At 63.8% G+C, this 115,343-nt stretch carries 92 protein-coding genes and 2 riboswitches (1 of these 94 running past the window's edge); of the genes, 54 read left to right on the top strand and 38 right to left on the bottom strand.

Annotated elements, in window-relative coordinates:
• The 7 genes from RYH74_RS00460 to gshB all read right to left on the bottom strand — a co-directional run.
• A protein-coding gene (locus RYH74_RS00460; RefSeq protein ID WP_075046592.1) for a dihydroorotase crosses the window boundary here: on the bottom strand, positions 1 to 1,221 show its 5' portion. 51 nt of this gene lie to the left of the window's left edge; only the first 1,221 of its 1,272 coding nucleotides appear in the window; the start codon lies at positions 1,219 to 1,221; its stop codon lies off the left edge, out of view.
• Positions 1,218 to 2,222: an aspartate carbamoyltransferase catalytic subunit gene (locus RYH74_RS00455; RefSeq protein ID WP_003257774.1), complete on the bottom strand. Its 1,005-nt coding sequence runs from the start codon at positions 2,220 to 2,222 to the stop codon at positions 1,218 to 1,220. Before RYH74_RS00455 ends, RYH74_RS00460 begins: the two co-directional genes overlap by 4 nt.
• Positions 2,223 to 2,234: 12 nt before the next feature.
• Positions 2,235 to 2,753, bottom strand: coding sequence for a bifunctional pyr operon transcriptional regulator/uracil phosphoribosyltransferase PyrR (gene pyrR, locus RYH74_RS00450; RefSeq protein WP_063912001.1), 519 nt, complete (start codon positions 2,751 to 2,753; stop codon positions 2,235 to 2,237).
• A 49-nt stretch (positions 2,754 to 2,802) separates the two neighbouring features.
• Positions 2,803 to 3,240: a Holliday junction resolvase RuvX gene (gene ruvX, locus RYH74_RS00445; RefSeq protein ID WP_013974530.1), complete on the bottom strand. Its 438-nt coding sequence runs from the start codon at positions 3,238 to 3,240 to the stop codon at positions 2,803 to 2,805.
• Positions 3,240 to 3,809, bottom strand: a complete 570-nt coding sequence (locus RYH74_RS00440; protein ID WP_015272081.1) for a YqgE/AlgH family protein — start codon at positions 3,807 to 3,809, stop codon at positions 3,240 to 3,242. Before RYH74_RS00440 ends, ruvX begins: the two co-directional genes overlap by 1 nt.
• 171 nt (positions 3,810 to 3,980) lie before the next feature.
• Entirely contained in the window at positions 3,981 to 4,886 is a 906-nt protein-coding gene (locus RYH74_RS00435; protein ID WP_317408809.1) for an energy transducer TonB, read from the bottom strand.
• A 91-nt stretch (positions 4,887 to 4,977) separates the two neighbouring features.
• Positions 4,978 to 5,931, bottom strand: a complete 954-nt coding sequence (gshB, locus tag RYH74_RS00430; protein ID WP_025340907.1) for a glutathione synthase — start codon at positions 5,929 to 5,931, stop codon at positions 4,978 to 4,980.
• A gap of 239 nt (positions 5,932 to 6,170) precedes the next feature.
• On the opposite strand from gshB, the gene RYH74_RS00425 reads away from it, so the two are divergent.
• From RYH74_RS00425 to trhA, 7 genes are all read left to right on the top strand, one after another.
• Positions 6,171 to 6,572 (top strand): PleD family two-component system response regulator, encoded by a 402-nt coding sequence (locus RYH74_RS00425; RefSeq protein ID WP_003257770.1) that lies wholly within the window; start codon positions 6,171 to 6,173, stop codon positions 6,570 to 6,572.
• Positions 6,573 to 6,619: 47 nt separating this feature from the next.
• Positions 6,620 to 6,985: a twitching motility response regulator PilH gene (gene pilH, locus RYH74_RS00420; protein ID WP_025340906.1), complete on the top strand. Its 366-nt coding sequence runs from the start codon at positions 6,620 to 6,622 to the stop codon at positions 6,983 to 6,985.
• Entirely contained in the window at positions 6,982 to 7,536 is a 555-nt protein-coding gene (locus RYH74_RS00415; RefSeq protein ID WP_025340905.1) for a chemotaxis protein CheW, read from the top strand. Before pilH ends, RYH74_RS00415 begins: the two co-directional genes overlap by 4 nt.
• An 11-nt stretch (positions 7,537 to 7,547) precedes the next feature.
• The gene (locus RYH74_RS00410; protein WP_025340904.1) at positions 7,548 to 9,602 is read left to right on the top strand and encodes a methyl-accepting chemotaxis protein; all 2,055 of its coding nucleotides are present in this window, start codon (positions 7,548 to 7,550) and stop codon (positions 9,600 to 9,602) included.
• A gap of 48 nt (positions 9,603 to 9,650) precedes the next feature.
• Entirely contained in the window at positions 9,651 to 14,603 is a 4,953-nt protein-coding gene (locus RYH74_RS00405) for an Hpt domain-containing protein (RefSeq protein WP_286100679.1), read from the top strand.
• Positions 14,596 to 15,069, top strand: coding sequence for a chemotaxis protein CheW (locus RYH74_RS00400; protein WP_025340902.1), 474 nt, complete (start codon positions 14,596 to 14,598; stop codon positions 15,067 to 15,069). Before RYH74_RS00405 ends, RYH74_RS00400 begins: the two co-directional genes overlap by 8 nt.
• A 158-nt stretch (positions 15,070 to 15,227) precedes the next feature.
• On the top strand, positions 15,228 to 15,845 hold the full coding sequence (gene trhA, locus RYH74_RS00395) for a PAQR family membrane homeostasis protein TrhA (protein WP_013974522.1): 618 nt from the start codon (positions 15,228 to 15,230) through the stop codon (positions 15,843 to 15,845).
• On the opposite strand, the gene RYH74_RS00390 is transcribed toward trhA, so the two are convergent.
• Positions 15,846 to 16,565: a 16S rRNA (uracil(1498)-N(3))-methyltransferase gene (locus tag RYH74_RS00390; RefSeq protein ID WP_317408808.1), complete on the bottom strand. Its 720-nt coding sequence runs from the start codon at positions 16,563 to 16,565 to the stop codon at positions 15,846 to 15,848.
• A 129-nt stretch (positions 16,566 to 16,694) separates the two neighbouring features.
• Positions 16,695 to 18,101, bottom strand: a complete 1,407-nt coding sequence (locus tag RYH74_RS00385; RefSeq protein WP_025340900.1) for an adenosylmethionine--8-amino-7-oxononanoate transaminase — start codon at positions 18,099 to 18,101, stop codon at positions 16,695 to 16,697.
• Positions 18,102 to 18,366: 265 nt separating this feature from the next.
• Here RYH74_RS00385 and RYH74_RS00380 point away from each other — a divergent pair, with 265 nt between their 5' ends.
• The 3 genes from RYH74_RS00380 (at position 18,367) to RYH74_RS00370 (ending at position 21,653) form a co-directional block, all read left to right on the top strand.
• A complete protein-coding gene (locus tag RYH74_RS00380) occupies positions 18,367 to 20,220 on the top strand; it encodes a flavin monoamine oxidase family protein (RefSeq protein WP_317408807.1) in 1,854 nt (617 codons plus the stop codon).
• A gap of 268 nt (positions 20,221 to 20,488) precedes the next feature.
• Positions 20,489 to 21,040, top strand: coding sequence for a cytochrome b (locus tag RYH74_RS00375; protein WP_025340898.1), 552 nt, complete (start codon positions 20,489 to 20,491; stop codon positions 21,038 to 21,040).
• Between the two features lie 34 nt (positions 21,041 to 21,074).
• Positions 21,075 to 21,653, top strand: a complete 579-nt coding sequence (locus RYH74_RS00370; RefSeq protein WP_075046586.1) for a YceI family protein — start codon at positions 21,075 to 21,077, stop codon at positions 21,651 to 21,653.
• A gap of 158 nt (positions 21,654 to 21,811) precedes the next feature.
• Here the strand turns inward: RYH74_RS00370 and RYH74_RS00365 are convergent, their stop codons facing one another.
• The 5 genes from RYH74_RS00365 to ahcY form a co-directional block, all read right to left on the bottom strand.
• On the bottom strand, positions 21,812 to 23,698 hold the full coding sequence (locus tag RYH74_RS00365) for a DEAD/DEAH box helicase (RefSeq protein ID WP_286100676.1): 1,887 nt from the start codon (positions 23,696 to 23,698) through the stop codon (positions 21,812 to 21,814).
• 219 nt (positions 23,699 to 23,917) lie between these two features.
• On the bottom strand, positions 23,918 to 24,706 hold the full coding sequence (locus RYH74_RS00360) for a substrate-binding periplasmic protein (protein WP_286100675.1): 789 nt from the start codon (positions 24,704 to 24,706) through the stop codon (positions 23,918 to 23,920).
• Positions 24,707 to 24,872: 166 nt separating this feature from the next.
• Positions 24,873 to 25,943, bottom strand: coding sequence for a hypothetical protein (locus RYH74_RS00355; protein ID WP_084785289.1), 1,071 nt, complete (start codon positions 25,941 to 25,943; stop codon positions 24,873 to 24,875).
• A 92-nt stretch (positions 25,944 to 26,035) separates the two neighbouring features.
• On the bottom strand, positions 26,036 to 26,881 hold the full coding sequence (gene metF, locus RYH74_RS00350; RefSeq protein ID WP_025340893.1) for a methylenetetrahydrofolate reductase [NAD(P)H]: 846 nt from the start codon (positions 26,879 to 26,881) through the stop codon (positions 26,036 to 26,038).
• Between the two features lie 165 nt (positions 26,882 to 27,046).
• Positions 27,047 to 28,456, bottom strand: coding sequence for an adenosylhomocysteinase (ahcY, locus tag RYH74_RS00345; protein WP_025340892.1), 1,410 nt, complete (start codon positions 28,454 to 28,456; stop codon positions 27,047 to 27,049).
• 20 nt (positions 28,457 to 28,476) lie between these two features.
• Positions 28,477 to 28,573: riboswitch (S-adenosyl-L-homocysteine riboswitch) on the bottom strand.
• Positions 28,574 to 28,751: 178 nt separating this feature from the next.
• On the opposite strand from ahcY, the gene RYH74_RS00340 reads away from it, so the two are divergent.
• Positions 28,752 to 29,153, top strand: coding sequence for an acyl-CoA thioesterase (locus RYH74_RS00340; protein WP_003257757.1), 402 nt, complete (start codon positions 28,752 to 28,754; stop codon positions 29,151 to 29,153).
• A gap of 118 nt (positions 29,154 to 29,271) precedes the next feature.
• Here RYH74_RS00340 and RYH74_RS00335 read toward each other — a convergent pair whose 3' ends face one another.
• Positions 29,272 to 30,507 carry a cation:proton antiporter gene (locus RYH74_RS00335; protein ID WP_025340891.1) on the bottom strand — a complete coding sequence of 412 codons (1,236 nt, stop codon included), beginning with the start codon at positions 30,505 to 30,507 and terminating at the stop codon, positions 29,272 to 29,274.
• A gap of 320 nt (positions 30,508 to 30,827) precedes the next feature.
• Between RYH74_RS00335 and RYH74_RS00330 the strand changes: the two genes are divergently transcribed.
• Together RYH74_RS00330 and RYH74_RS00325 are read left to right on the top strand one after the other, a co-directional pair.
• On the top strand, positions 30,828 to 31,661 hold the full coding sequence (locus tag RYH74_RS00330; RefSeq protein ID WP_075046580.1) for an EamA family transporter: 834 nt from the start codon (positions 30,828 to 30,830) through the stop codon (positions 31,659 to 31,661).
• Between the two features lie 28 nt (positions 31,662 to 31,689).
• Positions 31,690 to 32,076, top strand: coding sequence for an MAPEG family protein (locus RYH74_RS00325; protein WP_075046579.1), 387 nt, complete (start codon positions 31,690 to 31,692; stop codon positions 32,074 to 32,076).
• 53 nt (positions 32,077 to 32,129) lie between these two features.
• On the opposite strand, the gene RYH74_RS00320 is transcribed toward RYH74_RS00325, so the two are convergent.
• The gene (locus RYH74_RS00320; RefSeq protein WP_084785288.1) at positions 32,130 to 33,281 is read right to left on the bottom strand and encodes a murein transglycosylase A; all 1,152 of its coding nucleotides are present in this window, start codon (positions 33,279 to 33,281) and stop codon (positions 32,130 to 32,132) included.
• 119 nt (positions 33,282 to 33,400) lie between these two features.
• Here RYH74_RS00320 and RYH74_RS00315 point away from each other — a divergent pair, with 119 nt between their 5' ends.
• Positions 33,401 to 33,847 (top strand): c-type cytochrome, encoded by a 447-nt coding sequence (locus RYH74_RS00315; protein ID WP_084785287.1) that lies wholly within the window; start codon positions 33,401 to 33,403, stop codon positions 33,845 to 33,847.
• Positions 33,848 to 33,982: 135 nt separating this feature from the next.
• Here the strand turns inward: RYH74_RS00315 and RYH74_RS00310 are convergent, their stop codons facing one another.
• From RYH74_RS00310 to RYH74_RS00295, 4 genes are all read right to left on the bottom strand, one after another.
• Positions 33,983 to 34,375 carry a DUF1090 domain-containing protein gene (locus tag RYH74_RS00310; RefSeq protein ID WP_025340886.1) on the bottom strand — a complete coding sequence of 131 codons (393 nt, stop codon included), beginning with the start codon at positions 34,373 to 34,375 and terminating at the stop codon, positions 33,983 to 33,985.
• A gap of 132 nt (positions 34,376 to 34,507) precedes the next feature.
• Positions 34,508 to 36,208 (bottom strand): NAD-dependent DNA ligase LigB, encoded by a 1,701-nt coding sequence (gene ligB, locus RYH74_RS00305; protein WP_317408800.1) that lies wholly within the window; start codon positions 36,206 to 36,208, stop codon positions 34,508 to 34,510.
• Positions 36,209 to 36,353: 145 nt separating this feature from the next.
• Positions 36,354 to 37,544, bottom strand: a complete 1,191-nt coding sequence (gene metK, locus RYH74_RS00300; protein ID WP_015272060.1) for a methionine adenosyltransferase — start codon at positions 37,542 to 37,544, stop codon at positions 36,354 to 36,356.
• A gap of 18 nt (positions 37,545 to 37,562) precedes the next feature.
• Positions 37,563 to 38,555 carry an ArsR/SmtB family transcription factor gene (locus RYH74_RS00295; RefSeq protein WP_025340884.1) on the bottom strand — a complete coding sequence of 331 codons (993 nt, stop codon included), beginning with the start codon at positions 38,553 to 38,555 and terminating at the stop codon, positions 37,563 to 37,565.
• A gap of 344 nt (positions 38,556 to 38,899) precedes the next feature.
• Between RYH74_RS00295 and tkt the strand changes: the two genes are divergently transcribed.
• The 9 genes from tkt to RYH74_RS00250 all read left to right on the top strand — a co-directional run bounded on the left by tkt (position 38,900) and on the right by RYH74_RS00250 (position 48,482).
• Complete coding sequence (tkt, locus tag RYH74_RS00290; RefSeq protein ID WP_025340883.1) at positions 38,900 to 40,897, top strand: transketolase; 1,998 nt, start codon at positions 38,900 to 38,902, stop codon at positions 40,895 to 40,897.
• A 151-nt stretch (positions 40,898 to 41,048) separates the two neighbouring features.
• Positions 41,049 to 42,110 carry an erythrose-4-phosphate dehydrogenase gene (gene epd / locus RYH74_RS00285; RefSeq protein WP_013974502.1) on the top strand — a complete coding sequence of 354 codons (1,062 nt, stop codon included), beginning with the start codon at positions 41,049 to 41,051 and terminating at the stop codon, positions 42,108 to 42,110.
• A gap of 12 nt (positions 42,111 to 42,122) precedes the next feature.
• Complete coding sequence (locus RYH74_RS00280; RefSeq protein WP_317408798.1) at positions 42,123 to 43,286, top strand: phosphoglycerate kinase; 1,164 nt, start codon at positions 42,123 to 42,125, stop codon at positions 43,284 to 43,286.
• Complete coding sequence (locus RYH74_RS00275) at positions 43,286 to 43,537, top strand: hypothetical protein (RefSeq protein ID WP_025340881.1); 252 nt, start codon at positions 43,286 to 43,288, stop codon at positions 43,535 to 43,537. Before RYH74_RS00280 ends, RYH74_RS00275 begins: the two co-directional genes overlap by 1 nt.
• Before the next feature lie 160 nt (positions 43,538 to 43,697).
• Entirely contained in the window at positions 43,698 to 44,027 is a 330-nt protein-coding gene (locus RYH74_RS00270; protein ID WP_013974499.1) for an MliC family protein, read from the top strand.
• Positions 44,028 to 44,127: 100 nt separating this feature from the next.
• The gene (fba, locus tag RYH74_RS00265) at positions 44,128 to 45,192 is read left to right on the top strand and encodes a class II fructose-bisphosphate aldolase (protein ID WP_016712383.1); all 1,065 of its coding nucleotides are present in this window, start codon (positions 44,128 to 44,130) and stop codon (positions 45,190 to 45,192) included.
• 308 nt (positions 45,193 to 45,500) lie between these two features.
• Positions 45,501 to 47,633, top strand: a complete 2,133-nt coding sequence (locus tag RYH74_RS00260; protein ID WP_317408797.1) for a putative bifunctional diguanylate cyclase/phosphodiesterase — start codon at positions 45,501 to 45,503, stop codon at positions 47,631 to 47,633.
• A gap of 39 nt (positions 47,634 to 47,672) precedes the next feature.
• Positions 47,673 to 48,173, top strand: coding sequence for a M48 family metallopeptidase (locus RYH74_RS00255; RefSeq protein WP_084785286.1), 501 nt, complete (start codon positions 47,673 to 47,675; stop codon positions 48,171 to 48,173).
• Positions 48,174 to 48,185: 12 nt separating this feature from the next.
• Positions 48,186 to 48,482, top strand: a complete 297-nt coding sequence (locus tag RYH74_RS00250) for a helix-turn-helix domain-containing protein (protein ID WP_075046570.1) — start codon at positions 48,186 to 48,188, stop codon at positions 48,480 to 48,482.
• An 86-nt stretch (positions 48,483 to 48,568) separates the two neighbouring features.
• Here RYH74_RS00250 and RYH74_RS00245 read toward each other — a convergent pair whose 3' ends face one another.
• Entirely contained in the window at positions 48,569 to 49,021 is a 453-nt protein-coding gene (locus RYH74_RS00245) for a GNAT family N-acetyltransferase (protein ID WP_075046569.1), read from the bottom strand.
• A 155-nt stretch (positions 49,022 to 49,176) separates the two neighbouring features.
• On the opposite strand from RYH74_RS00245, the gene RYH74_RS00240 reads away from it, so the two are divergent.
• Positions 49,177 to 49,914, top strand: a complete 738-nt coding sequence (locus RYH74_RS00240) for a substrate-binding periplasmic protein (protein ID WP_075046568.1) — start codon at positions 49,177 to 49,179, stop codon at positions 49,912 to 49,914.
• Between the two features lie 131 nt (positions 49,915 to 50,045).
• Here the strand turns inward: RYH74_RS00240 and yccS are convergent, their stop codons facing one another.
• The 7 genes from yccS to RYH74_RS00205 all read right to left on the bottom strand — a co-directional run bounded on the left by yccS (position 50,046) and on the right by RYH74_RS00205 (position 61,370).
• Entirely contained in the window at positions 50,046 to 52,229 is a 2,184-nt protein-coding gene (gene yccS, locus RYH74_RS00235) for a YccS family putative transporter (protein ID WP_317408795.1), read from the bottom strand.
• Between the two features lie 235 nt (positions 52,230 to 52,464).
• Complete coding sequence (locus tag RYH74_RS00230; protein ID WP_317408794.1) at positions 52,465 to 53,646, bottom strand: NAD(P)/FAD-dependent oxidoreductase; 1,182 nt, start codon at positions 53,644 to 53,646, stop codon at positions 52,465 to 52,467.
• A gap of 122 nt (positions 53,647 to 53,768) precedes the next feature.
• Entirely contained in the window at positions 53,769 to 55,106 is a 1,338-nt protein-coding gene (gene dbpA, locus RYH74_RS00225) for an ATP-dependent RNA helicase DbpA (protein ID WP_233687397.1), read from the bottom strand.
• A gap of 112 nt (positions 55,107 to 55,218) precedes the next feature.
• On the bottom strand, positions 55,219 to 56,646 hold the full coding sequence (mdtD, locus tag RYH74_RS00220; RefSeq protein ID WP_085587851.1) for a multidrug transporter subunit MdtD: 1,428 nt from the start codon (positions 56,644 to 56,646) through the stop codon (positions 55,219 to 55,221).
• Positions 56,647 to 56,773: 127 nt separating this feature from the next.
• Positions 56,774 to 58,093: a TldD/PmbA family protein gene (locus RYH74_RS00215; protein WP_317408793.1), complete on the bottom strand. Its 1,320-nt coding sequence runs from the start codon at positions 58,091 to 58,093 to the stop codon at positions 56,774 to 56,776.
• Complete coding sequence (locus RYH74_RS00210) at positions 58,093 to 59,535, bottom strand: TldD/PmbA family protein (protein WP_317408792.1); 1,443 nt, start codon at positions 59,533 to 59,535, stop codon at positions 58,093 to 58,095. The genes RYH74_RS00215 and RYH74_RS00210 overlap by 1 nt, the downstream gene beginning before the upstream one ends.
• A gap of 32 nt (positions 59,536 to 59,567) precedes the next feature.
• Positions 59,568 to 61,370, bottom strand: a complete 1,803-nt coding sequence (locus RYH74_RS00205) for an acyl-CoA dehydrogenase (protein ID WP_317408791.1) — start codon at positions 61,368 to 61,370, stop codon at positions 59,568 to 59,570.
• A gap of 369 nt (positions 61,371 to 61,739) precedes the next feature.
• Between RYH74_RS00205 and RYH74_RS00200 the strand changes: the two genes are divergently transcribed.
• The gene (locus RYH74_RS00200) at positions 61,740 to 62,303 is read left to right on the top strand and encodes a hypothetical protein (RefSeq protein WP_317408790.1); all 564 of its coding nucleotides are present in this window, start codon (positions 61,740 to 61,742) and stop codon (positions 62,301 to 62,303) included.
• Between the two features lie 362 nt (positions 62,304 to 62,665).
• On the opposite strand, the gene RYH74_RS00195 is transcribed toward RYH74_RS00200, so the two are convergent.
• The 3 genes from RYH74_RS00195 to RYH74_RS00185 form a co-directional block, all read right to left on the bottom strand.
• Positions 62,666 to 62,953 (bottom strand): hypothetical protein, encoded by a 288-nt coding sequence (locus RYH74_RS00195; protein WP_157896979.1) that lies wholly within the window; start codon positions 62,951 to 62,953, stop codon positions 62,666 to 62,668.
• A 354-nt stretch (positions 62,954 to 63,307) separates the two neighbouring features.
• Positions 63,308 to 67,261 carry a trifunctional transcriptional regulator/proline dehydrogenase/L-glutamate gamma-semialdehyde dehydrogenase gene (gene putA / locus RYH74_RS00190; protein WP_317408789.1) on the bottom strand — a complete coding sequence of 1,318 codons (3,954 nt, stop codon included), beginning with the start codon at positions 67,259 to 67,261 and terminating at the stop codon, positions 63,308 to 63,310.
• 94 nt (positions 67,262 to 67,355) lie between these two features.
• Positions 67,356 to 67,544 carry a hypothetical protein gene (locus RYH74_RS00185; protein WP_157896978.1) on the bottom strand — a complete coding sequence of 63 codons (189 nt, stop codon included), beginning with the start codon at positions 67,542 to 67,544 and terminating at the stop codon, positions 67,356 to 67,358.
• A 74-nt stretch (positions 67,545 to 67,618) separates the two neighbouring features.
• On the opposite strand from RYH74_RS00185, the gene putP reads away from it, so the two are divergent.
• From putP to RYH74_RS00140, 9 genes are all read left to right on the top strand, one after another.
• Positions 67,619 to 69,097 carry a sodium/proline symporter PutP gene (gene putP / locus RYH74_RS00180; protein ID WP_075046559.1) on the top strand — a complete coding sequence of 493 codons (1,479 nt, stop codon included), beginning with the start codon at positions 67,619 to 67,621 and terminating at the stop codon, positions 69,095 to 69,097.
• A 185-nt stretch (positions 69,098 to 69,282) separates the two neighbouring features.
• Positions 69,283 to 70,119 (top strand): 23S rRNA (adenine(2030)-N(6))-methyltransferase RlmJ, encoded by an 837-nt coding sequence (locus RYH74_RS00175; protein ID WP_286100669.1) that lies wholly within the window; start codon positions 69,283 to 69,285, stop codon positions 70,117 to 70,119.
• Between the two features lie 211 nt (positions 70,120 to 70,330).
• On the top strand, positions 70,331 to 72,088 hold the full coding sequence (locus RYH74_RS00170; RefSeq protein WP_013974482.1) for a carbamoyltransferase: 1,758 nt from the start codon (positions 70,331 to 70,333) through the stop codon (positions 72,086 to 72,088).
• Positions 72,072 to 73,202 carry a glycosyltransferase gene (locus tag RYH74_RS00165; RefSeq protein WP_075046557.1) on the top strand — a complete coding sequence of 377 codons (1,131 nt, stop codon included), beginning with the start codon at positions 72,072 to 72,074 and terminating at the stop codon, positions 73,200 to 73,202. The genes RYH74_RS00170 and RYH74_RS00165 overlap by 17 nt, the downstream gene beginning before the upstream one ends.
• Positions 73,202 to 74,098, top strand: a complete 897-nt coding sequence (locus RYH74_RS00160; protein WP_085691385.1) for an antimicrobial resistance protein Mig-14 — start codon at positions 73,202 to 73,204, stop codon at positions 74,096 to 74,098. The genes RYH74_RS00165 and RYH74_RS00160 overlap by 1 nt, the downstream gene beginning before the upstream one ends.
• Positions 74,095 to 75,498, top strand: a complete 1,404-nt coding sequence (locus RYH74_RS00155; RefSeq protein ID WP_317408788.1) for a PIG-L deacetylase family protein — start codon at positions 74,095 to 74,097, stop codon at positions 75,496 to 75,498. Before RYH74_RS00160 ends, RYH74_RS00155 begins: the two co-directional genes overlap by 4 nt.
• Positions 75,499 to 75,547: 49 nt before the next feature.
• Positions 75,548 to 76,504, top strand: a complete 957-nt coding sequence (locus RYH74_RS00150; RefSeq protein ID WP_075046554.1) for a glycosyltransferase — start codon at positions 75,548 to 75,550, stop codon at positions 76,502 to 76,504.
• A 58-nt stretch (positions 76,505 to 76,562) separates the two neighbouring features.
• The gene (locus RYH74_RS00145; RefSeq protein WP_075046553.1) at positions 76,563 to 77,336 is read left to right on the top strand and encodes a glycosyltransferase family 2 protein; all 774 of its coding nucleotides are present in this window, start codon (positions 76,563 to 76,565) and stop codon (positions 77,334 to 77,336) included.
• A gap of 37 nt (positions 77,337 to 77,373) precedes the next feature.
• Positions 77,374 to 78,465 carry a glycosyltransferase gene (locus RYH74_RS00140; RefSeq protein ID WP_317408787.1) on the top strand — a complete coding sequence of 364 codons (1,092 nt, stop codon included), beginning with the start codon at positions 77,374 to 77,376 and terminating at the stop codon, positions 78,463 to 78,465.
• A 3-nt stretch (positions 78,466 to 78,468) separates the two neighbouring features.
• Here RYH74_RS00140 and RYH74_RS00135 read toward each other — a convergent pair whose 3' ends face one another.
• Entirely contained in the window at positions 78,469 to 79,074 is a 606-nt protein-coding gene (locus tag RYH74_RS00135; RefSeq protein WP_015272032.1) for a toluene tolerance protein Ttg8, read from the bottom strand.
• A gap of 101 nt (positions 79,075 to 79,175) precedes the next feature.
• Here RYH74_RS00135 and RYH74_RS00130 point away from each other — a divergent pair, with 101 nt between their 5' ends.
• From RYH74_RS00130 to hldE, 3 genes are all read left to right on the top strand, one after another.
• Positions 79,176 to 80,351, top strand: coding sequence for an O-antigen ligase family protein (locus RYH74_RS00130; protein WP_286100666.1), 1,176 nt, complete (start codon positions 79,176 to 79,178; stop codon positions 80,349 to 80,351).
• A 15-nt stretch (positions 80,352 to 80,366) separates the two neighbouring features.
• A complete protein-coding gene (gene msbA / locus RYH74_RS00125) occupies positions 80,367 to 82,175 on the top strand; it encodes a lipid A export permease/ATP-binding protein MsbA (protein ID WP_075046549.1) in 1,809 nt (602 codons plus the stop codon).
• A 130-nt stretch (positions 82,176 to 82,305) separates the two neighbouring features.
• The gene (gene hldE / locus RYH74_RS00120; protein ID WP_025340854.1) at positions 82,306 to 83,727 is read left to right on the top strand and encodes a bifunctional D-glycero-beta-D-manno-heptose-7-phosphate kinase/D-glycero-beta-D-manno-heptose 1-phosphate adenylyltransferase HldE; all 1,422 of its coding nucleotides are present in this window, start codon (positions 82,306 to 82,308) and stop codon (positions 83,725 to 83,727) included.
• Positions 83,728 to 83,855: 128 nt separating this feature from the next.
• Here hldE and RYH74_RS00115 read toward each other — a convergent pair whose 3' ends face one another.
• The 4 genes from RYH74_RS00115 to RYH74_RS00100 form a co-directional block, all read right to left on the bottom strand.
• Positions 83,856 to 84,824: a metal ABC transporter ATPase gene (locus RYH74_RS00115; protein ID WP_075046548.1), complete on the bottom strand. Its 969-nt coding sequence runs from the start codon at positions 84,822 to 84,824 to the stop codon at positions 83,856 to 83,858.
• A gap of 50 nt (positions 84,825 to 84,874) precedes the next feature.
• Positions 84,875 to 85,687: an aldo/keto reductase gene (locus RYH74_RS00110; RefSeq protein ID WP_013974470.1), complete on the bottom strand. Its 813-nt coding sequence runs from the start codon at positions 85,685 to 85,687 to the stop codon at positions 84,875 to 84,877.
• A complete protein-coding gene (locus RYH74_RS00105; protein WP_075046547.1) occupies positions 85,684 to 86,859 on the bottom strand; it encodes an NAD(P)/FAD-dependent oxidoreductase in 1,176 nt (391 codons plus the stop codon). Before RYH74_RS00105 ends, RYH74_RS00110 begins: the two co-directional genes overlap by 4 nt.
• 161 nt (positions 86,860 to 87,020) lie before the next feature.
• Positions 87,021 to 87,353 carry a DMT family transporter gene (locus tag RYH74_RS00100; protein WP_137162525.1) on the bottom strand — a complete coding sequence of 111 codons (333 nt, stop codon included), beginning with the start codon at positions 87,351 to 87,353 and terminating at the stop codon, positions 87,021 to 87,023.
• Positions 87,354 to 87,440: 87 nt separating this feature from the next.
• Between RYH74_RS00100 and RYH74_RS00095 the strand changes: the two genes are divergently transcribed.
• From RYH74_RS00095 to RYH74_RS00070, 6 genes are all read left to right on the top strand, one after another.
• Positions 87,441 to 88,331 carry a LysR family transcriptional regulator gene (locus tag RYH74_RS00095; RefSeq protein ID WP_025340850.1) on the top strand — a complete coding sequence of 297 codons (891 nt, stop codon included), beginning with the start codon at positions 87,441 to 87,443 and terminating at the stop codon, positions 88,329 to 88,331.
• Positions 88,332 to 88,342: 11 nt separating this feature from the next.
• Positions 88,343 to 89,614 carry a lipid IV(A) 3-deoxy-D-manno-octulosonic acid transferase gene (gene waaA, locus RYH74_RS00090; protein WP_286100662.1) on the top strand — a complete coding sequence of 424 codons (1,272 nt, stop codon included), beginning with the start codon at positions 88,343 to 88,345 and terminating at the stop codon, positions 89,612 to 89,614.
• Positions 89,615 to 89,852: 238 nt separating this feature from the next.
• Positions 89,853 to 92,000: a type I secretion system permease/ATPase gene (locus tag RYH74_RS00085; RefSeq protein ID WP_317408786.1), complete on the top strand. Its 2,148-nt coding sequence runs from the start codon at positions 89,853 to 89,855 to the stop codon at positions 91,998 to 92,000.
• Positions 91,997 to 93,415, top strand: a complete 1,419-nt coding sequence (locus tag RYH74_RS00080) for an HlyD family type I secretion periplasmic adaptor subunit (RefSeq protein WP_075046544.1) — start codon at positions 91,997 to 91,999, stop codon at positions 93,413 to 93,415. Before RYH74_RS00085 ends, RYH74_RS00080 begins: the two co-directional genes overlap by 4 nt.
• Positions 93,416 to 94,183 (top strand): hypothetical protein, encoded by a 768-nt coding sequence (locus RYH74_RS00075; protein WP_157896977.1) that lies wholly within the window; start codon positions 93,416 to 93,418, stop codon positions 94,181 to 94,183.
• 71 nt (positions 94,184 to 94,254) lie between these two features.
• Entirely contained in the window at positions 94,255 to 99,609 is a 5,355-nt protein-coding gene (locus tag RYH74_RS00070; protein ID WP_317408785.1) for a S8 family serine peptidase, read from the top strand.
• A 115-nt stretch (positions 99,610 to 99,724) separates the two neighbouring features.
• Here RYH74_RS00070 and RYH74_RS00065 read toward each other — a convergent pair whose 3' ends face one another.
• On the bottom strand, positions 99,725 to 101,161 hold the full coding sequence (locus RYH74_RS00065) for a TolC family outer membrane protein (RefSeq protein WP_003258125.1): 1,437 nt from the start codon (positions 101,159 to 101,161) through the stop codon (positions 99,725 to 99,727).
• A gap of 160 nt (positions 101,162 to 101,321) precedes the next feature.
• A riboswitch (TPP riboswitch) is annotated at positions 101,322 to 101,428 on the top strand.
• A 154-nt stretch (positions 101,429 to 101,582) separates the two neighbouring features.
• On the opposite strand from RYH74_RS00065, the gene thiC reads away from it, so the two are divergent.
• Entirely contained in the window at positions 101,583 to 103,463 is a 1,881-nt protein-coding gene (gene thiC / locus RYH74_RS00060) for a phosphomethylpyrimidine synthase ThiC (RefSeq protein ID WP_025340847.1), read from the top strand.
• A gap of 165 nt (positions 103,464 to 103,628) precedes the next feature.
• A complete protein-coding gene (gene cytX / locus RYH74_RS00055) occupies positions 103,629 to 104,912 on the top strand; it encodes a putative hydroxymethylpyrimidine transporter CytX (RefSeq protein ID WP_317408784.1) in 1,284 nt (427 codons plus the stop codon).
• Here the strand turns inward: cytX and RYH74_RS00050 are convergent.
• A complete protein-coding gene (locus RYH74_RS00050) occupies positions 104,881 to 105,627 on the bottom strand; it encodes an RsiV family protein (RefSeq protein WP_003258132.1) in 747 nt (248 codons plus the stop codon). The genes cytX and RYH74_RS00050 overlap by 32 nt on opposite strands.
• A 185-nt stretch (positions 105,628 to 105,812) precedes the next feature.
• Here RYH74_RS00050 and RYH74_RS00045 point away from each other — a divergent pair, with 185 nt between their 5' ends.
• From RYH74_RS00045 to RYH74_RS00005, 9 genes are all read left to right on the top strand, one after another.
• On the top strand, positions 105,813 to 106,430 hold the full coding sequence (locus RYH74_RS00045) for an NUDIX domain-containing protein (protein WP_015272022.1): 618 nt from the start codon (positions 105,813 to 105,815) through the stop codon (positions 106,428 to 106,430).
• Positions 106,421 to 106,873, top strand: coding sequence for a DUF1249 domain-containing protein (locus RYH74_RS00040; RefSeq protein WP_016501905.1), 453 nt, complete (start codon positions 106,421 to 106,423; stop codon positions 106,871 to 106,873). The genes RYH74_RS00045 and RYH74_RS00040 overlap by 10 nt, the downstream gene beginning before the upstream one ends.
• Before the next feature lie 85 nt (positions 106,874 to 106,958).
• Complete coding sequence (cpdA, locus tag RYH74_RS00035) at positions 106,959 to 107,759, top strand: 3',5'-cyclic-AMP phosphodiesterase (protein ID WP_075046540.1); 801 nt, start codon at positions 106,959 to 106,961, stop codon at positions 107,757 to 107,759.
• A gap of 241 nt (positions 107,760 to 108,000) precedes the next feature.
• Entirely contained in the window at positions 108,001 to 108,609 is a 609-nt protein-coding gene (locus tag RYH74_RS00030; protein WP_286100657.1) for a YqiA/YcfP family alpha/beta fold hydrolase, read from the top strand.
• Between the two features lie 35 nt (positions 108,610 to 108,644).
• Positions 108,645 to 110,549, top strand: coding sequence for a DNA topoisomerase IV subunit B (gene parE / locus RYH74_RS00025; RefSeq protein WP_015272020.1), 1,905 nt, complete (start codon positions 108,645 to 108,647; stop codon positions 110,547 to 110,549).
• On the top strand, positions 110,546 to 111,532 hold the full coding sequence (locus RYH74_RS00020) for an esterase-like activity of phytase family protein (RefSeq protein WP_317408782.1): 987 nt from the start codon (positions 110,546 to 110,548) through the stop codon (positions 111,530 to 111,532). The genes parE and RYH74_RS00020 overlap by 4 nt, the downstream gene beginning before the upstream one ends.
• Positions 111,529 to 112,047, top strand: a complete 519-nt coding sequence (locus tag RYH74_RS00015; protein ID WP_025340840.1) for a TIGR02281 family clan AA aspartic protease — start codon at positions 111,529 to 111,531, stop codon at positions 112,045 to 112,047. The genes RYH74_RS00020 and RYH74_RS00015 overlap by 4 nt, the downstream gene beginning before the upstream one ends.
• Before the next feature lie 10 nt (positions 112,048 to 112,057).
• Positions 112,058 to 114,316, top strand: a complete 2,259-nt coding sequence (gene parC, locus RYH74_RS00010; RefSeq protein ID WP_075046538.1) for a DNA topoisomerase IV subunit A — start codon at positions 112,058 to 112,060, stop codon at positions 114,314 to 114,316.
• A gap of 172 nt (positions 114,317 to 114,488) precedes the next feature.
• Positions 114,489 to 115,199: a membrane integrity-associated transporter subunit PqiC gene (locus RYH74_RS00005; RefSeq protein ID WP_025340838.1), complete on the top strand. Its 711-nt coding sequence runs from the start codon at positions 114,489 to 114,491 to the stop codon at positions 115,197 to 115,199.
• Positions 115,200 to 115,343: the final 144 nt, after the last annotated feature.

Raw genomic sequence — 115,343 nt, 5'->3', positions numbered from 1 at the left:
CGGCAGGCAGTGGCCGATGAACGGGCAGTTCTCACCGCGCGAGAACCACTGCTCGCCGGCCACGGTCGAGGCTTGCGGGTCGAACAGCACCAGGTCGGCCGCGCCTCCCACTTTCAGCTCGCCGGCCGGCAGGCGCAGGGCCGCCGCGGGGCCGCTGCTCAGGCGGGCCAGCAAGGTTGGCAGGTCGAGCAGGCCGTCCTGCACCAGGGTCATGGCCAGCGGCAGCAGCAGCTCGACGCTGCTGATGCCCGGCTCGGTGGCGCCGAACGGAGCCAGCTTGGCGTCGCGCTCGTGCGGCTGGTGGTGGCTGGAAATCGCCTGGATCACCCCCGACTTCACCGCCTCGCGCAGGCCGTCGCGGTCAGCGGCGGTGCGCAGCGGCGGCTGCACGTGGTACAGGCTGGAGAACTCGCGCAGCGATTCGTCGGTGAGGATCAGCTGGTACAGCGCCACATCGGCGGTCACCGGCAGGCCCAGGGCCTGGGCTTGGGCGATCAGCCGCGCGCCACGGGCGCTGGTGATCTGGGTGAAGTGCGCACGCACGCCGGTCTGTTCCACCAGCAGCAGGTTGCGCGCCAGGGCCACGGTCTCGGCGGTTTCCGGAATGCCCGGCAGGCCGAGGAAGCTGGCCATGGCGCCTTCGTGGGCCAGGCCACCCTGGGCCAGGTCGCGGTCCTGGGAGTGGAACACCACGGTCAGGTCGAAGGTGGCGGCGTATTCCAGGGCGCGGGCCAGGGTACGGTTGTTGGGGATTTCCTTCAGGCCATTGCCGAAAGCCACGCAGCCGGTGTCGCGCAGGGCCACCAGCTCGGCCAGTTGTTCGCCTTCCAGGCCCTTGGTCAGGGCGCCGATCGGGTAGACCTTGCTGTTGGCGGCCTCGCGGGCGCGGTCGAGGATCAGTTCGGCCACGGCCGAGGTGTCCAGCACCGGCTTGGTCTGCGGCGGGCAGCACAGGCTGGTGACACCGCCGGCGACGGCGGCGCGGGTTTCACTGGCGATGTTGCCTTTGCGGCTGTAGCCCGGCTCGCGCAGGGACACGCCGAGGTCGACCAGGCCTGGCGCGGCGACCAGGCCATCAGCCTGGATCGTGCGGCTGGCGCTGAAGCCGGCCGGGGCTGCACCGATGGCGGCGATGCGGCCGCCGTCCAGGTGCAGGTCGGTGACCTGGTCCAGGCCGCTGTTGGGGTCGATGACCCGGGCGCCGAGAATACTGATGGTCACTGGGCGTTCTCCTGGTCGAATTGACGTTGCGCGTTCTGCCCGCTCATGGCCATGGACAGCACGGCCATGCGCACGGCGATGCCGTAGGTGACCTGGTTGAGGATCACCGAGTGCTTGCCGTCGGCCACCGCCGACTCGATTTCCACGCCGCGGTTGATCGGGCCCGGGTGCATGACGATGGCGTCGGGCTTGGCCCCGGCCAGGCGCGCGGTGGTCAGGCCGAACAGGCGGTAGAACTCGCCTTCGCTGGGCAGCAGGCCACCGGCCATGCGCTCACGCTGCAGGCGCAGCATGATCACCACGTCGACGTCCTTCAGGCCTTCGGCGAGGTCGGTGTACACCTTCACGCCGTACTGCTCGATACCGATCGGGATCAGGGTTTTCGGGCCGATCACGCGGATGTCCGGGCAGCCCAGCGCTTTCAGCGCCAGCATGTCGGAGCGGGCCACGCGCGAGTGCAGGATGTCGCCGACGATGGCCACCGACAGGTTCTCGAAGCTGCCCTTGTGGCGGCGGATGGTGAGCATGTCGAGCATGCCCTGGGTCGGGTGCGCATGGCGGCCGTCACCACCGTTGATCACGGCAACTTCCGGGCACACGTGCTCGGCGATGAAGTGCGCGGCCCCGGAGTCGGAGTGGCGCACCACGAACATGTCGGCGGCCATGGCTTCGAGGTTGCGCAGGGTGTCGAACAGGGTCTCGCCCTTGCTGGTCGAGGAGGTCGACACGTTCAGGCTGATCACGTCAGCCGACAGGCGCTGGGCCGCCAGTTCGAAGGTGGTACGGGTACGGGTGGAGTTCTCGAAGAACACGTTGCACACGGTCTTGCCGCGTAGCAACGGGACTTTCTTCACGGCCCGGGCACCGACTTCCAGGAAGGAGTCGGCGGTGTCGAGGATCTCGGTGAGCAGTTCGCGGGGCAAACCGTCGAGCGAGAGGAAGTGGCGCAGCTGGCCCTGATCATTGAGCTGCAGCGGGCGCTTGGCGTCGATTGGCGTCATCGCGGGGGACTCTTAAAGGGCGGAAGCGGAGGCGAGGTCCTGGCGCTCGAGGGCGAGCGGTGCGGGTCCGGTCAATTTTACCCGTTCATGGGCGGCCAGCGACAGGGTGGCGCCGAGTACATTCGGGCGGATTGGCAGTTCGCCGGCATCCAGGTCCAGCAGGCAGACCAGGGTGACGCTGGCCGGGCGGCCATAATCGAACAGTTCGTTGAGCGCGGCGCGCACCGTGCGGCCGCTCATCAGCACGTCATCCACCAGCACCAGGTGCTGGCCCTCGACCTCGAACGGCAGCTCGGACGGGCGCACTTGCGGGTGCAGGCCGTTCTGGCTGAAGTCGTCGCGATAGAACGACACGTCCAGAGTGCCCATGGGACTGGTGTCGCCCATGGCTTCCTGCAGGGCCTGGGCAACCCAGACGCCGCCGGTGCGGATACCGATGTAGCGCGGTTCGGTAATTGCCCGGCGGGCCAGGTGGGCGCGAAGGTCGTCAGCCATCTGCCGGATCAGCTCGGCGGGATTGGGTAGGCTCATTGCGGGCTCCTCGGAAGGGTGCGCCGGGCGGGCCCGGCGGCAAAGATGATCAGGTATTGGCCTCCAGCCAGCCTTGCAGCAACAGGGCGGCGGCGATGGCATCGACCGGGTTGTCGCGGTAGCTGCCGCGCTGGCCGCCACGGGCCATGCGCTCGCCCTTGGCCTCGAAGGTGGTCAGGCGTTCGTCGTGGGTGTGCACGGGCAGGTTGAAGCGGCCGTTCAGGCGGCGGGCGAACTTTTCTGCGCGGGCGCTCATTTCGCTGGGGGTGCCGTCCATGTTCAGCGGCAGGCCGACGACGATGGCGTCGGGCTTCCATTCGGCAATCAGCTTTTCCACCTGGGCCCAGTCCGGCACGCCGTTCTGTGCCTTCAGGGTGCAAAGCTCGCGGGCCTGGCCGGTGACCACCTGGCCGACGGCTACGCCGATCTGTTTGCTGCCGTAGTCGAAGCCCAGCAGCAGACGCAGTTCAGGGTGCAGTTCGGCCATCAGGCGTGGCCCGCCTGGCTGGTCAGCAGGTTCAGGTTGATCCCCAGGCTGGCAGCGGCGGCTTCCAGGCGCAGGTCGCTGGTCAGGCCGAAGATGATTTCCGGGTCGAACGGGCAGTTGAGCCAGGCGTTATCGGCAAGCTCCGCTTCCAGTTGGCCCGCTTCCCAGCCGGCATAGCCCAGAGTGATCAGGCTCTGTTTCGGGCCTACCCCGGCGGCGATGGCAAGCAATATATCCTGCGAGGTGGTCAGCGACAGCCCCTCCAGCGCCACGGTGGCCTGGAAACTGCATTCGCTGCTGTGCAGTACGAAGCCACGGTCGGTCTGTACCGGGCCACCTTGGTAGATCGGCACCTGCAAGGTGCTGGCCGGTGGCATTTCGTCCGGGCGCAGCTGCTCGAGGATGTCGGCCAGGTTCAGCTCCTGCGGCCGGTTGACCACCAGGCCCATGGCGCCATGGGCGTTGTGCTCGACGATGTACGTGAGGGTCTGGGCGAAGTTCGGATCGGCCATGTGCGGCATGGCGATCAGGAACTGATGCTTGAGGTAGCTCGGCGTGAGGGTTTTCATGGGGGATAGTGTGGCGCCAGGTGGCGAGGCTGACAAGGTGCGTAACGAGGCTTGCGCGTTCCCTGTGGGAGCGGGTTTACCCGCGAATGCGCCAGATCAGGCAATGATGTCGCTTAGTCGGACGCTTTCGCGGGTAAACCCGCTCCCACAGGGACCGCGTAATGCCGCAGGTCAGTTACTGGACAAACGGTCCCCACGGGCAAAGCGCCAGGTGCGGATGATCTCCAGCCGGTCAAACTCGGCCAGGTCCCCGGTAAACGGCGCAAACGGCGCCGCCAGCCGCACGATGCGCTGCGCCGCCTGGTCCAGCACCGGTTGCCCGGACGACTCCAGTACCAGCACCTCGTACAGCGAGCCATCGCGGTTGATCGACACCATCATGCGCAGGTTGCCGTAGATCTGTTGCCGGCGCGCTTCGTCGGGGTAGTTCAGGTTGCCCACCCGCTCGACCTTCTTGCGCCACTCTTCCTTGTACCAGGCCCCCTTGTCGCGCATGGTCGAGGCGGCATTGAGCCGGTGGATGCGCGGGCGCTTGGCGTACATCTGCTGTTCGTTGGACAGCTCCGCCTCCAGGCTGGCGATCTGGCTGGACAACTGCGAGCTGTCGAAATCCGGTGCCGGGGCTGCCGGTTTGGGCTGCGGCTTGCTTTCCTTGGGCTTGGGCTCGACCTTCTGTGGCTTGGGCGCCGTGGTCACTACCGCCGACTTGTGCGGGACAGGGGGCGGTACCACCTCGGGCTTCGCGGCGGGTGGCGGGGTGATCTTGTTGATCTTGCTGTCCTGGAACGGTGCCAGTTCGGTGGTCTTGGGCACCGCTTTCTTGTCCAGGGTGCCGCTGCCCTGTTGGTTGTCCTGGGCCTGGAAATCGGCCTTCTCCGGCGGTTTCTCGCTCTTGAAGGTGGCCAGGGTGATGTCCATGGTGTGGCGGATTTCGGCAGGCTTGACCACGCTGAAGCCGACGCCGAGGATCAGCGCCAGGTGCACCAAGGCAGCCAGGAACAGGGTAAAGCCGAGCCGGTCCACCGGGCGAACACGGGGGGGCAGCAGGTCGGCGGGGATGTCAGCGGGCAGCGTCATCAGGTTTCCAGCAACCGCAGGGCGGGGTAGCAGGCCAGGCCAAAAGGACCCGCATCATACCCCACTCTGGGTTGTTGCCGTGCGTCGGCGGTCAGCGCGCCTTCAGCTGGCGATCAATGGCATCCATCAATTGCCCGCCGATATCGGTGTTGTAGGCGGCATCGATCTCGCGGATGCAGGTGGGGCTGGTGACGTTGATTTCGGTGAGGTAGTCGCCGATCACGTCCAGGCCCACGAACATCAGGCCCTTCTCGCGCAGGGTCGGGCCGACCTGGGCGGCGATCCAGCGGTCGCGGTCGGTCAGCGGGCGTGCTTCGCCACGGCCACCGGCGGCCAGGTTGCCACGGGTCTCGCCGCTGGCCGGGATACGCGCCAGGCAGTAGTCCACCGGCTCGCCGTCGATCATCAGGATGCGCTTGTCGCCGTCGACGATCTGCGGCAGGTATTCCTGCGCCATGATCTGCTGGTTGCCGTGCTGGGTCAGGGTTTCCAGGATCACCGACAGGTTCGGGTCGTCCTTGCGGTGGCGGAACACCGAGGCGCCGCCCATGCCGTCCAGCGGCTTGAGGATCACGTCACCACGGCTGTTGGCGAACTCGCGCAGGATGTCGACACGGCGGCTGACCAGGGTCGGCGCCATGCACTGCGGGAACTGGGTGGCGAACAGTTTTTCGTTGCAGTCGCGCAGGCTCTGCGGGCGGTTGACCACCAGCACGCCTTCGCGCTCGGCCTGCTCCAGCAGGTAGGTGCTGTAGACGAACTCCATGTCGAAGGGCGGGTCCTTGCGCATCAGGATCACGTCCAGCTCGGCCAGCGCGCTGTCCTGCTCGTCGCCCAGCTCGAACCAGCGGGCCGGGTCGGCGAACACTTTCAGCGGGCGCATTTGCGCACGCGCCTGGCCGGCGCCCAGGTACATATCGCGCTGTTCCATGTAGAACAGGCTCCAGCCGCGTGCCTGGGCGGCCAGCAGCATGGCCAGCGAGCTGTCCTTCTTGTAGGAGATGGACGCGATGGGGTCCATGACAATGCCGAGGCGAACGCTCATGGGGTGGTTCCTCTTGGCGGCGCGTGGCCGCGATGGATCGAAAGAAAAGTGGCTCAGGGTGGCGCCGTGAACGCCGCCGGTCAAGGGGCGCCGCAGATGGAACGGCCACCCGGAGTGTGCTAAAAATGCCAGTCATAGCGCTGAATGACAGGCCCATGGGGGCTGCTGCGCAGCCCTTATCGCGACGCAAGGCCGCTCCCACAACGGCCCCAGGATTTCGGCAAATGGTAGCCCAACAGATGGAACAACCCCTGAAGGTGATGGTGATCGACGATTCGCGCACGATCCGCCGCACCGCGCAGATGTTGCTCGGTGAAGCGGGCTGCGAGGTGATCACCGCCAGCGATGGCTTCGATGCCCTGGCCAAGATCGTCGACCACCAGCCCAGCATCATCTTCGTCGATGTGTTGATGCCGCGCCTGGACGGCTACCAGACCTGCGCGGTGATCAAGCACAACAGTGCCTTCAAGGACACCCCGGTCATTCTGCTGTCGTCACGTGACGGCCTGTTCGACAAGGCCCGCGGCCGGGTGGTCGGCTCCGACCAGTTCCTGACCAAACCGTTCAGCAAGGAAGAACTGCTCGACGCGATCCGCGCCCACGTGCCCGGTTTTGCCGCAGCCCAACAACACGCACCCTGACCGCGCCCCGCCATGGCACGGTCTTTCTTTCCTGATGGGGAACCAGCATGGCCCGAGTTCTGATTGTCGACGACTCGCCGACAGAGATGTACCGATTGACCGAATGGCTGGAAAAGCACGGCTACCAGGTGCTCAAGGCCAACAACGGTGCCGATGGCGTGGCCCTGGCCCGGCAGGACAAGCCCGACGCGGTGCTGATGGACATCGTCATGCCCGGCATGAACGGCTTCCAGGCCACCCGCCAGCTCAGCAAGGACCCGGAAACCAGCGCCATCCCGGTGATCGTGGTCACCACCAAGGACCAGGAAACCGACCGTATCTGGGCCACGCGCCAGGGCGCTCGTGACTTCCTGACCAAACCGGTGGAAGAGGACGCGCTGATCGCCAAGCTCAAAGAAGTGCTGGGGGCTTGACCACCCGCCCGCAGGGCGCGTCGCTGACCGCCTTCGAGTTGTTGCTGGACATCGACCGGCGCTGCCGCCTGCTGGTCGCCGACCAGCCGCCGCAGGACAACCGCCTGCAACAGTGGAGCGGCATCGGCTTTCGCATTGCCGGGCAATGGTTCGTCGCGCCCATGGGCGAGGTGGCCGAGGTGCTGCGCGAACCGCGCAGCAGCCGCGTCCCTGGTGTGCAGCCGTGGGTGTGCGGGGTAGCCAACCTGCGCGGCCGGCTGTTGCCGGTGATGGACCTGAGCAGCTTCTTCGGCCTGGGCCATGCCGCCCCGGGCAAGCAGCGGCGGGTGCTGGTGCTGGACCACGAGGACCTGTTCGTCGGCCTGCTGGTGGACGAGGTGCTGGGCCTGCAGCACTTTGCCCTGGACAGCCTGCAACTGTCGCCACCACAGCCCCTGATCCGCGCCGCTGCACGTTTCGTGCAGGGGCACTTCCCGCGTGAACGCAACTGGGCGATCTTCAGCCCCTTCGCCCTGGCCCAGGCGCCGGGCTTTCTCGATGTGGCGTTATAGGACCTGCGAACGTGAACAAGCCTGCCACCCCCGTCACCACCGTGACCCCACGTACCCGCAGCATCGCGCAGATCACCGTGCTGTTCCTGATCCTGATCCTGTCGATCATCCTGCTGTTCGCCAACTTTGCCTACCTGAACACCCAGTCGAACTACGACAAGCAGTACATCGGCCACGCCGGCGAACTGCGGGTGCTGTCGCAGCGCATCGCCAAGAACGCCACCGAAGCCGCCACCGGCAAGGCCCTGGCCTTCAAGCTGCTGTCGGACGCGCGCAACGATTTCGAACGGCGCTGGGGCTACCTGCGTGAAGGTGACAAGTCCACCGGCCTGCCACCCGCGCCGCCCATGGTGCGTGACGAGATGGAAGCGGTACGCCGCGACTGGGAAAACCTGCGCAAGAACACCGATACCATCCTGGCAAGCGAGCAGACCGTGCTGTCGCTGCACCAGGTGGCGGCGACCCTGGCCGAGACCGTGCCGCAGTTGCAGGTGGAATACGAGAAAGTGGTCGAGATCCTGCTGCAGAGCGGCGCCCCGGCCAGCCAGGTGGCGGTGGCCCAGCGCCAGTTGCTGCTGGCCGAACGCATCCTCGGCTCGGTCAACACTGTGCTGGCCGGTGACGACACCGCGGCCCAGGCGGCGGATGCCTTTGGCCGTGATGCCGGGCGCTTCGGCCAGGTGCTGGAGGGCATGCTCAGTGGCAGCGCGGCGATCCAGGTGACCCGTGTCGAGGACGCCGACGCCCGTGCGCGCCTGGCTGAAATTGCCGAGCTGTTCCAGTTCGTTGCCGGCTCGGTGGATGAAATCCTCGAAACCTCGCCAGAACTGTTCCGCGTACGCGAGGCTGCCGGCAACATCTTCAGCCTGTCGCAAACCCTGCTCGACGAGGCCTCGCACCTGGCCAACGGTTTCGAGAACCTGGCCGGCGGGCGCACCCTCGACACTGTCGGCGGCTATGTCCTGGGCCTGCTGGCGTTGGCTTCGATCATCCTCATCGGCCTGGTCATGGTGCGCACCACCAACCGCCAGCTGCGCGAGACGGCGGAAAAGAACGAACGCAACCAGCAGGCGATCATGCGCCTGCTCGACGAAATCGAAGAGCTGGCTGACGGCGACCTGACCGTGACCGTATCGGTGACCGAAGACTTCACCGGCGCCATTGCCGATTCGATCAACTATTCCGTGGACCAATTGCGCGACCTGGTCGCCACCATCAACCACAGCGCCGTGCAGGTCGCTGCCGCCGTGCAGGACACACAGAACACCGCACGCCAGCTGGCCAAGGCCTCTGAACACCAGGCCGAGCAGATCAGCGAGGCATCCGAGGCGGTCGGCGACATGGTCGAGTCGATCGACCGGGTTTCGGCACATGCCTACGAGTCGGCCAAGGTTGCCGAGCGCTCGGTGGCGATCGCCAACAAGGGCAACGAGGTGGTGCACAACACCATCAACGGCATGGACAACATTCGCGAGCAGATCCAGGACACCGCCAAACGGATCAAGCGCCTCGGTGAGTCTTCCCAGGAAATTGGCGATATCGTCAGCCTGATCGACGACATTGCCGACCAGACCAACATCCTCGCCCTCAACGCGGCGATTCAGGCCTCGCTGGCCGGCGAGGCCGGCCGTGGGTTCGCCGTGGTTGCCGACGAAGTGCAGCGCCTGGCCGAGCGCTCGTCGTCGGCCACCCGGCAGATCGAGGCGCTGGTGCGCACCATCCAGGCCGACACCAACGAGGCGGTGATCTCCATGGAGCAGACCACCGCCGAGGTGGTGCGCGGTGCCCGCCTGGCCCAGGATGCCGGGGTGGCACTGGCCGAGATCGAAGGCGTATCGCAGAACCTCGCCGACCTTATCCACAGCATCTCCGATGCCGCCCAGCTGCAGACTTCGTCTGCCGGGCAGATCTCCCACACCATGGCAGTCATCCAGCAGATTACCGCGCAGACCTCCGCCGGCTCCGGCGCCACCGCCGACAGCATCCGCCACCTGGCACGCATGGCCAGCGAGATGCGCCGTTCGGTGTCCGGGTTCACCCTGCCGCCACCAGCAGAGCCCAAGTGAAGAGCCCTACTGATGAGCTCTACTGAAAAGCCGCGCCGAGGAGTGCCCATGGCTGTAGCAGCTATAAGCCCCGAGCGCCACGACACAGTGGCGCTGGCCTGGACCAAGGCCGCCATCCTCGACTGCCTGGGCCAGGCGCGCCAGGCGCTGGAGCGCTTTGCCGGCGAGCCTGGCGACCTGTCGATGCTGGCATTCGTGGTCGACAACCTGCACCAGGTGCACGGCTGCCTGCGCATGCTCGAACTGCGCGGCGCCACGCGCCTGGCTGAAGAACTGGAGCTGTTCGCCAGGGCCCTGGCCGATGGCCAGGTCAGCCCCCGCGGTGATTGCCTGGGCGCGTTGTTCCGCGGCCTGGAGCAATTGCCGTCGTATCTGGAGCGCCTGCGCGGCGCCCGCCACGACCTGCCACTGGTGATGCTGCCGCTGCTCAACCAGCTGCGTGCCTGCCGTGGCGAGGAGCCGTTGGCCCAGGCCAGCCTGATCAGCGGCGCCACCCAACGCTTTGCCGGTGCCGACGACCTGGCCAACCTCGACCTGTCGCTGGGCAACTGGCGCGAGCAGTTGCAGGCCGGGCCGGGCCGCGATGCCCTGCGCTCGGTGGTGACCGCGCTGTGCGACGACCTGATGCGCATCAAGGAGCGCCTGGACCAGTTCGTACGTGGCGACCGCCAGCACAGCGAGCAGCTCGATGCCCTGCTGGCACCGCTGCGCCACGTGGCCGACACCCTGGCGGTGCTGGGCTTCCAGCAGCCACGCCGGGTGATCATCGACCAGGTGCTGGCGTTGCAGGCCCTGGCCCAGGGCGAGCGGGCGGTGGACGACGCGGTGTTGATGGATGTAGCGGGGGCCCTGCTATACGTGGAGGCCACGCTCAATGGCATGGTCGGCCCGCTGGAGGAAAACGGCCAGGGCGGCCTGCCGGGCTCGGACCTGGCCGAAATCCGCCAGCTGGTGTTGAACGAGTCGCTGAACGTGCTGCAGCAGGCCAAGGACCTGATCGGCGATTGCCTGGAGTCAGGCTGGCCGCGGCAACGCCTGCAACCCTTGCCAGGGCTGTTGCAGCAGATTCGCGGTGCGCTGGCGATGTTGATGCTGCCGGCCGTGGCCGAGCTGTTTGCCGGTTGCGCCAGCTATGTACAGCGCTGGCTGCAGCACCTGGAAGTGGAGCCGCCTGCCGATGAGCTGACCCACCTGGCCGAAGCCCTGAGCGCCGCCGAATGCTACCTGCAATGGCGGGTGGCGGACCCATTGGCGGATGGCCAACCCTTCATCGACATGGCGCGCGCCAGCCTGGCGACGTTGGGTGTGCACTGCTCGCTGGTCGAGGCCACCGCAGGTCACGATGGCAGCGCTGATGGCATCGATGACGAGTTGCGTGAAGTGTTTCTCGACGAGGCTGGTGAGCTGCTGCCGGAAATCGAGCGCCACTGGCTGCGCTGGCGTGCCGACAACCAGCAGCGCGAGGCACTGGGAGAAGTGCGCCGCGCCTTGCATACGCTCAAGGGCAGCGGCCGCATGGTGCATGCCGAGGCGGTGGCCGAGCTGGCCTGGGGCGCCGAGCACCTGCTGAACCGGGTACTCGAGGGCCGCAGCTTGCTCAGCCCGGAAGGCGTGGTGGCCCTGCAGCAGGCATTCGTCTACCTGCCCGACCTGCTGGCCGACTTTGCCGCCGGCCAGCTGCCACAACTGACGGAAATCGAGCAGCTGGCCGGGCACCTGCATGCCCTGGCCGAAAACGATGCCCCGGTGGCGGCCGACATCGACGGCCTCGACCCGCAATTGCTCGATATCTTCCGCAGCGAGGCGCAGGGCCACCTGGCCAGCCTGGATGCTTTCCTGCAAGGCGCCGACGGCCACGATACGCAGGTCAGCGATGGCCTGCAGCGCGCCCTGCATACGCTCAAGGGCAGTGCCGCCATGGCCGGGGTGATGCCGGTCGCCGAACTGGCCACCGCCTTCGACCGCCTGGCTCGTGAATACAAGGGCCACCAACTGCCCCTGCAAATGGCCGAGATCGAATGGCTGGAAGCTGCTCGCTCGCTGTTCCACCTGGGCCTGGCGCAACTCGACAGCACGCCGCTGGCGGCCATCCCCGGTGCCGCGGAGCTGATCGAGCAGGTCGGCCAGGCGGTGGACGCGCACCTGGCCAGCTTGCATGACGACCCGCAGCATGCGCGGCGCAGCAAGCGCGACCCGCAGTTGATCGCCAGTTTCCTGGCCCAGGCCATGGATATCCTGCTGGATGCCGAGTCGTTGCTGTCGCGCTGGCAGGAACAGCCCGGCCAGCGCGATGCACTGGACACCCTGCTCGACGAACTGACCACCCTGGGCCATGCCGCACACTTGGCCGACCTGTGGCAGATGGATGACGTGTGCGAGGCCTTGCTCGACCTGTACGGTGCCGTGGAGGAGGGCAGCCTGCCCGCCGATGCGCGCTTCTTCGCCCACGTGCAGCGGGCCCATGAAGCCCTGCTGGACATGCTCGACGAAGTGGCGGCCGGGCAGGACATCCCGCCAAGGCCGGAGCTGGTCGACAGCCTGCGCCACCTGCTGGGCCAGGCCCTGGCACCGGAGGCTACCGGCCTGGTGGGCATCGACACGGTCACGCCGCTGCACCCGGACATGGACCTGGCTGATACCCTTGGCCTGGGGCCGGCGCACAACCCTTTGCTGCCGGCTGTGGCCGAGCCGCTGGTCGAAGAGCCGGAAAGCCCAGGCGAAGAGCTGCTGGAAGTCTTCCTCGAAGAAAGCTCGGACATCGTCGAGAGTGCCGCCGCAGCTTTGGCGCGCTGGCAGGCCGACCCGCGCAACAGTGTGGAGGTGGACAACTTGATGCGCGACCTGCACACCCTCAAGGGTGTGGCGCGCATGGTCGAAATTGCGCCGATCGGCGATCTGGCCCACGAACTGGAGTTCCTCTACGAGCTGCTGGCCGCTGGCCGTATGCCGCCGAGCGCGCCACTGTTCGCCTTGCTACAGAACTGCCATGACCGCCTGGCGCACATGCTCGATGCCGTGCGCCTGGGGCAGCCGTTGCATGCCGCCACTGCGCTGATCGACTACATCCGCAACTTCAGCTTCTCGGCCCTGGCCGACAGCGCCGCGGGCCAGGGGCCGGTCGAGGCCGCGACCAGTGAGGCGCCGGCGGCGGCACCGGAGCGGGCACCTGGCGACATGGTCAAGGTCGATGCCGAGTTGCTCGACGAGCTGGGCAACCTGGCCGGTGAGCACTCGATCATCCGTGGGCGCATCGAGCAGCAGGTCAACGATGCGCAGTTCACCCTCAACGAGATGGAAACCACCCTCGAACGCATGCGCGACCAGTTGCTGCGCCTGGATATCGAGACCCAAGGGCGGATGTCCAGCCGGCAGCAGTTCGAAGGCGATGCCTATGACGACTTCGACCCGCTGGAAATGGACCGCCACTCGCAACTGCAGCAGCTGTCGCGGGCCCTGTTCGAGTCTGCCTCGGACTTGCTCGACCTCAAGGAAACCCTGGCACAGCGCGCCCAGGAGGCCTACAGCCTGCTGCAGCAGCAGGCGCGGGTGAACAGCCAGTTGCAGGAAGGCCTGACCGCGACCCTGATGGTGCCCTTCGAGCGCCTGGTGCCACGCTTGCAGCGCGTGGTACGGCAGGTGGCCAGCGAACTGGGCAAGCAGGTGGAGCTGGTGGTGGGCAATGCCGAGGGCGAACTGGACCGCAGCGTGCTCGAACGTATGGTGGCGCCGCTGGAGCACATGCTGCGCAACGCCGTCGACCATGGACTGGAAAGCCGCGAAATGCGCCTGGCCGCCGGCAAGCCGGAGCAGGGCACCATTCACCTGAATCTGCTGCACGAAGGCGCGGACATCGTCATCGAAATGACCGACGACGGTGCCGGCGTGCCGCTGGAGGCGGTGCGCCGCAAGGCCATCAAGCGCGGCCTGCTGGACCCGCAGGCGCAGTTGAGCGATCACGAGATCCTCCAGTTCATCCTGCGCCCGGGCTTTTCCACTGCCGAGAAGATCACCCAGATTTCCGGGCGTGGCCTGGGCATGGACGTGGTACACGAAGAGGTCAAGCAACTGGGGGGCTCGATGAGTATCGAGTCGGCCCAGGGCAAGGGGGCGCGCTTCCTGATCCGCCTGCCGTTCACCGTGTCGGTCAACCGTGCGCTGATGGTGCACCTGGGCGAAGAGCAGTACGCCATTCCGCTGAACACCATCGAGGGCATCGTCCGCGTGCCGCCGGTCGAACTGGCGGCGTGCTACCAGCTGGACGCTCCGCGTTATGTGTACGCCGGCCACGAATACGAGCTGCGCTACCTGGGTGAACTGCTACAGGGCATGCCGCGCCCGGCATTGCTCGGGCAGAGCGTGCCGCTGCCGGTGCTGCTGGTGCATTCCCAGGAGCAGTCGTTCGCCATCCAGGCCGACAGCCTGTCGCCCAGCCGCGAGATCGTGGTGAAGAGCCTGGGGCCGCAGTTTGCCGCGGTTGCCGGGTTGTCGGGGGCAACGCTGCTGGGCGATGGCCGGGTGGTACTGATTCTCGACCTGCTGGGCCAGTTGCGTGGCCAGCAGCGGCGCCTGGCGCGCCTGCCGGGTGGCGGTGCGGCCCGGCGCCAGGTGTTCGGCCCGGCGCCACGGCGGGCGTTGCTGGTAATGGTGGTGGACGATTCGGTGACCGTGCGCAAGGTCACCAGCCGCCTGCTGGAGCGCCACGGCATGAGTGTGCTGACGGCCAAGGACGGGGTTGATGCCATGGCACTGCTGGAAGAACACCGCCCCGATGTGTTGCTGCTGGACATCGAGATGCCGCGCATGGACGGCTTCGAGGTGGCCACACGCATCCGCCGTGACGAGCGCTTGAAAGACTTGCCGATCATCATGATCACCTCGCGCACCGGGCAGAAGCACCGCGACCGTGCCATGGCCATCGGCGTCAACGAATACCTGGGCAAGCCGTACCAGGAGTCGGTTCTGTTGCAGAGCATTGCCCACTGGAGCCAGACCCATGCTTGAACTGATCGCCGGCCAACGCAGCAGCCTGACCGGGCTTTTGCTGCCGTTGGGTGACCGTACCTTGGTGTTGCCCAACGTGGCGGTGGCCGAACTGAGTGGCCAGCGCAATCTGGTGTGCCAACGCGGCGAGCCGGCCTGGCACCTGGGCTGGATCGACTGGCGCCAGCAGCGCCTGCCGCTGATCGGCTTCGAAGCCGCGTGTGGTGGCGAGACCCCCTGCGGCGAGCGGGCCCGCGTGGTGGTGCTCAATGCCCTGGGTGATACCGGCCTGCGCTACCTGGCGTTGTTGCTGCAGGACATACCGCGCTCGTGCAAGCTCGACAGCCAGCTGAACTACGTGGACGTGGCGCTGGGTCGCCTGGAGCTGGCGGCGGTGCAGGTGGGTGAGCAGGTGGCACGGGTGCCGGACCTGGCTGCGCTGGAACGGCTGGTGCGTGACGCGGAACTGCAACCTGAGCTTGGTTAGGATGCAGGGCACAGGGCCTCTTCGCGGGTAAACCCGCTCCCACAGGTAGGGCGCCACCCGCTGGTATCGTGGGATCCCTGTGGGAGCGGGTTTACCCGCGAAGAGGCCGGAACAGAAGGACGCAGGAACCCAGCCCACCTCAGGAGGTCTGTGTTTGCATGTACTACGGTGAACGCTTCAACGCCTGGACCCACCTGGTCGGTGCCGTCCTGGCCTGTATCGGTGCCATCTGGCTGATCGTGGTCGCGGGCCTGCAGGGCGACCCGTGGAAGATCGTCAGTTTCTCCATCTACGGCAGCACCTTGCTGTTGCTGTACAGCATTTCTACCCTGTACCACAGCACTCGCGGGCGGGCGAAGGTGATCATGCGCAAGCTCGATCATCTGTCGATCTACCTGCTGATCGCCGGCAGCTACACGCCGTTCTGCCTGGTCAGCCTGCGCGGACCCTGGGGCTGGAGCCTGTTCGGGGTGGTCTGGGGGCTGGCGGTGATCGGCATGCTGCAGGAGATCAAGCCGCGATCCGAGGCGCGCATCCTGTCGATCATCATCTATGCGGTGATGGGCTGGATCGTGCTGGTGGCGGTCAAGCCATTGCTGCACTCGCTCGGCAGCGCCGGCTTTGCCTGGCTGGCCGCAGGCGGGGTGTTCTACACCGTCGGCATCATCTTCTTCGCCTTCGACAGCCGCTTCCGCCACTGGCATGGCATCTGGCACCTGTTCGTGATCGCCGGCAGCCTCATGCACTTCGTGGCGGTGTCGTTCTACGTGCGCTAGTTAAAAGTCGCCCCACAGTTGCTGTGCCACCGACAGTGCCACCACCGGTGCGGTTTCGGTGCGCAGCACGCGTGGGCCCAAGCGTGCTGCGTGGAAACCGGCAGCCTTGGCCTGGTCGACCTCCACTTCGCTCAGGCCGCCTTCGGGGCCGATCAGGAAGGCCAGGGTGGCAGGCTTGGCATGGCTGGTGAGCGGTTCGGCCACCGGGTGCAGGACCAGTTTCAGGTCGGCCTTGGCAGTGTTCAGCCACTCGGCCAGGGTCACAGGCGGGTGGATGACCGGCAAGGTCGAGCGGCCGCATTGTTCGCAGGCGCTGATCGCCACCTGGCGCCAGTGCGCCAGGCGCTTGTCGGCGCGCTCGTCCTTCAGCCGCACTTCGCAGCGTTCGCTGACGATCGGGGTGATTTCGTTGGCGCCCAGTTCGGTGGCTTTCTGGATCGCCCAGTCCATGCGCTCGCCACGGGACAGGCCTTGGCCGAGGTGCACGTGCAGTGGTGAATCGGCCTGGCCGGCGAGGGCCTGGTCGAGGCTGACGCGCACGGTTTTCTTGCCCACTTCGAGCAACTGGCCGCGGTATTCCTGGCCACTGCCGTCGAACAGCTGCACGGCGTCGCCGGGGGCCATGCGCAGTACGCGGCCGATGTAGTGGGCCTGGGCTTCGGGCAGGTCATGCTCGCCAAGGCTCAGGGGGGCGTCGATGAAAAAGCGGGACAGTCTCATGGTTGAGCTCAAGCTAAAGGGAGAATGTGGTCCCTGTGGGAGCGGGTTCACCCGCGAATGCGGCGGTGACTCCACTATTGCATTCGCGGGTGAACCCGCTCCCACAGGGTACGCGGCGGGCCTCCGGGCTTAGCCCGGGTCGCGGAAGTCGGGGTGGAAGTTGGCCGGTACGGCCACGCTGACGCTATCGCGGGTGGCAATGTCGATGCCTTCGCTGGCCACTTCTGCCAGGAAGTCGATCTGCTCTGGCGTAATCACATACGGCGGCAGGAAGTACACCACGCTGCCCAGCGGGCGCAGCAGGGCGCCACGCGTCAGGGCATGCTCGAACACTTTCAGGCCACGACGCTCTTGCCACGGGTAGGCAACCTTGCCTGCCTTGTCCTGGACCATCTCGATGGCCAGGGCCATGCCGGTCTGGCGAATCTCGGCCACATGCGCGTGGTCGGCCAGGTGCGCGGTGGCGCTGGCCATGCGGGTGGCCAAGGCCTTGTTGGCCTCGATCACGTTGTCCTGCTCGAAGATGTCCAGGGTTGCCAGCGCCGCGGCGCAGGCCAGCGGGTTGCCGGTGTAGCTGTGCGAGTGGAGGAACGCGCGTAGGGTCGGGTAGTCGTCGTAGAACGCCTGGTACACCTTGTCGGTGGTCAGGCAGGCGGCCAGCGGCAGGTAGCCGCCGGTCAGGGCCTTGGACAGGCACAGGAAGTCCGGGCGAATGCCGGCCTGTTCACAGGCGAACATGGTGCCGGTGCGGCCGAAGCCCACGGCGATTTCGTCGTGGATCAGGTGCACGTCGTAGCGGTCGCAGGCCTCGCGCAGCAGCTTGAGGTACACCGGGTGGTACATGCGCATGCCGCCGGCACCCTGGATCAGCGGTTCGACGATCACCGCGCTGATCGAGGCGTGGTGCTCGGCCAGGGTCTGTTCCATGGCCTGGAACATGGTGCGCGAGTGCTCTTCCCAGCTCGTGCCCTCGGGGCGCAGGTAGCAGTCGGGGCTGGGTACCTTGAGGGTGTCGAGCAGCAGCGCCTTGTAGGTTTCGGTAAACAGCGGCACATCGCCGACCGACATGGCGGCGATGGTTTCGCCGTGGTAGCTGTTGGTCAGGGTGACGAAGCGCTTCTTGCCCGGCTTGCCGACGTTCTGCCAGTAGTGGAAGCTCATCTTCAGCGCCACTTCGATGCACGACGAACCGTTGTCGGCATAGAACACCCGGTCGAGGCCGGCGGGGGTCATGGCTACAAGGCGCTCGGACAGCTCGATCACCGGCTGGTGGCTGAAACCGGCCAGGATCACGTGCTCCAGCTGGTCGACTTGGTCCTTGATGCGCTGGTTGATACGCGGGTTGGCGTGGCCAAACACGTTGACCCACCAGCTGCTCACCGCATCCAGGTAGCGCTTGCCTTCGAAGTCTTCCAGCCACACGCCTTCGCCGCGCCTGATCGGGATCAGCGGCAGCTGCTCGTGGTCTTTCATCTGGGTGCAGGGGTGCCACAGGACCTTGAGGTCGCGTTGCATCCACTGATCATTGAGGCCCATGGGCACTTCTCCTGGCTTTGCGGCTTGGTTCGACCGCGTAAGCCTAAGCAATGCCGCAGGGCAGGACAACCGCCGCTTCTCATCGGCTTGCCAGCTGAGCTTGCCACCGCGTGGAATCGCTGCAGGCAAAAATGTCAGTGGCGAAAAGGACTTGATGTCACTGCGCTGGCAGGGTCGGCGGACCTGACGTATTCTTAACGCATCTCTCCCGGGGCATTCCTGCCTCTCCCCGTTTCTGTAACCCCCTGACTCGGAGTTCGCCGACATGGCTGCTGCTTGGGTGCGCCTGTGCGCGTTGGTATTGATTGGTGTGTCCAGCGGCGCCGCGCTGGCAAAGGACAAGACACCTTCGGCGATCGTAGTGGGTGGCGGCCTGGCGGGCCTGACGGCCGCCTACGAGCTGCAGAACAAAGGCTGGCAGGTGACGCTGCTGGAAGCCAAGGCGGGCATGGGCGGGCGCTCGGGCCTGGCCACCAGCGAGTGGATCGGCAACGCCAAGGCGCAGCCGGTGCTCAACCAGTACCTCGACCGTTTCAAACTTGAAACACTGCCGGCACCGGAGTTCGTGCGTACCCCCGGTTACCTGATCGACGGCGAGTATTTCAGCGCCACCGACCTGGCCACCAAGCAGCCGGCTACTGCCGATGCGCTCAAACGTTACGAGAAAACCCTCGATGACCTGGCCCGTTCGATCGACGACCCGCTGAACCCGCAAGCCAACAGCACGCTGTTCGCCCTCGATCAGATCAACGTCTCTACCTGGCTGGACAAGCTGCAACTGCCGACCACCGCCCGTCAGCTGGTCAACCAGCAGATCCGTACCCGCTACGATGAGCCATCGCGCCTGTCGCTGCTGTACTTTGCCCAGCAGAACCGCGTGTATCGCGGCGTCAGCGACCGTGACCTGCGTGCCGCGCGCCTGCCCGGCGGCAGCCCGGTGCTGGCCCAGGCGTTCGTCAAGCAACTGAAGACCATCAAGACCAGTTCGCCGGTGAACTCCATCGTTCAGGACAAGGACGGTGTCACGGTCAAGGTCGGCAGCGTCGGCTACCAGGCGGATTACCTGGTCATGGCCGTGCCCCTGCGCGCCCTGGCCAAGATCCAGATGACCCCCGGCCTGGACAGCCAGCACCTGGCGGCGTTGAAGGGCACCAACTATGGCTGGCGCGACCAGCTGATGCTCAAGTTCAAGAAGCCGGTGTGGGAAAGCCGCGCGCGCATGTCGGGCGAAATCTTCAGTAACGCAGGCTTGGGCATGCTGTGGATCGAACCCGCGCTCAAGGGTGGCGCCAACGTGGTGATCAACCTGTCAGGCGACAACGCCCGCCTGCTGCAGGCGTTCGGCGACAAGCAGATGGTCGATCAGGTGCTGATCCGCCTGCATGCGTTCTACCCACAGGCCCGTGGCTCGTTCACCGGCTACGAGGTCAAGCGCTACAGCACCGACGCCGGTACCGGCGGCGCCTACCTGGCCTATGGCCCGGGCCAGATCAGCAAGTACTGGCGCCTGTGGGAGCGCCCGGTGCAGCGCATCACCTTTGCCGGTGAGCATACCGACGCCCTTTACCCAGGCACCCTGGAAGGCGCCCTGCGCAGTGGCCAGCGCGCGGCCAGCCAGGTGCAGGACCTGCTGGCCGGCAAGTCGTTCGACCCGGCCAAGGCGGCACCGGTGGCGGCGGCAGCAGCTGCAGGCGCCGTGGCGGCCAAGGAGAGCAAGGGCGGGTTCTTCTCCAACATGTTCGGTGGTTCTTCCGACAAGGGCGACAAGGCTGACAAGACCCCGGTCAAGGCCGAGCCGAAGCCGGTCGATGAGGCCAAGCAGGACAAGCCGGGCTTCTTCAAGCGCCTGTTTGGCGGGTCGGACAAGCCTGAGGTGAAGGCCGAGCCGATTGCCAAGGCCGAGGAAGTGGCGCCGGCACCTGCGCCAGCGCCGCAAGCCGCACCGGCCCCGGTTGCGCCAGCGCCTGTGGTCAAGGAAGCGGCGGCCAAGCCTGCTGCTACCAAGGCTGCACCTGCCAAGCCTGCACCGAAGCACAAGCCAGCCCAGACCAAAAAGGCGACTGCCAAGTCCGAACCGGCCAAGAAAGCTGTGGCCAATACCCAGGCCAAAGCGGGTTGATTTGTTAACTGGCCCTATCGCCGGCAAGCCAGCTCCCACAGGATCATCATAGGTTCGAAAGCCTGTGCAATACCTGTGGGAGCTGGCTTGCCGGCGATAGGGCCGGCACTGGCATCCGCTGATTACCCAACTATCGTTAATGTTTCCTTAATGGGAAGCTTACAGAATAAATATCGGATTTCTCGATAATCCAAAGCAATTTTTTACGCTTTTATTCGATGCGTTACGCGTTAGTCTGTGCACAGCTTTCACGGGGAAACACGTCAACATGCAACTGCGCAATTCATCTTCTCGCTACGGCGTGGTCAGCATCGTCCTGCACTGGGGCGTGGCTCTGGCAGTCTTCGGCCTGTTCGGCCTGGGCCTGTGGATGGTCGGCCTCGACTACTACAGCCCTTGGCGCAAGGCCGGCCCGGACCTGCACAAGAGCATCGGCCTGGTGCTGCTGGCGGTGATGCTGCTGCGGGTGGTCTGGCGCTTCATAAGCCCGCCACCACCGGCACCGGCCAACCACGGCGCACTTACCCGCCTGGCAGCCAAGTTGGGCCACCTGGCCCTGTACCTGGGGCTATTCGCGGTAATGATTGCCGGTTACCTGATTTCTACCGCCGACGGTGTCGGCATTCCGGTGTTCGGCCTGTTCGAAGTGCCGGCACTGGTCAGCGACCTGCCCGACCAGGCAGACCTGGCTGGCGTGATTCATCTCTGGCTGGCCTGGGGCTTGGTGATTTTTGCCGTGCTGCATGGCTTGGCAGCGCTCAAGCACCATTTCATCGACCGTGACGCGACCCTGACCCGCATGCTGGGCCGCAAAGCTTGACTCTCAACCTCAATTGCATAGGAAGGAAGTAAGGATGTTGAAAAAGACTTTTGCCGCTCTGGCGCTCGGTACCGCTCTGCTCTCCGCTGGCCAGGCCATGGCTGCCGAGTACAAGATCGACAAGGAAGGCCAGCACGCGTTCGTTGACTGGAAGATCAGCCACCTGGGCTACAGCTTCATTCACGGTACCTTCAAGGACTTCGACGGCAACTTCACCTGGGACAGCGCCAAGCCTGAAGCCAGCAAGATCAACGTCGACCTGAAAACCGCCAGCCTGTGGTCGAACCACGCCGAGCGTGACAAGCACATTTCCAGCGCCGACTTCCTCGATGTGAAGAAGTACCCGGAAGCCAAGTTCGTCTCCACCAGCGTCAAGTCGACTGGCGACAAGACCGCTGACGTGACTGGCGACCTGACCATGCACGGTGTGACCAAGCCGGTCACCTTCAAGGCCACCTTCAACGGTGAAGGCAAGGACCCATGGGGCGGCGAGCGCGCTGGTTTCAACGCCACCACCACGCTGAACCTGAACGACTTCGGCATCAAGGGCCCGGGCGCTACCTCGCAGACCCTGGACCTGGATATCAGTGTTGAAGGTGTGAAGCAGAAGTAATTTGCTTTAGCTGAAGTACCGAGGGGGCTGCTTCGCAGCCCTTTCGCGACACAAGGCCGCTCCCACAGGTATTGCGCTGCAAGTGAAATCTGCGCAATACCTGTGGGAGCGGCCTTGTGTCGCGAAAGGGCCGCAAAGCGGCCCCCTCATACTTTTTGTCAGCCCTTGCGGGTCAGCAGCGCCGGGCGCTCACCGCGCGGGCGGCTCGGCAGGTCATCCAGTTGCTCTGGCGTCGGGTAACGGTCGAGCTTGGATTCCTTGCGGATGATCACTGGCTGTTTTTCCGGCTGGCGCGGGTTGCGCACGGCCGGTTCCTGCCGAGCAGCATCGTCACGGGCCGGGCGACCACGGCCACCACCATCACGACGGGCGCCGCCACCATTGTTGGCGCGGGCCGGACGTTTCTCGCCGCCACCGCCGCTGCGCGGCTGGCCGCTATTGCGACCCTGGCCACCGGCGTTGCTGCGCTGGCCGTTACCCTGGGCCTGACCTTGGCCGGCATTGCCACCCGGGCGGCGATTGCGGCCCTGGTTCTTGCCCTGGTACGGGCTGACATAGTCGGCACGGTTGCCGAAGTTGTCGATATCGTCGTCCAGGAACTCTTCCGGATCGCGGTCGACAGGCACTTTCGGCACGTTGCTGTTGCTGGCCTGCTGTTGCTGCTGGCGCGGCTTCTTGTCACGCGGCTTGCGTTGCTGCTGTTGCTTGTCGCCGCTCTTTTCCTTGTCGGCCGGCTTGTCAGCAGCCTGTTGCTTGGCCTTGCCTTTATCCTTGCCCTTGTCCTTGCGGCCGCCGTTGGCGTCTTTGCCGCCTTCGCCGCGGGCCTGCTGGTTGCGGCCACCACGGCCGTTGTTCTGCTGGCGTTCGCGTACTTCAGGCTTTTCGGCCTCTACCTGGCTGGCGTCGAAGCCCATCAGGTCGCCGTCCGGGATCTTCTGCCTGGTCACCCGCTCGATGCTCTTGAGCAGTTTCTCTTCATCCGGCGCGACCATGGAAATGGCCTCGCCCGAACGCCCGGCACGGCCGGTACGGCCGATACGGTGGACGTAGTCTTCCTCGACGTTCGGCAGCTCGAAGTTGACCACGTGCGGCAACTGGTCGATGTCCAGGCCACGGGCTGCGATGTCGGTGGCGACCAGCACGCGCACGCTGTTGGCCTTGAAGTCGGCCAGAGCCTTGGTGCGGGCGTTCTGGCTCTTGTTGCCGTGGATCGCGGCGGCGGTCAGGCCGTGCTTTTCCAGGTACTCGGCCAGGCGGTTGGCGCCGTGCTTGGTGCGGGTGAACACCAGTACCTGTTCCCAGGCACCCTGGGTGATCAGGTGCGCCAGCAGTGCGCGCTTGTGGCTGGCGGGCAGGCGGTAGACGCGCTGCTCGATACGCTCGACGGTAGTGTTCGGCGGGGTGACCTCGATACGCTCCGGGTTGTGCAGGAGCTTGTCGGCGAGGTCGGTGATGTCCTTGGAGAAGGTGGCCGAGAACAACAGGTTCTGGCGCTTGGCCGGCAGACGGGCGAGGACCTTCTTGACGTCATGGATGAAGCCCATGTCGAGCATGCGGTCGGCTTCGTCCAGCACCAGGATTTCCACGTGGGCCAGGTCAACCTTGCCTTGGCCGGCCAGGTCGAGCAGGCGGCCCGGGCAGGCGACCAGCACGTCCACGCCCTTGGCAATGGCCTGGATCTGCGGGTTCATGCCGACGCCGCCGAAAATGCAGGCGCTGACCAGTGGCAGGTCACGGGCATAGACCTTGAAGCTGTCATGCACCTGGGCTGCCAGTTCGCGGGTCGGGGTCAGGACCAGCACGCGAGGTTGGCGCGGGCCATGGCGCTGCGACTTGTCGGGGTGGCCGGCCGGGAACAGGCGCTCGAGGATCGGCAGGGCGAAACCGCCGGTTTTACCAGTACCTGTCTGTGCGGCGACCATCAGGTCGCGGCCTTGCAACACGGCGGGAATCGCCCGCTGTTGCACGGGGGTCGGCTGGGTGTAGCCCGCAGCCTCGATAGCGCGGACAAGAGCCTCGGAGAGACCGAGGGAAGCAAAGGACATGGGCAATCCTGTTCTCGTGTGGGCTGGGCCCGTTTGGGATGTTCTGCCTGGCGCGACGGGCATCGGTGGGATGCGATCGCGTCCGGTCCAGCTGGGCTTTCACTGCACATCCGGTTAGCGGAGGGTGGACGCGAAGGCGCGTCGATGCCGATCGGGATGCCTGTTGCTAGGCCGAGCGTCCGGGCGTGAGCCGGGCGGGAAGGCCCGAGTATAACAGAGCTATCGCGCTGTGCTGCTTTCCTGCTGCTCAACGGCGTTGAGAATGTTTCCGATGTCGCCTGTGTAGCGGTTGCTGATCGCTGCATAGGCCGGTTCCTGCTTGAAGCGCCGCAGTTCCACGGCGAAGGCCTGGGCCAGTGCCTCCCGCCCCGGCTTGCGCGCCAGCCCCAGGTACTGCGCCTGGCGGCTGATCACCAGCGGCAGCTCCTCGACCTGCTGTTGCAGGCCCAGATGCCGCAGCAGGTAATGTCCGACCCTGCGGTCGGTGATTGCCAGGTCGATGCGGCCCAGCATCAGTTTGCCGAAGTTGGCTTCATGGGTAGGCGCGGCTTCGCGCCTGAAATGTACGGCCTCGTTGAACGCGGCACCATAGGCGTAGCCGGGTGAGGTGCCGACGGTGAGGCCGGCAAGGTCATCCAGCGCCTTGACGGCATGGCGACGTGCGCTGGCCTGGAACAGGACGAACTCGACCTCCGACATGGGTTCGGGGGCGTACACCAGGTAGGGCTGGCGCGACTCGGTCTGGAAGATGTCCATGATGCCGTCGGCCAAGCCCTGCTCGATCATTGCCAGGCAGCGCTTCCATGGCAGGAACTCCCACTCCACCTCGACGCCAAGGCGTTCGAACACCTGGGTGGTGACTTCGTAGTCGATGCCGCGCGGCTGGCCGTCGCGCTGGTACGCATAGGGTGCCCAGTCGTCGGTCACCAGGCGCAGGCGCTCGCCCAGGGCCAGCGGGCTCAGGCAGGCGAGCAACAGGATCCAGAACAGACGGGCGACGTGTGGCATGGCCGGAGATTACGCGCTCGGCCTGTTCAAGGCCAGTGAGGATGATGTTCTCCTGTGCTGGCCTCTTCGCGGGTAAACCCGCTCCCACAAGTACAGCACAAGCCTGCAAGCCAGCAGAGATCCTGTGGGAGCGGGTTTACCCGCGAAGAGGCCGGCACAGGTTCACTCAAGTGTGGGATGACCTCAGCAGATGCGCCTCGATATCCTTGCGCCGCTCGCCCAGCGACAGGCGCAACCCCGGGTGACGCAGGCACTGGCGCAGTTGCTCGGGCTCCACCTGGCCATGACGGGCATTGAGGTTTTCCAGGGCCTTGTCCCACCAGGCCGGCGCGCAGGCACGGTCGAACTCATTGGGGTAGGGGTAGCAGCCATACAGCAGCTCGCGGGCGAACTGGCGCTCATGGCTGGGCAGGGTCATGCTCAGCGCCTTGTAACCCAGGCGTTGCAGGGTCGGCGGCCGTGGCAGCTGGTCATTGACCAGGGACACATCGGCCAGCGCCGCGTGGCTCAGCGGGTCATGGCCGTGCTTGCGCAGCCAGGCCTGGATCTTGGCGCGGAACTGCGCCTTTCGGCTCCAGTAGTGGTGGATGACATCTGTGCATTCGGCCAGTTCCAGCGTGCGGTAGGCCGCCACTGCCAGGCAGAACTCCTCAAGGGTATAAGCCTCGCGAGCCAGGGGGTGGAACTCGTCCATCATGGCGATGGAACGGTCCAGGGTGCCGGCGTCCTCTGCGGTGAGGCCGATGACCCCGGAGTTGAGCAGTGGCATCTGGCAATCGGCCAGGCCCCTGGACTCGAGTATGGCCAGCAGGTTCTTGTACAGCAGGCACTTCTGGTTGCTGCCGTAGCGCGCACCGATGGCATTGCACAGCAGGCGGCCTGGGGCCACTCGGGCGAACAGCTCCAGCGGCGACTTGCGGAAGAAGGTGTCGGTGTCGATCAGCACTGCCAGCGGGTGTTGCTGCAGCACCTGACGCAACAGCACATGCTTGCTGCGGAAGTGATAACCGTGAGGGGCGTTCCATGCCTGACGCGTGGCTTCGTCCAGCAGGTGTACGGTGACCGGAAGGCCGGCGTAGGGCTGCGGGTTGTCGGTATAGACCTGAATGTCCATGGCTTCGCCTGTACCCAGATGGGCGAGGGCGCTGATGATGCTGAAGCAGGCTTCCTGATGGTAGGTTGCCGGGCCAAAAGCCAGGTAGACGAGCTGTGGACGCGATGGCTGGAGGGGCTGCATGGCAGGCAAGACCTGTGTAACCGGAAAATGATTAAGGCTTTAGTCTATGACCAAAGCCTTAATCAAATCTTAAACAGATTTTGCAAAAAATTTCAGCGCGGCAGCTTCAGATTGTTCCAGATCGCCAGGCTCGGCTCGGCCTGGTTCAAGGTGTAGAAGTGCAGGCCCGGTGCGCCGCCTTGCAGCAGCTGTTCGCACATGCGGGTGATCACTTCTTCGCCGAATGCCTGGATGCTGGCGGTGTCGTCGGCATAGGCTTCCAGCTGCTTGCGGATCCAGCGCGGGATCTCGGCGCCACAGGCGTCGGAGAAGCGCGCCAGCTTGCTGTAGTTGGTGATCGGCATGATGCCGGGTACCACCGGGATGTCCACGCCCAGCTTCTGCGCGCGCTCGACGAAGTAGAAGTAGCTGTCGGCGTTGAAGAAGTACTGGGTGATGGCGCTGTCGGCACCGGCCTTGACCTTGTGCACGAAGTTGGCCAGGTCAGCCTCGAAGTTGCGGGCCTGGGGGTGCATCTCCGGGTAGGCGGCCACTTCCAGGTGGAAGTGATCGGCGGTTTCCTGGCGAATGAATTCGACCAGGTCGCTGGCGTAGCGCAGTTCGCCACTGGCCATGCCCATGCCCGATGGCAGGTCGCCACGCAGGGCGACGATGCGCTTGATGCCTGCAGCCTTGTATTCGGCCAGCAGGGCGCGCAGTTCGGCCTTGGTGTCGCCTACGCACGACAGGTGCGGTGCGGCAGGTACCTTCACTTCGCTTTCCAGCTGCAGCACGGTGTTCAGCGTGCGGTCGCGGGTCGAGCCACCGGCACCGTAGGTGCAGGAGAAGAAGTCCGGGTTGTAGGCGGCCAGCTGGCGGGCGACGCCCATCAGCTTTTCGTGACCGGCATCGGTCTTGGTCGGGAAGAACTCGAAACTGTAACGGCGTTCCTGGGACATCAGGCGTTCCTCTGGCAGCAAGCTTCAAGCGGCAGGCTGCAAGTAAAAGCCAGATCGGTTATGGCCGGCCTGGCTTGGGCATCGTTCAAGATCCTTATGCTTGAGCTGCAAGCGGCAACGGCATGGGCTGCCTTTGATTGCCGCTTGAAGCTTCAAGCTGGCCGCTTAGTAGCGGTAGGCGTGCGGCTTGAACGGGCCTTCGACGGTGACACCGATGTAGTCGGCCTGCTGCTTGGTCAGCTGGGTGACCACGCCGCCGAAGCCGCGGACCATTTCCAGGGCCACTTCTTCGTCGAGTTTCTTCGGCAGTACTTCAACGGTCAGGCGCTCGGCTTTCTTTTCGGCCGACAGGTCGGCGAACTTCTGCTCGAACAGGAAGATCTGCGCCAGTACCTGGTTGGCGAACGAACCGTCCATGATGCGGCTTGGGTGGCCAGTGGCGTTACCCAGGTTTACCAGGCGGCCTTCGGCCAGCAGGATCAGGTAGTCGTCGTTCTGCGGGTCGAAGCTGCCAGCGCCGGTGCGGTGGATCTTGTGCACCTGCGGCTTGACCTCTTCCCAGGCCCAGTTCTTGCGCATGAAGGCGGTGTCGATCTCGTTGTCGAAGTGGCCGATGTTGCACACCACGGCACGCTTCTTCAGCGCCTTGAGCATGTTGGCGTCGCAGACGTTGACGTTACCGGTGGTGGTCACTATCAGGTCGATCTTGCCCAGAAGGGCCTTGTCGATGCTGGCTTCGGTGCCGTTGTTGATACCGTCGATGAACGGCGAAACCACTTCGAAACCGTCCATGCAGGCCTGCATGGCGCAGATCGGGTCGACTTCGGTGACCTTGACGATCATGCCTTCCTGACGCAGGGACTGGGCCGAGCCCTTGCCCACGTCACCGTAGCCGATAACCAGGGCCTGCTTGCCCGACAGCAGGTGGTCGGTACCACGCTTGATGGCGTCGTTCAGGCTGTGACGGCAGCCGTACTTGTTGTCGTTCTTGCTCTTGGTAACCGAGTCGTTGACGTTGATCGCCGGGACTTTCAGCTCGCCCTTGGCCAGCATGTCCAGCAGGCGGTGCACGCCGGTGGTGGTCTCTTCGGTCACGCCGTGCACGCGCTCCAGCACTTGCGGGTACTTCTTGTGCAGCAGCTCGGTCAGGTCGCCACCGTCGTCGAGGACCATGTTGGCGTCCCATGGCTGGCCATCCTTGAGGATGGTCTGCTCCAGGCACCACTCGTACTCTTGCTCGGTTTCACCTTTCCAGGCGAACACCGGGATACCGGCGGCGGCGATGGACGCGGCGGCCTGGTCCTGGGTGGAGAAGATGTTGCAGGACGACCAGCGCACTTCGGCACCCAGGGCAACCAGGGTTTCGATCAGCACGGCGGTCTGGATGGTCATGTGGATGCAGCCCAGGATCTTCGCACCCTTGAGCGGTTGCTCGGCCAGGTACTTGCGACGCAGGCCCATCAGTGCAGGCATTTCCGATTCGGCGATGATGGTTTCGCGACGACCCCAGGCGGCCAGGGAGATGTCGGCGACTTTGTAATCGGTAAAACCAGCAGGCATGTTTGCAGCGCTCATGAGAGCCTCCATTCGTAGTGTGCGAATGGGCGCCGTTGTGCGTTAAGCGCCCGCGAGAGCGAGCAACGCCCCATCCGAGCCTGACAGGCCTAGCCTGCTGCAGCGCCCCTCGGACGGGTGGCGGGCATGGCGCCGCTGTGGGCGGCCATGTGAAACGGCGGAGATTATAGCCGCGCCCGCCGGCTTGCCCAAGGTTTTCTGTCGATTAATCGCGACGATAGTCGATGTTCAATGGAGCGACAGCGGCCGCTCTGCCATCATTGCTACACGTTAGCCAAGCAGGTCAGGAGTACAGATGAACTTTCATACCCGCAAGTGGGTTAAACCCGAAGACCTCAACCCAAACGGCACTTTGTTCGGTGGCAGCCTGTTGCGCTGGATCGATGAAGAGGCGGCGATCTACGCCATCGTCCAGCTGGGCAACCAGCGCGTGGTGACCAAGTACATATCGGAAATCAACTTCGTCAGTGCCTCGCGCCAGGGCGACATCATCGAGCTGGGCATCACCGCCACCGAGTTCGGCCGCACCTCGATCACCCTCAAGTGCGAAGTGCGCAACAAGATCACCCGCAAGGCCATCCTCACGGTCGACAAGATGGTCTTCGTCAACCTTGGCGAGGACGGGTTGCCGGCGGCGCATGGGCGGACCGAGATCAAGTACATTCAGGACCAGTTCCCGGATTCGGCAGTGGAATGAACATTCTGGGGCTGCTTTGCAGCCCTTTCGCGACACAAGGCCGCTCCCACAGGAGATCGCATACATTCTGTGGGAGCGGCCTTGTGTCGCGAAAGGGCCGCAAAGCGGCCCCAGGATCTCAAGGCTGAGCGCTCACCTTGCGCACCACCCGCCCAATGCTCAACCCCTGCACCAGGATCGACGACAGCACCACGATGTAGGTGATCGACAGCAGCAGGTCACGTTCCTCGCCCAGTGGCAGCGACAGTGCCAGGGCAACCGACACCCCGCCGCGCAGGCCACCCCAGGTCAGCACCCGTACCGTGCCCTTGGGCACCGGGCGCCAGCGGCGCAGCAGCACGATCGCCGGAGCCACGGTCAGCAGCCGCGACAGCAGCACCGCCAGCGCCAGCACGCTGCCGGCCGCCAGGTGCATCCAGTTGAATGGCAGCAGCAACAGTTCCAGGCCGATCAACGCGAACAGCAGCGCGTTGAGCATGTCGTCGATCAGTTCCCAGAAACCGTCCATGTAGCGACGGGTCATGTCGTTCATGGCCAGGTTGCGCCCCAGGTTGCCGATGATCAGCCCGGCCACCACCATGGCGATCGGCGCCGAAACGTGCAGCTCGTAGCACATCGCCGAGCCGCCAATGACCAGCGCCAGGGTCAGCATCACTTCCACCTGATATTGCTCGACGCTCTTGATCATGCGGTAGGTGGCGTAGCCGATCAGGCCGCCGAACACCACGCCGCCGATGGCCTCGCGGGCGAACAGGATCGCGGTGTCGGTCATGCTCGGCGTCTCGCCCAGCTGGATGATGCCCAGCAACACGGTGAACACCACCACCGCAGTGCCGTCGTTGAACAGCGACTCGCCGACGATAGTGGTTTTCAGCGGTTTGGAAGCATTGGCGGTACGTAGCGCGCCCAGCACGGCAATCGGGTCCGTGGGCGAGATCAGCGCACCGAACAGCAGACAGTAGATCAGCGGCACCTGCCAGCCGAACAGGGCGAACACCCAGTGCGACAGGTAGCCGATGACCACGGTGGCAATCAGTACGCCGACGGTGGCCAGCAGGCCGATGGGCCAGCGGTAGCTGCGCAGGTCGGAGAGGTTGACGTGCAAGGCGCCGGCGAACAGCAGGAACGCCAGCATCCAGTGCATCAGCAGGTCGTTGAAGTCGATCTGGTTCATCAGCCCTTCGACGCGCGCTTCCAGGCCAGGGAAGCCGATCAGGCTCAAGCCCTGCAGCATCAGGGAAAACAGCAGCGCCGTGACCATCACGCCGATGGCAGGGGGCAGGCCGATGAAACGGTAATTTACATAGGTGAGGAGGGTGGTAAGGCAGATAAACGCGGCAACTAGTTCAAGCATCCCGAATCCTGTAACAGTGGCTTCCAAGTCGTAACCCGAATGGCTCGGGCAGTTCTTTGATGACCTGGCGCGGGGTTCGGGACACAGGGTTTGACCGGATTCGTTTGAAACGTTCCCATCCAGAAGGTTGTATCGCATACCCTGGCTTGTGCAAAACCCGAAGGCTGGCGCGGTCTCTGTGGGAGCGGGCATGCCCGCGAACACCGGCAAAGCCGGTGACATGCACCGAGTTGCTTTCTTCGCGGGCATGCCCGCTCCCACAATGGTCCCCTCGAGCGCTGTATATTCACCAACATAAAAAGCCACAAGGATAAGAAGGCGTGCTGGCAACTTCCCTGGTGTTGGTCGCTGCCCTGCTGCATGCGACCTGGAATACCCTGATCAAATTCAGCGGCGAGCGCCTGCTGGTGATCGCCAGCATGGATACGGTGGCGTTGGCCTTCGCGGTGCTGGCGGTGCCCTTCGTCGAGGTACCGCCGTCCAGTATCTGGCCCTGGCTGCTGGCGTCGGCGCTGGCCGAGCAGCTGTACCGCTTCCTGTTGATCCAGGCCTACCGCGTGGGCGACCTGGGGCTGGTCTATCCTCTGATGCGCGGGCTGTCGCCGCTGGTGGTGCTGGGGCTGACCCTGGCCTTTGCCGGCGAATCGCTGAGCCAGCAGCAGATCATCGGCATCCTGCTGATCCCCTGTGGCATGGCCTGCCTGTTGTGGCAGGGTGGTGGCGGTGACCGGCTGCCCTGGTCGATGCTGCCGGTGGTTGCCCTGATCGGCCTGTGCATTGGTTGCTACACCTGGTTCGACGGCCAGGCCGTGCGCTTGTGGGGCAAACCCTGGGATTACCTGGTGTGGCTGACCTTGCTCAGTGCCTGGCCCTTCCCGTTGCTGGCCAGCGTGGCGCGGCGTGCGCCGTTCGTGTTGTTCTGGCGCCTGCAGTGGCGCCTGGGGCTGGCGGTGGGGCTGTGTGTATTGCTCAGTTACGCGCTGGTGCTGTGGGCCATGCACCTGGGGTCGGTGGCCGAAGCGGCGGCGTTGCGGGAGTTGAGCGTGATCCTGGTGGTGCTGCTGGGCATGCGCTACCTGAAAGAACCTTTTGGCGGACCGAGACTCCTAGCTTGCGGGCTGGTGTTGGCCGGCATGCTGGTAATGAAGCTTTGACCCGAAGACTGAACAAGGAGTCCTGTCCATGACTGTTGCCCTGTGGTGCATCCTGATCGCGCTGTTCTTGCCGCCACTGTGTGCGTTGATCGCCAAAGTCGGTAGTGGCCGCTTCCGCTTGCGTGACAACCACGATCCGCGCGCGTTCCTGGATACCCTGTCCGGGTTGCCGCGGCGCGCGCATGCTGCCCAGCAGAACAGTTTCGAGGCCTTCCCGGCATTTGCCGCGGCGGTGCTGGTGGCGGATATCGTCGGCAATGCCGAGCAGGTGACCCAGGATGTGCTGGGGGTGATGTACATCACCAGCCGGCTGCTCTACATCATCTGTTACCTGGCTGACTGGGCCATGCTGCGATCGCTGGTGTGGTTTGCCGGGATGGCGATAATCGTGGCCTTCTTCGTGGTTTCCATCTGAGACCGCGTCGCCTTCTTCGCGGGCCGACGAGCCCGCGAAGAATCCACCGCCGATCAAGGCACTTTCGGCACCTCAGGCAGCGGCTTGCCCTTGGGCCACAGCATCCAGATCTGCCCCTGTTGCTTCATGTTCCCGGCCAGTTCTCCGGCTTGCGGCCCGGTGCCCCAGAACAGGTCCGCGCGCACCTCGCCGGTAATTGCCCCACCGGTATCCTGAGCCCCCACCGGGCGTACCACCGGCGTACCGTCCGGGCGAGTGGTGGATAGCCACAGCAAGCTGCCCAGCGGAATCACCTTGCGGTCGATGGCCACGCTGTAGCCAGCGGTCAGCGGCACGTTCAGCGAACCCCGCGGCCCTTCGTTGCTGTCCGGGCGGGTGCTGAAGAACACGTAGCTGGGGTTGCTGGCGAGCAGCTCCGGCACCCGCTGCGGGTTGGCCTGGGCCCAGGCATGAATGGCGCCCATGCTCACTTCTTCCTTCTTCAACTGGCCTTGTTCCACCAGCCAGCGTCCGATCGGCCGGTAGGGGTGGCCGTTCTGGTCGGCGTAACCCAGGCGCAGTTGGCGGCCATCTTCCAGTTGTACCCGGCCGGAACCCTGGATCTGCAGGAACTGCAGGTCCATCGGGTCGGTCAGCCAGGCCAGCACCGGTGCCTTGACGCCGTCACGGTTGATCACCTCGGCGGTGTCGTAGGGCTTGAGCACCCGGCCATCGAGGCGACCGCGCAGGCGCTTGCCCTTGAGTTCGGGGTACACGCTGGCCAGGTCGACCACGATCATGTCGTCGGGGATGCCGTAGACCGCCACGTGGTTGGTTGTCGATTGGCTCAGGCTGCCAGGGTAGACCGGTTCGTAGTAACCGGTGATCAGGCCGTTGGCATTGTTTTCGGCCGAACGCAGGCCGTATACCTGCAGGTTCTGTTGCAGGAAGGCGCGCACTTGCAAGGCATTGTCGGGCACGCTGGCGGCTGCTTCGCAGGTGCTGGCCCACACGGTGTCGCGCTTGAGCTTTTCACAGCCGTTGCGCCAGGCCTGGAAACCCGCCACCAGGTCGCTGTCGCTGACGGCAGGCAGGTCCTGCCAGGTGGCATTGGCGTAGGTGGCGATGGCATGGGGCTCAGGTTTGGCGCTTTCGCCACCGTTGCAGCCGGCCAGCAGGGCCAGCGCCGGGAGTGTCCAGGCCAGATGGCGCAGGGCAGATTTCATGAGTACGTTCCTGTCATGGGTGAACACGGATATTCGCCCCTGTTTTTTATGTGGCTATTGGTCTTTGGCCGCTGGGCAGCGATACTGGCCGCCCATTTGCGTAGGCCGAAGTGACCGTGATGTTGAAGCGATTGACCGTTGTTCTGCTGGCAGCACTGGCCTTGGGTGGCTGTGACCGGGTTGACCCGAACTCCCCGCTGGGCAAGCGCAAGGTGATCTTCAAGGACATGCTCAAGACCAGCGAAGACCTGGGCGGCATGTTGCGTGGGCGGTTGCCGTTCGACGGGGTGAAGTTTGCCGACGGTGCGCTGAAGCTGGACAACCTTTCGCACCAGCCCTGGCAGCACTTCCCACAGGCGCGTGATGGTGGCGACAGTAGCGCGCGTGCCGAGGTATGGGAGCGTCAGGCACGCTTTCATGACCTGGCCCGGCAGCTGGAAGGCGTCACTGGCGAACTGGTCGATGTCACCCGCGGCCAGCCGCTGGACGCTGCGCAGCTGAAGGCGCCGATGGACAAGGTCGAAGCGGCTTGCAAGGCCTGTCATTCCGAGTTTCGTAATCATTGATGGCCTGTTGCGGCCTCATCGCCGGCAAGCCAGCTCCCACAGGTATCACGCTGCCCTTGAGTGCAATGCAGTACCTGTGGGAGCCGGCTTGCCGGCGATAAGGCCAGTAAAGGCAACGCAGTATTCGAATCTCTGTCAGCGATCCAGATCTTCCACCGCTTCCTGCAGTTCCTTGCGCGACTCTGCCAGCTTGTCCTTGCGCTTGTTGATCTTCTCCGAATCGCCTTTCTTCTCGGCTTTCTTCAAGTCCCTTTCCCGCTGCGCCACTTCGTGACGGGCGTCGAGCACCTTCTGCTCACGTTCCTTGCGCAGACCGGCATCGGTGCAGTTGTCGACCCCTCGCAGCGCCTCTTCAAGCCCCGCGGCCTGATCGTTGTTGCCGTGGTCACGGGCAATCTTCAACTGGTTCTCGATGGCGCTACGCTTGGCGGCGCAACCGGTCAGGCCGGCATCCGGCTGGGCGGCTTGTACGGCGCCAGCGGCCAGGCCCAGTGTCGCGAGCAGGAAAAGGGTCGAAATACGTTTCATGAAAAGCCTCCTTGACGGGGCGGGGCAGCAAAAGTTGGGGGAAATCCTGCCTTGGTTTTGCCCATTTAGAAACCCTTGTTGCGGTTTTCCGGCTTAATCTCGGGATTTTCCTACGGGTAAATTGGTAAATAATCATTGCTCGATGCTTTGCCTGTCGATCCGGAATCCGTCGATCCCGGCCTTGGCCAGCTGCGTTGCAATGGCTTGAACCTCGGTGGTCGCAAAAAATCCTGCAAGCTGTTGCCCGCGCTTTTCGCCGATACCGGGCATGGCTTGCCATTCAAGGGTTGTGCGGGCAGCAAGCTCCAGCCAGTCGCCTGTCACCTGCATGCCGGTGGGCGTGGGCGCGCCCAGCCCGCGCAGCCATTGGGCAAAGGGCCGTGAGCGGGCTTGGTCGAAACTGCCCAGCAACTGCGCAGCCGTTGCGTCACTGATACCCGCTACCTGGCCCAGGCGCTCGGCATCCAGATGCAGCCAGTCGGTCATCGAGGTCACCAGCCCGGCAGCCACCAGTCGGCGCCAGGTGCCGGGGCCGGTGCGCGGCAGGGCCAGCCCCTGCTTGCCGCTGAGCCAGGTGAGGCGGGCAATGAACTGGTCCTCGCAGCCTTCGCTGGCCTGCCAGCAACTGTGGGCATGATGTTGGCCGGGCGCTGGTGCGGTTACCGGTTGGCGCTCGGCGGCGCGGTGCACCACTTGCTCCAGGCGCGGGATGGTCAGCCCGGCAAGGCTGACGGCCACCTGGTCACCGGGGCGGATGTCGAGCTTGAGCCAGCGAGCCAGCGAGCCCAGGCTCACCTGGGTGATTCGCCGGTCATCCAGGGTAACCGGCAGCACGTGCAACACTGGCGTGACCCTGCCTGTGCGGCCAACGCGGAAGCGTACTTCGCGCACTTCGGCCAGGGCCTGCGTGTACGGGTGCTTCCACGCCGCGATCCAGTAGGGTGCCTTGGCCTGCCAGCGCTCGGCCGGCGGCCGGACGCCTTGGCGCAACACCACGCCATCGGTGGCGAAGGGCAGGGGTGAGCGGTACCAGTACTCACGCCAGTGCGCGGCATCGTCCGCTGATTCTATGGCGACGCTGTAATCCTGGCTGTGCGCAAAGCCCAGTTCCGCCAGCTTCGCGAGGCGTTCGGCCTGCTGCTCGGGGCCTTGTGGCCAGTCCCACACGAACAGGCCGATGCGCTCGCCTTGCTCACGGCCCAGCTGCTTGCGAGCCAGCAGCCCGGCTACCGTCCCTCGGGCGTTGGCGCTGCCTGCCTGGGCTTGCACATGCGCATCCAGGCGCAGGTAAAGTTCGCCCTGCAGTTGCAGGTCGATGGCCTGGGGCAGCTGCCGGTTGATTGCGTCGAGCAGGGGGATGTGGCGGCTCCAGTCGTGCCCCTGCACGCCGTCCCCCCGGCTTATCAACTGCACCAGCCGGCCCTGTCGGTAGATGAGGGATACCGCTACGCCATCGACCTTTGGCTGCACCCAGACATCGGCCTTGCCGGCCAGCCAGCGTTCTACAGCCAGGCGGTCGGCCAGCTTGTCGACGCCGGTGTGCGGCACCGGATGCGGGATTGGCCCGCCAGCGCTGGCCAGCGGGGACGGGGTGGCCGCGATGCCAAAGCATTGCTGCAGTTGTGCCAGGCGCTGGCGGCTCTGGTCGTACAGTTCATCGGCCACCAGTGCGATGCCCTGACGATGGTAATGGTCGTCCCAGCGGGCAAGCGTGGCGCGCAATCGGCTCACTTCAGCCTCGACTTGTTGCGGGTTCCAGGTGGGGCATGTGGCGGCGCGGGCCAGGGGAGCATTCAACGTCAACAGCAGGGCGAAAAGCAGCATGAGCGGCATGGCCAGCATCCTTGCATGGCGGGTGGGAGCCCTCAGCCTAGGCAGGTAGCGTGCGGGTCGCCATGCAGCGTTTGTCAGCCCATATGTCACAAAAAAGCCCCTGCCGATTGCTCGGCAGGGGCTTTCGTCCAGCGCCGTAGGAAACTTACAGGCCGGCAGCGTCACGCAGCGACTGGGCGCGGTCGGTGCGCTCCCAGGTGAAGGTGGTGAAGGTGTCGTCGCCGACCGTCTTCTGCTGCGGGGTACGGCCGAAGTGGCCATAGGCAGCGGTTTCCTGGTACATCGGGTGCAGCAGGTCGAGCATGGTGGTGATGGCGTAAGGGCGCAGGTCGAAGCACTCGCGCACCAGCTGGATGATCTTGTCGTCGGAGACCTTGCCGGTACCGAAGGTGTTGATCGAGATGGAGGTCGGCTGGGCCACGCCGATGGCGTACGACACCTGGATCTCGCAACGCTCGGCCAGGCCGGCGGCGACGATGTTCTTGGCCACGTAGCGGCCGGCGTAGGCGGCGGAACGGTCGACCTTGGACGGGTCCTTGCCGGAGAACGCGCCACCACCATGGCGGGCCATGCCGCCGTAGGAGTCGACGATGATCTTGCGCCCGGTCAGGCCGCAGTCACCCACCGGGCCACCGATGATGAAGTTGCCGGTCGGGTTGATGTGGTACTGGGTGCCCTTGTGCAGCAGTTCGGCAGGCAGGGTGTGCTTGACGATCAGCTCCATCACGGCTTCCTGCAGGTCTTTCTGCGAAACCTCAGGGTTGTGCTGGGTCGACAGCACCACGGCGTCGATACCGACCACCTTGCCATTTTCGTAACGGCAGGTGACCTGCGACTTGGCGTCCGGGCGCAGCCATGGCAGCAGCTTCGATTTGCGCGCTTCGGCCTGGCGCTCGACCAGACGGTGCGAGAAGCAGATCGGTGCCGGCATCAGCACATCGGTCTCGTTGCTGGCGTAGCCGAACATCAGGCCCTGGTCACCGGCGCCCTGGTCTTCCGGGCGGGAGCGGTCGACGCCCTGGGCGATGTCCACCGACTGCTTGCCGATGATGTTCATCACGGCGCAGGTGGCGCCGTCGAAACCGACGTCGGAGCTGTTGTAGCCGATGTCGATGATGACCTTGCGCACCAGCTCTTCCAGGTCGACCCAGGCGGAGGTGGTGACTTCGCCGGCGATGATGGCGACACCGGTCTTGACCAGGGTTTCGCAGGCTACGCGGGCGTATTTGTCCTGGGCGATGATGGCATCAAGGACGGCGTCCGAAATCTGGTCGGCGATCTTGTCCGGATGCCCTTCGGACACGGACTCGGAGGTGAAAAGGGAGTATTCGCTCATCTCGAAGGTTCCTGAAATTTACCGATGTTGTATGTCGCCAGCCGTCCGCTGGAAATGGCGGACCTGAATCTGGAAACCGTTACGCAAGCCCACGTACAGGCTGTCCCCGGGGGCCAGCCCGGCGGCGTTGGCCCAACGGGCCAGGTCGTCCTGTTCGAAGCCAAGCCACAGGTCGCCGCAGGCTTCGCGCGCCCACCCCTGGTCATGGCTGCACAGTTCGGTTACCAGCAGGCTGCCGCCTGCCTTCACCCGTTTGGCCAGCTGGCGCAAGGCCAGGGCCGGGTCGCTGAAATGGTGCAGCACCATGTTCAGCACAACGCAGTCGGCGGCCACATCCGTTGCACCCAGTGCATCGGCCAACTGCAGGTTCACGTTGTCGAGCCCTTCGCGTTGGCACACCTGGCGCGCCAGTTCGAGCATGGTCGGGCTGTTGTCCAGGGCGGTGACCTGGGCGAAGCGCCGGGCCAGGTCGGGCAGGAAGCCACCGTCACCGGGGCCGACCTCCAGGGCGCTGGCGGCCGGGTCGAAATTCAGTTTGTCGAGCAGCGCCAGCAGGCTTTCGCGGTACTGCGGCAGGCCGGCGATCAGGTCTTGCTGGGCGCGGAATTTCTCTTCCACGCGCAGGAAGAAGTCCTGGCTGGTGGCTGCGCGGCGTTGCTGTACCTGGGCGATGCGCGCCTGCACGTCAGGCGGCAGGGCCAGGTCGTCCACTTCTTCGAGCAGCGCCGCGTGCAGCCGACCGCCCAGGCGCAGGCTGTCGGGCAGGGCGCGGCGGTAGAAGATGGCATTGCCCTCGCGGCGGGTCGCCACCAGCTCGGCCTGGGCCAGCACCTTCAGGTGGTGGCTCATGCCCGACTGGCCCACGTCGAAGATCTGCGCCAGCTCCAGCACGCCGAACGAGTCGTTGGCCAGGGCGCGCAATACGTTCAGGCGCAACTCGTCGCCACTGGCTTTGCACAGGGCTGCCAATGCTTCGCGTTGCTCGGGGATCGATTGCGCACGGAGGTTCATGGTGCGGCAGTCTAGACAGGCATCGTTGCCCTAGCAAGGCCAATATCAAAAAGTTTTGATATTGGCTGATGGGCGGAGTGCGGGGTTGCCCTTTCGGGCCTCTTCGCGGGTGAACCCGCTCCCACAGGTTCAGCACTGCCCTCAGCCTTGGTGCGACCCTGTGGGAGCGGGTTCACCCGCGAAGAAGCCGGCACCGATTTCCAGATTTTGCCCCGAAATCAGTGCCAATCAGAGGAAAATCCCCCGACTGCGACCATACGTCATTGCCCCAAGCCCCCCCAGTGGGCGAAAATGGCCGCCTTTTTTCGTGACACCACCTATTCAAGCCCCCCAGGAGATCAGCGATGCCCAGCCGTCGTGAACGTGCCAACGCCATTCGTGCCCTCAGCATGGATGCCGTGCAAAAGGCCAACAGCGGCCACCCAGGTGCCCCCATGGGCATGGCGGATATCGCCGAAGTGCTTTGGCGCGACTATCTGAAGCACAACCCGAGCAACCCGAGTTTCGCTGACCGTGACCGCTTCGTGCTGTCCAACGGCCACGGTTCGATGCTGATCTACTCGCTGCTGCACCTGACCGGCTACGACGTCACCATCGATGACATCAAAGGCTTCCGCCAGCTGCACAGCCGCACCCCGGGCCACCCGGAATACGGCTACACCCCAGGCGTCGAGACCACCACCGGCCCGCTCGGCCAGGGTATTGCCAACGCCGTGGGCTTCGCCCTGGCCGAAAAAGTGCTTGCCGCCCAGTTCAACCGTGACGGCCACAACATCGTTGACCACAACACCTACGTGTTCCTCGGCGACGGCTGCATGATGGAAGGTATCTCCCACGAAGTCGCCTCGCTGGCCGGCACCCTGGGCCTGAACAAGCTGATCGCCTTCTATGACGACAACGGCATTTCCATCGACGGCGAAGTGCACGGCTGGTTCACCGACAACACCCCGGCGCGCTTCGAAGCCTACAACTGGCAGGTGATCCGCAACGTCGACGGCCATGACGCCGACGAGATCAAGACCGCCATCGAGACCGCTCGCAAGAGCGATCGCCCGACCCTGATCTGCTGCAAGACCATCATCGGTTTCGGCTCGCCGAACAAGCAGGGCAAGGAAGACTGCCACGGCGCGCCGCTGGGCAACGACGAAATCGCCCTGGCCCGCAAGGAACTGAACTGGAACCACGGCCCGTTCGAAATCCCGGCCGAGATCTACGCCGAGTGGGACGCCAAGGCTGCCGGTGCCAAGGCCGAAGCCGAGTGGAACCAGCGCTTCGACGCCTACGCCAAGGCCTACCCGGAGCTGGCTGCCGAGTTCAAGCGCCGTGACAGCGGCGAGCTGCCGGCCGACTTCAGCGAGAAGGCCCAGGCCTACATCAACGAAGTGGCCGCCAAGGGCGAAACCATCGCCAGCCGCAAGGCCAGCCAGAACGCCCTGAACGCCTTCGGCCCGCTGCTGCCGGAGTTCCTCGGCGGTTCGGCCGACCTGGCCGGTTCCAACTTGACCCTGTGGAAGGGCTGCAAGGGTGTAGAAGCCAACGACGCCAGCGGCAACTACGTGTTCTACGGCGTGCGTGAGTTCGGCATGACCGCCATCATGAACGGCGTTGCCCTGCACGGTGGCCTGGTGCCTTACGGCGCGACCTTCCTGATGTTCATGGAGTACGCCCGCAACGCCGTGCGCATGTCGGCACTGATGAAGCAGCGCGTGATCCACGTCTACACCCACGACTCCATTGGCCTGGGCGAAGACGGCCCGACTCACCAGCCGATCGAGCAGCTGACCAGCCTGCGCAGCACGCCGAACCTGGACACCTGGCGCCCAGCCGACGCGGTGGAATCCGCCGTGTCCTGGAAAAACGCCCTGGAGCGCAAGGACGGCCCTTCGGCGCTGATCTTCTCGCGCCAGAACCTGCAGCACCAGGACCGCGATGCCCAGCAGATCGCCGACATCAGCCGCGGCGGCTACGTGCTCAAGGACTGCGCCGGCGAGCCTGAGCTGATCCTGATCGCCACCGGTTCCGAAGTGGGCCTGGCTGTTCAGGCGCACGCCAAGCTGACCGAACAAGGCCGCAAGGTGCGCGTGGTTTCCATGCCGTGCACCAGCGTGTTCGATGCCCAGGACGCTGCCTACAAGCAGTCCGTGCTGCCGCTGGAAGTAGGTGCGCGTATCGCCATCGAAGCCGCTCACGCCGACTTCTGGTACAAGTACGTCGGCCTGGAAGGTCGTATCATCGGCATGACCACTTACGGTGAGTCGGCGCCGGCTTCGGCACTGTTCGAAGAGTTCGGTTTCACCCTGGAGAACATCCTCGGGACTGCCGAAGAGCTGCTGGAAGACTGATACAGGCGTAAGGCGAGGGCTTCCACCCTCGTTTCGCGACACAAGGCCGCTCCCACAAGGTACTGCGTACGCGTTCCCTGTGGGAGCGGCCTTGCGTCGCGATGGGCCGCAACGCGGCCCCAACAGCCATCATGCGTTAGCGAGCCAACGAATGCCCCACCTGCGTCCCTACAAAGTTGCACTCAACGGTTATGGCCGTATCGGCCGCTGTGTCCTGCGCGCGCTGTTCGAGCGGGGGGCAAAGGCCGGTTTCGAGATCGTCGCGCTGAACGACCTGGCCGACCAGGCCAGCCTGGAATACCTGACACGCTTCGACTCCACCCACGGGCGTTTCCCCGGTGAGGTGAAGGTCGATGGCGACTGTCTGCATATCAATGGCGACTGCGTGAAGGTGATGCGCAGTGCCACCCCCGAAGGCATCGACTGGGCCGCCCTGGATATCGACCTGGTGCTGGAGTGCTCCGGCGCCTACCACACCCGCGCCGATGGCCAGCGTTTCCTCGACGCCGGCGCGCCGCGGGTGCTGTTCTCGCAGCCAATGGCCAGCGAGGCCGACGTCGATGCCACGGTGGTCTACGGCGTCAACCAGGCCTGCCTGACCGGCAACGAGCGCCTGGTGTCCAACGCATCGTGCACCACCAACTGTGGCGTGCCGCTGTTGCGTGTGCTGGACCAGGCATTCGGCATCGAGTACGTGCAGATCACCACCATCCACTCGGCGATGAACGACCAGCCGGTGATCGACGCCTACCACCACGAAGACCTGCGCCGCACGCGTTCGGCCTTCCAGTCGGTGATCCCGGTGTCCACTGGTCTGGCGCGTGGCATCGAGCGCCTGCTTCCGGAACTTGCCGGGCGAATCCAGGCCAAAGCGGTACGCGTACCGACCGTCAACGTCTCGTGCCTGGACATCACCCTGCAGACCGCCCGCGATACCAGCGCGGCCGAAGTCAACCGGGTGCTGCGCGAGGCGGCGCTGGAAGGCCCGCTGAAAGGCTTGCTGGCCTACACCGAGTTGCCCCACGCCAGCTGTGATTTCAACCATGACCCGCATTCGGCGATCGTCGATGCCAGCCAGACCCGTGTTTCCGGCCCTCGCCTGGTGAACCTGCTGGCCTGGTTCGACAACGAATGGGGGTTCGCCAACCGTATGCTCGACGTTGCCGAACACTATCTGCACGTCGTCCACCCAACCCGCAACAAACAGCCCTGAAGGACTGCATTCATGACCGTGTTGAAGATGACCGACCTCGACCTGCAAGGTAAGCGCGTATTGATCCGCGAAGACCTCAACGTGCCTGTGAAGGACGGTGTGGTAGCCAGCGACGCGCGTATCCTGGCAGCGCTGCCGACCATCAAGCTGGCCCTGGAGAAGGGCGCGGCGGTAATGGTCTGCTCGCACCTGGGCCGCCCGACCGAGGGCGAGTTCTCTGCCGAGAACAGCCTCAAGCCGGTCGCCGACTACCTGAGCAAGGCCCTGGGCCGCGACGTACCGCTGGTTGCCGACTACCTGGACGGTGTCGAGGTCAAGGCTGGTGACCTGGTACTGTTCGAGAACGTGCGCTTCAACAAGGGCGAGAAGAAGAACGCCGACGAGCTGGCGCAGAAATACGCCGCCCTCTGCGACGTGTTCGTCATGGACGCTTTCGGTACTGCCCACCGTGCCGAAGGTTCGACCCATGGCGTTGCCAAGTTCGCCAAGGTCGCTGCTGCCGGCCCGCTGCTGGCAGCCGAGCTGGATGCCCTGGGCAAGGCCCTGAAGGCCCCGGCCAAGCCGATGGCAGCCATCGTTGCCGGCTCCAAGGTCTCCACCAAGCTGGACGTGCTGAACAGCCTGAGCTCGGTCTGCGACCAGCTGATCGTCGGTGGCGGCATTGCCAACACCTTCCTGGCCGCAGCCGGCCACCCGGTGGGCAAGTCGCTGTACGAGCCTGACCTGGTCGACACCGCCAAGACCATCGCCGCCAAGGTCAGCGTGCCTCTGCCGGTCGACGTGGTGGTTGCCAAGGAGTTCGCCGAGAGCGCCGAAGCCACCGTCAAGGCCATTGCCGACGTTGCCGCTGACGACATGATCCTGGACATCGGCCCGCAAACCGCAGCCAATTTCGCCGAGCTGCTGAAGTCGTCGAAGACCATCCTGTGGAACGGCCCGGTCGGCGTGTTCGAATTCGACCAGTTCGGCAACGGCACCAAGGTGCTGGCCAAGGCTATCGCCGACAGCGCCGCGTTCTCCATCGCCGGTGGCGGTGACACCCTGGCAGCCATCGACAAATATGGCGTTGGCGCCGATATCTCCTACATTTCTACCGGTGGTGGCGCCTTCCTCGAGTTCGTCGAGGGCAAGGTCCTGCCGGCCGTGGCAATCCTGGAAGAGCGGGCCAAGGCCTGATGACGTCGGCGCTTGGCAAAGGGAGCGGCCTGATGGTCAAGCAATTGCCTGTGATGATGCTGGCTGGCCTGCTGAGCGCATGCGCCGGCAGCCCGGCCTCGGATGCCGACCCGGCGCAGCCGCCCAAGGGCGGTTGCTACCAGTCCGAGTGGCAGGCCGAGACCGTGCCGGTCATCAGCAAGCGCGTGGGCCCGGAAGGCCTGGAAAAGTACGACGAAGACCACCAGCGCAAGGCGCCGGGTTGCCCTTGATCGGGTAACAGGCAACCTGAAGGCTGATTTGTGGTCTTGAGGTAGGGGCCGCTGTGCGGCCCTTCGCGGGCTTGCCCGCTCCCACAGGTACTGCGCTTGACCTGTGGGAGCGGGCAAGCCCGCGAAGGGCTGCACAGCAGCCCCCAATCGAGGAAACTGAATGAAAGCGCTTTTGGCCGTGACGGCCCTGGCGACACTGGCAGGATGCTCGCTGCTGAAACCGGCGCAACCCGCCCCGGCAGACGACTGGACCCGTTGGGTCTGCGACACCCAGGCTGAAGTGCTGTGGCGCTTCGCCGATGCGCAGCGCGACCAGGTCGATGTGCGCCTTGGTGGCGGCGACCAGGTCTACCGGCTCAAGGCCGAGCCGGGTGCCTCGGGTGCGCTGTACAGCGATGGCATGCTGGCCTTCCATACCAAGGGCGAAGAAGGCCTGGTGTACTGGGTGGCAACCAACGATCTGATTGGGCGGGGCTGCAAGGCACCGTGACTGGCCGGGCCGCGAGGGTGGCCCACACTACTTGAACAGCAACCGCCCCTGCGGCAGGCTTGCACGAAACAAACGACGCTTGTCGGGAGAGAGATACACAATGGCACTCATTAGCATGCGCCAGATGCTGGACCACGCCGCCGAGTTCGGTTACGGCGTACCAGCTTTCAACGTCAACAACCTCGAGCAGATGCGCGCCATCATGGAAGCGGCCGACAAGACCGACTCCCCGGTGATCGTCCAGGCTTCGGCCGGTGCCCGCAAATACGCCGGTGCCCCGTTCCTGCGTCACCTGATCCTGGCGGCCATCGAAGAATTCCCGCATATCCCGGTGTGCATGCACCAGGACCACGGCACCAGCCCTGACGTCTGCCAGCGCTCGATCCAGCTGGGCTTCAGCTCGGTGATGATGGATGGCTCGCTGGGTGAAGACGGCAAGACGCCGACCGACTACGAGTACAACGTCCGCGTTACCCAGCAGACCGTTGCCATGGCCCACGCCTGTGGCGTTTCGGTAGAGGGTGAGCTGGGCTGCCTGGGTTCGCTGGAAACCGGCATGGCCGGTGAAGAAGACGGCATCGGTGCCGAAGGCGTGCTGGACCACAGCCAGATGCTGACCGACCCGGAAGAGGCTGCCGACTTCGTCAAGAAGACCCAGGTCGACGCCCTGGCGATCGCCATCGGTACCAGCCACGGTGCCTACAAGTTCACCAAGCCACCAACCGGTGACGTGCTGGCCATCGACCGCATCAAGGAAATCCACAAGCGCATCCCCAACACCCACCTGGTGATGCACGGTTCGTCCTCGGTACCGCAAGAGTGGCTGGCGATCATCAACCAGTACGGCGGCGACATCAAGGAAACCTACGGTGTACCGGTCGAGGAAATCGTCGAAGGTATCAAGTACGGCGTGCGCAAGGTCAACATCGACACCGACCTGCGTCTGGCTTCCACCGGTGCCATGCGCCGCCTGATGGCGCAGAACCCGAGCGAGTTCGACCCGCGCAAGTTCTTCGGTGAAACCGTCAAGGCCATGCGTGACGTGTGCATCGCCCGTTACGAAGCCTTCGGCACCGCTGGCAATGCCTCGAAGATCAAGCCGATTTCCCTGGAAGGCATGTACCAGCGCTACCTGAAAGGTGAGCTGGCCGCCAAGGTCAACTGATCGCACTGGCTACACAAGAAACCCGCAGAAATGCGGGTTTTTTCATTTTTGGGTGTTAGAACCTTGCATCCGTGATGGCCTCTTCGCGGGCACGCCCGCTCCCACAGGGCGCATGCAAACCGTCCATGTGGGAGCGGGCATGCCCGCGAAGAGGCCGGCACATATTCCCGGCAAAGCGACCGTTAGTCGGCTACCGTATAGTTGAGGCACTGATAGCGTTCTGATTGCATTGCGTGTTATCCGCTCAGGTCTAGAGTACTAGTGGATCCAACCGTATCTTGAAGTCGGTCACATAATAGAGAAGCAGCATGGATGGCGCTCACCCTCACCCCCAACCTCAGCCACTGGATGGCAGCTCGGTTCTTCTGGTGGTAGACGATTACCCCGAAAACCTCATCAGCATGCGGGCATTGCTGGCCCGTCAGGATTGGCAGGTGCTGACGGCAAACTCGGGGATGGAAGCCCTGAGCGCGTTGCTCGAGCACGATGTCGACCTGGTCCTGCTGGATGTACAGATGCCGGAGATGGACGGCTTCGAAGTCGCCCGGCTGATGCGCGGCAGCCAGCGTACCCGGCTGACCCCGATCATTTTCCTCACCGCCAACGAACAGTCCGAAGCGGCCGTGCTCAAGGGCTACGCCAGCGGCGCCGTGGACTACATGTTCAAACCGTTCGACCCGCAAATCCTCAAGCCCAAGGTCCAGGCCCTGCTCGACCAGCAGCGCAACCGGCGCATGCTGCAGCGGCTGACCCGCGAGCTGGAAGCGGCCAGGGCCTTCAACGCATCGATCCTGGAGAACGCCGCCGAGGGCATTCTGGTGGTGGATGCCCAAGGCATCATCAGCTTTGCCAACCCGGCCATTTCCCGTTTGTTGTCAGCGCCGGTGCAGCAGTTGCAGGGCGCCCATCTGCTCGACCTGGTGCAACTGACCAGTGCCAGCCTGTGGAACGAATCGGATTTCTACCAGGCCTACCTGGGGCGGCGCATCTTCCGCGTGCACGATGCCCAGCTGCGCACCCTTGGCGGTGAGCTGGTGCCGGTGGCGTTGTCCTGTGCGCCACTGCCGGCAGAACAGCAGGCCATGGTGGTCACCGTGCTGGACATGTCGGTGGTGCGCAACCTGCACCAGCAGCTGGAGTACCAGGCCGTCACCGACCCGCTTACCGGCCTGCTCAACCGCCGCGGGTTCTACCAGGCCGCCGAAGGTGCGCTGCTGCGCAACGAGCGTTCGGACAAGGCGCAGGCGCTGATGTACATGGACCTGGATGGCTTCAAGCGCATCAACGACTCGCTCGGCCACGACGCGGGCGACCGGGTGCTGCACTGGGTAGCCGAACAGCTCAAGGATTGCCTGGGCAGTGAAGCGCTGCTGGCGCGCATGGGCGGGGACGAGTTCACCGCACTGTTCGACAGCCTACCTTACCCGGAGCAGGCCGGGCGCTATGCCGAGCGGTTGCTGGAACGTATTTCCATCAGCCACCAGGTGGAAGGGCTGGATGTGAGCCTTGGGGTGAGCATCGGCATCGCCACCTATCCGGATTGCGGCGCCAATGTCGAAGGCCTCTTGCGTGCGGCCGATGCAGCGATGTACGCGGCCAAGCAGGCGGGGCGCCAGCAGTATCGCTTCTACGATCAGGAGCTCAACGGCCGGGCGCGTTCGCGGCTGATGCTCGAGGACAGCGTACGCACGGCCGTGGAGCAGCAAGACTTCACTCTGGTTTACCAGCCGCAGGTTGGCTTCAACGATGGCCGCCTCCGTGGCTTCGAGGCCTTGCTGCGTTGGCAGCATCCCAGTGTCGGCGACGTGCCGCCGGGGCTGTTCATCCCGTTGCTGGAAGAGGCGCGCCTGATCAACCGCCTGGCCAGCTGGATCTACCGCCAAGGCGCGGCTCAGCGCCAGGCCTGGTGCCAGCGTTTCCCGGCGGACCTGGTGCTGGGTATCAGCCTGAGCCGCGCGCAGTTCGCCATGCCAAGCCTGGTCGACGAACTGCACCGGGTCATCCAGCTTTACCAGCTGGACCCGGCGCAGCTGGAAGTGGAGGTGGCGGAAACCTCGCTGATGTACAACATCGATGCGGCGGTGAAACAGATACACCGCTTGCGCGAGTTGGGTGTGCGGGTGGCGCTGGATGACTTTGGTGCCGGCGACTGCTCGTTGCGCATGTTGCGCGACCTGCCGATCGATACCCTCAAGCTCGACCGCCACCTGGTCGCGCGCCTGCCCGACTCGGCGGTGGATGCCGCGCTGGTGCGCAGCGTCATCGGCCTGTGCGCCGACTACAGCATCACGGTGATCGCCGAGGGGGTTGAAACCCCGGCCCAGGCGGCCTGGCTCAAGGCCAATGGCTGTGAGTATGTGCAGGGGTTCCTGGTGGCATACCCGATGACCGCCACGGATGCCAGCAGCTTCCCGGTGATTTTCTCCTGGCCGGGGCCATGATTGGCTAGAATCGGCATTCGTTACACCGAATGCAGCGCCATGACCGTATTACGATACTTGCAAGCCTACCCCCCGCACCTGCAGCAGCAGGTGCGGGAGATGATCGACAGCGACCGCCTGGGCGAGTACCTGCAGCGCCGCTACCCCGACCGCCATGACGTGCAGAACGACAAGGCGTTGTATGGCTATGCCCAGGATTTGCGCCAGCAATACCTGCGCAGCGCGCCGAACCTGGACAAGGTGCTGTTCGACAATCGTCTCGACCTGACCCATCGGGCCCTGGGCCTGAATACGGCGATATCGAGGGTGCAGGGCGGCAAGCTCAAGGCGAAGAAGGAAATCCGCATTGCCTCGCTGTTCAAGGAGGCCGCGCCGCAATTCTTGCGCATGATCGTGGTGCACGAACTGGCACACCTGCGCGAGCGCGACCACAACAAGGCGTTCTACCAGCTCTGCCAGCACATGGAGCCGGACTACCACCAACTGGAATTCGACCTGCGCGTCTACCTGACCTATCGGGAGCTGCCGGGCAACTGTTAAGGACCACGCAGCATGGAAGTGAGCAAGACCAAGAGCAGCTTCTACCGCCGCCTGTACGTGGCCTGGCTGATCGACAGCCAGACCGCGACCAGCGTGCCGGCCCTGATGGAGGCCACCGGCATGCCCCGGCGCACCGCCCAGGACACCATTGCGGCGCTAGCCGACCTGGATATCGTCTGCGAGTTCGAACAGCAGGAAGGCGCGCGCAACCACGCCGGGCATTACCGCATTCATGACTGGGGAGCGATCGACAAGCAGTGGATCATCCGGCACCTGCGGCAGGTTCGCGAAGTGCTGGGTTATCCCTGATCCACTGGGGGCTGCTACAGGTAATCGCGTTCCCTTGTAGGAGCGGCCTTGCGTCGCGAAAGGGGGGCGAAGCACCCCCGGTGATCTCAACCCTTGCGCATCCCGATATGCGGAATGTCATCCTCAAGGTATTCCTCGCCCACCACCGCGAACCCATGCCGGGCATAGAACCCCTGCAAATGCGCCTGCGCCGACAGATAGACCGGCACCCCCGGCCAGCAATGCTCCGCTGCCTCCAACCCCTTGAGGAGCAAGGTATGCCCCAGCTTCAGCTCGCGCGCCGCAGGTGCAGTCACCACCCGCCCGATCACTACATCCCCACCCTGGGATTGCGGGTCGAGCAGGCGCAGGTAGGCCACCAGCTTGTCATCCTGCCAGCCCATCAGGTGCAGGGTATCGCCGGTCAGGTCCTGGCCATCGACTTCCTGGTAGGCGCAGCGCTGCTCGACCACGAACACTTCAGTGCGCAATTGCAGAATGGCGTAGAGCTGGTCCTTGCTGAGATCGGTGTGGTGCTTGCAGAGCCAGTCGATGGACATTGGCGCGAACTCCTTGAGTGGGCCGTCGATCATCGCATGATGTATGGGTCACGGCCAAAATAGAGGCTAAATGACACTATTGGCCGCTGCCCTCGGCGACGGCTTTGTGTAATCTCGTCGGCAGTGTGTGCCCTCCATTGCGAAAGGACGTGAGCATGCGGCCACTGCTTTGTGTTCTGGGATTGCTGGCAATGATGCTTGCAACACCCGCCCCGGGTCACGAAAAGCTACGCCTGGTGGCCGACAATTGGCCGCCGTTCACCGATGCCAGCATGCCGGGCGGTGGCCTGGCGACCAGCATCGTCACCACGGCGCTGGCCCGGGCCGGCTACACCAGTGGGGTCGAAGAGGCACCTTGGGCGCGGGCTCTGCTGGGGGTGAGCGAGGGGCGTTACGATGTGCTAATCAACGCCTGGTACAACGACTCGCGCGCCAGCATCGGGCAGTTTTCCAAAGCCTACCTGGTCAACCGCATTCGCCTGCTGCAGCGCAAGGGCGAGGCGTTTCGCTACAAGCGCCAGTCAGACCTGTACCCCTACAGCATCGCTGTGGTGCGTGATTACGCCTATTCCCCCGAGTTCGACCGCGACACCCGCCTGCACAAGGTGGCGGTGCGCAACTTTCCCTCTGCGGTACGCATGCTGGCGGCGGGGCGGGTGGACCTGGCGGTGGAAGACGAGTACGTGGCCCGTTACAACTTGCAGCGCGAACTGCCGGAGGTACGCGATGGGGTGATGCTGGTGGAGCCGCCGTTGGGGGAGAACACCCTGCATATCCTGGTCAGCCTGAAAAACCCGGAGCATGCGCGGATCGTCGAGCGGTTCGAGCAGGCGATTGCGGCGATGAAGGCGGATGGCAGCTATGCGCGGCTCATGCGCCAGCATGGCTTCTGATCTATATCGCCTGTGCCGGCCTCTTCGCGGGTAAACCCGCTCCCACAGGTATTACACAGGACTTGAAACTTGTGGGGTTCCTGTGGGAGCGGGTTCACCCGCGAAGAGGCCGGCACCGGCGATAGTACAACTCAGGCCGGTGCACCTTCCTTGATCAAATGCGCTGCCAAGGTCCGCAGCGGCCCCAACTGCCGGCAGATCAATGCCAGCTGCGTCTGCACCAGCCGCTGGTGCTCGTCCAGCTCTTCCGGCATCTGTTCCAGGGCATTGGCCAGCGCTTCTTCGGCATCGCTGTGAATCGCCACCGGCAGCCGCGCGGCCAGGCCGTTGGCAATCTCGTCCAGGCTGCTGGCCAGGCTTTGCCCGGCACCGTCGATCAACTGCTCCTGCACCTCCGCCGGCAAGGCCGTGTCGCGGTGCGCGCCCAGCCCCGAGAGGTAGCTGAGCAAGGTATGCGACAGCACCAGGAAGCGGAAGCCGACGTCGGCCTCCTTCCGGAAATGCCCCGGCTCCATCAGCATGTTGGCCAGGGTGGTGGACAGCGCCGCGTCGGCGTTGTGGGCGTTGCGCCGGGCCAGGCGGTAGGCCAGGTCATCGCGCTTGCCGTGGGCATACTGCTGCATGATCTGCCGCAGGTACACGCTGGCGCAGGCCAGGGTATTGGCCAGAGCCTTGTTCAGCCGCCGCCCCTGCCAGTCGGGGAGGAACAGGAACACCGCGAGGATGGCGATCAGGCTGCCGACCAGGGTATCGAACAGGCGCGGCAGGAACAGGCCATAGCCATCGCCGATCTGGTTGAAGCAGAACAGCACCATCAGGGTGATCGCGGCCGTGGCCAAGGTGTAGCGGGTGGTGCGGTTGACGAAGAAAACCACCCCGGCGACCACGGCGAACAACGATTGGATGACCGGGTTGGGGAACAGGTCGAACAATGCCCAGCCCACCGTCAGGCCGACGGCGGTGCCGGCTATCCGCTGCACCAGCTTGCGCCGGGTCGCACCGTAGTTGGGCTGGCACACGAACAGCGTGGTGAGGATGATCCAGTAGCCCTGGGTGGGGTGGATCAGGTGCACCATGCCATAGCCGATCGACAGCGCCAGCGGCAGGCGCAGGGCATGGCGGAACAGCAGCGAAGTCGGCGTCAATTGGGTACGCAGGCGGGTCCACACATCCTTCAGCGAGCGTGGCGAGCGGTCGAGCAGGCTGCTATCGCTTGTGTCGGCAAGGCTGTCCGGGTTGCTGGCGGCGCTGAGCAGGCGGTCGAGCGTCGCCAGGTTGGCCGCCAGCGCCCGCAACGAGCGAAGCAGGCTACGCCAGGCCGGGTTGTTCTGCATGCGCAGGTGTTCCAGCGAGGCGTTGAGGTCTTCGAGGGCTTCGGGATAACCGCTGGCCAGCACGAACGGCTGGCGCAGGCGGATCGAGCGGGCCAGTTCCTGGCAGGACGAGCCCTGTTTGCGCAGCAGGCGTTGGCAGCGGAACATCACGTCGCTGTGGAAAAAAGCCTCGGTCAGGGCGTTGTAGGGATAGTGCGAGGCACTGACCCGTTCATGGATGTCCTGGGCCAGGAAGTACAGCTTGAGGTAGCGGCTGACCTTGGAGTTCGGCTGGCTGTTGCCCACCCGGTGCAGGATGATTTCCTTGGCCGCGTTGAGCGCCGCTACCACCTTGCCGTTCTGCTGGGCCAGCTCCAGGCGCCGGGCTTCGACGTCAAGGGTACGGATGGGTTCGAACAGGCTGGCCTTGAGCTTGAGGTAGCTGCCCAGCTCGAAAAACAGCTTGGCCAGGCTCTGCTGCACCGGCTGGTTGGAAAACAGCGCCTGCCACAGCACCGACAGCAGCCCGTACCAGGCCGCACCCGCCACCAGTAGAAGTGGTTCGTGCCAGAAGTCGGTGACCTGGCCGCCGCGCTGGTCCACGCCGATCATGGTATACACCGCGGTGATCAGGGTCGCTGAAGCGATGGCGCCATAGCGCTCGCCCAGGGCACCGAGCATGGTCAGGCCGAAGGCCGCCAAGGCCAAGGCAATGACGAATACCCACGGGTAGGGGAACAACAGTTCGACCGCCAGTGCGGCGATGGCAAAACACACCAGGGTGACGGCCAGGGCGCTGAGGCGGCCCTGCCAGCTGTCATCGGTTTCGGCCAGGGCGCTGGCGATGATGCCGAGGAACAGCGGAATCAGCAGGGCCATTTCGTTCTGGTACCAGCACAGGGCCAGGCTGCCGGTGAGGGCGATGGTGACCCGGATGCTGTAGCTGAACTTGTCTTGACCCCACAGGCGACGCAGTGACTGACGGAACGAGCTCGATGACATGATGGCCTGCTAGGCAGTGATCAGAGAAATACCGTTCGAGGCCGTGTCATTGGGGCCGCTGCCGCGGCCCATCGCCGGCAAGCCAGCTCCCACAGGTACTGCACAGTGCCGAGGGCTGTGATGATCCTGTGGGAGCCGGCTTGCCGGCGATGGGCTGCAAAGCAGCCCTAATGCTTTTCCGGCACTCCAGCACGGGCCAGCAAGAAGCGTTCCGTGCTGCTGAATGGATTCTACTCTACACGAACTGCGCCGCGGCGTTGGCGGAGGCCCAGGCCCACTGGAAATTGAAACCGCCCAGGTGGCCGGTCACATCCAGCACTTCACCAATGAAATACAGCCCGGGGCTCTTCAGCGATTCCATGGTCTTGGACGACACCTCGCGGGTATCCACGCCACCCAGGGTCACTTCGGCAGTGCGGTAGCCCTCCGTGCCGGCCGGCACCACCTGCCAGTTCGCCAGCTTTTCGGCGATCTGTGCCAGTTCCGCCGGGGTGTACTGCTTCATCGGCCTGGACTCGAACCACTGCTCGGCCAGCAGGTTGGCCAGCTTGCGGGTAAACACCTCGCCCAGCACGGTCTTCAGCTCGGCGTTGGCGCGTTCGGCCTGCATCTGTTGCAGCCAGGTCAGTGCATCACGGTCGGGCAGCAGGTTGATCTCGACCGTGTCACCGGCTTCCCAGAACGACGAGACCTGCAAAATCGCCGGGCCGCTGAGGCCGCGGTGGGTAAACAGCAGGTTCTCGCGGAAGCTGGTGCCGTTGCAGCTGGCGGTGCAATCCAGCGAGGTGCCGGACAACTCGGTGCACAGTGCCTTCAGTTGGGGCTCGGTGATGGTGAACGGCACCAGCCCGGCGCGGGTTGGCAGCAGGGTATGGCCGAACTGGCGGGCCACCTGGTAGCCGAAGCCGGTGGCACCCAGGGTCGGGATCGACAGGCCGCCGGTGGCGATCACCAGCGACTGGCAGGCGAACTGGCCGCCGCTGGTCTGTAGCAGGTAGCCGCCTTCGGTCTTCTCGATCTGCTCGATGCTGGTGTGCATGCGGACCTCGGCGCCGACCTCATCGCATTCGGCCAGCAGCATGTCGAGGATGTCACTGGCCTTGTTGTCGCAGAACAGCTGGCCGAGCTTCTTCTCGTGGTAGGCCACGCCGTGCTTGCACACCAGCTCGATGAAGTCCCACTGGGTGTAGCGGGCCAGGGCCGACTTGCAGAAGTGTGCATTCTGCGAGAGGAAGTTGCCCGGCTCGGTATACATGTTGGTGAAGTTGCAGCGGCCGCCGCCGGACATGAGGATCTTCTTGCCCGGTTTGTTGGCGTGGTCGAGCACCAGTACCCGGCGGCCACGGCGGGCGCTGAGCTGGGCGCACATCAGGCCGGCGGCGCCGGCGCCGAGGATGATCACGTCGGTGGAGTGCACGGTGTAAACCTTATAAGAAAGAAACACAGAACCCTGTGGGAGCGGGTTCACCCGCGAAGGCGGCAGTGAGCCCACTATCGCATTCGCGGGTAAACCCGCTCCCACAGGGACCTTGCATGGCTTTAGATAATGCGGACTTTCAGGGAGCGCCCCTTGATCTTGCCGCTGTTCAAGCGCTGCATGGCCTGCTTGGCCAGCGGTCGCTCCACGGCCACGAACGCCTGGAAATCGAAGATTGCAATCTTGCCCACCTGCTTGCCGGGGATGCCGGCGTCACCGGTCAGCGCCCCGAGGATGTCACCCGGGCGCAGCTTGTCCTTGCGCCCGGCGGCGATGCACAGGGTGCTCATCAGCGGCAGCAGCGGCTCGCCACCCTTGTGCTTCAGGCTGTCCAGCTGGTCCCAGCGCAGCGGGCTCTTCTGCAGGTCTTCGATGGCCTGGGCGCGGTGGCCTTCGGCCGGTGCCACCAGGCTGACCGCAATACCTTTCTCGCCGGCACGGCCGGTACGGCCCACACGGTGCACATGGATTTCCGCATCACGTGCCAGTTCGACGTTGATGACCATGTCCAGGCCATCGATGTCCAGGCCGCGCGCGGCCACATCGGTAGCCACCAGCACCGAGCTGCTGCGGTTGGCGAACATGGTCAGCACCTGGTCGCGGTCGCGCTGCTCCAGGTCGCCATGCAGGGCCTGGGCAACGATGCCCTTGGCGGTCAGGTGGGCGACCACATCCTCGCACTGCTGCTTGGTAAAGCAGAACGCCACGCAGGACTGCGGGCGGTAGTGGCCGAGCACGCGGGTGACCGCCTCGAGGCGCTGTTGCGGGTCGATCTCGATGAAGCGCTGCTCGATCTGGTTGTCGGCGTGCAGGCTCTCGACCTTGACCTGTTGCGGGTTGCGCATGAAGTCGGCGGCCAGTTGCTTGATGCCGGCCGGGTAGGTGGCCGAGAACAGCAGGGTCTGGCGGCGCGACGGGGTCTTGCCGATGATGCTGGCGATGGCATCGAAGAAGCCCATGTCGAGCATGCGGTCGGCTTCGTCCAGCACCAGGGTGTTCAGCCCGTCGAGCACCAGGGTGCCCTTGTCCAGGTGCTGCTGGATGCGCCCTGGGGTGCCGACGATGATGTGTGCGCCGTGCTCCAGCGAAGCGATCTGCGGGCCCAGCGAAACGCCGCCGCACAGGGTCAGGATCTTGATGTTGTCCTCGGCGCGGGCCAGGCGGCGCAGCTCCTTGGCCACCTGGTCGGCGAGCTCGCGGGTGGGGCACAGCACCAGCGCCTGGCAACCGAAGTAGCGTGGGTTGATCGGGTTGAGCAGGCCGATGCCGAAGGCGGCGGTCTTGCCGCTGCCGGTCTTGGCCTGGGCGATCAGGTCCTGCCCCTTGAGGATGACCGGCAGGCTCTGGGCCTGGATTGGTGTCATCGAGGCATAGCCGAGGGCGTCCAGGTTGGCCAGCATGGCAGTGGACAGCGGCAAGGTGGCAAAGGCGGTGGATTCGGTGGTCACGAGGCGGGCCTGCGTTGCGAAGCGAAAAATGCCGCACAGTCTACCAGCCTCGTGGCCATTCGCCCTACGACTCCATGTGTTGTTCCGGACGACGGGCACGCCTTCCGTCCGTCGGCGACAGTTGCAGGAAGATCGCCGCCGCCAGCATGGCCATCACGCCGATGGTGACGAAGGTCAGCTGGAATGCGCCCAAGGTGGTTTCCACACCGTCGGCGCTGCCGGCTGCGGTAAAGCCGCCGAGCAATGCACCCGCACACGCCACGCCCAGGCTCAGGGCCAGCTGCGCGACCACCGACAGCAGGCTGTTGCCGCTGCTGGCGCTGGCATCGTCGAGGTCGATCAGGGTTACCGTGTTCATCGCGGTGAACTGCATCGAGTTGACCGCGCCGAGCAGGCCCAGCTGAATCAGCAGCACGGCATAGGGCGTCTGTTCGTCGACCAGACCGAGGCTGGCCAGCAGCAGGCCCAGCAGCAGGGTGTTGCCGGTGAGGATGATGCGGTAGCCAAAGCGCTCGATCAGTGGCCGGGCGATGGACTTGGCCAGCATCGCCGCAGCCGCCAGCGGGATCATGCTCATGCCGGCCTGGGCCGGCGAGTAGCCCAGCGCCACTTGCAGCAGCAACGGCACCAGGAACGGCAGGGCGCCGCTGCCCAGGCGGGCGAACAGGTTGCCGAGGATACCAATGGCAAAGGTGCGCACGCGGAACAGGCTGGGCGAGAACAGCGGCTCCGGGTCGCGCCCGGCGCGCAGCCAGTAGGCCGCCAGGCAGGCCATGCCGGCGAACAGCAGCAACATCACCCGCAGGTGCGGTAGGTGCAGTTCGCCCAGGCCCTCCATGGCGATGGTGATCAATACCATCGCTGCGCCAAACAGCAGGAACCCGGGGCCGTCGAACGTGGTGCGCTCGGCGCCGCGCAGGTCGGGGATGAACTTCCACACGGCGTAGCAGCCGATCAGGCCGACCGGCAGGTTGAGCAGGAAGATCCAGTGCCAGCTCAGTATTTCCACCAACCAGCCGCCAACCGTCGGGCCCAGTAGCGGCCCGAGCAGGCCGGGGATGGTGATGAAGCTCATGATGCGCACCAGCTCGGTGCGCGGGTAGGCGCGCAGGACCACCAGCCGACCGACCGGCAGCATCAGCGCACCGCCCAGCCCTTGCACGACACGGGCAAAGATCAGGAAACCGAGGCTGTTGGCGGCGGCGCACAGCAGCGAGCCGAAGCTGAACAGCAGGATGGCGCTGAAGAAGATGCGCTTGGTGCCGAAGCGGTCGGCGATCCAGCCTGAGGCGGGGATCAGCAGGGCCACGGTGAGCATGTAGGCAATGATCACGCCCTGCATGCGCAGCGGGTCTTCGGCCAGCGAGCGGGCCATGGCTGGCAGTGCAGTGTTGAGGATGGTGCCGTCCAGGGACTGCATGAAGAAGGCGATGGCCACCACCCAAGGGATCCAGCGGGCGGTGACAGGGTCCAGCGGGGTGCGTTCGGGCATGACTTCCTCGTTTGTCAGTGCCGGCCTCTTCGCGGGTGAACCCGCTCCCACAGGGATATCACCACATTCAAGGGCAGTGGAGATCCTGTGGGAGCGGCTTTAGCCGCGAAAGGGCCGGTAAGTCCAGTCACAATGTCAGGGTCAGGCCTTTGACCAGTGCCCCCGGCAAATGACTCGACCCGGTACTGCGCTGTCCATAGGTACTGGTCGACAGAATCATCTCGCGCTCCAGCGTCAGGTCCTCCAGTTGGCTACCTAGCAAGCTGTACAGGCTGTCATCGAAGCGCATGGTGCTCACCGGGCCCTGGATCTGCCCGTTCTCCACCCAGAAAGTGGCGAAGCGGGTCAGCCCGGTCATGCGTGCCGCCGGCAAGTCGGAATAGTTCAGGTACCACAGGTTGCTGATGTACAGCCCGGTACCGAGCCGCTCCAGGATCTGCTCGCTCGGCAGGCTACCTGCTGCCAGGCTCAGCGCACACGGCGACTCGTAGCTGTCGGCGCCATTGGCCAGCAGCTCGAACTCGGCCGCACTGCGCGCACTGATCAATCGCTGCCGGGCTTCGCCTTGCTGGATCAACGGCACATCCAGGCGCGGCGAGCCTTCATCGGAAAACGCCGGGCTCAGCGAACCGCTGACCTGCTCGGTGAAGCTAACCAGCGGGCTCAGCCGCGCATCGCCGTTGTACAGGCGCTGCAGGGCGCTGTTGCCAGTGGCCAGGGCCTGTGCGGAAAAGCCGCCCCAGCACAGCATGCCGGCTATTTCGTCCATGGCCGCCGGGGCCAGGTAGGCACGGTAGCTGCCAGGTTTCAGCGTGACGGCAGGGCGGCCAAGGAAACCCAGCTGCTCTCGCGCCTGGCGCAGGCGTGCAGTGAAGTCGTCGGCGCTCCACACTTGCCCGGCATAATTGGCCTTCACCGCCTCGCCGTTTTCGTGGAACAGGCTCCAGTCGAAGTTGAAGCTGTTGGCCTGGTGCCAGCCGAAGGCCCCGAACGAGCTGGCGAAGCCCCGGCAGATGGGGCCGGCGGCGTAGATGCCGACAAGGTCCAGGTCGCCGGCTTCGCGCTCGAGCAAGGTCAGCACATCGCTCAGTTCGGGCAGCGGCTGCGCCTGCTGGCTGTGGCTGTGCCAGGCGCTTTCGTCCAGGCGCAGGTACGGATCGACCGCCAGCAGTGGCAAGGTCTGGCGCAGTTGCTCCAGGGCCGTGAACAGGCGCTGGCTATCCAGTTGCGTGTCACCACTCAAGGTCACCTGTTGCTCTGCCTGGCGGCCATCGCGGATCAGCCGCAGTTGCGCGCCGGCCTGGTTCACGGTGCCGGCCTGGCGCACCTTGGCATGGTTGAAACGCACGAATTGCGACTGTTCGGCGCTGTAGCCGAGGGTGAACTGTTCGCCCGTCTGCAGGGCTTTGCGTACATCCCCGACCAGGGTTTCGAAAGCGTGTTTCATCAGGCGTCTCCTCCGAATACGTCGATCTGGCGGAACACGCAGGCCGGCGAGGCGTGGCCGACCCGCACCACCTGGTTGGGTTCGCCCTTGCCGCAGTTGGGCGTGCCCAGCACCTGGAAGGTACTGCTGTCGCCGACCGCCGCCAGGTTGCGCCAGAACTGCGCAGAGATGCCACGGTAGTTGGGGTTCTTGACGATGCCCTTGAGCTCGCCGTTTTCGATCAACTGCCCCCATTCACAGCCGAACTGGAACTTGTTGCGCGCATCGTCGATGGACCAGGAACGGTTGGTGCGCATCAGGATGCCGTGCTCGATGCCCTTCACCAGCTGATCCAGGCTCTGGTCGCCCGGCTCGATGTTGAGGTTGGCCATGCGGTCGATCGGCGCACGGTTCCAGCCGCAGGCGCGGCTGTTGGCCACGCCGTCGAGGCCGGAGCGGAACTGCGACAGCGCACCACCCAGCGGGCGCAGCAGCAGGCCATCGCGGATCAGGAACTGCTTGCTGGCCGGGGTGCCGTCATCATCGAAGCTGTAGCTGGCCAGCTCTTCGCCGATGGTCGGGTCGAAGGTCACGTTGAGCAGCGCGGAGCCGTACTGCCGGTGGCCGAAGTCACCGGCCTTGACGAAGCTGGTGCCGGCGTAATTGCGCTCGTCGCCGAGAATGCGGTCCATCTCCAGCGGGTGGCCGATGGATTCGTGAATCTGCAGCATCATCTGGTCCGGCATCAACAGCAGGTCGCGCGGGCCGCTGGGGGTGTTCGGTGCCAGCAGCAGCTGCAGCGCCTCGTCGGCCACCCGGCGGGCAGCCCCGACCAGGCCACAGCGCTCGATGATCTCGAAGCCGCCCTGCTGGCCGAAGTTGTCGCGGCCCAGGCTGCGGCTCTGGCTGTCCTGGCCATCGCTGGCGGTCACGCCCAGGCCCGGGAACAGGAAGCGTTGGGCGTGGCGCAGCTCGGCGCCGGCCGAGTTCAGGTAGGTCTGCTCGACCAGGCTCAGGCCCAGGCTGGCCTGCCAGTCCACCAGGCGGCTGTCCTTGGGCACGCTGGCCGATTCGGCTGCGAGCAGGCCAAGGCAGTCGGCGAGGTTGGGCACGGGTTGGTCGAAGTTGGGCGAAATGTGGTCATGGCGTGCGCTGGTCACCGGTTGCTCGCGCAGGTCCAGCAGGTTGTACCGGGCGATCTGGCGGGCCAGCGCCTCGGCCTGCTCCAGCGCGCGCTGCAGGCCGGCCTGGGACAGGTCGGCGGTGGCGGCATAGGCTTCCACGCCACTCACCCGCACGGTGAGCATGGCGCCCTCGTCCTGGCTGAAGAAGGGTGGTTCCGCGACGTTGCGGCGAACCGACAGCGCCTGGTGCGACTGTTTCACATGGCGCAGGGAAAACAACTCGGCCGTACTGCGCAGCGCGGCAAAGCGCTGGCGCAGCAGGGCGCTGGTATCGAACATGTGGAAGCCTCCGTGTACACGGTGGCTCCCCCTTAGAACCACTCGTCCTGCATGGTGAGGCAAGTGTCGTCGCGCGCCTCGAGCAATGCCAGCTCATTATGGCAGCCAGGTACTTCCCAGGTCAGGAAATAACGCGCGGCTTGCAGCTTGCCAAGGTAGAAGTCGCGGTCGGCGGGGTTGCCCTTGAGCAGTCCGAGTTCGGCATGAATCGCCTGTTCCAGCCAGCGCCAGCCGATCACGCAGTGGCCGAAGGCCTTGAGGTACAGGGCCGAGTTGGCCAGGGCTCCGGCGACTTTGCCCTGGGCCAGGTCACCCAGCAAGGCCAGAGTCACACCTTGCAGGCGGTTGACCAGTTGCTCCAGCGGCTGGCGCAGCGGGTCGAGGTTCGGATGGTGGCTGGCGCGCTCGCCGGTGGCCGCAATCGACCGGATCAACTGCTTGAGGCCGGCGCCATTGTTCTGCGCCAGCTTGCGGCCCAGCAGGTCGAGCGACTGGATGCCCTCGGTGCCTTCATGGATCGGGTTCAGGCGGTTGTCGCGATAGTACTGTTCAACCGGGTATTCGCGGGTGTAGCCGTGGCCGCCGAGGATCTGGATCGCCAGTTCATTGGCCTTGAGGCAGAACGTCGAGGGCCACGATTTGACGATCGGGGTCAGCAGGTCGAGCAGTTCCTGCGCCTGCTTGCGGGCGCTGTCGTCGCTGGCAGTCTGGGTGTCGTCGAACAGGCGCGCGGCGTACAGGCCCAGGTCGAAGGCACCCTCCACGTAGGCCTTCTGTGCCAGCAGCATGCGTTTCACATCGCTGTGCTCGATGATCGGCACCGCGGGGCTGTGCGGGTCTTTGTTGTCCGGCAACCGACCCTGCGGGCGCTGGCGGGCGTACTCCAGCGAATACAGGTAGCCGGCGTAGCCGAGCATCACTGCGCCCATGCCGACACCGATGCGTGCCTCGTTCATCATCTGGAACATGCAGGCCAGGCCCTGGTGCGGCTGGCCGACCAGGTAGCCGACGCACTGGCCGTTGTCGCCGAAGTTCAGCGCGGTGGAGGTGGTACCGCGCCAGCCCATCTTGTGGAACAACCCGGCCAGCAGCACATCGTTGCGCGGGCCACGGCTGCCATCTTCGTTGACCAGGTACTTGGGCACGATGAACAGCGAGATGCCCTTCACGCCGGGCGGCGCATCCGGCAGCTTGGCCAGCACCATGTGCACGATGTTTTCCGACAACTCGTGATCACCGCCGGAGATGAAAATCTTGTTGCCCTTGAGCCGGTAGCTGCCGTCACCGGCAGGTTCGGCGCGGGTGCGGATATCGGCCAGTGACGAGCCAGCGTGGGGTTCGGTCAGGGCCATGGTGCCGAAGTAGCGGCCTTCGATCATCGGCTGCAGAAACAGGCGTTTCTGTTCATCGCTGCCGAAGCTCTCGATCAGGTTGGCCGCGCCCATGGTCAGGAACGGGTAGGCCGTGGTGCCGGCGTTGGCCGCCTGGAAGTGGGCGAAGCAGGCCTGCGAGACCAGGCTCGGCAGCTGCATGCCGCCGACTTCGAAGTCGCGGTTGGCGTTGAGGAAGCCGGCTTCGAGAAAGGCGTCGACGGCGGGTTTCACTTCGGGAATCAGTTCGGCGCGGCCATCCACGTAGCGCGGCTCGTTTTCGTCGGCCTTGCGGTTGTGCGGGGCGAAGAACTTTTCGGCGATGGTGCGGGCAGTTGATAGCGCCGCATCGAAGGTTTCGCGGCTGTGCTCGGCGAAGCGCGGGCGTTGGGTCAGGGCCTCGGCGTCGAGGACTTCGTAGAGTTCGAAGGCGAGGTTGCGGGGGTTGAGCAGGGTCTCGGGCATGATCGCGGTCCTGAGGCGGGATGCTGCGAGTGTAGGAGGGTGGTGGGGTGGGGGACAGGTTAATAGGTTTGGGTGATATGGGTTGAGAACACCGGGATGTCTGGTGGTTGGTCGCACAGCTCACGCGGGGGGCAGTTGTTGTTTTGCCTGTTCGGGCCCTTTCGCGGGTAAACCCGCTCCCACAAGTACTGCGCAGCCGCAGCCATCAACGCTGCACCTGTAGGAGCGGGTTTACCCGCGAAAGGGCCGGAACAGGCGCAGGAAAATGTAGAGACGTTTCCTACAAGTCAGAGCGGAACTGGACTACTGCGGATCGAATGCCATTTGGCCTTGAATGCGTGCTTTGGTGTTCGCAATGAGGCTTTTCTGATGAGTGATGTCCACAAGAACGACTTGAATGATTTCGAGGGCAAGCAATTTCCCTTCTTCGTAGTCTCGCCCCTGAAGTTTGGCGTAATGACCTTCTTCACCCTTGGTTTTTACTGGCTGTATTGCTTTTATCAGAGCTGGAAGCTGCATGGAGTGAGGACAGGAGAAAAGGTCAGCCCATTCTGGCGAAGCGCTTTTGCAGTGTTCTTCATCTACCCGTTATTGAGAAGGGTGAATGATCATATTCGCGAGTCAGGCAGAACCTACCCTTGGTCCATTCTGGGGCTCACGCTGGGCTACTACGGTATGTGTGCTGCCTGGGTGGCTGCCAGTGTGATTCTGGATGATCAGTTGTGGGCGGCGTATTTTGCGGGTGTAGTCATTCAAGCAGCTTGGTTGGTCATTCTGGTGCCCATGCAGAAAGGCGCCAATTTCAGCGCGGGGGATGAGGCAGGGGTGGCCAACAGCCGTTTCACGCTGGCCAATTGGTTGTGGATGCTGCTGGCTGCCGTAATTACAGCAACGCAGCTGTTTGCTTTGGTCACACTTTCGTCCATGGTTTGAGCAGCGTCGCAGCAGAATTTGCCGGGGCCGCTTTGCGGCCCTTTCGCGGCGCAAGGCCGCTCCTACAAAGCTCGGTATTCCGGCGCGGTTCGAAGAGGGAGCATATTGAAGAACTCGAACTTGAGCTGGCATGCGATCGCTTTCCTGTTTTGGGGAGGCATGGACGCGTTCTACATCTGCCTTTATGTCTTCCGCAGTACGGAGCGAGGTGCCATACCTTTCTGGACGGATTTCAAGGATGCATTGAGCAACATGCAGGTCTGGGGAGGAGGGCTAGAGCTAATCGTCTGGCTAGGCCTGATTCTGCAGCTTTCGTTGATAGCGACCTGCGGGTTGTTTCTTATGCGTTGCCGGTTAGCTGTCTACTTGGCGATGGTGCAGATCCCCTTTCGCATCTTTTTTATCGTTCCGTCGATATCCATAATCTTGTTTTTGCCGATGCTGGCTTCCAGTATCAGTAACTCGGTGTGGATTGGGCTGATGCTGACTTCGGAGGCAGGGAAAGGCTGGTGCCTATTGTGGCTCTGGCGAAAGCGCGGGTAACGGCGTGCACCGGGTTTTTTGGATTTCTCTACCCATGCACCGCTGCCACCCTCTTGCTTGACAGCAGGTGGTGATAGTTCCTGATCCACCCCTGAACGCAGATTCACTCGAAGATCCTAATCTAGGTCGCGAACTTCGCACTGAGGCTTAATGATGTGTCGCCTGAGCCGGCCCTTTCGCGGGCATGCCCGCTCCCACAGGTACGGTGCAAGTCATGAAGCTTGTGGTGATCCTGTGGGAGCGGGCGCGCCCGCGCCCACAGGTACGGTGCAAGTCATGAAGCTTGTGGTGATCCTGTGGGAGCGGGCGCGCCCGCGAATAGGCCCGGCCAGGCACTCGAGAATTATCAGGGGGCAATGAGGGTTTGGCTTCAGGTTGAATGAACACCTGTCAGCCCAACCCCAGCCCCCATAAAAAAAGGAGAGCCGAAGCTCTCCTTTTTTCGTTAACAACCCTCAGCGTTAGCCAATGGTCATCAGGCTGGCATTACCACCGGCAGCAGCAGTGTTCACACTCACTGCCCGCTCGATCACCAGGCGCTCCAGCGCAATCTGGTGGTCGCCGCTGGACAGCCCGTGTACACCCACGATCGCCCCGGCACGCTTGGCCACCTGCTGGCACACGCCGCGCAGTTGATCCGAGTCGCCATGGTGGATCACGGCGTCGAACGCCACTTCATCCTTGTTCCAGTCCGCCACCAGCTTGACCTTGGCCTGCAGCTCTCGCGGCAGGCGGGCACGCAGGGCTTTGCCCGGCTCGCCGTCCGCCCATACCGCCGAGCTGCCAACGGCCAGCACTGCGGCGAACTGCGCCAGCAGGTCGGCTTCGTTGTCGGCCAGGCACAGCACGTGCTCACGCGGCAGGATGGTGTAGCTGTTGCGCTCGCCGGTCGGGCCTGGCAACAGGCGGGCGATGCCGCTCTGCGACTGGCTGGCGAACTGGCTGCACAGCGCGGCCAGGTCGGCCAGCTGGTTGCTCTCGGCCCAGGCCTTCAGGCCATGCAGTGGCTTGATCAGCTGTTCGTGCAGGGCACGGTCAGGCTTGCCTTCGCCGTCCTGCTGCTGGAAGTGGCGGCCAATCGCGTCGGCCGGGCGGGTCGACAACAGGCGGTACAGGTACAGCGGGCCGCCGGCTTTCGGGCCGGTGCCGGACAGGCCTTCACCACCGAACGGCTGCACACCTACCACTGCACCGACGATGTTGCGGTTGACGTACATGTTGCCGGCGTTGGCGGTTTCCACCACTTTGGCGATGGTCTCGTCGATGCGGGTGTGCACGCCGAGGGTCAGGCCGTAGCCGGAGTTGTTGATCTGCTCGATCAGCTGGTCCAGGTTGCGACGGTTGTAGCGCACCACGTGCAGCACCGGGCCGAAGATTTCACGCTTGAGCTCGTCGAAGCTTTCCAGCTCGATCAGGGTCGGCATGACGAAGGTGCCGCGCTTGAGCTCGGCAGCATCGGCAATGGCCACCTGGTAAACCGAGCGACCTTTCTCGCGCATGCCCTGAATGTGCTTCTCGATGCCGGCCTTGGCTTCGGCGTCGATCACCGGGCCGATGTCCACGGCCAGGCGGTCCGGGCAGCCCAGGCGGCTTTCGGCCATGGCGCCCTTGAGCATTTCGATCACGCGGTCGGCGGAATCTTCCTGCAGGCACAGCACACGCAGTGCCGAGCAACGCTGGCCGGCGCTGTCGAAGGCCGAGGACACCACATCGATCACTACCTGCTCGGTCAGTGCCGAGGAGTCGACGATCATCGCGTTCTGGCCACCGGTTTCGGCGATCAGCGGGATCGGGCGGCCCTGGTTGTCCAGGCGGCCGGCGACGTTGCGCTGCAGCAGGCGGGCCACTTCGGTGGAACCGGTGAACATCACGCCCTTGACGCGCTCGTCACCCACCAGGCCGGCACCGACGGTTTCACCGCGGCCTGGCAGCAGTTGCAGCACGCCTTCAGGGATGCCGGCTTCCAGCAGCAGGCGCACGGCCTGGGCAGCGATCAGCGGGGTTTGCTCGGCCGGCTTGGCCAGCACCGGGTTGCCGGCGGCGAGCGCTGCGGCTACCTGGCCGGTGAAGATCGCCAGCGGGAAGTTCCACGGGCTGATGCACACCACCGGGCCCAGCGGGCGGTGGGCGTCGTTGCTGAAGTCGTTGCGTGCCTGCACCGCGTAGTAGCGCAGGAAGTCCACGGCTTCACGCACTTCGGCGATGGCGTTGGCGAAGGTCTTGCCCGCTTCGCGGATGAGCAGACCCATCAGCGGCTGGATTTCGGCCTCCATCAGGTCGGCGGTGCGCTCCAGAATGGCAGCGCGCTCGGCTGGCGGGGTGGCCTGCCAGATCGGTGCTGCATTCAGTGCGCACTGGATGGCGTTGTCGACGTCGGCGACAGTGGCTTCCTGAACATGGCCGACCACGTCGCGGTGGTCCGCCGGGTTCAGCACCGGTGCGGCTGTGCTTTCGCTGGCAGCGCAGGCCAGCAGTGGCGTGGCTTTCCAGTCGTTGTGAGCGGTGGCCAGCATGGCGCAGGACAGCGATGCCAGGCGGTGTTCGTTGGCCATGTCGATGCCGGCCGAGTTGGCTCGCTCGCTGCCATACAGTTCACGCGGCAGCGGGATGCGTGGGTGCGGCAGGCCGATGCTGCCTTCCTGGGTGCCCATGCGCTCGATACTGGCGACCGGGTCGGCGACCAGTTCCTGGATGGAGATCGAGTGGTCGGCGATGCGGTTGACGAACGAGGTGTTGGCGCCGTTTTCCAGCAGGCGACGTACCAGGTAGGCCAGCAGCGTTTCGTGGGTGCCGACCGGTGCATAGACGCGGCACGGACGGTTCAGCTTGCCTTCGGAAATCTTGCCGACCACCTGCTCGTACAGTGGCTCGCCCATGCCGTGCAGGCACTGGAACTCGTACTGGCCCGGGTAATAGTTCTGACCGGCAATGTGGTAGATGGCCGACAGGGTGTGGGCGTTGTGGGTGGCGAACTGCGGGTAGATGGCTTCTGGCACGGCCAGCAGCTTGCGGGCGCAGGCAACGTAGGACACGTCGGTGTACACCTTGCGGGTGTAGACCGGGTAGCCTTCCAGGCCTTCGACCTGGGCGCGCTTGATTTCGCTGTCCCAGTAGGCGCCCTTCACCAGGCGGATCATCAGGCGGTGGCGGCTGCGCTTGGCCAGGTCGATGACATAGTCGATCACATACGGGCAGCGCTTCTGGTAGGCCTGGATAACGAAGCCGATACCGTTCCAGCCGGCCAGCGAAGGCTCGAAGCACAGGCGTTCGAGCAGGTCGAGCGACAGCTCCAGGCGGTCGGCTTCTTCGGCGTCGATGTTCAGGCCGATGTCGTACTGCTTGGCCAGCAGGGTCAGCGACAGCAGGCGCGGGTACAGCTCTTCCATCACGCGCTCGTACTGGGCGCGGCTGTAGCGCGGGTGCAGCGCCGACAGCTTGATCGAGATGCCCGGGCCTTCATAGATGCCACGGCCATGGGAGGCCTTGCCGATCGAGTGGATGGCCTGCTCGTAGGACGCCAGGTACTTCTGTGCGTCGTGCTCGGTCAGTGCGGCTTCGCCGAGCATGTCGTAGGAATAGCGGAAGCCCTTGGACTCGAAGCGGCTGGCATTGGCCAGGGCTTCGGCGATGGTTTCGCCGGTGACGAACTGCTCGCCCATCAGGCGCATGGCCATGTCGACGCCCTTGCGGATCATCGGCTCGCCGCTCTTGCCGATGATGCGGGTGAGCGAGGAGGTGAGGCCGGATTCGTTGTGGGTAGACACCAGCTTGCCGGTCAGCAGCAGGCCCCAGGTGGCGGCGTTGACGAACAGCGACGGGCTGTTGCCCAGGTGCGGCTGCCAGTTGCCGGTGCTGATCTTGTCGCGGATCAGCGCGTCACGGGTGCCCTTGTCGGGGATGCGCAGCAGGGCTTCGGCCAGGCACATCAGTGCCACGCCTTCCTGGGACGACAGCGAGAATTCCTGCAGCAGGCCCTGGACGATACCGGCACGACCGCCAGCGCTCTTCTGGTTACGCAGTTTTTCGGCGATGCTGGCGGCCATCTTGTTGGTCGCTTCGGCCAGCGGGGCGCTCAGGCGCGCCTGCTCCAGCAGCATCGGTACCACTTCCTGTTCGGGGCGGCGGTAGGCGGCGGTGATCGCCGAGCGCAGCACCGACTGCGGCAGGATGCTCTCGGCGAACTCGAGGAAGCACTGGTGGCTGTGGTCGGGCTGGACCTCACCGGCGTCGTCGGCCAGGCTGCTGGCATGGCCGTTGAGTTCGGTCAGGGTGGCACCACCCTCGAGCTTCTCCAGGTAATTGAAGATCGCTTGCTTGATCAACCAGTGCGGGGTGCGGTCAATCGACTGCGCAGCTGCCTTGAGTCGCTCACGGGTCGGGTCATCGAGTTTGACCCCAAGGGTGGTCGTCGCCATTTCTTATCCTCGTTATTGCCACGGTTGTGGCCTAAGCTGGCGCCAAGAGTAGCTGTAGGACAATTCGGGTGCAACCAGGTGCAACCCGAATTTTTCATGGAAAAGGTGCAACTCGTCCGGCCGTCATTTCCATGCCCGGAAAAGGGTCGTTTTCGGTGCGTTTTATTCTGAAAAGCGAGGTTGTTGCTCCCAAAAGGAGCAAAAAATCAGATTTGTCTGAAAATGCACGAGAAGGTGCAACTTGCAAATGAAAAATGGTTGCACCCACTTTGCGTTGTTGCATACAATTCGCGGCCTGGGTGCAACCGCCATGGCTGCGGTTGTGCATGACATAAAAACAAACGCCAGGGCACACGCATGGGCAATCCTCTAACGATCACTTTCGTGGTCTATATCGCCGCAATGGTGCTGATCGGCTTCGCCGCCTATCGCTCCACCAATAACCTTTCCGACTACATCCTCGGCGGTCGCAGCCTGGGTAGCGTGGTCACCGCGCTTTCCGCCGGCGCTTCCGACATGAGCGGCTGGCTGCTGATGGGCCTGCCGGGCGCCATCTACTTCTCAGGCTTGTCCGAAGCCTGGATTGCCATCGGCCTGACCGTCGGCGCCTACCTGAACTGGCTGTTCGTCGCTGGTCGTCTGCGCGTGCAGACCGAGCACAACGGCGATGCACTGACCCTGCCGGACTACTTCTCCAGCCGCTTCGAAGACAACAGCGGCCTGCTGCGGATCATCTCGGCCATCGTGATCCTGGTGTTCTTCACCATCTACTGCGCCTCCGGCATCGTTGCCGGTGCCCGTCTGTTCGAGAGCACCTTCGGCATGCCGTACGAAACCGCCCTGTGGGCCGGTGCTGCTGCGACCATCGCCTACACCTTCATCGGTGGTTTCCTGGCGGTGAGCTGGACCGATACCGTGCAGGCTTCGCTGATGATCTTTGCGCTGATCCTCACTCCGGTGATCGTGCTGATCTCCACTGGCGGCTTCGATACCACCTTCGCTGCCATCGATGCGGTCAACCCGGCCCACTTCGACATGTTCAAGGGCGCCACCTTCATCGGCATCATCTCGCTCATGGGCTGGGGGCTGGGCTACTTCGGTCAGCCGCACATCCTGGCGCGTTTCATGGCTGCCGACTCGGTGAAGTCGATCGCCAACGCCCGTCGTATCTCCATGACCTGGATGATCCTTTGCCTGGTCGGTACCTGCGCGGTGGGCTTCTTCGGCATCGCCTACTTCTCGGCGCATCCTGACCTGGCAGGCCCGGTCAGCGAGAACCACGAGCGTGTGTTCATCGAGCTGGCCAAGATCCTGTTCAACCCATGGGTTGCCGGTGTGCTGCTGTCGGCCATCCTCGCGGCGGTAATGAGTACCCTGAGCTGCCAGCTGCTGGTGTGCTCCAGTGCCCTGACCGAAGACTTCTACAAGGCGTTCCTGCGCAAGAATGCTTCGCAGGTCGAGCTGGTGTGGGTCGGCCGCCTGATGGTGCTGGCCGTCGCCCTGATCGCCATCGCCATGGCCTCCAACCCGGAAAACCGCGTGCTGGGCCTGGTGGCTTACGCCTGGGCCGGCTTCGGTGCTGCCTTTGGTCCGGTGGTGCTGATTTCGGTGCTGTGGAAAGGCATGACCCGTAACGGCGCACTGGCCGGTATCGTGGTGGGTGCACTGACCGTGATCCTGTGGAAGAACTTCGACACCCTCGGGCTGTACGAAATCATCCCGGGCTTCCTGTTCGCCAGCATCGCCATCTTCGTGGTGAGCAAGCTGGGCAGCCCGTCGCAGGCAATGGTCAAGCGCTTCGAGACTGCTGATGCGGCGTATCACGCTGACAAGTAATACCCGTTGAGTCGGCGGCGCCTGCTTCGCGGGTGAACCCGCTCCCACAGGGATTGCACAGAACTCAAATTCTGTGAGGTGCCTGTGGGGGCGGGTTTACCCGCGAAGATGCCGTCGCCGATCAGCAGCCAGGCCTGACTCCGCCTGCAAGGCAAGGTAAACTTGCCACCCCCGCAGGAGTTGCCATGAACTATCGTCACGCCTTCCACGCCGGCAACCACGCCGACGTCCTCAAACATATCGTGCTGACCCGCCTCATCGCCTTGATGTCGCGCAAGGAGCAGCCGTTCGCCTACATCGATACCCATGCAGGGCTTGGCCTTTACGACCTGCAGGGCGACCAGGCAACCCGCACCGGCGAGTGCCTGGAAGGTGTCGCCCGCCTGTGGAATCGCGATGACCTGCCGGCCATGGCCGACGACTATCTGCGTATCATCAAGCGCCTGAATGCCGATGGCGAGCTGCGCTACTACCCCGGTTCGCCCGAGCTGGCCCGCCGCCTGATGCGCCAGCAGGACCGCGCCCTGCTCAACGAGAAGCATCCCGAGGACGGGCCGCTGCTCAAAGAGAACATGAAGAAAGACCCACGCGTGGTCGTGCACCTGGGCGAAGGCTGGCATGTGCCGCGGGCCTTGCTGCCCGTGCAGGAAAAGCGCGCGATCATGCTGATCGACCCACCGTTCGAGCAGGCTGACGAGCTCAAGCGCTGCACTACCGCCATGAAAGAGGCGATCAGTCGCATGCGCCAGACCGTCGCGGCCATCTGGTACCCGATCAAGGACCAGCGTTCGCTGACCCGCTTCTACCAGGACCTGACCAGCACCGGCGCACCGAAACTGCTGCGGGTCGAGTTGTATGTGCACCACCAGGACAGCCCGCAGGGGCTCAACGGCTCAGGTCTGGCCATCGCCAACCCGCCGTGGGGGTTGGAAGAAGAGCTCAAGGAGCTGCTGCCATGGCTGGCCAAAGAGCTGGCGCAAACCGCTGGCAGCTTCCGCATGGACTGGTTGATCGCCGAATAGGCAGTTGCCTTGGGGCATCTGTGGGAGCGGGCGTGCCCGCGAAGCAGGCGCTGCGGTGCATGGCACCGGCTTTGCCGGTGTTCGCGGGCGCGCCCGCTCCCACAGGTTAATGCAGTGCCTATCCTGATGTTTGCGTTATAATCCCGCCCTTTAGCCGCCACCCGCCCAAGAGGCCGCTGGCGCATTTCTACCGAATGAAGAGGCTAATCCCTTGGCATTGACGATTCTTGGCCTGTCCGGCGCCCTTAGCCATGACCCTTCCGCGGCCTTGTACATTGACGGCAAACTGATTGCCGCCGCCGAAGAAGAGCGCTTCGTGCGTGACAAGCATGCGAAGAACCGCATGCCCTACGAGTCGGCGAAGTTCTGCCTGGAACAGGCAGGCATCAAGCCATCCGACGTCGACGTGGTAGCCATCCCGTTCGCCCCGATCAGCCTGTTCGGCAAGGCGCGCTGGCACTATGCCAAGCGCTATTGGTACGCCCCGGACCGCGCCCTCGACGCCATCCTGATGGGCAACCGTCGCTACAAGCGCTACCGCAAGAAGATCGTCTGGTGCCTGGAGCAACTGGGCTTCGACCCGAAAAAGGTCAAGATCGAGCCGGTCGAGCACCACTTGGCTCACGCCTCCAGTGCCTACCACTGCTCGGGCTTCAAGGAAAAAACCGCAATCCTCGGCATCGACGGTAAAGGCGAATACGCCACCACCTTCTTTGGCTACGGCGAAAACGGCAAGATCCACAAGATCAAGGAGTTCTTCGACCCGGACTCGCTGGGCGGCCTGTACGGCGCAATCACCGAGTTCCTCGGCTTCGAGATGCTCGATGGCGAGTTCAAGGTCATGGGCATGGCGCCGTATGGCGACGCCAGCAAGTACGACTTCTCGCGCCTGGCCAGCTTCGAAAACGGCGAGCTGGTGATCAACACCGAATACGCCAACGTCATTGGCCTGCGCCGCTATAAAGAGAAGGGCAAGGGCTTCTACTTCTCGCCGAAGCTGATCGAATGGCTGGGCCCCAAGCGCGAAGGCGACATCGCCGACGAGCCGTACATCCATTACGCGGCCAGCATGCAGGCGCTGTTCGAGAAGATCGCCCTGCAGATGATCGATCACTACCTGGGCGACGTCCTGCGTGAAACCGGCAAGCTGGCCTTTGCCGGCGGTTGCGCGCTGAACGTCAAGCTCAACCAGAAGATCATCGCCCGCCCAGACCTGAAAGAGCTGTTCGTCCAGCCTGCTTCCGGTGACGCCGGTACCGCCGTGGGTGCTGCCGCCTACGTTTCCCACGCCCGTGGCGTGCCGGTCGAGAAGATGGAACACGTCTACCTCGGCCCTTCGTACTCCAACGAAGACGTGATCGCTGCCTGCGCCCGTCACCCGAACGCGCCGAAGTGGCGCAAGCTCGACGACATGCCGCAGCGCATCGCCAAAATCATGGTCGATGGCAACCCGGTGGCCTGGTTCCAGGGCCGCATGGAGTTCGGCCCCCGTGCCCTGGGCGGCCGTTCGATCATTGGTTGCCCGAGCGTGCCTGGCGTAGCCGACCGCATCAACGAGCAGATCAAGTTCCGCGAACGCTGGAGACCTTTCTGCCCGTCGATGCTCGACACCGTCGCCCCGCAGATGATCAAGGTCGACCACCCGGCGCCGTTCATGACCTTCACCTTCGAAGTGGCTGAAGAGTGGAAGACCCGCGTGCCGGAAGTGGTCCACGAGGACGGCACTTCGCGTGCCCAGGTGCTCAAGCGCGAGTACAACCCGCGCTACTACGACATGATGAAGGCGCTGGAAGACCTGACCGGCAACGGCGTGTCGCTGAACACCTCGCTGAACCGCCGTGGTGAACCGATGATCTGCTCGCCGACCGACGCCCTGAACATGTTCTTCGGCTCGGACCTGCAGTACCTGATCATGGAAGACATTCTGGTTGTGAAGGACGGCGCGGCCCCGTATGACCAGCCGCTCTGAACCGCGCATCCTGCAGTTCTGCCATGGCTATGACGGGCCGTTCCTGGACTGCGCCCGTCAGTACGCCAGCCTGTTCCAGGGGCGTGGCTACCAGGTCACCACGGTGTTCCTCACCGGCGCCGCCGACCCGCAGGTAGCGGCTGGCTGCGCGTCGGACGAGGTGCTGTTCCTGGAGTTCAGCTCCAAGGCCGTGCGCGGCCTGAAACTCGGCGCCATCCGTGCATTGCGGCGGATTGCGGCCGAGCGCAATTTCGCCTTCTGCATTGCCCACCGCTTCAAGCCGATCTACGTGGCGTTGCTGGGCACCGGCTTGCCGGTGATCGGCGTGCACCATGCTTTCGGTGATTACGAGCGCAAGGGGCGACGCATCTTCGCCAACCTGTTCAGCAAACGCCTGAGCTTGCTGGGCGTGTCGGATGCAGTGCGTGACGACATGCGCCGCTGTCTGCCGCAGTGGCCGGCAGAGCGTATCCAGACCTTGTACAACCGCATCGACATCGACGCCCTGCAAGCGGCCCTGGTGCCACGCGCCGAGGCCCGCCAGGCCTTGGGCCTGGATGCGCAGGCGTGGATTGTCGGTAACGTCGGGCGCCTGCACCCGGACAAGGACCAGGCCACCCTGCTGCGTGGCTTTGCCGAAGCGCTACCGGGGCTGCCGGCTGGCGCCCGCCTGGCAATCCTTGGCAAGGGGCGCCTGGAAGCCAAGCTCAAGGCCCTGGCCGCCGAGCTGGGCATTGCCGGGCAAGTGGACTTCCTTGGCCAGGTGCCGGATGCGCGCCGTTACTTCCAGGCGTTCGATGTATTCGCACTGAGCTCCGACCATGAGCCGTTCGGCATGGTCCTGCTCGAAGCCATGGTCGCCGGTGTCCCGGTACTGGCCACGGCCTGTGGCGGTGCCCGCGAAGTGGTCGAGGGTGTTGGCGTGCTGTTCCCACTGGGCGATGCCGGGCAACTGGCCCAGGGCCTGAAGCACATGGCTTTGCTCGATGGGCAGCAGCGCCAGGCCTGTGCCGAGCACATGCTGCAGCGCCTGCGTGAACGCTTCTCTGACCAGGCGGTGCGCGAGGCCTTCTGGCAGCTGCCGCAAGTCCGTGCGTTGGTGGGGCAGGCCTGATGCTCAACCGTATCCAGGCCTTCCGCGAACGCGGTTGGCAAGTTATCGACGCCAAGGCCTACGCCGAGGCATGGGCCCGCTTTGGTGGCAGTGTCGCCACCCATCCTTTGGTGGTCGAGCAACTGGCGGACCTGGCACAGATCCCGGTGCGTTACCTGGGCTGGCACCAGGCCGGCGAGCTGAAGGCCGCCATCCCCACCTGGGGGCGTCACCTTGCGCTGTCCAAGGATGTGCTCAAGCGTGCCGGCAAAAAGGCCCTGTTCGACCTGGGCAACGCCGAGATCATCCTGCCGGCGGCGGCCGATGCCGCTGCACCGTTGCGCCATGCCGCGCGCTACCTGTCCGAACTGAACCAGGGCCGCTTCAGCGGCCTCAAGGCGCAGAAGGAACAGCTGGCCATGGCCCGTGCCCACGAAGACTTGTCGAAGAAGTTCCGCTACAACCAGCGCCGCGAGCTGCGCCTGCTGGAAGAGGCGGGCGGTGTGGTGCGCCCGATCAGCGACTTCAGCGCGCAGGAAATCGCCAGCATGTACTGCGACCTGTTCCTGCGCCGCTGGGGCTTCCCTGCCACCGGCGCCGAGCGCATGGCCGAGGTGCTGGAACGCCTGCGCGAGCTGCTGATCGGCTCGGTGCTGCTACTGGACGGCAAGCCGATTGCCATCCAGCTGGTATACCGTGTCGAAGCGCCGGAATGGATCAGCGTCGAGTACATCAATGGCGGTGTCGACCCTGAAACCAAGGCTTTCAGCCCCGGCAGCGTGCTGAGCTTCCTCAATACCCAGGCCGCCTGGGAAGACGCCCGTGCGCGCAACAAGCCGTTGCGGTTCTCGTTCGGCCGTGCCGACCGCGAGTACAAGGACCGCTGGTGCAACCCCGTGCCGGTGTATCAGGCGTGAGTCGCAAGCAGCAGTTGCTCAAGCGCCACCGGCGCAACAAGCGCCTGGGCCTGCTAGCGGGCCTGGTCGCGCTGGTGGCCGTAGGTGTGTTCAGCTGGTGGTGGTTGCCACTGTTGCTGTTGCCGCTGCTGTGGGCAGCCCATGAAGCCTGGTTTGCCGACCACCTGTTCTATGCGCCTGGCGAGGACTACGCCTACGACTTCGGCGAGCAGACCCGGGAGGCTCCTACCAGCCTGAGCGGCGGCTTGCTCAAGGCTGACTGCGTGCTGCAGGGCAACGAAACCCTGATCCTCGAGCTGCGGGTAAAAAGCAGCTGGCTGGGGCGCTTCCTCGACCCGCAGGTCGAGCTGGTGGCTGGCGAGCAGGCCGACCGGCAAACCTTCGAGCGCGGCGTCGATGGCGTGCGCTTCCTCAACTTGACCGGCCTCGCCGCACCTCTGCAGGCTGGCGCGTTGCGCCTGCGTGGCCGGCATTGCCGGCTGTCGGGCCAGCCGCGCTTGTGGATAACCCCGGCGGTCGAGCTGCAACGGCGCCGGGTGATGGTGATCGCGCCGCATGCCGATGATGCCGAGCTGGCCGCTTACGGTCTCTACAGTCAGGCCGACGAAACCTGGGTAGTGACCCTGACCGCCGGTGAGATCGAGGCCGAACACTATCAACAGATGGGCCTGGCAAAGGCCGAAGCCGCGCGCCTGAAGGGCCGCCTGCGGGCTTGGGACAGTATCGCCGTGCCGCGCTGGGCCGGTGTGGCGGAATCGCGTTGCGTGCAGCTGGGCTACTTCTGCCTGCAGCTGCCTGCCATGCAGGCTGCGCCAGACCAGCCGGCCGCGTCCCGTGAGGCCGACCTCGCCGACATTCGCGTCTTCCGCCGCTTCAACCCGTTCCCGCTGCCGGCCGACGGCGATGGCGCGCCGACCTGGCGTAACCTGCTGGCCGACCTGCGGACCTTGCTGGAAATGGCCAGGCCAGAGGTGCTGGTGATGCCGCACCCGCAGCTCGACCCGCACCCCGACCACATATGTGCCCAGGCAGCGGTGCTGGAAGCCTTGCAAGGCCTGGCCTGGCAGCCGCAAACCCTGCTGTGCTACGCCAACCACCTGCACGACAACGACCGCTGGCCGATGGGCGACAGTGGTGATGGCGTGGCCTTGCCACCGCAGCTGAGCACCGCCCAGGCGTGGGCACCTTGCAGCCTGGTACTGGACCTGGCAACCCAGCGCGACAAGGCCATGGCGCTGGGCATGATGCACGACCTGCAGCCGCCGGCGCCGTTCAAACGCCGCCTGCGCCGCTTGTTGCAGCGCTGGCTGGCCGGGCGGCGGCCGTCGCCTTACGGCGAGAACGAATTCTTCCGCAAGGCCGTGCGCCGACATGAACTGTTCTGGCGGCGTGAGCTGTAGCTACGCCCCCATGGTTGACCGCGATGGCGCAGAGCGCCCAAGGAACCCAATGAAAGTCCTATTTCTGGTGCAGAAGGAACAGCGGGCGATTCTCGACCGCCTGTACGATGGCGTCGCGGCCAACTGCGAGTGCGACCTGCGCTGGCTGACCAGCGAAGACCAGCGCAACCTGCGCCGCTATTTCAAGCGTGAAGTGCAGGTCGAGCGCTATGACCGCATTGTCTTCTTCCTGCGTTTCAAGCAGGAAATCCGCCAGGCGGCGTTCATCCGTACCGTGCCGAACCTGGTCATCCTCGAGCACGATGCCTACCAAAACTACATCCCGTGCAAATACACCGGCAAGTTCAGCGCCCATTACCGCAAGCTGCCCTGGGCGCGGGTGATCAGCTCCGGCTACATGGTCAGCGAGCGCCTGCGCCAGGAAGGTTTCGACGCCGTGTTCGTGCCCAAGGGCTACGACGAGCAGTTGCTGGCCGACCAGGGGCGTGAGCGCGACATCGAACTGGCCTTCGTCGGCAGCACCAACAGCGTGGCCTACAGCGGCCGCAAGGCATTGCTGGACGAGCTGGGCCGGGTCGAGAACCTGGTAGTGACCCGTACCAAGTCGGGTGAGGACTACTGCAACACGCTCAACCGGATCCGCTTCTTCGTCAGTGCCGACGTCGGCATGGGCGAATACATGATCAAGAACTTCGAAGCCATGGCCTGTGGCTGTGTGTTGCTGGCGTATGACCAGGGCGAGGAAGAGAACCGCGCGCTGGGCCTGCAGGACATGCACAACGTGGTGTTCTATGACAGCATCCCGACCCTCCAGGAAAAGCTTCGCCGCTTGCGTGCGGAACCTGAACTGGCCCGGCAGATTGCAGAAAATGGCCGCCATCTGGCGGTTTCCCGTTTCAGTTTCGGGGCAGTTGGACGTAGCATCGTCGATCATATGCGCCCAGCGCTCAGGCCTCATCCGCCGTTGTCTGCATGGCAGCGATTGCGTCTGAAGCTAGGGATCTAACCGAGTAATTCTCGGTCCTAGGGAGCGAAGTCGGCTATCGCAATGCGGAGGGAGTCCGGTGCGCTTTTCAAATGAGAGTGACGTCACGCTTGTCGTGACCAGTTGTGGGCGGTTCGATCTGCTCAAAAATACCCTTGAGAGTTTCGATCGCTACAATACCGCGCCCATTCGCGAAGTGTTCATCACTGAAGATTCCGGTGACGATGCCGTGCATGCCGCCGTGCCGGAGCACTGGAAACCGCACTGCAAGGTGTTCGTCAACCGGCCCAAGCTGGGCCAGTTGCCGTCTATCGACCTGGCCTACAGCCACGTCAAGACGCCCTACATCTTCCATTGCGAGGACGACTGGCACTTCTATCGCCAGGGCTTCGTCGAAGACTCCCGAGCCATCCTGGACGCCAGTCCCGACCTGTTGCAGGTGTGGCTGCGCAGCCATGCTCATGACCTGGCCATTCACAGCCCATACATTCGCCTGGGCGATCGCCAGGTGATCGCCGGGGTGCCTTGTTACCCGCTGCTGTCCGACAAGGCCGAGTGGCAGGCGTTTTCGCTCAACCCGGGGCTGCGTCGTTTGAGCGATTACCAGCGTTGCGCGCCGTTTGCCGCCTATGCTGGAGAGAAGGCACTTTCCCGGCGCTACGCTGAGTTAAATCTGACAGCGGTCACCTTGGAGGGTGACGCAGTATTGCACACCGGATTTGGTAATCACGTGACCTTGCCCATCGAAGTGGAGCGCAAGGCCAAACGTCGTAGACGTGATCGGATAAAGTTGACATTGACGCTGGTGGCGGGTGCCGTGATTGGCATGGGAATCACCATTTTTGTTCAATGAAGTCGCTGTCCCACCTGACATGAGCGGGAGAGGGCCCATGAACATCGTCAATATGATGTGGGCGGGTGGAACGCCATACATGTCCATCCACAAGGTGCATCGGCAGATACTGTCGCACGCGGGTGCCGATGCCCGGATCAGTAACTGGCTGCTGCTTGGTAGCGGGCTCAGTTGTGGGCTTGGTTCGACCCGGGAGTGGCATATGCCGTCACGGGCGCTGAAAGGGCGGCACTTCTGGCGGCTGTTGCGCCCATGGTTGCGCATGCGCTTGCGCAAGGCGCTGAACGAGGCCCAGGCTGAAGTCGTGCTGCTCGACGGTGTCGGTGTGGCGCGGTTGGTGTTGCCGTTGTTGCAGCAGGTTCCGCAGGTGCGTGCCAAACTGCTGTTCCACGGCAAGACGCGCCTGAGTGCCAGGGATATTCGCTTGCTGCGCATGTTTCCGGCCGAGCGGCTGAGCATCGCCGCCGTTTCGCAGACGCTTGCAACGTCACTCGAACACGAGCTTGGCAGGCCGGTGCAAACCTTGCGCATGGCCCTCGACCCGCTGGCTTTCGCCGAGCCGTTGTTGAACCGGGAGGCGGCCAGGCAGTCCCTGCAGTTGCCGCAGGTAACCGGGGTAATGCTGGGCGCGGTCGGGCGGCTGGTGGAAAGCAAAGGTTTCGAAATGCTGATCGAGGCGTTCGCCAAGGCCAGTGCGCACCAGCCGGGCCTGCAGTTGGCAATCATCGGCGAAGGCCCTCTGCGTGAGGTGCTGCAAGCCCGTATCGACGCGCTGGGCCTGGCCGGGCGTGTTCACCTGAGTGGTCATCGCGACGACCTGCAGCAACTGTACCGGGCGTTCGACTGGCTATTGGTGCCTTCGCGCTCCGAAGGCCTGGGGCTGGTGGTGCAGGAGGCGGTCATTGCTGGCGTGCCGGTGGTGTGCAGCGACCTGCAGGTGTTCCGCGAGCAGTTGCAGGACACCGGTGGCTACCTGCCCGTTGCCAATGAAAATGCCTGGGCCGAGGCAATCGAGCGTTGCTCGGTACTCGGTGCCGCGGAGGTAGCTGCCCGGCAGCGCCAGGCGCTGGCCCCGGAGAAGGCCTGGCAGGCATTCTGCAATGGGTCGCAAAGCCTGCTGCGCAGCTGACACTCAGCGTGCCAGCAGGGCTGCCTCGAAGGCGGCAAGGGGGAACCGATCGCCCAGGTTCTCCCGCTCGATGTAGCGCACCATATGCTGCACATTCCGCCGAATCATGCGCGCCGACAGTGGCGGGCGCAGGAAGCGCATGTCGGCCACGTCGATCAGGCCCAGTTGCTGGTCGGGGGTGACCACCACATTACCCAGGTGCAACGAGCGGAAGTACACGCCGCTGCGGTGCAGTTGACGGATCAGTTCGATCAGGCGCGGCAGGTAGGTGTCCCAGCTGAAACCTTCATCGCGCGACATCTGCAGCAAGGTGCGCCCTGGCAGCGGGCGGTACAGCACGGCGGTACGGCCCGGCAGGTCGAGCTTGTGCTGGCTGATTACTTCCAGTGTAGGGATGCCCAGTTGTGCAAGGCGTGCGGCGTTATCGACGAAGCGCTGCGAGTACGGGCGCAGCAGCGCAGATGAAATCAGCCGCTTCCTACGAAAAACCTTGAGGAAATTACCATCCGCGAGCAGGTAGACTTTGGCGCCATGGCTGTCTGCCTCAAGCACCTGTGCGCCTTGTGTCAGCTGATCGAAGTCGACCTGGGGGAGCCGGGAGCATTGCATGAATAGAGCCTTGTCGTCGGGCGAACGGAATGACCGGCAATAATGCCGAAAATAATGTTGTAGCACCATTCAATGGTGTCTTTGATTCAACGGGGGAAGGGATGTTGTATCAAAAAAACTGGGCGCGAGCCTGGTTGGGGTTTGGTCTGGTCTGGTTCCTGTCAGCGATCGCCCTGGCACCGAGCAACAAGGTCTATCAGCAAGGTCTGGTGCTGTTCCTGTGGCTGCCGACGCTGGTAATGGCGTGGTCCGCAAGGCAAGTAATAATGCAGGCCTGGCGGCGTCAGCCGGCCTTGTGGGGGAGCGTGCTGTTGCTGCTTGTGTGGAGCGGGCTCAGCCTGGTCTGGTCGAGCGCAGAAAACCCAGGGCGCGAGGCCAAGCGCCTTCTCTACATCCTGCTGTTCCTTTTGGCGTTTCCGCTGCTGGCCCAGCTTGGCCTGGCCCGTGTCCGCCAATTACTGGTGGTCGGTAGTGCCTTGCTGGCGGTGGCGGCGCTGATCTCGGTCATTCATTTCTACGGCCTGGAGGGCAAGCCTTGGCTGGTCCGCCTGGAGGGCATCGGCGAAATATCGCACCCTATTCTCGGTGCCTATGTCATCGGTTCGGCAGTGCTTTTCCTGGTTTACCAGCCGCCGCAGCAGCGTGGCCTGCAGTTGGCGTGGCTGGCAGCACTGGCTTGTCTGGGTGTGTTCGTAATGCTTAGCCAGAGCCGCGGGGCGTTGCTGGCCTTGGTGTTTACCGTGGTCCTGGGCCCGCTCTGGTTCCGCGACCGTCATAGCCGGGTATTTTCCATCCTGGCCGCCATCGCCACCGGCCTGGCCTTCTATTTCGTTTATGACCTGATCACCCACCGCGGTTCGTCCTACCGGCCGGAGATCTTCCATGCCGTAGTCGACATGATTGCTGCTGCTCCCTGGAGCGGCCTGGGCCTGGGGGCAGCCTACGACGTGACTGTTGGGAACAGGCATTTTGACCACACCCACAATATGTTCACCCATGTCGCTGTGGAGATGGGCTTGCCTGGCATGCTGCTGTGGATATTGGTGTGGTTGTATACCTTGGGCGAAATCGTCCGCGCACGCGGCACGCTGTTCGGCAAGATCCTGCTCGGTTTCTGGGTGTACTCCACCCTGGCCATGCAATTCGATGCCGCCAGCCTTACTGGTACGCCACGTGCCGAATGGTTCATCAGCTGGCTGCCTGTGGGCCTGGCCATGTTGCTGCCATGGGGGAGTGCCGAAAATGACGCCTGTGGTAAAATTTCCGGTTCAACCTGAACAGCGAGCTTGATAATGGCCGAAACACCGCGACCGGCGGAACACACCTCCAGCCTGAAGATCTACTTTCGGCTGCTGAGCTATGTGAAACCCTATGTCGGCATTTTCCTGCTGAGCATCATCGGTTTCGTGATCTTTGCCTCGACCCAGCCGATGCTGGCCGGGATCCTGAAGTATTTCGTCGATGGGCTGAGCAACCCCGAAGCGGTGTTGTTCCCCAACGTCCCCTATCTGCGCGACCTGCAACTGCTGCAGGCGGTGCCGCTGCTGATCATCCTGATCGCCGCGTGGCAGGGCCTGGGCTCGTTCCTCGGCAACTACTTCCTGGCCAAGGTTTCCCTGTGCCTGGTGCACGACCTGCGTGTGGAACTGTTCAACAAGCTGCTGGTGCTGCCTAACCGCTACTTCGACAACCACAACTCCGGGCATCTGATTTCGCGCATCACCTTCAACGTGACCATGGTCACCGGTGCCGCCACCGATGCGATCAAGGTGGTGATCCGCGAAGGCCTGACCGTGGTTTTCCTGTTCGGCTATCTGCTGTGGATGAACTGGCACCTGACACTGGTGATGGTCGCCATCCTGCCGGTGATCGCAGTAATGGTCAGCGTCGCCAGCAAGAAATTCCGCAAGCAGAGCAAGAAGATCCAGGTGGCCATGGGCGACGTCACCCACGTTGCCTCGGAAACCATCCAGGGCTATCGCGTGGTGCGCAGCTTTGGCGGTGAGGCCTACGAAGAGCAGCGTTTCGGCAAGGCCAGCCAGAGCAACACCGACAAGCAGCTGCAAATGACCAAGACCGGCTCGCTGTACACGCCGATGCTGCAACTGGTGATCTACACCGCCATGGCCGCGCTGATGTTCCTGGTGCTGTTCCTGCGCGGTGATTCCACTGCCGGTGATCTGGTGGCTTACATTACGGCCGCCGGCCTGTTGCCCAAGCCGATTCGTCAGCTTTCGGAAGTCAGCTCGACCATCCAGAAGGGCCTGGCCGGTGCCGAGAGCATCTTCGAGCAACTGGACGAAGCACCTGAAGTGGACAGCGGTACCGTCGAGAAGGAGCGAGTGAAAGGGCACCTGGAAGTGCGCAACCTCAGCTTCACCTACCCGGGTACCGAGCGTGAGGTGCTGAGCGATATCAGCTTCGTCGCCGAGCCAGGGCAGATGATTGCACTGGTCGGCCGCTCCGGCAGCGGCAAGTCGACCCTGGCAGCGCTGATTCCGCGCTTCTATCACCACGACCAGGGGCAGATCCTGCTCGATGGCGTGGAGATCGAGAGCTATCGCCTGCGCAACCTGCGTCGCCACGTTTCGCAGGTGACCCAGCATGTCACCCTGTTCAACGATACCGTGGCCAACAACATCGCCTATGGCGACCTGGCCGGCGCCCCCCGCGCCGACATAGAAGCCGCTGCGGCTGATGCCTACGCCAAGGAGTTCATCGACCGGCTGCCGAAAGGCTTCGATACCGAAGTGGGTGAAAACGGCGTGCTGCTCTCCGGCGGCCAGCGCCAGCGCCTGGCCATTGCCCGGGCACTGCTGAAGAACGCGCCGCTGCTGATCCTCGACGAGGCTACCTCGGCGCTGGATACCGAGTCCGAGCGGCATATCCAGGCTGCCCTGGACCATGTGATGCAGGGCCGTACCACGCTGGTGATCGCCCACCGCCTGTCGACCATCGAGAAGGCCGACCAGATCCTGGTCATGGACCAGGGCCGCCTGGTCGAGCGCGGCACCCATGCCGAGCTGCTCGCGGCCAATGGCCATTATGCCCGCCTGCATGCCATGGGTCTGGATGAGCCGGCCAAGGCCGATATCACCTGACCCCTCGCTGATCGGGGCCATCGCGGCCCCGATTGTCACGGGAATTTTCCTGGGGTGATCTGGCCATAAAGCCGTCGTCTACCCTGTGCTAATATCCTGCCCCTGTTCATTATTTCCATATGGGTTGCCCATGAAGTTGTCCATGCCGCGTTTCGATCAAGCCCCGGTACTGGTGGTCGGCGATGTCATGCTCGACCGCTACTGGCATGGCGGTACTTCGCGTATCTCGCCTGAAGCGCCAGTCCCGGTGGTCAAGGTCGATCAGATCGAGGATCGCCCCGGCGGCGCGGCCAACGTTGCCTTGAACATCGCCGCCCTGGGCGCGCCGGCTTCGCTGATTGGCGTCACCGGCCAGGACGAGGCCGCCGACAGCCTGGCCAACAGCCTGCAGGCTGCAGGCGTGCGCTCGGTGTTCCAGCGCATCGCGCACCAGCCGACCATCGTCAAGCTGCGGGTCATGAGCCGTCACCAGCAGTTGCTGCGCATCGATTTCGAAGAACCGTTCGCCACCGACCCGCTGTCGCTGGGCGCAGAGGTCGACAGCCTGCTCGAGGGCGTCAAGGTGCTGGTCCTGTCCGACTACGGCAAGGGCGCACTGAAAAACCACCAGAGCCTGATCCAGGCGGCGCGGGCCAAGGGCATTCCGGTGCTGGCCGACCCCAAGGGCAAGGACTTTTCCATCTACCGTGGCGCCAGCCTGATCACCCCCAACCTCAGCGAGTTCGAGACCATCGTCGGCCGTTGCGTCGATGAGGCCGAGCTGGTCGCCAAGGGCCTGCAACTGCTGCAGGACCTGGACCTTGGCGCCTTGCTGGTGACCCGTGGCGAGCACGGCATGACCCTGCTGCGCGTCGGCCAGCCGGCGCTGCACCTGCCGGCGCGGGCGCGTGAAGTGTTCGATGTGACCGGTGCCGGTGATACCGTCATCTCCACCCTCGCCGCGGCCATCGCTGCCGGCGAGGACCTGCCCCACGCGGTGGCCCTGGCCAACCTGGCGGCGGGTATCGTGGTCGGCAAGCTGGGTACGGCCGCGATCAGCGCCCCCGAGCTGCGCCGGGCGATCCAGCGTGAGGAAGGCTCCGAGCGCGGCGTGCTGGGCCTGGAGCAACTGCTGCTGGCCATCGACGACGCGCGGGCACACAAAGAGAAGATCGTCTTCACTAACGGCTGCTTCGACATCCTGCATGCCGGGCATGTCACCTACTTGGAACAGGCGCGGGCCCAGGGCGATCGCCTGATCGTCGCGGTCAACGACGATGCCTCGGTCAGCCGCCTGAAAGGGCCGGGCCGGCCGATCAACAGCGTCGACCGGCGCATGGCCGTACTGGCCGGGCTGGGGGCAGTGGATTGGGTCATCAGCTTCCCCGAGGGCACGCCGGAGAACCTGCTGAGCCAGGTCAAGCCGGACGTGCTGGTCAAGGGTGGCGACTATGGCATCGACCAGGTGGTGGGTGCCGATATCGTCAAGGCCTATGGCGGTACCGTGAAGGTGCTGGGGCTGGTCGAGAACAGCTCGACCACGGCGATCGTCGAGAAGATTCGCAAGAACTGATGCTTTGGGGCTGCTGTGCAGCCCTTCGCGGGCGTGCCCGCTCCCACAAGTACGGCGCAGGATTGAGGATTACACCGCTCCTGTGGGAGCGGGCATGCCCGCGAAGGGCCGCCTGGCGGCCCCAATCATCATTTATGCAGTGAAGTACGCGCCCGCTCCAGCAGTTCCCGCGCCTTGTCGCCAAACCGCTGCAGGTGCGATGCCCGCACCGGCTTGTTCTCCACCAACCCCTGCTGCTTCACCCAATCCTTCCAGCGCACCCGCTCGTCCGTGACCACCCAGCCCTCCTGCCGGGCAAAGCTTTCGGCCAGGTACAGCCCGCGTGTGCTCGCCGGCACCAGTTCATCCTTCTTCACGGTATACAGCTCAGCCAGTGGCTGGCCGTCCTTCAGTGGCATCAGGTACAGGTCTGGCCGTTTGCGGTTTAGCCGCGCCACCAGTTGGTCGCCCTCCAGCCGCTCATCAACGTGGAACAGGCTGAGCTTCTTGGCGTCCCGGGGTACCTGCAGGCGCATGTCGTAGATCAGTTGCAGCGAGGCGGTGGGCAGGTGCACATACGCCCGTGGCCGTTCCAGCAGCATCAGCTTGCCGCAGTGCACCGGGCGCGCGGCACCGGACTCCGGGGCCAGCACGAAGTGCGGCGTTTCGCGGTAGTGCAGGGCGGCAGCGTAGGGCACCGGCAACCAGGTGTCGTTGAAACGCCCGCCCAGCCAGCCTTCCGGGGTTTCCAGCAGGCATTCCTCGGCCACTTCCTGCACGGCCGTGTGCAATGGCAGGTTCAGCTCCTGCGCCGGCACATAGCCGGAAATCAGTTTCAGCACCACATCGCCACGGTCTTGCCGGCGCTGACGTACCAGCACCCAATAATCGCGGTTCTGCCAATGCAGGGTCAGCCGTACCGACACGCCCAGGTTGGCCAGTTCGATCACGAAGCGCTGCACGTCGGGCAACTGGATGGCCTTGCGCCGTTGTTGGATCTGGGCAAAGTTCAGCGGCATGCCGATGCTCTGATAGATCAGCCCTTCGGGCGTGGCCTCGACATGCAGCGGCAGTGTCTTGAAGTTGCTCGGGTTCTTGCGGATCAGCGTTCGCGCCACGAGGCTCCTCCTTGCGTCGGGTCAGTCCAGGCCCGTGGGCCTGGGGCAACTCAATGCTGGCCCAGGATACGGGCGACGGTGGCCACGTTGTGGGCCAGGTGCAACGGATTGATGGTGCCGACGATAGCACTGCTGACGCCCGGGTGGGCGAACAGCAGCTCGAAGCTGGCCTGCACCGGGTCAACGCCCGGGGCCAGGCAGATATGCCCGCTGGCCAGGGCCTTCTTCACCAGGATGGCCTTGCCGTGTTCGGCAGCGTAGTCCAGCACCGGGCGTTCTGCCTGTTCGTTGAGGTTGTAGGTGACCATGGCGCAGTCGCCTTGCTCCAGCGCCTTCAGGCCGCCGGCGACGGTCTTGCCGGACAGGCCGAAGCCGAGGATCTTGCCCTCCTGCTTGAGCTCGGCAAGGGTCTGGTAGACCTCCTGCTGTTCCAGGATCGCCAGGTCGTTGCCGTCGGAATGCACCAGCACCAGCTCGATGCGGTCGGTTTCCAGGCGCCGCAGGCTGCGCTCCACCGAGCGGCGGGTGTGGGCGGCGCTGAAATCGAAGTGCGATTGGCCATTGTCGAATTCTTCGCCAACCTTGCTGACGATCACCCATTCATCGCGCTGGCCGCGCAGCAGCGGGCCCAGGCGCTCTTCGCTGCGGCCGTAGGCCGGGGCGGTGTCGATCAGGTTGATGCCCAGTTCGCGGGCCTGGGCCAGCAGCAGGCGGGCTTCGTCATCGCCGGGGATGGTGAAGCCGGTGGGATACTTCACGCCCTGGTCGCGGCCCAGCTTGACCGTGCCCAGGCCCAGCGGCGAAACCTTGAAGCCGGTGCTGCCCAAGGGGCGATGGAAATCGTGCAGGGTCGGCAGGCTCATGGCAGCAGTTGCTCCCAGGCCGGTACGCCCAGCGGTGGGCGTGGCAGGTCGGCCAGGTCGGCCTGCGCCTGTGGGTGGATACCGTCGCGCTCCAGGTGGCTGATGACCCGGTCGCTGAAGTCCGGTGCCAGGGCCAGCTTGGTCGGCCAGCCGACCAGCAGGCGTTGCTGGTCGGCGAGGAAGGCGTTGTCCGGGCGTACCAGGCCCGACTGCGCCGGTTCCGCACGGTTGACCCGCAGGGTGGCCCAGCGCACCTGGCTCTGGTCGACCCATGGCAGCAGGCTGGCGATTTCTTTCTGTGCCGCGGCGATTTGCGCAGCCGGCTCGCGGGCAACGCCTTCGGCTTCGGCCAGGTCGCCGCCCAGGTACCAGACCCACTGGCCATCGGCGGCCGGGTGGGTGGTAACCGTCACCCGTGGCTTTGGCCCGCCACCCAGGCAATGGGCGTAAAGCGGTTTCAGGTTGGCACCCTTGGCCATCACCATATGTAGCGGGCGTGTCTGCATGGCTGGCTGGTTCAGGCCCAGGGCATGCAGCAGCTCTTCGGTGCCGGCGCCGGCGCTGAGCACGATGCGCTGGGCGCGGATGTCGCGCCCGTCGACGCGCAGGCCGACCAGGTCGTCGCCCTCGCGCAGTGGCTCGATGCGCTCACCGGCCAGCAGGCTGTCGCCTGCCAGTTCGGCCAGGTTGGCCAGCAGGCTGGGTACGTCGATGACCAGTTCGGCCAGGCGATAGACCTTGCCCTTGAAGGCGCAGTCCTGCAGCGCCGGTGGCAGTTGCTCGCCCTTCACCTGGTCGACGCGGCCGCGCACGGCTTTGCTGGCGAAGAAGCTGGTGAGGTTGCCGGCCAGCGTGCCTGGCGACCACAGGTAGTGGGCGTCGGACAGCAGGCGGGTGCGGGTCAGGTCCAGCTCGCCGCTGCCGCTCAGCGCTTCGCGCCAGCGTCGCGGCATGTCGGCGATGGCTTCCGAGGCGCCGGTCAGGGCACCGTGCAGGGCGTACTTGGTGCCGCCATGGATGATGCCCTGGGACTTGATGGTCTGCTCGCCGCCAAGGCTGGCGCGTTCCACTAGTACTGTCGAGTAGCCCAGCCGGCGCAGGCGGGCATTGAGCCAGAGGCCTGCGACCCCGGCGCCGACGATCAGCACGTCAGTGGAAATGGCGGATGGCATGGCGGTACCTCGAAGACTGGGACAGCTGGCAAGTATACAGGGTATACCTGTGATGGCCCTATCGCCGGCAAGCCAGCTCCCACAGGGATGGCGTTGACCCTGCGGCCTGTATCAACTCTGTGGGAGCTGGCTTGCCGGCGATGAGGCCTGTACAGGCTGCCTCAATGCCCAGCAGTCTTCGAAAACAGCTGAATTACCACCACCCCACCCACGATCATGGCCATCCCCAGCATCGCTGGCACATCCAGCTTCTGCCCATAGATCACCAGCGCCGCCACGCTGATCAGTACAATCCCCAGCCCAGACCAGATGGCATAGGCGATCCCAACCGGAATGCTGCGCACCACCAGGGTCAGCATCCAGAACGCAATGCCATAGCCAACCACCATCAGCAGCAACGGCACGGGCGTGCTCAAGCCTTTCACCGCTTTCATGGAAGCGGTGGCGATGACTTCGGCGCAGATGGCGATGGCGAGGTAGGTGTAGGCATTCATGGCGGGATCCTCCGGTAACTGGTCGGGCATTCTAGACGTAACCTGGATGGGGTAAAGTCATTACCTATCACTATTGGAGATAGGTCGATGGCCGAGCAGTGGAACCTTGAACAGTTGCGTACCTTCCTGCGTGTTGCAGAACTGCGCTCGTTCTCTGCCGTGGCCCGCGAGCAGCGCAAGGCCCAGTCGGCGATCAGCAGCGCGATCGCCCTGCTCGAAACCGACCTGGGGGTTACCTTGTTCGAGCGCAGCAGTGGCCGGCAACCCAAGCTGACCGAGAACGGCAGCGCCCTGCTGGAAGATGCCCGCGAACTGTTGCGCCAGTGCGAGCGCCTGGATGGCCGTGCGTTGGCGCTGATGCGCGGGCAGGAGGCCTTGTTGCGGGTCGCCCAGGACGAAGCCATGCCCTACCAGCCGGTCATCGACAGCCTCGACGAGCTGGCCAGCCGCTACCCGTTCCTGGAGGTGCAGTTGGCCAGCGGTGCCCAGGGCGATGTGGCGCGCAAGCTGGTGGAGCGGCGCGCCGATCTTGGCCTGTTCTTCCACCACGAGAGCATCCCGGCCTCGCTGGAGCGGCGCGCCCTGGGCAGTGTGGAAATGGTCACGGTGTGCGCGGTCGGCCACCCGCTTGCCGGCGAAGGCCGGGTTACTCGGCAGCAATTGGCGCGCCACCGACAATTGCTGATTGCCCCGCAGCAAAGCGGCTACCCCGGCGGCGAAGCGATCAGCCCGCAGGTATGGCGCGCCGACAGCTTCTATGCCATGGCCGAACTGCTGATGCGCGGCCTGGGCTGGGCCTGGTTGCCGCGGCACGTGGTGCAGTATCCGACCTATCAGGCGCACATGGTCGAGCTGGACAGCGAATGGCGGCCACCGGCCTTGGTGGTGGAACTGGCCTGGCGCCGCGACGAGCCACTGGGGCCTGCCGCGCAGTGGCTGGCCGAGCGCTTTGCGGTGCACCTGCGCGCGATCGGGTAAACTCCGCGGCCATGAACAGAACTCTCTATACCTTGTTGTTTCACCTGGGCCTGCCGCTGGTTGCGCTGCGCCTGTACCTGCGTGCGCGCAAGGCGCCGGCCTATGGTCAACGCATTGGCGAGCGCTTTGCCTTCAGCCTGCCGGCCATGCGCCGGGGCGGCATCTGGGTGCACGCGGTGTCGGTGGGCGAGAGCATTGCGGCGGCACCGATGGTGCGTGCCTTGCTCAAGGCCTACCCGGAATTGCCGATCACCCTTACCTGCATGACCCCGACCGGTTCAGAGCGCATTCGCGCCATGTTCGCCGACGAACCTCGCGTGCAGCATTGCTACCTGCCCTACGACCTGCCTTGGGCGGCAGGGCGCTTTCTCGACCATGTGCAGCCGAAGCTGGGCATCATCATGGAAACCGAGCTGTGGCCCAACCACATCCACCAGTGTGCGAAGCGCGGCATTCCAGTAGCGCTGGCCAACGCACGCTTGTCTGAGCGCTCGGCCCGTGGCTATGGGCGCTTTGCCGGGCTGACCCGGCCGATGCTGGCCGAGATGAGCCTGATTGCCGTGCAGACCGAAACCGAGGCCCAGCGTTTTCGTGACCTGGGCGCGCGTCCGGAGTGCGTGCAGGTCACCGGTTCGATCAAGTTCGACCTGAAGATCGATGAGCAACTGTTGCCGCGCGCAAGGGCATTGCGTGAACAGTGGGGGGCTGCACAGCGCCCGGTGTGGATCGCCGCCAGCACCCACGAAGGTGAAGATGCGTTGATCCTGCAGGCACATCGGCAGTTGTTGCAGGTGCATGGCGATGCCCTGCTGATCCTGGTGCCGCGCCACCCCGAGCGATTCGCAGCGGTGCATACGCTGTGCAGCGAACAGTTCACCACCGTGCGGCGCTCTGCCGGCGCGCCGGTCGATGCGCAGACTCGCGTATTGCTCGGCGATACCATGGGCGAACTGCTGTTCCTCTATGCCCTGGCCGACATTGCCTTCGTCGGTGGCAGCCTGGTGGCGACCGGCGGGCACAACCCGCTGGAGCCCGCGGCGCTGGCCTTGCCGGTGCTGATGGGGCCGCATGTGTTCAACTTCCTCGAAATCAGCGCGATGCTGCGCGAGGCGGGGGCGTTGCAGCAGGTGGACGATGCCGATGGGCTGGCTGAAGCGGTGCGGCGGCTGGTCGAGTTGCCGCAGGACGCGCAGCGCATGGGCGAGGTGGGCAGGGCGGTAATGCGGGCCAATCAAGGGGCTTTGCAGCGGTTGCTCGATGGGCTGGGTGCCTTGATCCGTTGATTACCGACATATCCACTCAAATGCCCATTCTAGAGTGGATATGATTAATTTTAGTCATTCTTTCCTACGACACTAGGTATAACTTCCTACATTGGATTTATCGTCGATAGGAAATTTCCTACGAATATTGCTTTAAAGTCAGAAGTGTCCCACGCATCTGTCGGAGCCTTGTAGGACGCTTGTCCTATTGCTTCAGGCTAGTATCGCCTCATGTTCAGTTTTTATATGAGGTGGCGTGGTGCCTGATTTGTCTTATGGGTGTAATGCCAGCGCTATTGAAAGTGGGCTGGTCTGTCTGATCACGCTGGCGCGTTATCATGATATAGCCGTCTCTGCCGAGCAGTTGCAGCACGACCATGCACCAGCGGGTGAGCGATTCTCGACTGGCGCAATACTCCGGGCATTTCAGCAACTAGGTCTCAAGGCCAAGCATCGCAGCATCGATCCGAATCGGCTAAAGCATGCGCCATTGCCTGCCATAGCCGTGGATACGCGTGGTGAGTATTTCATCATTGCTCGCGCGGAAGGTGAGCAGGTTCTGGTGCAAGCCCCAGGTTCCCGTGCACCACAAGCGCTGACCTTGGCAGAACTTGCCATGCGCTGGTCGGGAGAACTCATTCTGGTTCGCTCCGATGCCCAGTTGCCGCATGGGCTGTCGCGTTTCGATCTGACCTGGTTCATTCCGGCCGTGGTGAAGTACAGGCGGCTATTTGGCGAAGTGCTTGTTGTCTCCTTGGTCATTCAGATATTGGCGTTGCTGACACCTCTGTTCTTCCAAGTGGTAATGGACAAAGTACTGGTGCATCGTGGCTTGACCACACTGGATGTTATCGCCCTGGGCTTGTTGGTCGTGGTTCTATTTGAAACATTGCTGAGTGGTTTGCGTACTTATGTGGCAGCTCATACAGCGTCAAGGATTGATGTCGAACTCGGGGCAAGACTGTTCAGGCACTTGATCGATCTTCCCGCCGCCTACTTTCAGGCCAGGCGAGTCGGTGACTCGGTTGCCCGAGTACGCGAACTGGAGAACATCAGAAGTTTCCTGACCAACAACAGTATCACGCTGTTGCTGGATGTAGTGTTCACGGTGGTCTTCATCGCTGTCATGTTCCTTTATAGCGGCTGGTTGACGTTGGTGGTCGTCGGCTCATTGCCTTTATATTTTCTCGTATCCCTGGTCGTTACCCCACTGCTGCGGGCGCGGATCGACCAGAGTTTCCAGCGCGGCGCCGAGAATCAAGCATTTCTGGTGGAGGCGGTGAACGGCATCGATACGCTGAAGTCGATGGCCGTGGAACCGCAGATTACCCGGCGCTGGAACAATCAGTTGGCTGCTTATGTATCGGCCAGCTTCAAGACCCAGAACCTTTCCAACCTCGCGAATGAGAGCGTAGGCCTGATCGGCAAGCTGGTCACGGTCGCCACGTTGTGGCTGGGGGCTCGCCTGGTCATCGACGGCGAACTCACGGTGGGCGAACTGATCGCCTTCAACATGCTGGCAGGGCGCGTCTCGCAACCCATTATCCGGCTGGCTCAACTCTGGACCAGCTTCCAGCAGACAGGCGTATCGATTCAACGCCTGGGCGACATTCTCAACACCCGTACCGAGGTCAACCAGGGCAAGGGTACGGTGCTGCCAGCACTAGCCGGGCAGATCGAGCTCGATCGTGTGTGTTTTCGCTACCGGCCGGACGGGGGCGAAGTCGTGCGCGATGTCAGCCTGAAGATTGCTGCCGGAGAAGTGGTTGGCATTGTAGGTCGCTCGGGGTCAGGCAAGAGCACGCTGACACGCCTGATCCAGAGGTTGTACTCACCCGAGCGGGGGCGGGTATTGCTCGACGGTGCCGACTTGGCGGTAGCCGATGTGGCTTCACTGCGTCGGCAGATCGGTGTGGTGCTGCAGGAGAACGTGCTTTTTCGGCGCACCGTGCGCGAGAACATCGCCCTTGGCAACCCGGCGGCACCGCTTGAAGAGGTCATCGCTGCAGCGACGATGGCGGGGGCCCACGAGTTCATCCTCGAATTGCCGGATGGCTATGAAACCTTGGTCGGCGAGCACGGTGCCAGCCTGTCAGGTGGCCAGCGACAGCGCATTGCCATCGCCCGGGCGCTGTTCGGCAACCCACGCATCCTGATTTTCGACGAGGCCACCAGTGCGCTGGACTATGAGTCCGAACGGATCATCCAGCAGAACATGGCGCGGATCTGCGCGCAGCGCACGGTGATCATAATTGCCCACCGGCTTTCGGCTGTACGTCACGCCGACCGTATCGTGGTCATGGAGCGCGGGCAGATCATCGAGCAAGGGCCTCATGACGAGTTGGTGGGCAAGCCACAAGGCACCTACGCCTATCTGTATCGGCTGCAACTTGGGGCTGCCGTATGAGCACGGCCTTCAAGGAGCTTTTCGAGCGCTATCGGGAAGCGTGGCGAGGGGCCTGGCGACAGCGCCGACGCATGGATGGCCCCATCCATGAGCCGGATGAGCTGGCCTTTTTACCAGCGGCACTGTCCCTGCAGGAAACACCAGTACATCCCTTGCCGCGCTACCTGCAGTGGAGCCTGCTGACGTTCATCGGGCTGGCGCTTGTCTGGGCTTGCATCGGTGAGATCGACGTCGTTGCCAGTGCCGAGGGCAAGATCGTACCCAGCGGCAGAAGCAAGCTGATCCAGGCCAGCGAGGTCGCGGTGGTGCAGGCGATCCATGTCGTCGATGGCCAGGCAGTGCGCAAAGGCGATGCGTTGGTCGAGCTGGAAGGGCAGTTGACCGAGGCCGATGTAAAGCGCTTGGGCAGCGAACTGCTGGCGGCGCGGATCGATCAGGCACGAGCCAGCACACTGCTGAGTGCGCTGGACGGCGATGACGCGCCTGCTTCCCTTGCACCACTGATACCGCAGGCCACGGCCGCGCAGCAGGCAAACGCGCAACGCTGGCTGGAAGGGCAGTACCTCGAGCTTCAGGCCGCGTTGGAGCAGGCTGATGCCGAAATCGATCAACGCGCTGCCGAAATCCGTTCTGCCCAGGGCCGGGCTGACGCGCTCCGGCAACTGCTGGTTATCACCCGCCAACTGACGGCGGATTACAAGCTTTTGCTCAGTGAATCGGCCGTGGCCAAGCACACCTACCTGGAAAAGGAACAGGCCCGCCTGGAGCAAGAGCGCGAACTGGCACTCCAGCGCTCACGCATCGACGAGTTGAACGCTGCACGGCTTGCTGCTCAGCACCGTCGAAGCGGTGCCATTGCCCAACTGCGCAGAGCCATGCTCGATCTTCACGGTGATGCGCAGCGGCGCATTGCAACCCTTGAACAGGAATTGAACAAGGCCGAGCAGCGCCATCGCCTCAAGGTCCTGACATCACCCGTTGACGGTACCGTCCAGCAATTGGCCATCCATACCCAAGGTGGTGTGGTTACACCCGCGCAGACATTGATGGTCATTGTGCCAACGGGCCAGCCGGTGGAAGTGGAAGTGAAAGTCGAGAACAAGGATATCGGCTTTGTGTATCCGGGGCAGCCGGTGGAAGTGAAAGTCGAGACGTTCACGTTTACCAAGTACGGGGTTGTGCCGGGGGTGGTGGAGAGTGTTTCTGATGATGCCATTGAAGATGAGAAGCGGGGGTTGGTTTATAGCGCTCGAGTCCGTCTGGGTAAAGAAATATTGCGTGTAGGAAAAAAGGATATGCCGTTGACGGCGGGCATGTCAGTGCGTGCGGAGGTTATTGTAGATAAGCGCAAAATTATAAGTTACTTCCTAAGTCCTTTGCAGCGGCATGTGCAGGAAAGTTTGACGGAGCGCTGAATGAATATCAAGAGACTGTTCTATTGCTTGTATGTGTTGGTTTGGAGTTCTCTAAGAGTTTGTGCCGCTGTGCTCTTGCTGGTTCCTGTATTGGCTGTAATTGATATGGTTTGGCAAGGTGAGCCTTGGAATAGGCGAGAGAGGATAACGGCAGATCCGATAGTATGCGGAAAATTATCGGGGGTGGTATATGAATTTCCTAGATCGTATTTTCCGTTCTGGCCGGAATACGAGGGCAAAAGTTCTTTTGATTCCGGATTTGTGAATAACAAGAAAGGCTGTGACGCAAATCTTGTATCTGTTTTTTTGTCAATGACCTGGCCTGGGCTTACTCCGGCGGATGACAGTCTGATCTTTCGACAGGGCTTAGAACATGAAGGGCTGTTGGTCTCATACTCTCCTGTTGTGGGTAGGCAAGGCGACTTGCGCAATACACTGGATAGTCTGATGAGAAGCAGTTCGTCTGGACTAGTTGATCTTGCTAAGTTTGATGAAAGTGTCGGATTGTATAAGGTGAAAGGGCGTCATAGAGTATTTGAGAAAGATGAGCAATTATTTTATTGGGAGGGAGAATTAGATAGCCTTGGTTCGGTGGGGTACTGTAGTTGGCGGCCTCGGAAGCCTCATTATTATTATTGCGAAATGATTTACGTTTTTGAGGGTGATGTATTGGTTAAAGTTATAATGCGGCCTGATAAGTTAATGTATTGGTCGCAGATTAAGTTTTCATTGGAACGTTTTCTATTGAATAGTAAAAAAGCGAGGTAGCAATGTTTGCTCTAGTTGAGGGTGACGTAAGGCGTGCTCGTGAGATTTTTGAATCTCAGGGGCCTGGTGGTATGTACGACTACTTGGCAGGCAGGGGAGATAAATACGCGCTGCTCGCCAATGGAGTTGCTAAGGGTAACTCCATTGCTGGGCTTGCCGCGCTAGAGTTTATGAAACGCACTGAGCGTGATGCCGGACGCGTAATGGATGAACGGGACGTTCAGCTTGTGCGAGTGGAGATGGCAAAAGCCTATTTGGGCTTGCTTGAAGATAAAGTCAAGAGTGACTCGATTGGTGTCACGTTGGATCACAAGGAAGTTTGGGGGTTTCACAATGAAGTATTTGAGAAATTGGGCAGATCCCGAGACGCCTGGACGCTGAATTCTGTATTCGAGTTGATGGTGCCAAGCGATCGTGAAACATACTGGAGAAGCGTGCTTGACTCGGCTGGTAGTCCCGCTGGCGAGGTTTGGCTATCGATCGAAACCGATAGGAAATTGTCCACAGCCTCGGCGATTGCTCCGCAACACTTACGCCCTATGGCAAAGTACTGGCTAGAACGCATTGACTCACTCAGTGGCTTGGCATCGATTATTTATTCTGCTGCTGAGGCCACAGGGACCGGTATTGTCGGACTAGTATCCGACTTTATAGATGCGAATGAAACAGACGCAACAAACCCATCCCTTAAAATCGAAATCACCCCCGCAACCGAATCCCGTCGCGACCTCCAAGGCCAAGACGACATCCGCAACGACGTCTCCAGCGGCTACATCAACCGCCGCCTGACCCACAGCATCGCTTTCACCGACAGCACCCTCGACAACACCGACTTCACCTCCGCCCAGTTGGGCAGCCTGGCCACCGGTGGTATCCGCCCTGGCGAGATCCAGATCGACCCCAACGTGCGGCCGAACCAGCATCTGGCCCAGTTCTATCGGGACGGTAGCGAACAGCCGGACTTCAGCCTGCGTAATGCAGTGGTGCTCAACGGGCTGGCGGCGATGACCACGGTGAACACCTTCGTCGACCCTCTGTTACTCGATCTGAGCGGGCAAGGTGTGGGCTTGGCCGGTATCGAGGACGGCGTGCTGTTCGATGTCGATAACAGCGGTACGTTACGTCGTACAGGCTGGGCAGATCGTGTGACCGGCATGCTGGTACATGACAACGGCACCGGGCAGGTGAGCAACATCAGCCAACTGTTTTCCGAATACTACAGAGGCAAAGCCGGTAGCGATGGCAACTCCGGCGAAACACCGTTCAAAGATGGCTTCGCCGCCCTGGCAAGCGTGGACGCCAACGCCGATGGCGCTATCAACGTTGAAGATGCTGTCTGGGCACAATTGAAGGTTTGGGTCGATGGCAACCATGACGGGCGTGCCGATGCCGGAGAATTGAAGGCATTGAAGGAGCATGGCATCAGCCAAATCAAGCTCGGTCAGGTCGAGCCGGTGGGGGAAGCACGTCAGGGTAACCAGGTCCTCTCCCGCAGTGCATTCACCATCAATGGCGAGGACCGAGAAGTACTGGCGGTGAAGTTCCTCGCTGATACCGTCGGCAATCGGATTGAGGCCCAAGGGGGCGGTACGGTACTGACTTCATCAAGCGGGCCCACTTCGCGGCGGGCTTACATCAGCCAGAGTCCTCAAGGCAGCACTCTGGACGCCGCCGCGCTCGGCGTGGACACGCTGTACGGCGCCGCAGGCGATGATGTCTTGACCGCAGCCCCGGGCGGCAGCTGGCTGGTCGGCGGCGCTGGCAGCAATACCTATCACGGCGGGGCGGGCGATGATGTATTCGTGATCAGTGCCACTGACGACTGGGCGAACATGCACGGCAATGGCGGGCGTGACACGGCGCTGATCGTGGGGGAGCAGGGCGTTGGGCTGAACATGGCCAAGGCCGGGTTGACCATCGCGCAAGGAGGGCGGGGTAGGGACATCATCGCCAGCGGCGGTCAACGCGGAGTTTTCATCAAGGGCGGCTCGGGCGATAGCTTGCTGATCGGTGGCGGTGGCGACGATGTGCTCGTCGGTGGCAGCGGCCGCAACGACATCATTGGTGGTACCGGCAAGTCCGTTATCTACGCAGGCCCAAATGGGGATCGCATCCAGGCCTCGGCGGGCGGCAGCATTATTTACGCTGGTGGTGGCGCGGATCGGATTACGGGTGGGGCGGCCGATGACGTGATCGAAGCCGGTCGGGGCGATGCCACGATCGATGGAGGCGCGGGAACCAACTTGGTCAGCTTGCATGGTGCACACGACGAGTACCTGATCACGCGTACCGAATCGGGTCACCAGATCACCGACACCGTGGCGGGGCGAGACGGCCGCCTGACCTTGAGCAACATCCAGAAGCTCAGCTTCGCCGATATTGCCGCTATCGATCTTCTCGGCGCGGGCGCCATGCCAATCGGCGACAGGCTGTCGCCTGAGCAACTGGCTACCTTCACCACCACTGACACCGCGCTGATAGTCCCTGCGACGGCGCTGCTGGCCAACGACCAGCCATTCAATAGCAGTGGGCCGTTGCGCATCGCGTCGGTCAGTGCTGGCAAGGGCGCTACAGTGCGGCTGAACGAGCAGGGTGATGTGGAGGTCACGCCGTTGCCTGGCCATTACGGTGATGTCAGTTTCCGCTACGACCTGGTCGATGCGGCCGGTAACGCCTCCATGAGTGTTACCGAGGTGGGCAGCGGTGCATCGGCACCCTTGCGCGCGACGGTAACGTTGCGCCATGAGCAATCGCCTGGTGACCCGCTCTCTGGGCGGCAGTGGTATCTGGACGAGATCGATGTCGCGCCAGTATGGCGTGACTTCACGGGCAAGGGCGTGAGGATCGGGCAGTTCGAGCCTGGCGGTGAATTTGCCGTCGCGCCGGAAATCTTCGATATCGAACACCCCGATCTCAAGCCGAATATCGACCCCATCTGGCTGCAAACCCAACGTACCAATGGCACGCTGGCTGCCCTGGCGTCCAATCATGCCACCCAAGTGGCGGGTGTCATGGTTGGAGCGCGCAATGATCAAGGGGGAATCGGCATTGCCTACGATGCGAAGATCGGCGGGCACTACCTGGCCAACAAAGGCGACGACCTGACCAACCTGGGGCAAATGGTCAACTACGACATTGCCAACAACAGTTGGGGGTTCAAAAAGGACTTCGCATTGGGGAATGTTCCGGAAGGCAAGGTCGATACCGCATTGGCGCTCGCTTTCAGTACTACACTTGCGGCCACCAATGGTCGTGGCGGGCTTGGCACCATCGTCGTCGCCTCTGGCGGCAACCAGCGCGACAAAGGTGGTAGTGCCCAGGGCTCGCTGACTAACAACAACCGCCACGCCATCGAAGTAGCGGCGATCAATGCAAAGGCAGACCTCTCGGTGCTGCAAGCTGCCACTGCACCCTTTTCCAACCCAGGTTCCAGCTTACTGGTCGCTGCACCAGGAAGCCATGTGTTGTCCACTGGCGTCAGCCTTGAAGCGGAGCGCGGTGCATCGGTGGGCAGCGCCTATAGCACGACCCAAGGCACCAGTTTCGCTGCGCCGATTGTATCAGGCGTGGTGGCGTTGATGCTGCAGGCCAATCCGGGGCTCGGTTATCGGGACGTCCAGCAGATCCTCGCACTGTCTGCGCGCAAGGTGGATGACGCATCCACCCAATGGGCCTACAACGCAGGGCGCAACTGGAATGGCGGTGGCATGCACACCAGTCACGACTACGGTTTTGGTTTGGTCGACGCCCGTGCGGCTGTGCGACTTGCCGAGTCATGGGGTAGCCAGGCGACCAAGGCCAATGAACGGGTGCTGACCGCTGCCAGTGAGCCGCTTGCCCACCAAGTTGCGGCGGGGCAGGTCGCGACTTTGTCCTTGACCCTGCCGGCTGATGTGCTGGTGGAGCATGTGGAGGTCGATATCCATTCGATGGTGGGCCGTCTTGGTGACATGACGCTCACGCTGGTGTCGCCTGGCGGCACGAGGAGCGTGCTGCTCGATCGCACGGGCAAGGCACCGGGCTCCGGTGATGACGATCTGGGCGATTCGCGCTCAGGAGCGTTCAAATATGGGTTCATGTCGACCCATCATCGCGCAGAGCGCTCAGCGGGGGAGTGGAAGCTCGAGGTGCGCAATGCCGATGCTGGTTTGCCGTTGACACTCGATCGCTGGACGTTGCGCCTCGTTGGCAGCCCCGGCACCATCGATGATACTTATTACTTCACCGATGACTATGCGAACCTGGTGGCAGAAAACGCCGGGCGAGCGCTGCTTGACGACGCAATCAGCGGCACCGCTGGCGGGCGTAATACGTTGAATGCGGCTGCGGTAAGTCGCAGTATTTCGGTGGATTTGGCCAGTGGCAGTGCCAATATCGCCGGAGTGGCGCTGACCATAGCCTCTGGTTCGGTGCAGAACCTCATCAGTGGCGACGGCGACGATACCTTGATCGCTGGGCCCGCCGGGGCATTACTGGATGGTGGCCGTGGATACAACCTGCTCAAGGGCGGGGAGGGTACTGACCGCTATGTTATCCACAGGCGTGCAGCCGGAAACGATGTACTCGAGCACTTCGAAACTTCGCGTGAAGTGATCGATCTGGTCGGTTTTGGTGGTTTAGGGTTTGCTGACCTGCAGATGCGACAGGACGGCAATGCGGCTGTGCTAGACCTTGGCGATGGGCAGAAGCTCACGCTTGCAGACAAACCGATCGCCGAACTGCAGCCAGCGAACTTTCGCTTCCTTGACGCATTCGCTGCTGCGCCAGGTTACTTCGAGGGCAACCCTGAAGTGCAGACGTCGCCGCCTGCCAACGCGAATGTTCTGCTTACCGGTGGTGCAGATGGCGTGTCGCTTGCCAGCGACGAATCGGGGCAGTTGGTGGCTTCTCTGACAGGCACGATCTATGCCCCGCCAACGGTTGCGCCCAGCGTGTTCCTGGTGACAAAACAAGAAGGTGTGAGCGATTACAAGAACACCCTGCGGGGGTTCCGGCACGGTATCGACAAGATTGACCTCAGTCAGGTAGGCATCAGTCGCTTCGAGGATCTGCAGGTCAGCAAAGTCGAGCGCTTCATGCTCAATGACTTTGCGCAGATTCATGGTGTGGCTGTTGATACCCAGGCAGTGCCGGGGCAGGAAGGTATCGTGAATATACTGTACCTGGATGCGCTCGAAGTTGCGCAAGTGACAGCGGAGGACTTCATCTTTGCGCAGCCGGCAATAGTCACCTCTGAAATGGTTGCAATGCCTGAGGCCTTGGCCCTTTCAGCGGGGGCATCTCTGTTTGCTGTCGAGCACTCGCTGCCGAACCTGGGAAATCTTGTTGATGCAATGGCTGCGTTCGCCCCTGAGCCAGCTGGCTCTGCGCTGATCGGGGATATGTCGGTTCAACGCATCGACTCGACGATTGCCGTAGCCGCCTAGTCGCTGTCCTGTAGCGGCTGGAGTGATAATTGATGGCCCTATCGCCGGCACGCCAACTCCCCCAGGTTACCCCGCGGTGGGAGCGGGCTTGCCCGCGACTGGTCCAACACCTATCTCAAGGCCTGCGCTCGAAGTTCTTCGCCGCTGCAGCCGCCAGGTCCGGCGGCAGGAAATCCTTGTCCGGGTTGTAGTCTGGCTTCAGGTACCGCTTGAGGTCCTGCAGGTCCTGCGGGCTCAAGGTGCCGGCCGCCTGCTTCAGGCTCAGGTTGTCGAGGATGTAGTCATAGCGGCTGTTGTTGTAGTCGCGCACCGAGGTGTACAGCTGACGTTGGGCGTCAAGCACGTCGACGATATTGCGGGTACCCACCTGGTAGCCGATCTCGGTGGCTTCCAGCGCGCTCTGGTTGGAGATGATCGACTGCTTGCGCGCCTGCACCTGTTCCACGTCGGTGTTTACCGCGCGGTGCAGGTTGCGGGTGTTTTCCACCACCTGGCGGCGCAGGCTTTCACGCTGCTGCTCGGTCTGGCTCAGGCGCTGGTAGGCCTCGCGCACCTGCGAACTGGTCAGGCCGCCGCTGTAGATCGGGATGTTCAACTGCAGGCCGATGCTGGTCTGCTCGACGTCGCCGCTATAGCGCGTGACGGGGGCCGGTGCGGGGTTGGTGAAACCGAAGTTGTCGTTGTCACCCTTCTGGTACTTGGCAACTGCATCTAGGGTCGGCGCGTGGCCGGCCTTGCGCTGGCGCAGGGTTTCCTCGGCAGCGACGACCGCGTGGTTGGTGGCCAGCAGGTTGAGGTTCTGGCGCCCGGCGGTTTCGACCCAGGCCTTGGCGTCGTTGGGCGTAGGGACCTGCACCGGCAAGGTATGGACCACGCCTTGAATCGATGTGTATTCCCGGTTGGTCAGGGTCACCAGGGCCTCGAAGGCATCCTGTACCTGGCGCTCGGCAATGATCCGGTTGGCCCGGGCCGTGTCGTAGCTGGCCTGGGATTGCAGCACGTCGGTCTTGTCGGAGAGGCCGACGTCGAATCGTTCGTTGGACTGGTCCAGCTGGCGCTTGAAGGCAGCTTCCTCGGCCTTGGTCGCGGCCAGGTTGTCCTGGGCACGGAGCACGGCGAAGTAATTCTGCGCGGTTTGCAGGATCAGGTTCTGTTCGGTAGCCGACAGCTCCAGCGCTGCCTGTTCGTTGACCGCCTCGGCCGCCTGCAACTGGAACCATCGGTCAGCGCGGAAGATAGGCTGCGCCAGGGTCGCGCTCCAGGTATTGCCGCTGCGGTTGCTGGTGGCCGATGGTTCGTCCAGCTTGGTGCGGGTGTTCAGCATTTCGGCACCGGCCGAAAGGTTGGGCAGCAACCCGGCGCGAGCCTGCGGTACCACTTCACGGCGGGCGCCGTAATCGGCGCGGGCCGCAGCCAGGTCAGCGTTGTTGTCGACCGCTTCCTGATAGACGCTGACCAGGTCGGTTTTCACTGTAGTGGGCACGTCCGCTGCCCAGACCACTCCGTTGGACGCACAAGACACGGCTATTGCCAGTGAGAGTTTGCGCAGCATAGAGGCAATCCTTGTACGAAATTGAATTACTGAACTGTTGAGTATCGAGCGATGGGCCAGTGTAGTGCCATGCGCACCCGGCAACAATCGCTCGGGGTGCCTTTCATCATCCGCGCATTTACCTGCTTGGCTTTGCCGACCACTCCAGTCTAGACTGCGCATGTTCTTGTCGGGGTGCCTTGAAGCAAAGGCTGAGATCGCAAAGTTGCGGATCCCGTTGAACCTGATCAGGTTAGCGCCTGCGTAGGGAACAAGATTGCTCGCCTTCCCGGGGAGCCTCTTGTGCCAGGTCCGGGAATGTCGCAGCTGCATGCAGCTTCAGGCACCCCCATATCCGGCACTGCACCCATCAAGGGTGCGTCCGCGCCTTTCAGGTTCACCCCGACATTCCACTGCTAGGAAGCCGTCTGGAGAGCCTGTGATGACCAAACAAGAAAAAGCGATCAACCTCAGCGAATCGGCGCAAGTCGATCAGCAGTCCGTGCAACCGTTCCCGCGTTCGCGCAAGGTGTATGTCGAAGGCTCGCGTCCGGACATCCGCGTGCCCATGCGTGAAATCAGCCTGGACGACACCCCGACCGATTTCGGTGGCGAGTCCAATGCCCCGGTGCTGGTCTACGATACTTCCGGCCCGTACACCGACCCCAACGTTGTCATCGACGTGCGCAAGGGCCTGGCCGACGTGCGTTCGGCGTGGATCGAGGCACGCGGTGACACCGAGCGCCTGGCCGGCCTGAGCTCCGACTTCGGCCAGCAGCGCCTGAACGATGCCGAACTGGCCAAGCTGCGTTTCGCCCACGTGCGCAACCCGCGCCGTGCCAAGGCGGGCGCCAACGTCTCGCAGATGCACTATGCCCGCCAGGGCATCATCACTGCCGAGATGGAGTATGTGGCCATCCGCGAAAACATGAAGCTGCAAGAGGCACGCGCCGCCGGCCTGCTCGACGAGCAGCACGCCGGCCACAGCTTCGGGGCCAACATCCCGAAAGAAATCACCCCCGAGTTCGTTCGCCAGGAAATCGCCCGTGGCCGCGCGATCATCCCGGCCAACATCAACCACCCGGAAGTGGAGCCGATGATCATCGGCCGCAACTTCCTGGTGAAGATCAACGGCAACATCGGCAACAGCGCCCTGGGTTCCTCGATCGAGGAAGAAGTGGCCAAGTTGACCTGGGGCATCCGCTGGGGTTCGGACACGGTCATGGACCTGTCCACCGGCAAGCACATTCACGAAACCCGTGAGTGGATCATCCGCAACTCGCCGGTGCCGATTGGTACCGTGCCGATCTACCAGGCCCTGGAAAAGGTCAACGGCGTGGCCGAAGACCTGACCTGGGAGTTGTTCCGCGACACCCTGATCGAGCAGGCCGAGCAGGGCGTGGACTACTTCACCATCCACGCTGGTGTGCTGCTGCGCTATGTGCCGCTGACCGCCAAGCGCGTCACTGGCATCGTCAGCCGTGGTGGCTCGATCATGGCCAAGTGGTGCCTGGCGCACCACAAGGAAAACTTCCTGTACACCCACTTCGACGAAATCTGCGAAATCATGAAGGCCTACGACGTCAGCTTCTCGCTGGGCGACGGCCTGCGCCCCGGCTCGATTGCCGACGCCAACGATGCCGCGCAGTTCGGTGAGCTGGAAACCCTTGGCGAGCTGACCAAGATCGCCTGGAAGCACGACGTGCAGTGCATGATCGAAGGCCCCGGCCACGTGCCGATGCAGCTGATCAAGGAGAACATGGACAAGCAGCTGGAGTGCTGCGACGAGGCGCCGTTCTACACCCTCGGCCCGCTGACCACCGATATCGCTCCTGGCTACGACCACATCACCTCGGGCATTGGTGCGGCGATGATCGGCTGGTTCGGTTGCGCGATGCTCTGCTACGTCACGCCCAAGGAGCACCTGGGCCTGCCGAACAAGGATGACGTGAAGACCGGCATCATTACCTACAAGATCGCAGCTCATGCCGCCGACCTTGCCAAGGGCCACCCAGGTGCGCAGATTCGTGACAACGCCTTGTCCAAGGCACGCTTCGAGTTCCGTTGGGAAGACCAGTTCAACCTCGGCCTGGACCCGGACACTGCCCGTGCCTACCACGACGAGACCCTGCCGAAGGAATCGGCCAAGGTCGCGCACTTCTGCTCGATGTGCGGGCCGAAGTTCTGCTCGATGAAGATCACCCAGGAAGTGCGCGAATACGCCGCCAAGATCGAAACCGTGGATGTGACGGTCGAGCAAGGCATGCGTGAGCAGGCCGAGCGGTTCCGCCAGGAAGGCAGCCAGCTGTATCACAAAGTCTAATACCGCTGGGGCCGCTTTGCGGCCCTTTCGCGACGCAAGGCCGCTCCCACAGGGACCGCGCAAGGCTTGAGGTCAGCGCGGTTTTTGTGGGAGCGGCCTTGTGTCGCGATACGAGGACGCAGTCCTCGCCAGGAACACCAACAACATTGCCGGCGAGCGCCAACCATGACATCACCCAGCCAATTCTCCCCCGACCACCCGGTCCCCACCGCCCAGCGCATCTTCGGCGCGCGCGACCTGTTCTCGCTATGGTTCTCCCTCGGCATCGGCCTGATGGTGCTGCAGGTCGGCGCCATGCTGGCCCCTGGCCTGGGCCTTGCCGGCGCGGTGCTGGCTATCGCCCTGGGCACCGGTGTGGGTGTGCTGCTGCTGGGGGCTGCCGGTGTCATCGGCAGCGATACCGGCCTGTCGGCCATGGGCACGCTGAAACTGAGCCTGGGTGGCCATGGCGCGCGTTTGCCGGCGATGCTCAACCTGCTGCAACTGGTGGGCTGGGGCGCGTTCGAGATCATCGTCATGCGCGATGCCGCCAGCCTGCTGGGCGCGCGGGCGTTCGGCGAAGCCAGCGCCTGGAACAGCCCTATGCTCTGGACCCTGTGCTTCGGCGCCCTGGCCACCCTGCTCGCGGTCGGTGGGCCGCTGGCGTTCGTGCGCAAGGTGCTACGCACCTGGGGCATCTGGCTGCTGCTGGGCGCTTGCCTGTGGCTGACCTGGAACCTGTTCGCCAAGGCTGACCTGGCGGCACTGTGGGACCGTGCCGGTGACGGTTCTATGTCGCTGGCCGTGGGCTTCGACATCGCCATCGCCATGCCGCTGTCGTGGTTGCCGCTGATCGCCGACTACTCGCGTTTTGCCCGTAACGGCAAACATGTATTCGGCGGTACGGTGCTGGGCTACTTCATCGGCAACACCTGGCTGATGAGCCTGGGCGTGGGCTACACCTTGGCCTTCGCCGGCAATGGCGAAGCCAACGCCCTGCTGCTGGCCCTGGCGGGCGCCGGCATGGGCATTCCACTGCTGCTGATTCTGCTGGACGAGTCGGAAAAGGCTTTTGCCGACATTCACTCGGCAGCCGTTTCCACCGGTGTGCTGGTGCGCCTGAAGGTCGAGCACCTGGCGCTGGCCATTGGCGTGCTGTGCACGCTGATCGCCTTGCTGGCGCCACTGGCACAGTACGAGAACTTCCTGCTGCTGATCGGCTCGGTGTTTGCACCGTTGTTCGGTGTGGTATTGATGGACCATTACGTGATCCGTCGCCGCCGCTTGCCGGCACAGGTGCATGGCTTGCACTGGCAGGCACTGCTGGCCTGGGCGGTGGGCGTTGCCGCGTACCATCTGATCGCCGCGCAAGCGCCCGACCTGGGTGCGACCCTGCCAGCATTGCTGCTGGCAGGGCTACTGCACGGGCTGTTGAGCTTCAGCCGCGGCCGGGAAACAGCTCGGGCTTGAGCACGCCATTCAGGCGTGGGTACGGGATCTTCAACTCCACGTGGCCCATGGAGTAGGGCGCGATGGAATAGACCTCGTACTTGACCACCACCGCGCCGTACGTCAGGGCGACGTGCGGCGACTGCTTGAACGGCCAGGTCTTGATGAACTCGGCGTCCTTGTCCATCCCTACGCTGATCAGCCAGGCGCGGTGCGACTCCTCGACGGTTTTCCAGAAGGTGTCTTCCTGGCCAGGCACCAGCATGTCCTGCAGGGTCAGCACCTTGTCCAGCTTGCGCGAATAGTTGATGAAACCACGCCCGGGCATGCCATGGGCGCCGCCGCTGTCCAGGTAGCTGGACAGTTCGATGATCACCAGTCCGTCATGCTGCTCGCGTACCTTGGCCTGAAGGTAGCTGCTGTTGCGCTTGTCGGCACTGGCCAGGTACTGCTGCTCGTAGGCTTGCAGGGTGGTCGGTGCGTTGCCGCGCTGGTTGTCTTCGGTCAGTTGCAGCAGGCGTTTCTCGACGATGCCATCGAGCTTGGGCAAGGCCGGGAAGTGGATCATGTCGATGTTCACCAGCGGGCAGTCGCTTTCGCTGCAGCCGGGTTTGACATGCTCCCAGGCATCACGCTTGACCTCGAGCGGCGCCCGGTAGTTGGGCGTGAACAGGCTTTGGCAGGCACCCAGGGCCAGGGCCAGCACAGCCACGGAAGTCAGTTTGACAAGTGTCATGAGGATCCTTGCAGAACAGGGAAAAGTCGGCCTTTGACCGTCTGCGCGGCCTTCAGTTCGCCACTAAGCTAACAGAGAGAAGGCGCGCTGTCCCGAGTGCGCGAACGGTTGCCGGAAAGGGATGAAACCGGCAGGCGTGCAGAGTAGGATGGCGCGATGCGGTATTCGAGGTAATGAGGATTTCCATGTCAGACGCGTTGAACTCAGTGCCCAAGGGCTTCGAAATCATCGAGCGGGCCAACTGCTTCCAGGGCTTTTACAAGCTCGACAAGCTACGCCTGCGCCACGAGCTGTTTGCCGGGGGCATGGGCCGCGAGATCAGCCGCGAACTGTTCGTGCGCCATGATGCGGTGTGCGTGCTGCCGTACGACCCGTTGCGCGATGAAGTGGTGCTGATCGAGCAGTTCCGCGTCGGTGCACTGGACAAGGTCGACAACCCCTGGCTGATCGAGATGGTGGCCGGGCTGATCGACAAGGACGAGCAACCCGAGGAAGTTGCCCACCGCGAAGCCGAAGAAGAAGCCGGCCTGGCCTTCAGCGCCCTGTGGCCGATGACCCGTTACTTCCCGTCGCCCGGCGGCAGTGACGAATACGTTCACCTGTTCCTCGGCCGTTGCAGCAGTGAAGGGGCGGGCGGCCTGCATGGCCTGGAAGAAGAGGGCGAGGACATTCGCGTGCGCGTGTGGTCGTTCGAGGATGCCATGCAAGCGGTGCGCGACGGGCGCATCTGCAACGCGGCGACCATCATCGGCCTGCAATGGCTGGCGCTGAACCGTGACGAAGTACGAGGTATGTGGAAGTGAACCTGCTGCGCGAGCGTTATCGGGTCGACCTGGTCGGGCTGCAGGCAGCCTGCGAGGCCAACTACGCCCGGCTGATGCGCCTGTTGCCCGACATGCGCACCACCCAGAGCTCGCGCCGCATCGGCATGACCCAGGGCGACCAGATGCTTGGCGTGCTGGTACTCGACGTGGTGCTGGCCTGCCCGTACACCACCACCCTGCACGTGCGCCAGGAGCACAGCCTGCCGTGGTTGCCGGTGCCGCACCTGGAAGTGCAGGTGTACCACGATGCGCGCATGGCCGAAGTGGTCAGTGCCGAACACACCCGGCGCCTGCGCAGCATCTACCCGTATCCGAACGAGGCCATGCACCAGCCGGACGAAAAGGCCCAGCTCAACCTGTTCCTCGGTGAATGGCTGAGCCACTGCCTGGCTTGTGGTCACGAACTGGCGAGCGTTCGCTGAAGTGTGACGCAGGTCGTTCGTGGGTGTTTGCTCGCACCCGTTGTGCAGCCATAATTCGCGCTGAATCCGTTCGAGGAGACGGCCGTTGCCGCAGCCAGACCAATCGCGCCCCGTGCATGTGGTGCAACTGACCGATGCTCACCTGTTCGCCGACCCGGCCGGCAGCATGCTGGGCCTCAATACCCGTGACAGCCTGCGCCATGTAGTGGCCCAGGTGCGGCGGGAGCAACCGCTTGTCGACCTGCTGCTGTGCACTGGCGACCTGTCCCAGGACGCCAGCGTAGCGTCCTATGAAGCATTCCGTGAGCTGACCGCACCGTTTGCCGTGCCCACCCGCTGGTTGCCTGGCAACCATGACGAGGCCCGAGTCATGGCGCAAGTGGCGCCGGAGCTGGTACAGGCGGTGACCGATATCGGTGCGTGGCGCATCGTCATGCTCAACACGGCCGTACCCGGGGCGACGCACGGGCTGTTGGAGGATGACCAGCTGGCAGTGCTGGAAACGGCCTTGCGAGAGGCGGGTGAACGGCATTGCCTGGTGTGCTTCCACCATCAGCCGGTGGATATCGGCTGTGCCTGGATCGCGCCGATCGGCTTGCGCAATGCCCAGGCGCTGTTCGATATCGTCGAGGGTTATCCACAGGTGCGGGCGCTGCTGTGGGGGCATGTGCACCAGGAATGGGATGAAGTGCGCGACGGCCGTCGCCTGCTGGCTACTCCGTCGACCTGTATCCAGTTTGCGGCGCGCAGCGAGGATTTCAAGGTGAGCGAGGAGCAGCCTGGATACCGCTGGCTGCGCCTGCACGCCGACGGGCGGTTGGAGACCGGGGTGGAGCGGGCACTGGATTTCCAGGTGAAGCTCGACTTCGATAGCCCTGGTTATTGAGGATTTTGGGGCTGCTGCGCACCCCTATCGCGACACAAGGCCGCTCCCACAGGAGATCGCGTACCCCTGTGGGAGCGGCCTTGTGTCGCGATAGGGGCGCAAAGCGCCCCCGGCACTCTCAAAGCTGTTGAAGAATTTGTTGCTAAAACCCCTGTGCGGCGCCAAAACCCGGCGAACGCGCTACACTGCGCGTCCCTGCGCCCATATCACCGGGCGCGAAGCCACAGATTCCGGGGGCAGCATGTCGGGTTCCATCCTCTATATCCATGGCTTCAACAGCTCGCCACTTTCGACCAAGGCGCGCCAACTCGAGGCCGTGATGCAGCAACTGGGCCTGTCGGCCCAATTGCGGGTGCCCGCCTTGCACCACCACCCACGGCAGGCCATCGCCCAGCTCGAAGCGGCCATCGCCGAGCTGGGCGCGCCACTGCTGGTGGGCAGTTCGCTCGGCGGCTACTATGCCACCTGTCTGGCCGAGCGCCACGGCCTCAAGGCCCTGCTGGTGAACCCGGCGGTAACACCGCACAAGCATTTCGACGGCTACCTGGGCACCCAGCACAATCACTACACCGGTGAAGCCTGGGAGCTGACCCACGATCATGTGCAGGCCTTGGCCGAGCTGGAAGTACCAGCACCGGTGGACGCCAGCCGCTATCAAGTGTGGCTGCAGACCGCCGATGAAACCCTGGACTATCGCCACGCCGAGCGCTATTACCGTGCTTGTGCCCTGCGTATCCAGGCCGGTGGCGACCACAGCTTCCAGGGCTTCGCCGAGCGCCTGCCGGCACTGCTGGCCTTCGCCGGCGTTGCCCGTGGGCAGTACGCAGCGCTCGATTTTTCTGTATTTTGACTTTTTTGCATTCACCAGACTGACGACGAGACCCTATGGCCACTCCCAGCGCTAGCGCCTATAACGCAGACGCCATCGAAGTCCTCTCGGGCCTTGACCCGGTCCGCAAGCGGCCGGGCATGTACACCGATACCAGCCGCCCCAACCACCTGGCCCAGGAAGTCATCGACAACAGTGTCGACGAGGCCCTGGCCGGTCACGCCCGTTCGGTGCAGGTCATCCTCCATGCCGACCACTCGCTGGAAGTCAGCGACGATGGTCGCGGCATGCCGGTGGACATCCACCCGGAAGAGGGCGTTTCCGGGGTCGAGCTGATCCTCACCAAACTGCACGCCGGCGGCAAGTTCTCCAACAAGAACTACCAGTTCTCCGGTGGCCTTCACGGCGTGGGCATCTCGGTAGTAAACGCCCTGTCGACCCAGGTGCGCGTGCGCGTCAAACGTGACGGCAACGAATACCAGATGACCTTCGCCGATGGCTTCAAGGCCAGCGAGCTGGAAGTGGTCGGCTCGGTCGGCAAGCGCAACACCGGTACCAGCGTGTACTTCAGCCCCGACCCCAAGTACTTCGATTCGCCGAAGTTCTCCATCAGCCGCCTCAAGCACGTGCTCAAGGCCAAGGCCGTGCTGTGCCCGGGCCTGCTGGTCAGCTTCGAGGACAAGGCCAGCGGCGAGAAGGTCGAATGGCACTACGAGGACGGCCTGCGCTCATACTTGGTGGACTCGGTAAACGAGTTCCAGCGCCTGCCCGACGAGCCGTTCTGCGGCAGCCTGGCCGGTAACAAGGAGGCGGTGGACTGGGCCTTGCTGTGGCTGCCAGAAGGCGGCGACAGCATCCAGGAAAGCTACGTCAACCTGATCCCTACCGCCCAGGGCGGCACCCACGTCAACGGCCTGCGCCAGGGCCTGCTGGATGCCATGCGCGAGTTCTGCGAGTTCCGCAACCTGCTGCCGCGCGGCGTGAAGCTGGCGCCGGAAGACGTCTGGGAACGCATCACCTTCGTGCTGTCGATGAAGATGCAGGACCCGCAGTTCTCCGGGCAGACCAAGGAGCGCCTGTCGTCGCGCGAGGCGGCTGCCTTCGTTTCCGGCGTGGTCAAGGACGCCTTCAGCCTGTGGCTCAACGCCCACCCCGAGCTGGGCATGCAACTGGCGGAGCTGGCCATCAGCAACGCCGGACGCCGCCTGAAGGCCAGCAAGAAGGTCGAACGCAAACGCATCACCCAGGGCCCGGCACTCCCCGGCAAACTGGCCGATTGCGCCGGCCAGGATCCGATGCGCGCCGAACTGTTCCTGGTCGAGGGTGACTCGGCCGGTGGCTCGGCCAAGCAGGCTCGCGACAAGGAATTCCAGGCGATCCTGCCGCTGCGCGGCAAGATCCTCAACACCTGGGAAGTGGACGGTGGCGAAGTCCTGGCCAGCCAGGAAGTGCACAACATCGCCGTGGCCATTGGCGTCGACCCGGGGGCCACCGACCTTGCGCAGCTGCGCTACGGCAAGATCTGCATCCTCGCCGACGCCGACTCCGACGGCCTGCACATCGCCACGCTGCTGTGCGCGCTGTTCGTCCAGCACTTCCGCGCGCTGGTCGAGGCCGGGCATGTGTACGTGGCCATGCCGCCGCTTTACCGCATCGACCTGGGCAAGGAAATCTACTACGCCCTCGACGAGGCCGAGCGTGACGGTATCCTCGATCGCCTGGTGGCCGAGAAGAAACGCGGCAAGCCGCAGGTCACTCGCTTCAAGGGCCTGGGCGAGATGAACCCGCCACAGTTGCGCGAGACCACCATGGACCCGAACACCCGGCGCCTGGTGCAGCTGACCCTGGACGATGTGCAGGCCACCTGCGAGCTGATGGACAAGCTGCTGGCCAAGAAGCGCGCGGGTGACCGCAAGAGCTGGCTGGAAACCAAGGGTAACCTGGCCGAGGTCATGGTTTGATTCGGCGGCTTCTGGCTGCCTGCCTCGCGCTGGTTGCCCTGCCGAGCCTGGCGGGCAACTGGCCAGAGTTGAAGCTGAGCGCCGAGCACCCGGTCGAAGGCATGCGCGGTGGCAACCTGTCTGGCCTGGTGGAATGCCGGGGCGGGCTGTGGGGTGTGTCCGACCGCGACGACGACCGTATCTACCGCTTCGACCAGCAAAACCCGACCTGGCGCGCGCAGCCGCTCACCTTCACCCCGCCAGCGGTGCCGGAAAGTGGCCTGCCGTGGGGCCTGAAGTCGCGCAATTGGGCGGCGTCGTATATTCGTGGTGGCGAGCTGGATTTCGAAGGCATCAGCTGTGACCAGGCAGGTAACCTGTACCTGGTCAGCGAGGCGCATGCCGCGGTGCTGCAACTGCCGCTGGAAGGCGAAGCGGACTGGTTGAAGATCGACCCGGCCATGGTTCGTCAGGCCCGTGCCAGCGGCATGCTGCTGAACTTCAACGCCTTGTTCGAAGGCCTGGCGATCAACCCGGCGGGCGACCGCCTGTGGCTGGCCGCCGAGCGCGAGCGGCGGGGCCTGGTGGCCATCGAGCGCCAGCAATCGGTGTGGACCTGCGGCCGCAGTTGCGTGCTGCTGAGCGAGGCTGGCGTTGAAATGCAGCCGGCGCAGATGCCCAATGCCCAGGCACTGTCGCGCGACTTCGCTGACCTTGCCTGGTTCGAAGGCAAGCTGTTCACCCTCGAACGCAACGCCTACCGGGTCTGCCGTCGGGATACCGACAGTGGCAAGGTCGAGCGCTGCTGGTCGTTCGCTGCCGATGCCTTGGTCGAGTCGCGCCGCTATCAACAGCCGTTCGGCCTGGCCGAGGCTCTGGTGATCGATGCCAAGGGCGCCTGGATCGGTGTGGACAACAACAACGGCGCCCGCGCCGATGGCGAGCCACGCCCGATCATCTGGCGCTTCGATGCGCCGGAAGGCGGATGGAGCGCCAAGCCATGAGCCAGGCACCGGGCAAGCGGGCTGGCAAGGTATTGATGATCGTCGCCTGGGCGGCGGCGCTGTTCCTTGCCACGCGTTTCTTCGGCCAATGGGAAGACAGCCAGCGCAACCCCAATGCCCAGGTGCAGTCGTCGCATGGCGAAGGCTTTATCGAGGTGCGCCTGCTGGGCAACGGCCAGGGCCACTTCGTGATGGATGGCGCGATCAACGGCCAGGTGGTGCATTTCATGCTCGACACAGGTGCCACCGACGTGGCCATCCCCGAGGCGCTGGGCCGCGAGCTGGGCCTGGAGCGTGGCAGCCCGGTGCAGCTCAGTACCGCCAACGGCCGTACCGAAGGCTACCGCACGCGCCTGGCCAGCCTGCAGCTGGGGGATATCCGCCTGCAGGACGTGCGCGCCATCGTGGTGCCGGGCCTGGACGGGCAGACCGTATTGCTGGGCATGAGTGCCCTGAAACAACTTGAATTTACCCAGCGCGGCGGCACCATGCTGCTGCGCCAGAACCTGAAATGACGAGGCCCGCATGAGCGACTCACTGGAACTCAGCCTGGACGGCGTGGAACGCCGCTCGCTGGCTGACTTCACCGAACAGGCCTACCTCAACTACTCCATGTACGTGATCATGGACCGCGCCCTGCCGCACATCGGCGATGGCCTGAAGCCGGTGCAGCGACGCATCGTCTACGCCATGAGCGAGTTGGGGCTCGATGCCGATGCCAAGCACAAGAAGTCGGCGCGTACCGTCGGTGACGTGCTCGGCAAGTTCCACCCCCATGGCGACTCGGCCTGCTACGAGGCCATGGTGCTGATGGCGCAGCCGTTCAGCTACCGCTATACCCTGGTCGACGGCCAGGGCAACTGGGGTGCGCCGGACGATCCGAAGTCGTTCGCCGCCATGCGTTATACCGAAGCGCGTCTTTCGCGCTACGCCGAAGTGCTGCTCAGCGAAGTCGGCCAGGGCACCGTGGACTGGGTGCCCAACTTCGACGGCACCCTGCAGGAGCCGGCCGTGCTGCCGGCGCGCCTGCCCAACATCCTGCTCAACGGCACCACTGGTATCGCTGTGGGCATGGCCACCGACGTGCCGCCGCACAACCTGCGTGAAGTGGCCACGGCCTGTGTGCGCCTGCTCGACGAGCCCAAGGCCACCATCGAGCAGCTGTGCGAGCACATCCAGGGGCCGGACTACCCGACCGAGGCCGAGATCGTCACGCCGCGGGCAGAAATCCTCAAGATGTACGAAAGCGGCCGCGGGTCCATCCGCATGCGCGCCGTGTACCGCGTCGAGGATGGCGACATCGTCGTCACCGCGCTGCCGCACCAGGTCTCCGGGGCCAAGGTGCTGGAGCAGATCGCCGCGCAGATGCAAGCCAAGAAGCTGCCGATGGTCGCCGACCTGCGTGACGAGTCGGACCACGAGAACCCGTGCCGCATCGTTATCATCCCGCGCTCCAACCGCGTGGATGCCGATGAACTGATGCAGCACTTGTTCGCCACCACCGACCTGGAAAGCAGCTACCGAGTCAACGTCAACATCATCGGCCTGGACGGCCGGCCACAGCTGAAGAACCTGCGGGCGCTGCTGCTGGAGTGGCTGGAGTTCCGTACCACTACCGTCCGTCGCCGGCTGCAGCACCGCCTGGACAAGGTGGAGAAGCGCCTGCACCTGTTGGAAGGTTTGCTGACCGCGTTCCTCAACCTGGATGAAGTTATCCACATCATCCGTACCGAGGACCAGCCCAAGCAAGCCCTGATCGCCCGGTTCGACCTGACCGAAATCCAGGCCGACTACATCCTCGAGACCCGCCTGCGGCAGCTGGCGCGCCTGGAAGAGATGAAGATCCGTGGCGAGCAGGACGAGCTGCTGAAAGAGCAGGCCAAACTGCTCGCCCTGCTGGGCAGCGATGCCAAGCTGCGCAAACTGGTACGCAGCGAGCTGATCAAGGATGCCGAAACCTATGGCGACGACCGCCGCTCGCCGATCGTCGAGCGTGCCGAGGCCAAGGCGCTGTCGGAAAACGAACTGATGCCGACCGAGCCGGTCACCGTGGTGCTGTCGGAGAAGGGCTGGGTGCGCTGCGCCAAGGGCCACGATATCGATGCCACCGGCCTGTCGTACAAGGCCGGCGATGGCTTCAAGGCCGCCGCCGCCGGGCGCTCCAACCAGTTTGCCGTGCTTATCGACTCCACTGGCCGCAGCTACTCGCTGGCCGCCCACAGCCTGCCGTCGGCGCGTGGTCAGGGTGAACCGCTGACCGGCCGCCTGACGCCACCACCGGGGGCCACCTTCGAGTGCGTGCTGTTGCCGGACGACGATGCGCTGTACGTGGTGGCTTCGGACGCCGGCTATGGCTTCGTGGTCAAGGGTGAAGACCTGCAGGCCAAGAACAAGGCCGGCAAGGGCTTGCTCAGCCTGCCCAACGGTGCCAAGGTCATGACCCCGCGACCGGTGGCCAACCGCGAGCAGGACTGGCTGGCGGCGGTGACTACCGAAGGCCGTCTGCTGGTGTTCAAGGTCAGCGACCTGCCTCAGCTGGGCAAAGGCAAGGGCAACAAGATCATTGGGGTGCCGGGCGACCGGGTAGCCAGCCGTGAAGAATTTGTTACCGATTTGGCTGTGATTGCCGATGGCGCGACACTTGTATTGCAAGCCGGCAAGCGTACCCTATCTCTGAAAGCGGACGACCTGGAGCATTACAAGGGCGAGCGCGGACGGCGCGGCAGCAAGCTGCCACGCGGGTTCCAGCGGGTCGATGGGTTGCAGGTGGAAGTGCCGGCGTAACCGGTTGAAATGTCTGGAACGGCAATTTCAGCGTCGTTCCGGGCAGAAATGCTGGAGTCGGACGGTTATTTCGCGGATGATATGGCCCTTGCGGTGCCGGCGTGGCCGTGTGCCCGTTTGAATCTATGTGTATCACTGCGGTTGGCCTTTTGGCGACCGCCTGGATGGGATGATGAAATTTCTGCGCCTTCCATTTGCGCTGTTGATGACTGGCCTGCTGGGCCTTGGCGGGTGCACCATGCACCAGCCGGTTGCCCTGTACCAGCTCGACAGTGGTGATCCTGGCCAGCCTTCGCAGAGTGCGGGCATGGCCGTGGTGCTCGGCCCGGTATCGGTTGCCGATTACCTGCAACGTGAGACATTCCTGCAACGTCAGGCCGATGGCAGCCTGAGTTCGGCGACCGACGGTCGTTGGGCCGGTAGCCTTTCGTCGGATATCGACCAGCTGCTGGTGCGCCAACTCGCCTGGCGCCTGGACAGCCAGCGTGTGGTGCTGGCCCCGGCGGCGACCGGTTTCAACCCGGATGTACAAGTACTGCTGTCGATCACTCGCCTGGACTCGGGCAAGGACCAGCCGGCCGTCCTGGATGCCCAGTGGCGCTTGTTGGACCGCCGTGGCCATGTGCGTGACAACCGCATCGTTCACCTCGAGCAGCCACACGCGGGCAGCGAGGCGTCGCAGGTACAGGCCCAGGGCCAGTTGCTGCAGAAGCTGGCCGAACAGCTGAGCACTGCGGTCAAGCCGCTGGCCAACCAGCCGGCGATTGCCGAAGAGTCGCCAAAAAAGCCGGCTGCTCCGGTGCAGGTGAAAAAGACGCCGGAGAAATCCAAGATCCCGATGGCTGCGCCGATTCGTACCGATATGGAAGTCTACCGGTTCTGATCCAACTGCCAGATACGAAAAAGCCCGCATCGTTGCGGGCTTTTTCGTATCTGCTGTTTTTGTACTGTCTGTGCTGGCCTCTTCGCGGGTAAACCCGCTCCCACAGGTTGGCGCAGGCCCTGTGGGAGCGGGTTTACCCGCGAA

The sequence above is a fragment of the Pseudomonas sp. LSJ-87 genome (assembly GCF_032971465.1).
Classification (GTDB): Bacteria; Pseudomonadota; Gammaproteobacteria; order Pseudomonadales; family Pseudomonadaceae; genus Aquipseudomonas; species Aquipseudomonas putida_Z.
Note: the sequence above shows the minus strand (reverse complement) of the source record. Positions and strands in the feature narration are given on the sequence as shown.

Excerpts from the sequence above, each read along its gene's own strand:
- putA (WP_317408789.1), bottom strand. The coding sequence starts at position 67,261 with ATGGCGACGACCACCCTTGGGGTCAAACTCGATGACCCGACCCGTGAG.
- RYH74_RS00135 (WP_015272032.1), bottom strand. The coding sequence starts at position 79,074 with ATGCAATGCTCCCGGCTCCCCCAGGTCGACTTCGATCAGCTGACACAA.
- RYH74_RS00175 (WP_286100669.1), top strand. The coding sequence starts at position 69,283 with ATGAACTATCGTCACGCCTTCCACGCCGGCAACCACGCCGACGTCCTC.
- trhA (WP_013974522.1), top strand. The coding sequence starts at position 15,228 with ATGTACTACGGTGAACGCTTCAACGCCTGGACCCACCTGGTCGGTGCC.
- RYH74_RS00030 (WP_286100657.1), top strand. The coding sequence starts at position 108,001 with ATGTCGGGTTCCATCCTCTATATCCATGGCTTCAACAGCTCGCCACTT.
- RYH74_RS00100 (WP_137162525.1), bottom strand. The coding sequence starts at position 87,353 with ATGAATGCCTACACCTACCTCGCCATCGCCATCTGCGCCGAAGTCATC.
- RYH74_RS00335 (WP_025340891.1), bottom strand. The coding sequence starts at position 30,507 with ATGCTTGAACTAGTTGCCGCGTTTATCTGCCTTACCACCCTCCTCACC.
- RYH74_RS00240 (WP_075046568.1), top strand. The coding sequence starts at position 49,177 with ATGCGGCCACTGCTTTGTGTTCTGGGATTGCTGGCAATGATGCTTGCA.
- RYH74_RS00105 (WP_075046547.1), bottom strand. The coding sequence starts at position 86,859 with ATGCCATCCGCCATTTCCACTGACGTGCTGATCGTCGGCGCCGGGGTC.
- RYH74_RS00355 (WP_084785289.1), bottom strand. The coding sequence starts at position 25,943 with ATGCAGCCCCTCCAGCCATCGCGTCCACAGCTCGTCTACCTGGCTTTT.
- RYH74_RS00260 (WP_317408797.1), top strand. The coding sequence starts at position 45,501 with ATGGATGGCGCTCACCCTCACCCCCAACCTCAGCCACTGGATGGCAGC.
- RYH74_RS00245 (WP_075046569.1), bottom strand. The coding sequence starts at position 49,021 with ATGTCCATCGACTGGCTCTGCAAGCACCACACCGATCTCAGCAAGGAC.
- RYH74_RS00015 (WP_025340840.1), top strand. The coding sequence starts at position 111,529 with ATGAGCCAGGCACCGGGCAAGCGGGCTGGCAAGGTATTGATGATCGTC.
- RYH74_RS00215 (WP_317408793.1), bottom strand. The coding sequence starts at position 58,093 with ATGAAACACGCTTTCGAAACCCTGGTCGGGGATGTACGCAAAGCCCTG.
- RYH74_RS00295 (WP_025340884.1), bottom strand. The coding sequence starts at position 38,555 with ATGAACCTCCGTGCGCAATCGATCCCCGAGCAACGCGAAGCATTGGCA.
- pilH (WP_025340906.1), top strand. The coding sequence starts at position 6,620 with ATGGCCCGAGTTCTGATTGTCGACGACTCGCCGACAGAGATGTACCGA.
- RYH74_RS00325 (WP_075046579.1), top strand. The coding sequence starts at position 31,690 with ATGACTGTTGCCCTGTGGTGCATCCTGATCGCGCTGTTCTTGCCGCCA.
- RYH74_RS00210 (WP_317408792.1), bottom strand. The coding sequence starts at position 59,535 with ATGTTCGATACCAGCGCCCTGCTGCGCCAGCGCTTTGCCGCGCTGCGC.
- yccS (WP_317408795.1), bottom strand. The coding sequence starts at position 52,229 with ATGTCATCGAGCTCGTTCCGTCAGTCACTGCGTCGCCTGTGGGGTCAA.
- RYH74_RS00140 (WP_317408787.1), top strand. The coding sequence starts at position 77,374 with ATGAACATCGTCAATATGATGTGGGCGGGTGGAACGCCATACATGTCC.
- parC (WP_075046538.1), top strand. The coding sequence starts at position 112,058 with ATGAGCGACTCACTGGAACTCAGCCTGGACGGCGTGGAACGCCGCTCG.
- RYH74_RS00370 (WP_075046586.1), top strand. The coding sequence starts at position 21,075 with ATGTTGAAAAAGACTTTTGCCGCTCTGGCGCTCGGTACCGCTCTGCTC.
- RYH74_RS00005 (WP_025340838.1), top strand. The coding sequence starts at position 114,489 with ATGAAATTTCTGCGCCTTCCATTTGCGCTGTTGATGACTGGCCTGCTG.
- RYH74_RS00385 (WP_025340900.1), bottom strand. The coding sequence starts at position 18,101 with ATGGGCCTCAATGATCAGTGGATGCAACGCGACCTCAAGGTCCTGTGG.
- RYH74_RS00130 (WP_286100666.1), top strand. The coding sequence starts at position 79,176 with ATGTTGTATCAAAAAAACTGGGCGCGAGCCTGGTTGGGGTTTGGTCTG.
- RYH74_RS00440 (WP_015272081.1), bottom strand. The coding sequence starts at position 3,809 with ATGAAAACCCTCACGCCGAGCTACCTCAAGCATCAGTTCCTGATCGCC.
- metK (WP_015272060.1), bottom strand. The coding sequence starts at position 37,544 with ATGAGCGAATACTCCCTTTTCACCTCCGAGTCCGTGTCCGAAGGGCAT.
- RYH74_RS00160 (WP_085691385.1), top strand. The coding sequence starts at position 73,202 with ATGCTCAACCGTATCCAGGCCTTCCGCGAACGCGGTTGGCAAGTTATC.
- putP (WP_075046559.1), top strand. The coding sequence starts at position 67,619 with ATGGGCAATCCTCTAACGATCACTTTCGTGGTCTATATCGCCGCAATG.
- metF (WP_025340893.1), bottom strand. The coding sequence starts at position 26,881 with ATGTCCCAGGAACGCCGTTACAGTTTCGAGTTCTTCCCGACCAAGACC.
- ruvX (WP_013974530.1), bottom strand. The coding sequence starts at position 3,240 with ATGGCCGAACTGCACCCTGAACTGCGTCTGCTGCTGGGCTTCGACTAC.
- RYH74_RS00275 (WP_025340881.1), top strand. The coding sequence starts at position 43,286 with ATGACGTCGGCGCTTGGCAAAGGGAGCGGCCTGATGGTCAAGCAATTG.
- hldE (WP_025340854.1), top strand. The coding sequence starts at position 82,306 with ATGAAGTTGTCCATGCCGCGTTTCGATCAAGCCCCGGTACTGGTGGTC.
- RYH74_RS00365 (WP_286100676.1), bottom strand. The coding sequence starts at position 23,698 with ATGTCCTTTGCTTCCCTCGGTCTCTCCGAGGCTCTTGTCCGCGCTATC.
- RYH74_RS00280 (WP_317408798.1), top strand. The coding sequence starts at position 42,123 with ATGACCGTGTTGAAGATGACCGACCTCGACCTGCAAGGTAAGCGCGTA.
- RYH74_RS00340 (WP_003257757.1), top strand. The coding sequence starts at position 28,752 with ATGAACTTTCATACCCGCAAGTGGGTTAAACCCGAAGACCTCAACCCA.
- mdtD (WP_085587851.1), bottom strand. The coding sequence starts at position 56,646 with ATGCCCGAACGCACCCCGCTGGACCCTGTCACCGCCCGCTGGATCCCT.
- RYH74_RS00390 (WP_317408808.1), bottom strand. The coding sequence starts at position 16,565 with ATGAGACTGTCCCGCTTTTTCATCGACGCCCCCCTGAGCCTTGGCGAG.
- thiC (WP_025340847.1), top strand. The coding sequence starts at position 101,583 with ATGACCAAACAAGAAAAAGCGATCAACCTCAGCGAATCGGCGCAAGTC.
- RYH74_RS00165 (WP_075046557.1), top strand. The coding sequence starts at position 72,072 with ATGACCAGCCGCTCTGAACCGCGCATCCTGCAGTTCTGCCATGGCTAT.
- RYH74_RS00065 (WP_003258125.1), bottom strand. The coding sequence starts at position 101,161 with ATGCTGCGCAAACTCTCACTGGCAATAGCCGTGTCTTGTGCGTCCAAC.
- RYH74_RS00310 (WP_025340886.1), bottom strand. The coding sequence starts at position 34,375 with ATGAAACGTATTTCGACCCTTTTCCTGCTCGCGACACTGGGCCTGGCC.
- RYH74_RS00375 (WP_025340898.1), top strand. The coding sequence starts at position 20,489 with ATGCAACTGCGCAATTCATCTTCTCGCTACGGCGTGGTCAGCATCGTC.
- RYH74_RS00045 (WP_015272022.1), top strand. The coding sequence starts at position 105,813 with ATGTCAGACGCGTTGAACTCAGTGCCCAAGGGCTTCGAAATCATCGAG.
- fba (WP_016712383.1), top strand. The coding sequence starts at position 44,128 with ATGGCACTCATTAGCATGCGCCAGATGCTGGACCACGCCGCCGAGTTC.
- gshB (WP_025340907.1), bottom strand. The coding sequence starts at position 5,931 with ATGAGCGTTCGCCTCGGCATTGTCATGGACCCCATCGCGTCCATCTCC.
- tkt (WP_025340883.1), top strand. The coding sequence starts at position 38,900 with ATGCCCAGCCGTCGTGAACGTGCCAACGCCATTCGTGCCCTCAGCATG.
- waaA (WP_286100662.1), top strand. The coding sequence starts at position 88,343 with ATGAACAGAACTCTCTATACCTTGTTGTTTCACCTGGGCCTGCCGCTG.
- RYH74_RS00110 (WP_013974470.1), bottom strand. The coding sequence starts at position 85,687 with ATGAGCCTGCCGACCCTGCACGATTTCCATCGCCCCTTGGGCAGCACC.
- RYH74_RS00315 (WP_084785287.1), top strand. The coding sequence starts at position 33,401 with ATGTTGAAGCGATTGACCGTTGTTCTGCTGGCAGCACTGGCCTTGGGT.
- pyrR (WP_063912001.1), bottom strand. The coding sequence starts at position 2,753 with ATGAGCCTACCCAATCCCGCCGAGCTGATCCGGCAGATGGCTGACGAC.
- RYH74_RS00270 (WP_013974499.1), top strand. The coding sequence starts at position 43,698 with ATGAAAGCGCTTTTGGCCGTGACGGCCCTGGCGACACTGGCAGGATGC.
- RYH74_RS00070 (WP_317408785.1), top strand. The coding sequence starts at position 94,255 with ATGTACGACTACTTGGCAGGCAGGGGAGATAAATACGCGCTGCTCGCC.
- RYH74_RS00360 (WP_286100675.1), bottom strand. The coding sequence starts at position 24,706 with ATGCCACACGTCGCCCGTCTGTTCTGGATCCTGTTGCTCGCCTGCCTG.
- RYH74_RS00205 (WP_317408791.1), bottom strand. The coding sequence starts at position 61,370 with ATGCCCGAGACCCTGCTCAACCCCCGCAACCTCGCCTTCGAACTCTAC.
- cytX (WP_317408784.1), top strand. The coding sequence starts at position 103,629 with ATGACATCACCCAGCCAATTCTCCCCCGACCACCCGGTCCCCACCGCC.
- ahcY (WP_025340892.1), bottom strand. The coding sequence starts at position 28,456 with ATGAGCGCTGCAAACATGCCTGCTGGTTTTACCGATTACAAAGTCGCC.
- RYH74_RS00255 (WP_084785286.1), top strand. The coding sequence starts at position 47,673 with ATGACCGTATTACGATACTTGCAAGCCTACCCCCCGCACCTGCAGCAG.
- RYH74_RS00320 (WP_084785288.1), bottom strand. The coding sequence starts at position 33,281 with ATGAAATCTGCCCTGCGCCATCTGGCCTGGACACTCCCGGCGCTGGCC.
- RYH74_RS00095 (WP_025340850.1), top strand. The coding sequence starts at position 87,441 with ATGGCCGAGCAGTGGAACCTTGAACAGTTGCGTACCTTCCTGCGTGTT.
- RYH74_RS00075 (WP_157896977.1), top strand. The coding sequence starts at position 93,416 with ATGAATATCAAGAGACTGTTCTATTGCTTGTATGTGTTGGTTTGGAGT.
- epd (WP_013974502.1), top strand. The coding sequence starts at position 41,049 with ATGCCCCACCTGCGTCCCTACAAAGTTGCACTCAACGGTTATGGCCGT.
- dbpA (WP_233687397.1), bottom strand. The coding sequence starts at position 55,106 with ATGCTGGCCAACCTGGACGCCCTCGGCTATGCCTCGATGACACCAATC.
- RYH74_RS00050 (WP_003258132.1), bottom strand. The coding sequence starts at position 105,627 with ATGACACTTGTCAAACTGACTTCCGTGGCTGTGCTGGCCCTGGCCCTG.
- RYH74_RS00080 (WP_075046544.1), top strand. The coding sequence starts at position 91,997 with ATGAGCACGGCCTTCAAGGAGCTTTTCGAGCGCTATCGGGAAGCGTGG.
- RYH74_RS00150 (WP_075046554.1), top strand. The coding sequence starts at position 75,548 with ATGAAAGTCCTATTTCTGGTGCAGAAGGAACAGCGGGCGATTCTCGAC.
- RYH74_RS00250 (WP_075046570.1), top strand. The coding sequence starts at position 48,186 with ATGGAAGTGAGCAAGACCAAGAGCAGCTTCTACCGCCGCCTGTACGTG.
- msbA (WP_075046549.1), top strand. The coding sequence starts at position 80,367 with ATGGCCGAAACACCGCGACCGGCGGAACACACCTCCAGCCTGAAGATC.
- RYH74_RS00435 (WP_317408809.1), bottom strand. The coding sequence starts at position 4,886 with ATGACGCTGCCCGCTGACATCCCCGCCGACCTGCTGCCCCCCCGTGTT.
- parE (WP_015272020.1), top strand. The coding sequence starts at position 108,645 with ATGGCCACTCCCAGCGCTAGCGCCTATAACGCAGACGCCATCGAAGTC.
- RYH74_RS00425 (WP_003257770.1), top strand. The coding sequence starts at position 6,171 with ATGGAACAACCCCTGAAGGTGATGGTGATCGACGATTCGCGCACGATC.
- RYH74_RS00185 (WP_157896978.1), bottom strand. The coding sequence starts at position 67,544 with ATGCAACAACGCAAAGTGGGTGCAACCATTTTTCATTTGCAAGTTGCA.
- RYH74_RS00380 (WP_317408807.1), top strand. The coding sequence starts at position 18,367 with ATGGCTGCTGCTTGGGTGCGCCTGTGCGCGTTGGTATTGATTGGTGTG.
- RYH74_RS00200 (WP_317408790.1), top strand. The coding sequence starts at position 61,740 with ATGAGTGATGTCCACAAGAACGACTTGAATGATTTCGAGGGCAAGCAA.
- RYH74_RS00405 (WP_286100679.1), top strand. The coding sequence starts at position 9,651 with ATGGCTGTAGCAGCTATAAGCCCCGAGCGCCACGACACAGTGGCGCTG.
- RYH74_RS00455 (WP_003257774.1), bottom strand. The coding sequence starts at position 2,222 with ATGACGCCAATCGACGCCAAGCGCCCGCTGCAGCTCAATGATCAGGGC.
- RYH74_RS00400 (WP_025340902.1), top strand. The coding sequence starts at position 14,596 with ATGCTTGAACTGATCGCCGGCCAACGCAGCAGCCTGACCGGGCTTTTG.
- ligB (WP_317408800.1), bottom strand. The coding sequence starts at position 36,208 with ATGCCGCTCATGCTGCTTTTCGCCCTGCTGTTGACGTTGAATGCTCCC.